This window comes from Streptomyces sp. Y2F8-2, assembly GCF_014905555.1.
Classification (GTDB): domain Bacteria; phylum Actinomycetota; class Actinomycetes; order Streptomycetales; family Streptomycetaceae; genus Streptomyces; species Streptomyces cynarae.
Window position 1 is genome coordinate 112,673 of sequence record NZ_BNGS01000005.1, and the last position, 111,942, is coordinate 224,614.

A 111,942-nucleotide genomic window follows, 5' to 3' on the forward strand; every position below is an offset into this window, starting at 1 on the left:
CGAGCCGCTTTCCCTCGTCCCGCCCGCGCACTCGCACTCTCCCGCTCCGCCGCCGGTGCAGCACTCCGTACGCGCTCGCCAGCGCGAGCACGGCCACGCACACCACAAGTCCCGTCATCCTCTGCTCCAGCGTTCACCAGACCGCAAAGATTCCCGGCTCCCCGATCCGATGCTCATGCGGAATGCTTGAATCATGGACATCGATGTGAGGGGGCCCCGCTTCGGGGCGGCCGTGACGACCGTTGTGCTGGCCGTGGTCCTGGTCACCGGCAGCGCCTGGCTGCTGGCCTGGCAGTTGCTGGCCTTCGCGCTGGGCGCGGCCGGGGGCGTGACGCGTTCACCGTACGGATGGCTGTTCCGGAGGGTCGTACGCCCGCGGCTCGGGCCGCCGACGCAGTTCGAGGCGCCGCAGCCGCCGCAGTTCGCCCAGGTGGTCGGGCTCGTCTTCGCCGTCGTCGGGTTGGTCGGCTACACCGCGGGGCCGCGGTGGCTGGGGCTGGCGGCCACCGGTGTGGCGCTCGCCGCCGCCTTCCTCAACGCCGCGTTCGGGTACTGCCTGGGGTGCGAGGCGTACCTGCTCATGCGGCGTGTGACGGTCCGCGCGGACTGACGTGGCATCAGGCGCGGGTGGTGCGAACGGCTGACGTGACGAGGATCTCGCCGCACACGGGCACCAGGACTGGCCCCGCGTCCGTTCTTCAGGCACGATCTGCGGCATGCCGTAAACCTACGGCTGCGTAACTTCCCGCTGGGAGTCCCTTCCCAGACAGAAAGAAGGGTCCGTTCCCATCCATGGCTGAGCTCGTCTATCGTCCCGTCATCGGTCTCGCCCGCACGATGTTCAAGGCGTGGGACCTGAAGATCGACTGCGAGGGCTCGGAGAACATCCCCCGCTCCGGCGGCGCGGTGCTGGTGAGCAACCACATCAGCTATCTGGACTTCATCTTCAACGGCCTGGCCGCGCTGCCGCAGAAGCGCCTGGTGCGCTTCATGGCCAAGGAGTCCGTCTTCCGGCACCGCATCTCCGGCCCGCTGATGCGCGCCATGAAGCACATCCCGGTGGACCGCAAGCAGGGCGAGGCGGCGTACGCACACGCACTGGACTCACTGAGGTCGGGCGAGGTGGTGGGAGTCTTTCCGGAGGCGACCATCTCCGAGTCGTTCACCCTGAAGAGCTTCAAGTCCGGTGCCGTGCGCCTGGCCCAGGAGGCGGGCGTCCCGCTGGTCCCGATGGCCGTGTGGGGCACCCAGCGGCTGTGGACCAAGGGCCACCCGCGCAACTTCAAGCGCAGCCACACCCCCATCACGATCCGGGTCGGTGAGGCGATCGAGGCCTCCCGTGAGACATACGCGGGCGTCCTGACCCGCCAGCTGCGCGAGCGGGTCCAGGAGTTGCTGGAGGCCGCGCAGCGCGCCTATCCGGGCCGGCCCAAGGGCCCGGAGGAGGCCTGGTGGATGCCGGCCCATCTCGGCGGCACCGCGCCGACCCCCGAGGCGCTGCGCGCCGCCGAGGCGCACTGAGGCCCGTCAGGCAGGGGCATGGACGGTGATCCTCGCCCCAGGGCTGAACTTCTCCAGCAGTTCCGCGAGTTCGGCACCGGCCTGCTCGACGTCGGCCACCGGCATCGGGGCCAGGCTCTCCAGCAGGAAGAGCGTCGAGGTGGACTCCTCGGTGAGCCGGGTGCGCGGACCCTGACGCCAGTTCCAGCGGCGGCAGGTCACGCCGGCCTCGTCGCGCCAGACGACCTCGCCGGTGTCCGGGTGTTCCACGGTCTCCTCACCCCCCGCGACGGTCACGAACTCCTCGTCCCCCACGGCCCGTACGAGGTGCATGGCGCCCTGGATACGGTCGAGGTCCTCGCCGCCGACCGGGATGAGATACGCGACGCTGATGGCGTTGTAGATGTCGACGAGCACGTTGATCCTGGGCAGACCGGTGTCCGACAGGGCCCGCTTGGCGAGCGCCTCCGCCGAGTTGCGGGTGCGGGACGGCTTGGCGCCGAAGGCCGTGTACACCGCGCGCCAGGCCGCCATGTGCGGATCCTCGTGCGGGGCGCGTCCCTCCAGACGGTCGGCGAGCCGGCGGGCGGCGTCGTCGAGCAGGGCGGACGTGGCCTCGGTGCTGGGGCCGCTCACGAGACCGTGGGCTTCGATCGCGACATGTGTGAAGCCGGGCGCGAGGGCACGCACCTCGTCGGACACGGTCAGGGTGGGAGTCATCGCCTGCCTCAAAGTGCGGTGGGGAGCGTCTTCCAGAGGGTCGGCCGGTCGGGTGCGGCCTTGAGCGCCCGCACCACGGCCGAGTGAGGTACAGCATACAGGACTGGATAGTCCACCTCGCTGGACTTTGCGTCGGGGGTCCAGGCGAGGCGCTCACCGTCGAGGGAGAACTGGGCGTCGACGCCCGGTTTGTTGCCGCGAGGGTCCTGACGATGCCAGGCGCCGTTGAACCGCACGGCGACCAGACCGTGCACGGCATGACCGCCGCCGTCGTCGTGCGCCAGCCGCTGGTAGCACAGGGCCGTCGGAATGTCCTCCGCCCGTAGGAGCGCCGCCAGGGCGTGGGCCTTGGCGTAGCAGATTCCGGTGCGCTGCTCCAGCACGTCGGAGGCCCGCCAGGTGACCCGCAGGTCACCGCTGTCGGCGGAGTGCGGAATGGCGTCGCGGACGTATTCGTAGGCCGCTCGCGCATAGGCATACGAGTCCTGGACATCCTCGGCAAGGCGCGCGGCGGTTTCCCGCACCAGGGGATGGTCATGGTCGATGACCTCGTCGGCGGCCAAGTACGCGGACAGGTCGGGCGTTTCCTGGATCAGCTCCATGCCCGCAGAGCATAGGAATGCGGCCACCCGAGAGTCAATGATTTTTCGGGTGACCGCATAGCTATGCAATCGACGCGCTGACGTGTCTCTGCGGCGGTCAGCGCGCCATCTCCTCCTTGAGGGCCGCCACGAACCGGTCCACGTCGTCCTCGGTCGTGTCGAACGAGCACATCCAGCGAACGTCGCCCGCGGCCTCGTTCCAGAAGTAGAAGCGGAAGCGCTTCTGCAGGCGCTCGCTCACGTCGTGCGGCAGCCGCGCGAAGACGGCGTTGGCCTGGACCGGGTGGAGGATCTCCACTCCATGGACCGCGCGCACACCCTCCGCGAGGCGCTGGGCCATCTCGTTGGCGTGGCGGGCGTTGCGCAGCCAGAGGTCCTTGGCGAGCAGGGCCTCCAACTGCACCGAGACGAAGCGCATCTTGGAGGCGAGCTGCATGGACAGCTTGCGCAGGTGCTTCATGCGGCGGACGGCGTCCTGGTTGATGACGACCACGGCCTCGCCGAACATCGCGCCGTTCTTCGTCCCGCCCAGGGACAGGATGTCCACTCCGGCCGCGTTGGTGAACGTGCGCATCGGCACGTCCAGGGAGGCGGCCGCGTTGGCTATGCGGGAGCCGTCCAGGTGCACCTTCATGCCGTGCGCGTGGGCGTGCTCGCAGATCGCGCGGATCTCGTCGGGCGTGTAGAGGGTGCCCAGTTCGGTGCTCTGGGTGATCGAGACGACCTGCGGCATCGCGCGGTGCTCGTCCTCCCAGCCGTACGCCTGCCGGTCGATCAGCTCGGGGGTGAGCTTGCCGTCCGGGGTCGGCACGGTGAGCAGCTTCAGGCCGCCCACGCGTTCCGGCGCCCCGCATTCGTCGACGTTGATGTGGGCGGACTCCGCGCAGATCACCGCACCCCAGCGGTCGGTGACCGCCTGGAGCGCGACGACGTTGGCGCCGGTGCCGTTGAAGACCGGGAAGGCCTCGGCCGTGGCACCGAAATGGCTGCGGATGATCCGCTGGAGGTTCTCGGTGTACGCGTCCTCGCCGTACGCGACCTGGTGCCCGCCGTTGGCCAGGGCCAGGGCGGCGAGCACCTCCGGGTGGGCCCCGGCGTAGTTGTCGCTGGCGAAACCGCGGACCTCCGGGTCGTGATGACGGCGCGCGTCGGTCTTGGGAGGGTTCACGGCTTCTCGGTCAGCCACAGACGGGTTCCGTTCACTTCGGGGGCGGGCTTCTCCCAGACTCCGGCGATGGCGTCGGCCAGGTCCTTGACGTCGGTGAAGCCCGCGAACTTCGCATTGGGGCGTTCGGCGCGCATCGCGTCGTGCACCAGTGCCTTGACCACCAGGATGGCAGCCGCCGACGTCAGCTCGCCCTCACCCTTCGCCTTGTTGAAGGCGTCGGCCATGGCGAGCGTCCAGGCCTCGGCGGCGGCCTTCGCGGCGGCGTAGGAGGCGTTGCCCGCGGTGGGCTTGCTCGCGCCCGCCGCGCTGATCAGGACGTACCGGCCACGGTCACTGCGCTGCAGGGCGTCGAAGAAGGCGAGCGAGGTGTGCTGCACCGTGCGGATGAGCAGCATCTCGAGCAGGTCCCAGTCGTCGAGCTTGGTCCTGGTGAAGGTCTCGCTGCCGCGCCAGCCGCCGACGAGGTGCACCACACCGTCGACCCGGCCGAAGTCCTTCTCGACGTGGGCGGCCCAGTCGCGCGTGGACTGCAGGTCGAGCAGGTCCACCGTGTCCCCGGTGACGGTGGCGCCGCCGTACGCGTAGCGGGCCGCGTCCACCGCTTCCGCGAGCCGCTCCGGGTCGTTGTCCGAGCCGACGACGGTGGCGCCCGCCTCGGCGAGCCGGAGCAGCGCCGCCCGGCCGGCCGGTCCGCCCGCGCCGGCCACCGCGATCACCGCACCGGCCAGTGGCCCGTTCCCGTTCCGCATCTTCGCCTCCTGCCGAGCGGCCTTACCGGTTCCAGGGGCGCTCACGCGGCGACCCGCTCGGCCGCCTGAGCCGTGATGCCCTTGGTCGAGGCGATCACGTTCTTGAGCTTCTTCTGCAACGCCTCATAGAACATGCTCAGCGGAAACTCGTCCGGAAGCACGTCGTCCACGAGCTTACGCGGCGGCTGCGTCAGATCGAGGGCATCGGGGCCCTTGGCCCACTTGGAGCCCGGGTGCGGGGCGAGGTAGGAGGAGACCAGCTCGTATCCGGCGAACCAGTGCACGAGCTTGGGGCGGTCGATGCCGTCCTTGTACAGCTTCTCGATCTCTGCGCACAGCTGGTTGGTGACCTGCGGGGCGCGCTCCCAGTCGATCGACAGCCTGTTGTCGGTCCAGCGGACGACGTCGTGCTTGTGCAGGTAGGCGAAGAGCAGCTGCCCGCCGAGGCCGTCGTAGTTGCGCACGCGCTCGCCGGTGACCGGGAAGCGGAACATACGGTCGAACAGCACCGCGTACTGCACGTCACGGGCCTGGGGCACACCGTCGGCCTGGAGCTTCACGGCCTCCTTGAAGGCGGTGAGGTCACAGCGCAGCTCCTCGAGGCCGTACATCCAGAACGGCTGGCGCTGCTTGATCATGAACGGGTCGAACGGCAGGTCGCCGTGGCTGTGAGTGCGGTCGTGGACCATGTCCCAGAGCACGAAGGCCTCTTCACAGCGCTTCTGGTCGTGGACCATCGCGGCGATGTCTTCGGGCAGCTCGAGGCCCAGGATGTCGACGGCGGCCGCGGTCACACGGCGGAAGCGGGCGGCCTCGCGGTCGCAGAAGATGCCGCCCCAGGAGAACCGTTCCGGCGCCTCGCGCACGGCGATGGTCTCCGGGAACAGCACGGCGGAGTTGGTGTCGTAGCCCGCCGTGAAGTCCTCGAACTTGATGCCGCAGAACAGCGGGTTGTCGTAGCGGGTGCGCTCCAGCTCGGCCAGCCAGTCGGGCCAGACCATGCGCAGCACGACCGCTTCGAGGTTGCGGTTCGGGTTGCCGTTCTGCGTGTACATCGGGAAGACGACCAGGTGCTGGAGGCCGTCCTCGCGCCTGGCGGCAGGCTGGAAGGCCAGTAGCGAGTCCAGGAAGTCGGGCACCTGGAAGCCCTCGTCGGCCCACCGGCGCAGGTCCTTCACGAGCGCCTCGTGGTAGGCGGCGTCGTGCGGCAGCAGCCGGGAGAGCTCCTCCACGGCCTGTACCGCACGGCGCACGGCGGCCTCCGCCTCCGCACGCTCCGGTGCACCCTCGGCGTCGAAGTCGATCGAACCGTCCTTGGCCTGCCATGGCCGGATCTGCTCCACGGCATCCTTGAGCACGGGCCAAGCCGGGTGGTCCACCACCCTGTCCTGCGGAGGAACCCGCTCCTCCGAACCCACCTGCACAAGAATTTCCGTCATGACCCATCCTTCACGGGAGAACCTCGCGTAAGCACACCGTATGCATACCGGGTTTCTCCCAGCAAGAGGGCAGTCGAAAAATTATCCTGTCAGACCATGCATCCACCGCTCATTTTCCTGTACGGGACGAGACAGGCGACGACTTCAGCTGAACGCTTGTTCGGCTCCCGCCCGCGGACCCGAGAGGCGACTTCCGGCCATCGGGCGTGGGGCACGGGACGGTCAACACAGGCGAGACGCGCCCACCCCGGGGTGACACCGGACCGGCCGCTCAGTCCGGTTTCGCGCCGCTCCACGCCCTCCGGGCCCCGGCACGGCCGGGTTCGGGGCGCGGCCGGGCCACTAGGCTGCGGCCGAGCCGCGCCGGTCCGGGAGCGCCGCGCGGCTGCCCGAGCCGCCGTCGACGGAAGCGAGCCGAACCTTGAACTTCCTCACCATCGGTCACCGCGGAGTGATGGGTGTCGAACCCGAGAACACCCTCCGGTCCTTCGTCGCCGCCGAACGCGCGGGCCTCGATCTGATCGAGCTCGATCTGCACCTGAGCAAGGACGGTGCTCTCGTGGTCATGCACGATGACCAGGTGGACCGTACGACCGACGGTACGGGGCCGATCGTGGAGAAGACCCTCGCCGAGCTGCGCGCGCTCGACGCGGGCCGTGGTGAGCGCGTCCCCGTCTTCGAGGAGGTCCTGGACGCGGTGAGCACACCGATCCAGGCGGAGATCAAGGACGTGGCGGCGGCACAGGCACTGGCCGAGGTGATGCACCGCCGGGACCTGGTCGGCCGGGTGGAGGTGTCCTCGTTCCACGACGAAGCGGTCAGGGAGGTCGCCCGGCTCGTGCCGGGCGTCCGCACCGCGCTGATCGCGGACCGTTACGGCACCGACGTCGTGGAGCGGGCCGTGCAGGTCGGCGCAGCGACCGTGTGCCTCGACATCCGCCGGCTGACCCTGGAGGTCGTCGAGCACGCGCGCGCGGCGGGCCTGCGGATCATCGGCTGGATCGTCAACACCCCGGAGCACCTGCGGCTCGTCCGCGCGCTCGAGCTGGACGGCGCGACCACCGACTACCCGGAGATCAGGCGCACCGGCCGCTTCACGGCGTGACCTTCACGCACACGGTCACACCAGCGGCTTGACCAGCAGCTCGAACTGAAGGTCGTCACGCTGGGGGATGCCGAAGCGCTCGTCGCCGTACGGGAAGGGGCTCATCTGTCCCGTACGGCGGTAGCCGCGCCGCTCGTACCAGGCGATGAGGTCGTCCCGGACGGAGATGACGGTCATCTGCATCTCCTTGGCGCCCCAGGTCTCGCGGGCCGCGCGCTCCGCCTCGGCGATGACCACCTTGCCGAGGCCGCCGCCCTGAAGCGTGGGGCTGACCGCGAACATGCCGAAGTAGGCGTGGTCACCACGGTGCTCGAGCTGGCAGCAGGCGATGATCGCCCCGTCGCGCTCCACGGTCAGCAGCCGGCTGTCGGGCGACTTGATCACCTCGAGCACGCCCTCCGGGTCGGTCCGCCGGCCCTCGAGGATGTCCGCCTCGGTGGTCCAGCCCACCCGGCTGGAGTCTCCGCGGTACGCCGACTCCACCAGCGCGACCAGCGCGTCGACGTCGGCCTCCGTGGCGTCGCGGAAGGTCAGACCGGTCGTGACGGTGTCAGCGGTGGCGGGGCTGTCCATTGGGATGCTTCTCCGTGTTCCGTGGCGCGGCGCGGGCATCGATGAGGGTAACCCGCCCGCTAGGCTCCCCATGCATGGTCCACGTACTGAGCAGCCGCACCCTTCTGCGCCCGGCCGATCCGGAGCGGTCCCGGGCCTTCTACGGCGGGAAACTCGGGCTCCCGGTCTACAGGGAGTTCGGTACGGGGCCCGATCGCGGGGTCGTGTACTTCCTCGGCGGCGGCTTCCTCGAGGTGGCGGGCCGCAGCGAGACCCCGCCCTCACCGGCCCTGAAGCTCTGGCTGCAGGTGCCGGACGTGGCCTTGGCGCACACGGAGCTGGCCGACGCCGGGGTCGCGATCGTGCGGCCGCCGGTGAAGGAGCCGTGGGGGCTGATCGAGATGTGGATCGAGGACCCGGACGGCACCGAGATCGTGCTCGTCGAGGTCCCGGCCGACCATCCCCTGCGGTGCCGATCCGGGACCTGATGCCGCCCGCCAGTGGTGGCCTTAGCGTGGTCAGGGGGACCGCCGTGACCGGAGGTGTCTCATGAAGCTCGATGCGCCGGTGACCGGCGGGCCCTGCTGGACGGAGCTGGGCACCAGCGATCTGGAGGCCGCCAAGCGGTTCTACACCGAGCTGTTCGGCTGGCGGCCGGAGACCGACCCGCGGCCGGAGGCGGGCGGCTACACGATCGCGCATCTGGGCGACGCGGCGGTCGCGGCCCTCGCCCCGCTCTTCCAGGAATCGCAGCCGGTCGCCTGGAACGTGACGTTCTCGGTGGCCGACGCGGACGCGGCGGCCGAAGCCGTGAGCGCGGCCGGCGGCACGGTGCTCCTCGGGCCGATGGACGTCTTCGACGCGGGCCGTTTCACGGTCGCCGGCGATCCGGGCGGCGCCGTCTTCCAGATGTGGCAGCCGCGGGCCTTCCCCGGGGCGGAGCTGCTCAACGCGCCGGGCTCGCTCGGCTGGGTGGAGCTGCTGACCCGTGTCCCCGAGCGGGTCACCGACTTCTACACGACCGTCTTCGGCTGGAGCGTGCACCCTTCCGAGCAGTACACGCAGTGGGGCCTCGACGGCGCGGACTTCGGCGGCATGGTGACGATGGGCGACCGGTTCCCGCCCGAGGTGCCGTCGCACTGGCTGCCGTACTTCGCCGTGGAGGACGTGGACGCCACGGTGCAGCTCGCGACACAGGCGGGCGCAGGCGTCCTCATGGAACCGACCTCGGTCCCGGACGGCCCGCGCATCGCCGTCCTGAAAGACCCGCAGGGCGCGGTCTTCGGCATCTACGTCGCAGGTCAGGAGGGTTAGTCCGAGTGCCTCTGGCGCTCCTCGCACACCCCCGGGCCAAGGGGCCGCGGTCGGCGGCGTGAGCGTCACCCGGTCGATGAGCGGGGCGTACTCCGAGCGCCGGCCGCGGGAGTTTCGGGTGTCGCCGTCGAGGGCCCCGTCAGCCGCGCGGTGCGCCGAGCCGGCCTTCCAGCTGGACCAGCAACTCGCCCAGCAGCTCCGCGAGTTGACGCCGGTCGTCGGTGCCGAGCCCGGACAGGACGGCGGTTTCGTACGACAGTTGCTCGGGCAGGACGGCGTCGACCAGGTCGCGGCCCGCCTCCGTCAGATGCACATGCGCCACGCGGCGGTCACGGGCGTCCCCGCGCCGCTCGACCAGGCCGCGCTCGGCGAGCTGCTTGATCCGTTTGGTGACCGCGGCACCAGAGGAGAAGGTCTCCCGGGCCAGCTCTCCGGGCGTCAGCTCGTGACCCGTGCGGCGCAGCGTGCCGAGGACGTCGAACTCCGGTCGGGTGAGCCCGGCGCGGCGCAGCGGGGCGTCCTCGGCCTGCTGGAGCAGGGCGGCGCAACGGTTGACCCGGCCGATGATCTCCATGGGTCCGGTGTCGACGTCGGGGCGGACGGCCTGCCACTGGAGCACCACGGCGGCGACGATGTCGCCCGCGACGGGCTCAGGTCCGGCCGCACCGCCCTGCGCCCGCGCCGTCCGTCCGTTCACAGCCGTCATGTCCGTGCGCCTTCCGAGGTGTGCCGTCCCTGCCGTCGTACCGTCGCGGCGAGCGCACGGTGTCCGGCCTGCTCGGCGCGCAGCACCCGCTCCTCGGGCAGAGCGCGCTGCCACCACTCGCCGGCCGCGGCGTCGGCGGTGGCGCGCAGCTCCACGAGGGTTGCGGCGAGAGCGCGGCGTGCGCTTTCCAGGGCTTCCGGCTCGGCGTGCTCCGCGGCCAGGAGCCGGGCCGCGCGCTCGCGGGCGCGGTCCACGGTGGCGAGGGCGTGGTCGAGGCGGTCGCCGGCGCGCCGGTTGGTGACGACGATCGCGGCGACGAGGCCGACCAGCGCTCCGATGAGGGTGTCCAGGACCCGATCGGCCATCAGCGCGGCGGGCTCCTGGCGGCGGGCGAATTCGGTGATGAGCAGGGCCATCGGGGTCACGCAGACGCTGCCGAGCCAGTAGTTGCGGCTGATGAGCGCCTCGGCGCCGAAGTTGAGGACGAGGCCGCACAGCACCAGGGCCAGCTGGTTGAGGTGCGCGAGCGGGGCGATGGCCGCGAAGAGCAGGACGCCGAGGAGGTTGCCGACGACGCGCTGGACGCCTCGGCGCCAGGTGAGGGTGACATTGGCCTGGTACAGCGAGGCGGCGGTGACCAGCGCCCAGTACGGGCGGCCGACGCCGAGCGCGAGGGAGACGTATCCGGCGAGGGCGCAGCCGAGGGCGGTGCGCAGGGCGATGGGGGCGAGCGGGCCGAGCCTGCGGTGCAGGGGGCGCCGCGGGCTCGCGAGTTCGGCCTCCGCGCCGAGGAGTTCGTCGGCGGTTCCGCCGAGGTCGTCCGGGAGCGGGACGCGCCTGCTGCCGCGCAGGTCCCGCGCCCAGGCGCGCAGCAGCTCGGGGTCGGTGTCGTCGGGCGCCGCGAGCGCGACCTCAGCCCGCACGACGAGCCGTGCCAGGGCGCGCCGAGATGCAGAGCCGGTGGACAGCAGCGACTGCCAGGCGGTGTGCACGGCGGCCGCGGCACCGGCCCGGGCGGCGGCCGCCCCGGTCTCGGCGAACTCGGCGGCGGCGCTCAGGGCGTGGGCGGTGGCGCGGCGCTCGGGGCCGTGCGGCCGCAGGAGGCCGGGGGCCAAGCCGACGATCCAGGACCAGGCGCCCGCCGCGGCGGCGAGAGTGAGGTGGGCGGGGAGCTGCCCCAGGGTCTGCGGAGCGAACAGGGACGCCGAGCTGACGAAGGTGAAGATCACGTTGCCGGGCGGCCCGATGCGGGTCGCGTCGCAGAGCGCCTTCTGCACCGCCGCCAGCAGAGCGCCCACGGTCACCAGGACCACGGCGTTCGTGGTGAGGGACGCGGCGACCAGGGCGACGGCGAGTCCGCCGAGCATGCCGAGGACGACCCGGACGAGAGTCAGGGCGCGGGCCGCGTACGGACGGTTGTGCGCGTAGAGGGCGCACAGCGAGCCCGCCATCGTGTAGACGGCCAGGTCGAGGCGGCCGAGGGCGAGCAGTGTCAGGTTCGGCGGTGCGACGGCGGCGACCACGCTCAGTGCGGGCTTGAACCAGATCTCCGAGGGCCTGCCGAGGCGCAGATGACCGGAGAGGGGCAAAGGGGGCACTCGGGAGGTTCGGGGGGTGACACTGCTCATGGACATAAGCTTAACAGGTGTTTTACTCGTAAACGATTGTAGGGGCGACCACCGCGACCGCCCCGGCCTGCCGGGCGATCCCCGCGCTCCCCTTGTACCCCTGTGCGCTTGGGTGCGCACCCTGCGTCACGGGCATGCCCCCGGTGACCGTCCGAGACCGTCCAGCGGGGAGGTGCGCGGTGCACGGACCGGCTTCGCCCGGGTGGCTGCTCGTGGCGCTGTGCGCGGCGACCGGGGCCTACTGTCTGCTGCGGATGCGCAGCACCGTCGAAGAACAGCGCCGGGCCGCGGGCGGCGAGGCGCTGATGGGGTTCGGCATGGCGGTGATGGCCGTGCCCGCTGCGGTCGCCGTGCCGCCGCGCACCGTGTGGATCACCTACGCCGTGGTCTTCGCCGGGGCGGCCGTGCGGGCCCTGTGGGAGGCCCGGCGCGGCGCCCACCATCTGCACCATCTGATAGGCGCGTGCGCCATGGTCTACATGGCGGCGGCGATGGCCGCCTCGCACGGACACCACACGCACGGCGGCGTATCGCTGCTGACCGGGACACTGCTGCTGTACTTCACGGTCTATGTGTTGTGGTCCGGAGTACGGCTGGTGCCCGCGGTGGCGGTGGCCGCGGCCGGGGGCGCGCCGGGCACGGGCTGGGGCGACCGGCCCGAACTCGCGCGTGCCTGCCGCCTGTCCATGGCGATCGCGATGCTGGCGATGCTCCTCACGCTGTGACCCGGGCTCCGGGCGGGGCCGGGCATCAGGTCGGCGGTGGGACAGGACGCCGCACAACCGTGGTGTGCGTCACTTTGCCGCGACAGTACGTAGGCCGTGCCCCCGACCGGCTCATAGGCTTCGGCCCATGATGGTCCCCGCGGCACTGCTGCTGCTCGGCGCGCTGACCGCCGTCCTCGCTCCACGGCTGCTCGCCCGGGCGGACTGGCCGGACCGCGAACCGGTGGTCGCCCTGTGGGTGTGGCAGTGCGTGGTGGCGGCGGTCCTGGTGTGCTGTGTGCTGTCGATGACGCTGAGCGCGGCCGCCGCGTGGGAGGCCGTCCGGGGCCATGTGTTCGCCCCCGCCCCGCACTCGGTCGTGGCCGCGTACGCGCTGAGCACGGGGAGCCCCTGGGCCGCGACGACCGCGGTGGCGCTGGCGTGCGGCGGCGTGTGGAGCGCGGCGATGCTGGTCCGGGAGGTCTCCCGGGCACGGGCGCGCCGTCGGCACAGCCGCACCGAACTGCTGGTGCGGGCCCCGCTGTTGCCCGGCGAGGAACCGCGCGGCGACCGACTGGTGGTGCTGGAGGGGGAGCGCCCGGACGCCTGGTGGCTACCCGGACCGGCACCCCGACTGGTCGTCACCACGGCCGCGTTGCGCCGGCTCAAGGGCAGGCAGCTGGATGCGGTGCTCGCCCATGAGCAGGGCCACGCGCGGGCCCGGCACCACTGGCTGCTGCACTCCTCGGCCGCGCTGGCCAACGGGTTCCCCCAGGTGCCCGTCTTCGCCGCGTTCCGCGACGAGATGCACCGGCTGGTCGAACTCGCCGCCGACGACATGGCCTCGCGCCGCCACGGCCGCCTCACCACCGCGCTCGCGCTGGTGGAACTCAATGAGGACCGTGGCGTGTTCGGGCCCTGCCCCACCCCGCAGGCCCACGTTCCGCAGCGTGTGCACCGCCTCCTCACTCCCCCGGACCGGCTTCCGGCGGCGCGGCGGCTGCGGCTGACGGCGACCGCGGCGCTGGTCCCGGTGATTCCGGTGCTGGTGGCGTTCGTGCCGGGGCTGCGCGCACTCGGGTAGTCACGGCAGGCTCCCGGCGGCCCGGACTTGACCCATGGCCGCACGTGTCGGCGAGGATCACGGTATGCACCCCGTGCCCGTCGACTCACCGCCCCGCCCTCCGGCCCCGCGGACCGCGGCGCTCGTCGCCGTCGCCCTCGTCGCCTCGTCAGTGCTGCTCCTGGTGCTGGTCGCCGTCTCCTGGCGGCCGCTCATGACACTCGACGGCGACATCGCGACCACGACGCACCGCTGGGCGGTCGAACACCGCGGAATCACGCACGCGTCCCGCATCCTCACGGACTGGGTGTGGGACCCCCAGACCATGCGCGCCCTGTGCGCGGCCGCCGTGGTCTGGCTACTGTGGCGGCGCAGAACATGGTGGCTCGCGCTGTGGGTGGCGGCCACGTGCGCGCTCGCGACGCTGGCGCAGAACGGCCTCAAGGCGGCTGTCGGCCGCCCCCGCCCGGTGTGGCCGAATCCCGTCGACTCCGCGCACTACGCGGCCTTCCCCTCCGGTCACGCCATGACGGCGACCGTGGTGTGCGGACTGCTGCTGTGGCTCCTGCACCGCCACGGCGCCGGGCGCCTGTTGTGGCGTACGGCGCTCACGGTGGCCGTGGTCTCGGTCGTGGGCGTCGGGCTGACGCGTGTCTGGCTGGGCGTGCACTGGCCGTCGGACGTGCTGGGCGGCTGGCTGCTGGGGGCCCTGCTGGTCGCGCTCGCGGTGGCGTCGTACGAACGGTGGTGCCAAGGGGAGGAAGCGCCGGTCCGGCGCGAACGGCGTCCTTGACCGTGAGCGGAGTGTCACGAAGGATCGGCCCCATGGCGATCAAAGGCGTGCTCTTCGACTTCTCCGGGACCCTCTTCCGCATCGAGTCGACCGAGTCGTGGCTGCGCGCGGTGCTCGCGGAGGCCGACGTGACGCTGCCCGAAAGGGAGTTGCTGCGGCTGGCGGGGCAACTGGAGGCCGCGGGCGCGCTGGCGGGCGGAGCCTCCCCCACGGGGCCGCTGCCGGACGACCTGGCCGCCCTGTGGGCGGTGCGGGACCGCAGCGCCGAGGCGCACCGGGCCGCGTACACCGGGCTCTCCCGCAGGGTGGGACTGCCGGACGCGCGGCTGCACGACGCGCTGTACGACCGTCATATGACGCCCGCCGCCTGGCGGCCCTACCCCGACACGGTCGAGGTGCTGGCCGCGCTGCGCGAGCGCGGGGTGGCCGTCGGCGTGGTCAGCAACATCGGCTGGGACCTGCGGCCGGTCTTCCGCGAGCACGGCGTCGACGGGTATGTGGACGCGTACGTGCTGTCGTACGAACACGGCATCCAGAAGCCGGACACCCGGCTGTTCGGGCTCGCCTGCGACGCGCTCGGCGTCGCCCCGCAGGACACGCTGATGGTCGGCGACGACCGCCGCGCCGACGGCGGCGCGGCGGACCTGGGCTGCGCGGTGTACTTCGTGGACCACCGCACCGTGGCCGAGCGCCCGGAGGGGCTCCGCCCGGTGCTGGGCCTGATCGACTGAGCGGGGCGCGCGCCTTCCGCCGTCAGCTCTCGTAGCCCTCGACCTGTGACGCCGGGCGGACCTGTGCCTCGTCCGGGTTCTCTCCGAACTCGGCCTTCGCGCGGCGCTGGCGCAGCAGGTCCCAGCACTGGTCCAGGGCGCGTTCCAGCTCGCCGAGGCGCTCCTGTTCCGTCGTACTGTCGATGCGGCCGGACGACACCGCCTCCCGCAGAGCGCGCTCCTCCTCCACCATGGCCGAAATCCTGCCCAGGATCTGGTCCTGATCCATGTCTGTACGCCTCCTCGGTGACTGCTGACCACTCTAGGGAGCGTTCACCGGCTGTGCGACACCGGTGGCGGGAGAGGAGAAGTGCGCGCCTGCCCTGGACCATCCCCCGTGTGGCCCGGGGCAGGCGCCGTCCGGGGCCGACCTGCGAGGCGCGGTCCCGGGACCCACTGAGTATAGTTGGCTGGCAGCCAGTCAACGCAGGAGTCCAGGATGTCGCCGCGCAGCGCCTCGGTCAATGAAGAATTGCGGCGGCGTTCCCGCGAGCGGCTTCTGCACGCAGCCGTCGAACTGGTCAGCGAGCGCGGCTACGACGCGACCACCCTCGGCGACATCGCGGACCGCGCCGGCTCCGCGCGGGGCCTGGTGTCGTACTACTTCCCCGGCAAGCGGCAGCTCCTCCAGTCGGCCGTGCACCGGCTGATGCACCGCACCCTGGAGGAGGCGCTGGAGCGCGAGCCGCGCACGGAGGACGGCCGGGAGCGGATGGCGCGGGCCATCGACGCGATCCTGGGCCTGACCGTGCACCACCCCGTGCTGATGCGGCAGCACATGGCGGGGATCCTCCAGGCCGAGGGGTTCGTGCAGTGTCCCGAGCAGCAGCGGCTGGCGGAGCTGCTGCGGGACACGGTCGCACGGCACGGCTCGGCGGCCCCCGAGACCGACTACCCGATGCTTCGGGCCCTGCTGATGGGCGCGGTCTACGCGGCGCTGGTGCCGGGCGTTCCCATGCCGCTTGCCGTCCTGCGGGCCGAGTTGTTCAAGCGGTACGGCCTCGCCTGGGAGATGGGTGCCCCGCCGACCCCCGAGGGGGCCGACGAGGCCTACGACGCAGATCTGTCGCGGTTCTTCGCGACGGAGGACCGCCCGCCTCAGAGCAGCCGTCAGCCGAAGTAGTCCGGCTGCGTCTGGACGTTCAGCTCACCGAGCCGGACCCGCTGCGCGGGGTCCGTGCGGCGGTCGGTCAGCTTCAGGACGTCGAACCCCTTGGCGATGTCGTTCGAGTAGATGTACCCGTTGTAGTAGTACGCCGACCAGGAGCCGCCGACGGTGAGGGTGTCCGTGGTGAGCGGTCCGCGCTCGAAGTAGGCGATCTCCTCGGGGTGCGCGGAGTCGGTGAAGTCCCAGACGGAGACACCGCCCTGGTACCAGGCCTGGACCATGAGGTCGCGGCCCTTGACCGGGATCAGCGACCCGTTGTGGGCGACGCAGTTCTCGGTGTCCGCCTGGTGGCGCGGGATCTTGTAGTAGCCGCGGAAGACGAGCTTGCGGCTCTCGCCCTTGCCGACGATGTCGTAGATGCCGTCGGCGCCGCGGTTCGGGCCGGTCTGCGCGTTGCAGGTGGCTCCGCCGCCTCCGCCCAGCTCGTCGGTGAAGACGACCTTGTCCGCCTTCTGGTTGAAGGTGGCCGAGTGCCAGAACGCGAAGTTCACGTTGTCCTGGACCCGGTCGATGACCTTCGGATGCTCCGGGTCCTTGACGGACATCAGGATGCCGTCGCCCATGCAGGCGCCCGCCGCGAGGTCCTTGGAGGGCAGCACGGTGATGTCGTGGCAGCCGGTGGTCTTGGAGACGCCCGGGTTGGTGGGTGCGCCGGGGTTGCCGCCGCCGTCCGGTCCTTCACCGGGGAAGAGCACCGGGAAGCTCACCACCGCGGCCTTCTCGGGCGCCTTGCGCGGCACCTTGATGACCGAGATGCCGTCGTGCGGCGGCTGGCAGTCGGGGAACGTGCTGCTGGGCGAGTACGAGGAGACGTAGATGTAGACGTTGTCGCGCTTCGGCACCAGCGAGTGCGTGTGCGAGCCGCAGGCGGTCTCGACGGCGGCGACATACCTGGGGTTCTTCTTGTCGGTGATGTCGAAGACCTTCATGCCCTCCCAGGACGACTTCTCGGTCGCGGGCTGCGTGGTGCTGTTGCAACTGCTGTCGCTGCGCGAGGAGTCGGTGGACAGGAAGAGCAGATTGCCGGAGACGGAGACGTCGTTCTGCGAGCCGGGGCACAGGACCTGGGCGACCGTCTTCGGGGCCTTGGGGTCGGCGATGTCGAAGATGCGGAAGCCGTCGTAGTTGCCGGCGAAGGCGTATCTGCCCTGGAACGCCAGGTCCGAGTTGAAGCCGGGGAGCGCGTCCTTGGGGATGTTGGCCAGATGCCGGACGTTGGCGGAGTGGACGATCTCGTCCCGGCCGGGTATCTCGCCGTCCGCGATCGCCTTCCTCGCCTGGGTCTCGGTGCTCTTGGACACCTCGCGGGAGGCGGGGACGTCTCCGGGGTCCGGGGTGGCGGCCGCGGGTTGGGCCGTGAGCAGTGCGGCCAGGAGTCCGGCCGCGACGGCGCCGACTCCCAGGCGTCTGCGCCGCGTTCGGTGGTCGTGGGACAGGGTCACTGTGTCCTCCCTGGTAGCCGTTCGGGCTTGAACGGTTCACGGACCTCCGAAGTATCGTCTTTCTCATGGGCAGATCAACAGATGGCAATGCACTCGTAACGAACGCCTTTGGCCACGCGCGTGCTCTCCGCCGCCGTGCGTCCGTCATGTCGCTGGTGGCGTTGCCGCTGGCGATCGTCCTGCTCACCGGGTGCGACTCCGGGTCGGGCGGCAACTCGGCCGCCGGGGGCGGCCCTTCGGTGATCGCCCCGGGAAAGCCCGGCGAGGTGGCGCAGACGCTTTCCGCGGAGGAGGCCGGCAAGCGGCGCGCGGAGGACGACACTCCGAACGCGGCGGACTTCTCCTACGCGTGGATGATGATCGAACATCACCGGCAGGCGCTGGAGATGGCACAACTGGCACCGCAGCGGGCGGGATCGGACCGGGTGAAACGACTCGCGGAACGGATCACGGCCGCACAGAAGCCTGAAATCGCCGCGATGGAAGCCTGGTTGACGGCGCACACGAAGGACGACCACGGCAGCGCCCACCAGCACGACGTGATGCCGGGGATGGCGACCGAGGCCCAGCTGAAGCAGTTGCGCGCGGCGGCGGGCAAGGCGTTCGACGAGCTGTTCCTCAAGCTGATGATCACTCATCACGGCGGGGCCATCACCATGGCGACGGACGCGAAGGCCGAGGGCAACAACATCCAGATCGAGGAGATGGCCGACGATGTGATCGCACAGCAGACGAGCGAGATCAGCCGGATGCGCGAGATGCTGTGAGGTGTTCGCTCGCGCGTGGTCCCCACCCGGTCAGCGCCGGGCATGACCCGGCGTCAGGAATCCGGCATCGCGCGCTCCGGCGATCAGTTTCAGCGAGCGGCGCCGGCTTCGCCCCGTCGCACACATGACCGCGTACACCGGGTCGACGCCCTCGGTCTGTGCCGCGCGGTACTCCTCGGCGACCAGACGCCACCCCTCGGCACCGCGCGGCCAGGCGGGACGGTGCCCGTCCGCCGGCACCCCAAGGGGCTCGTACGGCGAGCCGGAGTCCGCACCGCACGCCTCGAGCAACGGATCCTCGATCCAGTCCACGAGAGCCGCCAGATCGCCGAGTGAGAGGGGCGGCTGGGCCCGCACCTCCTCGATCGACACGCCGCCGCCCGCGACCACGGCGAGGACGTCGACCCGGCCCCCGTCGGGCAGATCGAGCCGGACCGCGTACCACGACGTGACACTCCCGCGCTCCCGCACTTCCCAGGCGGGCCACACGGCCACCGGCACATCCGACCGGGATCGATCGGAGAAATCCTGAAAGGACACTTCCAGCACACACGGAACGTAAGCGGACGATCACATACCATGCGGAGAGCCACGCACAGAAGGAGCGCGCACCGCACCCCGTCGGCCCAGCGGCACGCCCCCTCCCCTCCCGCCGTGCGCGGTGCAATGCTGGAGCCACCAGCGATCTCCTCCGCGAGGGAGTTCCGCCGTGCTGCATGTCGCCGTCGTCGGCTCGGGTCCGAGCGGGGTCTACACCGCCCAGGGCCTGGTCCAGCAGGATCCACGGGTGCGCGTCGACGTTCTCGACCGCCTGCCGTGCCCGTACGGACTGGTGCGGTACGGCGTGGCCCCCGACCACGAGAAGATCAAGTCCCTGCAGAACAATCTGCGCACGGTCCTGGAGCACGAGCGGATCCGCTTTCTCGGCGGCGTCCGGGTGGGCGGGGGCGGGGTGCCGCCCGCCCGGCTGCGCGAGCTGTACCACGCGGTGGTCTACTGCGTGGGTGCCGCGACCGACCGGCATCTCGGCATCCCGGGCGAGGACCTGCCCGGCAGCTGGTCGGCCACCGAGTTCGTGTCCTGGTACAGCGCACACCCGGACTCCGTCGAGCAGGGCTTCCTGCACGACGCGCGGGCGGCCGTGGTGATCGGCGTCGGCAACGTCGCGGTCGACGTGACCCGGATGCTGGCCCGCGAGGTGGCGGACCTGAGCCCCACCGACATGCCGCAGGCGGCGCTCACCGCGCTGGCCGCCAACAAGGTCACGGAGATCCACATGGTGGGGCGGCGCGGCCCCTCCCAGGCCCGCTTCACCACCAAGGAACTGCGCGAGCTGGGCACTCTGCCGGACACCGACGTGGTCGTGGACGAGGGGGAGCTGGCGCTCGACCCGGCGTACGTCGATCCGTCAGGGCTGCCGGCCACCCAGCGCCGCAACGTGGAGGTGCTGCGCGGCTGGGCCGCGACACCACCGAGCGGTGCGGCGCGGCGGATCCGGCTGCGGTTCTTCCTACGCCCGGTCGAAGTGCTGGCCGACGGGGGCCGGGTGGGCGCCGTGCGCTTCGAGCGGACGCTGCCCGACGGACAGGGCGGGGTCACCGGCAGCGGGCGGTTCGAGGACATCGAGGCGCAGATCGTGCTGCGTTCGGTGGGCTACCGCGGAGTGCCGCTGGAGGGCCTGCCGTTCGACGCGAAGACCGGCACCGTGCCGCACCGGGCGGGACGGGTGCTGCGCGAGGGGGAGGTCTCCCCCGGCGAGTACGTGGCGGGGTGGATCAAGAGGGGCCCGACGGGCGTCATCGGCTCGAACCGCCCCTGCGCGAAGGAGACGGTCACCTCCTTGCTCCAGGACGCGCCCGGCCTCGCCACCCGCGAGGTCCCGGACGACGCGCTCGCGGCCCTGCGGGCGGACGGGGTGCGGCCGGTCGAGTGGCCGGGATGGCTGGCGATCGAGCGGGCTGAGGCGGCGCTCGGTGCGTCGCTGGGCCGGGGGGTGGTGAAACTCCCGGACTGGCAGTCGCTGATGGCCGCCGCGCACGACACAGTCCCGCAACACCCCTGAAATCAACAAACTGTTCAAGGAGCTTACGTTCTCCCCCATGTCCACCGTGCACCCCGTTGACGAAGTCCCCCCGATACGCCAACTCGCCGCCTACGCCCTCCAACACGTCCTCGCCATGTACGCCGGCGCCGTGGCGGTGCCGCTGATCGTCGGCGGCGCCATGAAGCTGCCGGCCGCCGACCTGGCCTATCTCATCACCGCCGACCTGCTGGTGTGCGGCGTCGCGACCCTCATCCAGTGCGTCGGCTTCTGGCGCTTCGGCGTACGGCTGCCGATCATGCAGGGCTGCACCTTCGCCGCCGTGTCCCCCATGGTGCTCATCGGGACGACGGGCGGCGGACTCCCCGCCGTCTACGGTTCGGTGATCGTCGCGGGCCTCGCGATCGTGCTGCTGGCGCCCGTCTTCGGCAGACTCCTGCGCTTCTTCCCGCCCCTCGTCACCGGTACGGTCATCCTGATCATCGGCCTGTCGCTGCTGCCGGTGGCCGGCAACTGGGCCGCCGGCGGCCAGGGTTCGAAGGACTTCGGAGAGCCGAGGAACCTGGCCCTCGCGGGCTTCGTCCTGCTGGTGGTGCTCGCGGTGCAGCGCTTCGCGCCGGCGTTCCTGAGCCGGATCGCGGTGCTGATCGGCATCGTGGTGGGGCTGGCGGTCGCGGTGCCGTTCGGCTTCACGGACTTCGGCGGGGTGGGGCACGCCGACTGGGTCGGGATCAGCACGCCGTTCCACTTCGGTACGCCCGTCTTCAACGCCTCGGCGATCGCGTCCATGCTGGTGGTCGCGGTGGTGACGATGACCGAGACCACCGGCGACCTGATCGCGGTCGGCGAGATGACCGGCCGCAGGGCCGAGCCTCGCTCCCTCGCGGACGGCCTGAGGGCCGACGGGCTCTCGACCGTCCTCGGCGGTGTGTTCAACACCTTCCCGTACACGGCGTACGCCCAGAACGTCGGCCTGGTCGGCATGACCCGGGTGCGCAGCCGCTGGGTCGTGGCGGCCTCCGGCGGCATGCTCGTGCTGCTGGGTCTGCTGCCCAAGCTGGGCGCGGTGGTCGCGGCCGTCCCGGCGCCGGTGCTCGGCGGGGCGGGTCTGGTGATGTTCGGGACGGTCGCCGCGAGCGGACTGCGGACGTTGGCCGGCGTCGACTTCCGGGGCAACCACAACCTGACGGTGGTGGCGGTCTCGGTGGCGGTCGGCATGCTGCCGGTCGGGGTGCCGACGGTCTACGAGAAGTTCCCGGACTGGTTCCAGACGGTGATGAACAGCGGCATCAGCGCCGGTTGCCTGACCGCGATCGTATTGAATCTGCTCTTCAACCACCTGCCCTCGAAGGCCGGTTCAGCCGTCCTGGAGGCGGACGGCCTGCCGCGCGGCGGCGGCGAGGAGGGTGTCGAGGAGCCCAGGGAAGAGATCGTCTAGGTCGTCCCTGCGCAAGCCGTTCATCTTGGCCGTGCCCCGGTAGACCTGCCGGATCACCCCGCTCTCGCGAAGCACCCGGAAGTGGTGCGTGGTGGTGGACTTGGTGACGGGCAGGTCGAAGTGCGAACAGGAGAGCTCGTCGCCGACGGCGGCGAGCTCCCGCACGATCCGCAGCCGCATGGGGTCGGACAGCGCGTGCAGCACGGCCTCCAGACGGATGTCCTCACGCACGGGGTGCGGAAGGTCGCGGCTGCCGAGAGCGGGGGCGGCGGGGGTCACAACAGCTCCAGTTCGTCCGGGGGTCCGTCCGGCGGGGCGTCCGGGAGACTCCCCTTCACGCCTTCATCGTACGAGGACCACCGTAGTTTGACATCCGCCGTACTACGACGGATATCGTACGACGGTCGTTGTCGGCACCGCACCGAATGGAGTCCGCCGTGAGCGCGCTCTTCGAACCCCTCACCCTGCGCGATGTGACGGTCCCGAACCGCCTCTGGATGCCTCCGATGTGCCAGTACTCGGCGGCCCCCGAGGGGCCTGCCACGGGCGCACCGACCGACTGGCACTTCGCGCACTACGCGGCGCGCGCGACCGGCGGCACGGGACTGATCGTCGTCGAGGCGACGGCCGTCTCCCCCGAGGGCCGCATCTCCCCGTACGACCTCGGCCTGTGGAGCGACACGCAGGTCGAGGCGTTCCAGCGGATCACAGGCTTCCTCAAGGAGCAGGGCACGACTCCGGCGGTCCAGCTCGCGCACGCCGGCCGCAAGGCGTCGACGGACCGGCCCTGGAAGGGCGGCGCGCCGGTCGGCGCCGATGCGTACGGCTGGCAGCCGCTCGCGCCGAGCCCGATGCCGTTCGACGCACGCCACCCCGTGCCGACGGAGCTGACCGTGACCGGTATCCAGGAGATCGTGGGGCGGTTCGCGGACGCGGCCCGCCGCGCCCTGGCCGCCGGCTTCGAGGTCGTGGAGATCCACGGCGCGCACGGCTACCTCATCAACGAGTTCCTCTCCCCGCACTCCAACCACCGCACGGACGCCTACGGCGGCTCGTACGAGAACCGCACCCGCTTCGCGCTCGAGGTCGTCGACGCGGTGCGGCAGGTGTGGCCGCAGGACAAGCCGCTCTTCTTCCGCGTCTCGGCCACCGACTGGCTGGACGAGGGCGGCTGGACGGCCGACGACACGGTCCGCTTGGCGGCCGACCTCAAGACGCACGGCGTGGACCTCCTCGACGTCTCGACCGGCGGCAACGCAGCGGGCGTCCGCATCCCGACGGGCCCCGGCTACCAGGTGCCCTTCGCCGCCCGGGTGAAGGCGGAGACGTCCCTGCCGGTGGCCGCGGTCGGACTCATCACGGAACCCGAGCAGGCCGAGAAGATCCTGGTCAACGGGGAGGCGGACGCGGTGCTGCTGGGCCGCGAACTGCTGCGCAACCCCTCCTTCGCCCGCCTCGCGGCCCGCGAACTGGACGGCGAGGTGCGGATCCCGGACCAGTACCACCTTTCCGTCTGATCCTGTCCTCCCCACCCGCGCGGACGTCGAGCGCGCCGGGGACACGCCCGGCGGTGCGACCCCGGGCGTCGGCACATCGGCGACGGTCGGGCCGCGTGCGGCCGGTCGCGGGTCAGCCCGTCATCCGGCCCCACAGCGGCCCGAACCGCGCCCAGGCCTCGTCCCACTGCGCCATGCGCCGGCGTTCCAGGCGTTCACGCAGGATGCGTCCGCCCACGAACGGGACCGCCGCCGCGCCGGCCCCCGCCAGCAGCCCGACCATGGCCGCGCGGAGCTGCGCCTGGGACTCGGTGGCGGGCTGTGTCACCAGGGAGCCCTGGGGGTCCGTCCACACGGTGACGGCCGTGCCCGTGGGGCTGCCGGCGGCCACCCGGGCCTGCCCGGCGTGCGACGAGCCGTCTTCGCCCGTCCACCGCACCTTCGCCCACACCCGCTGAGCCCCGGCGGCGCCCCTCTGCGGGGCGTCCTGGGTGAGCAGGGCCACGACCGGGTGCCACTGCGCCCGCTCCTCGGCCAGCCCTCGCTCCACCGAGTGCGTCGCCGCCCACCCCGTCAGCACTCCCCCGACAACGGTCACGGCCCAGACCGCCGGCATCACCCAGGCCTCCAGCGCATCGCTGCGGCGCCGCAGCGGATTGCGCCGCCACCGCCACAGCCACACCCTGCGACCGCGGAACGTCATCGACGACAGCCACCTCATCGATGGCATCCTCCTCACGCATGCACGGACACCCCCCGACCGCCCTCCCATACGCGAGCGGGCCCGCCACTGCTCACCCGACGTCGGCCGGCCCTCGGGTTCACCGGCCCCCGCGCGAAGCCCTCAAGGCTCGCCCGTCGCCCGGCACGCTCCCTCCCCGCTGTCCGGAAACACGGCTCTGACCTGCAGTGACTCCGTCCACGGGGGTGACTGTCAGTGCCGGGGTGCAGACTGACCCATGTCTGGGACAACGGCGTTTCGGAGGTGGCCGGCATGGCCGACGTACTGCTCACCGTGGGCACACGCAAAGGACTGTTCATCGCGCGGCGACGAGGCGGCGCCTGGGAGTTCGACGAAAGCCCGTACTTCAACGCACAGGCCGTCTACTCGGTGGCGATCGACACCCGCGGCGCCGCCCCGCGCCTGCTGGTCGGAGGCGGCAGCGCGCACTGGGGGCCCTCGGTCTTCCACTCCGACGACCTGGGCCGCACCTGGACGGAACCCGCGCGGCCCGCCGTCAAGTTCCCCAAGGACACCGGCGCTTCGCTGGAGCGTGTCTGGCAGCTGCACCCGGCCGTGGCGGAGCCGGACGTGGTGTACGCGGGCACGGAACCGGCCGCGCTGTACCGCTCCGAGGATCGCGGCGAGAGCTTCGAGCTGGTGCGCCCCCTGTGGGAGCACCCGACGCGCGACAAGTGGGTGCCGGGCGGAGGCGGCGAGGGCCTGCACACCGTGGTCACCGACAGACGGGACCCCAAGGCCGTGACGGTCGCCGTGTCGACGGCCGGCGTCTTCCGCACCCGGGACGGCGGCGCGAGCTGGGAGCCGTCCAACTCCGGGGTCTCCGCGGTGTTCCTGCCCGATCCGAACCCCGAGTTCGGCCAGTGCGTGCACAAGATCGCCCAGGACGCGGCGGCTTTGGACCGGCTCTATCTGCAGAACCACTGGGGGGTGTACAGAAGCGACGACGCGGGCGCCCACTGGACGGACATCGGCGAGGGTCTGCCGTCGACGTTCGGGTTCGCCGTGGCCGCCCATCCGCACCGCGGGGACACGGCGTACGTCTTCCCGATCAACGCGGACGCGGACCGTGTCCCGGCCGACCACCGGTGCCGCGTGTTCCGGACGGCGGACGCGGGAAAGAGCTGGGAGCCGCTCACGGCGGGGCTGCCGACCGAGGACCACTACGGCACGGTCCTGCGGGACGCCCTGTGCACGGACGACGCGGACCCGGCGGGCGTCTACTTCGGCAACCGCAACGGCGAGGTCTACGCGTCGGCGGACGACGGTGACAGCTGGCAGCGGCTCGCCTCCCATCTGCCGGACGTGCTGTGCGTCCGGGCGGCGGTGATCGCCTGATCGGACATCAATGCGCCGGTTGAGGCCCCTGTTCGCCCGCCGCGCGATCATTCCCGGTCACCCATGGGTCACCGGTTGATCGCTGGTGCGCGCGCGGCAGTAGGGTGACGCCCGTGGCACCACGACCGTTGCATGAAATCGTCGAAGCAGGCTGGGCGAAGGCCCTGGAGCCGGTGGCCGAACGGATCGCCGCGATGGGAGACTTCCTGCGCGCGGAGATCGCCGCGGGGCGCACCTACCTCCCGGCGGGACCGAACGTCCTGCGGGCCTTCCAGCAGCCCTTCGACGAGGTCCGCGTCCTGATCGTCGGCCAGGACCCCTATCCCACACCGGGCCACGCTGTCGGGTTGTCGTTCTCCGTCGCTCCGGACGTACGGCCGCTGCCCGGCAGCCTGATCAACATCTTCCGGGAGCTGAACGCGGACCTGGGCCTGCCCCAGCCGTCCAACGGCGACCTCACCCCGTGGACCGGGCAGGGCGTGCTGTTGCTCAACAGGGCGCTCACCACGGCTCCGCGCCGTCCTGCGGCCCACCGCGGCAAGGGCTGGGAGGAGGTCACCGAGCAGGCGATCCGGGCGCTGGCCGGGCGCGGCAAGCCGCTGGTGTCCATCCTGTGGGGCCGCGACGCGCGCAATCTGCGCCCGCTGCTGGGCGATCTCCCGGCGATCGAGTCCGCGCACCCGTCCCCGATGTCGGCGGACCGGGGCTTCTTCGGCTCGCGGCCGTTCAGCCGGGCCAACGACCTGCTGATCCGGCAGGGTGGGCAGCCGGTGGACTGGCGTCTGCCGTGACACCCTCCGGGCAGGGGTCCGTTCTGTCGGCGGATGTACCCGGCGCGGTGCCGGAAGCCGTGCTCGCCGTGGACTCCGGGGGCTCCGGCCTGCGGATCGCCCTCGCCCCGCGAGGCGGCCCGGCCTCGGCTGCGACGGTCCCACGCACGTCTGGGGAGCCGGTGCGCACCGGTGCCCGGGGGATCGATGCCGGGCATCTGCTGGAACTACTCCTGCCGATCGCACGGCGGCTGCTGGCGGACTCCGGTGGTGCCGAAGTACGGGCGGTCGCGGTCGGGACGGCAGGCCTGGCCACGCTGGGTGACGACCTGCGCGCCCGGCTTCCTGGCGCGCTGGCCCGTGAGCTCGGTGCACGCCGGGTGGCGCTGGTCGCGGACGCCGTCACCGCCTACGCGGGCGCGCTCGGCGCACGCCCCGGCGCGGTGGTGGCGGCCGGCACCGGCCTGATCGCGCTCGGCACGGATCTGACGAGCTGGCACCGGGCGGACGGCTGGGGTCATCTGCTGGGCGACTGCGGCGGCGGCGCGTGGATCGGGCGGGCCGGGCTGGAGGCGGCGCTGCGCGCGCATGACGGGCGGCCCGGCGGTTCGGAGCGTCTGCTGGCGCGGGCCGAGGCGATGTTCGGCCCGGTCACCGGCCTGCCCGGCAAGGTGTACCCGCGCCCCGACCGGGCGGCGGTGCTGGCCTCGTTCGCTCCCGAAGTGGCCGCCTGTGCCGCGGACGACCCGGTCGCCGACGGCATCCTGGGGGCGGCCGCCCGGCACATGGCCGAGTCGGCGGCGGCCGTGTGCCCCGCCTCGGGCGAGCCCCGCGTCGCCCTCACCGGGGGCCTGTTCCGGGTGGGCGAGCCCCTTCTCGTACCGCTGCGGCGCGAGTTGGCGCGCCGGGTGCCGCAGGCTCGCCTGGTCCCCGCGGAGGGTGACCCCCTGTACGGCGCCGTACGCATCGCGCTCGCACTCGCGAACGATTCACTCACACTCCCCGACGACGAACACCTGTTGCATGTCGTGACCGAATAGAGCGAGTGATTCCCCTTGCCGGGAGAGGGAAGTTACGTCCTCGTACGCGGCGGATAAGTCACACCGTATCGATCACTTCTCATCCGCACGTAACTCATCAGACAAAACCGGACGGATACCGCTCACCTGCACCCTCCCCGAACAGGGGAGCCCACAAAGCCAGTAGCATGCGGCGCCATGAGCTCCCCCACTGGGCCCGCATCCGGCCTGCCTGTACGAATGCCGCGACCCCGCCAGCCCGGCCGGCACCGCCGCCCGGAACCCCTGGTGGCTCCCGAGGGCGCGCCCGCGCTCGTCCTCGCGGTGCCGGGCACGCCCAGCGCCGCCACGCGCAGCCTCGCCGAGGAGGTCGTGAGCATCGCGCGTTCCGAGCTGCCCGGCCTGGACGCGCGCATCGGCTACCTGGACGGGGACGACTCGGAGTTCCCCGCGCTGAGGTCCGTGCTCACGCACACCGCCGAGGAGCGCACCGCGCGCTACGAGCAGGCGGTCGCCGCGGGCCTGGACGTGAAGGAGCCCGACGGCCCCGTCGCCGTGGTGGTGCCGCTGCTGGCCGGGCCGGACAGCGCGCTGCTGCGCCGCGTCCGCAAGGCCGTCATGGACAGCCGGGTCGCGGCCGACCTGACCGATGCCCTCGGCCCGCACCCGCTGCTCGCCGAGGCGCTGCACGTGCGCCTGTCCGAGGCCGGTCTGGCCCGTGCCGACCGCGCCCGCCTGTTCACGGTCGCGACGGCCGCGGACGGCATCATCCTCGCCTCCGTCGGCGGCGACGAGGCCGTGCAGGCGGCCGGGATCACGGGCATGCTGCTGGCCGCGCGGCTCGCCGTCCCGGTAATGGCGGCGGCGCTGGACCAGGAGGGTTCGATCACCTCCGTGGCCGAGCAGCTGCGTTCCTCGGGCTCGCAGCAGCTGGCGCTCGCGCCGTACCTGATCGGCCCGGAACTCGAGCCGGGGCTGCTGGAGGCGGCCGCCGAGGAGGCGGGCTGCCCCGCCGCCGAGGCGCTCGGCCCGTACCCGGCGATCGGCAAGCTGGCGCTCGCCAAGTACACGACGGCGCTGGGCATCGCCCCGCAGCAGCCGCAGGGGACGCCGGTCCGCTGACCCCGCCCGACACACCCGTACGGCCAAGGGCCCGCTCCTGTCGGGAGCGGGCCCTTGGCCGTGTCACGGGCAGGCCTGCCGCCGAGGCCGCTGCGGGGTGACCGGCGTCAGACCCGGACCGGGGACGATCCGTGCAGAGGAACGGCCAGGGCGATCAGGGCCCGTTCCAGTCCGTGGAGGTGGCTGAGGGCCTGCTCGGCGCCGGGGTGGTGGCCCGGAACGCCCGCGGGAGACGTCAGGGCTCGTTCGGGGACCGCTCCGAGCAGCGCCTCCACCGCGGTCTCGACGCGCCGGCACGCGTCCGTGAGACGGGCGTCGTGCGAGGCGTCCGGGTCGGCGGCGACGGCGACGAGGCCGCGCGTTCGACGGGCGCACTCGTCGAGCAGCGCCAGCACCTGGCGGGCCCGCGCCTTGCGCGCACGCAGCGGGTTCAGCGGATGCACCAACGGCGCGAGCGCCTGCCGGACGCGCCCCAGCAGCGCCTCGAGCTCTGCCGCGCGCGACGCGGGGTCCGCCTCCGGGTCGCCCGCGAGCCGCCGTGCCGCCGCGGCGGTGCAGGCGTGCACCGCGTGCACGGCTCGGCGCACCCACTGGTCGGTGACCGTGTGCGTGGTGATCGGCAGGACGAGCGTGACGGCGAGGGCCGCCCCCAGGGCCCCGACGCCCGTCTCCGCGAGGCGCAGAGCGAGCAGCCCCGGGTGCAGCACGCCGAGGAGGCCGTAGAGCAGGCCCGCCATCACGGTGACGAAGAACATCATCCAGCTGTAGGACGGGGCCGCCGTGTAGAAGATGCCGAAGACGCAGACGGCGACGAGCGCGGCGGTGGGCGCCGGGGAGCCGTGCAGCGGCACCGCGACCAGCAGCCCGGCGACGATGCCGGTGACCGTGCCGACGACCCGCCTGAAGCCGCGCACCAGCGTCTCGCCGCGCGAGGCGGTGTTCACGAAGATCCACCAGGCGGTGCCGACGGCCCAGTACCAGCGCTCGTGGGAGAGCACCTGGCCCGCTGCGATGGCGAAGGCGCAAGCGGCGGTCGCCTGGAAGGCCTGGCGGGTGGCGGGCCGGGCGAGGCCGCGGCCGCCGAGCGGTGCGGGCGCGGCGGGCAGCGGCGTACGGCGTTCGACGCACCACACCCCGAAGCGCACCGCCGACGCGGTGGCGAGCGAGAGCGCCACGGCCGCGTACAGCTCCGGAAGCTGCCCCGGGACGGCGTGCAGGAACTGCGCGACGAAGAAGGTCATGAAGGCGAAGATGCCGAGCGCATGCCCGCGCGGCCCCCGGCGACGGGCGTACACACCGGCGAAGACGACCGTGAGCCAGACCGCGTCCCGCACCGCCGGCACATCGTGCAGGGCGGTGGCGGCCGTGAGGACCGGAAGGCCGACGGCGGGCAGCAGCGCGGTGGTGACCGCCTGGCCGCGCACCGTCGGGTCGGCGACCGTGAACAGCGCCAGCAGCGCGGCGAGCCCGCCGGTGACCGAGGCCGGCAGCGACAGCCCGGCCGCCTCGCACGCGGTCACGGCGAGGCCGATGCCGAGCACCGCGCGCAGCGACACGCGCAGCCGGAACAGCCCCGGATCCGGAGCCGTGAACATCTTCTTCAACTTCTTCAGCGCCGGGTGAGTCACCGTCGTCCGTCCGCCCCCACTTCTCATGTCATCGCGACGCCAGGACATGGGAATGGCGCCGCGGGCACGGATTCCGGCCTCGTCACCGGTCCTGCGCTGCGCGGCGCCATTGATACCCCTAAGGAAAACATCAGAGCCGCAATGGCTCAACTGGCGCGCTTTTCACTGGTCCATTGGTACAGTCGAAGAAGATCCATTGATACCACCGGGAGGCCAACGGACCATGGCCGTGGACGGACTCGACACCCGCATCCTGCGGCTGCTGCTCGAACAGCCGCGCACCAGCGTGCGCGAGTACGCGCGCATCCTGGGCATCGCCCGGGGCACTCTCCAGGCCCGCCTCGACCGTCTGGAACGCGACGGGGTGATCACCGGCACGGGGCCGTCCCTGTCCCCCGCCGCGCTCGGGCACCCCGTGCTGGCCTTCGTGCACATCGAGGTCACGCAGGGGCATCTGGACGAGGTGGGCGACGCGCTCGCGGCTGTGCCGGAGATCGTGGAGGCGTTCTCCATCACCGGTGGCGGCGACCTGCTGACCCGGGTGGTCGCACGCGACAACGCACATCTGGAGGACGTCATCCAGAAGCTGATCAGCCTGCCCGGGGTGGTCCGCACCCGCACGGAGGTGGCACTGCGCGAACGCGTACCGCACCGCCTGCTGCCGTTGGTGGAGTCGATCGGCCGCGCGGCGGCGAACTGACCCCCGGGCGGGGCACGGGCCCCCGGGCGGGGCACGGGCCGCCCCTTGGCATGCTGGAGCCCATGAGCACCCTCGGCGCCACCGCTGTCGTCTTCGATCTCGACGGGACCCTCGTGGACAGCGAGCCCAACTACTTCGAGGCGGGCCGGCAGCTCCTCGCCGGGCAGGGCGTCACCTACGCCTGGGCGGACCACGAGCGGTACGTCGGCGTCAGCACACGGGAGACGCTGGTCCACTGGCAGGAACGCTACGGCCTCACGTCCCCGCTCGACGAGTTGCTCGCGGAGAAGGACCGGCGCTATCTGGCGCTCGCCCGCGCCGCCACCCCGGTCCACCCGGAGATGCGGAAGTTCGTGGAGCTGCTGGCCGGCGCGGGCGTGCCGATGGCCGTCGCCTCGGGCTCCTCACGTGAGGCCATCGAGGCGGTCCTGGCGGGCACGGGCCTGGGCGCATGGCTCGGCACGGCCGTCTCGGCCGACGAGGTCGCGCACGGCAAGCCGGCCCCGGACGTCTTCCTCGAAGCCGCGCGCCGCCTCGGCACGTCCCCGGCCGACTGCGTGGTCGTGGAGGACGCGGCACCGGGAGTCGTCGCCGCTCACGCGGCCGGGATGCGGTGCATCGCGGTCCCGTACGTCGCCGCTCAGGCCGACGACCCGGCGTTCGCCACGGCGGGGCTGCTGTTGCGCGGCGGGCAGGCGGAGTTCACCGCCCGGACGGCCTACGACTGGCTGCTGGGGTCGGCGCCCTCGTAGCCTTCTTGCGACCGGGGAGGGGTTCATGGGTTCCGAGGCCGTACTCGTCGCCAACCGCGGGGAGATCGCCGTCCGGGTGCTGCGCGCCGCCGCCGAACTGGGCCTGCGGACGGTCGCGGTGTACGCGGACGGCGACGACGCGCACGTCCGGTACGCCGACGAGAGCGTACCGGTCCCGGACTACCGCGACGCGGAGGCGCTGCTGACCGCCGCACGTTCGACCGGCTGCGCGTTCCTGCACCCGGGATACGGATTCCTCAGCGAGGACGCGGAGTTCGCCCGGCGCTGCGCCGCCGGGCAGGTCACGTTCGTCGGCCCGTCCCCCGACACTCTGGCCCTCTTCGGCGACAAGGCACGCGCGCGTGCCTTCGCCTCGGAGCTCGGGGTGCCCGTCCTGCCCGGAGGGGGAACGACCGTGCAGGAGGCCCGGGAGTTCCTCCGCGACGGCCCGCTGATGATCAAGGCGGTCGGCGGGGGCGGCGGGCGCGGTATGCGGGTGGTGCGGACGGCCGATGAACTGGCCGGGGCGTGGGAGCGCTGCCGCTCCGAGGCCCGGCAGGGCTTCGGGCTCGACACGGTGTACGCCGAGCGGCTGCTGGAGGGCGCCCGGCACATCGAGGTGCAGATCCTCGGCGACGCGCAGGGCGCCCTCACGCATCTGTGGGAGCGGGACTGCAGCGCCCAGCGCCGGCACCAGAAACTCGTCGAGATCGCGCCCGCGCCCGAACTCCCGGACCACGTACGGACCGCACTCGTGTCGACCGCCCTGCGGCTGGCGCGCGCCGCGCTCTACACCGGGCTCGGCACGTTCGAATTCCTGGTGCGGGGCGAGGAGTTCCACTTCATCGAGGCCAATCCACGGCTCCAGGTGGAGCACACGGTCACCGAGGAGGTGACGGGCGTCGATCTGGTGGCCGTACAACTGCGCCTGGCGGCGGGCGAGTCGCTGGCGTCGCTGGGGCTGGCGGGACCGCCCGATCCGCCGCGCGGTTTCGCCGTGCAGGCGCGGGTCAACGCCGAGGTGGCGGAGGCGGACGGCACGGTGCGCCCGTCGTCCGGGCGGCTGACGCGCTTCGACGTGCCGACGGGCCCGGGGATCAGGGTCGACACGGCGGTCCGCGCGGGCGCCGAGGTCGGCGTGCGCTACGACGCACTGCTCGCCAAGGTGGTGGCACACGTTTCGCACGGCGGCTGGCAGGCCGCCTGCGCCCGGGCCCGCCGCGCGCTGGGTGAGTTCGCCATCGAGGGGGTTCGGACGTCTGTCCCCCTGCTGCGGGCGCTCCTCGCTCAACCCGGGTTCTGGGCGCACACGGGATTCGTCGAACAGCACCTGCCGGAACTGCTGCCCGAGGAATCGGGCGTGGCGGCCGGGTCGGCGGACGGCACCTTGGGGGCACCGCTGAGCGGCACGGTGCTCTCGGTCGAGGTCGCGCCGGGTGACGCCGTGCGCTCCGGGCAGCAGGTGCTGGTGCTGGAGGCGATGAAGATGGAGCACGTCGTCCGCGCACCGGGCTCCGGGGTCGTCCGCGCGGTGCACGCGCGCGTGGGGGACACGGTGGCCGAAGGACGGACCCTGGTGGAGCTCGACGTCACCGACGACGATCCGCACCAGGACGGCGGAGTCCCGGCGGTGGACCTGGACGCCGTGCGGCCCGATCTCGCGGAGGTGGTGCGGCGGCACGCCTTCGGCCTGGACGAGCACCGCCCGGACGCCGTCGCCAAGCGGCACGCCTCCGGCCGGCGTACGGCGCGCGAGAACATCGAGGATCTGTGCGACGAGGGGTCGTTCACCGAGTTCGGTGCGCTGACGGTGGCGGCGCAGCGGCGCCGGCGCTCGCTGGAGGACCTGATCCGGGCGACTCCGGCGGACGGCATGGTCACCGGCACCGGGCGCGTGAACGGCGAGCCGTGCGTCGTCATGTCGTACGACTACACGGTCCTCGCGGGCACGCAAGGGCTGCAGAACCATCGCAAGACCGACCGGATGCTGCAGATCGCCGAGGAGCGGCGGCTGCCGGTGGTGCTGTTCGCGGAAGGCGGCGGGGGCCGCCCCGGTGACACGGACGGAGTCTCCGTCTCGGGCCTGGAGCTGACCACGTTCCACCAGATGGGCCGTCTCAGCGGTCTCGTCCCCCTGGTCGGCATCGCCTCGGGGCGCTGTTTCGCCGGCAACGCGGCCCTCCTCGGCTGCTGCGACATGGTGATCGCCACGCCGGAGGCCACGATCGGCATGGGCGGCCCGGCGATGATCGAGGGCGGCGGGCTCGGCGTGTTCCGGCCCGAGGAGGTGGGGCCGCTGTCGGTCCAGGCACCGAACGGGGTGGTGGACGTGGCGGCCGCCGACGAGGTGGAGGCGGTGGAGGTGGCGCGCCGCTACCTGTCGTACTTCCAAGGAACGCGGACCGCCTGGGAGGCCCCGGACCAGCGGCTGCTGCGGCACGCCGTTCCGGAGAACCGCAGGCGGGTCTACGAGGTGCGCACGGTGATCGAGGCGCTGGCCGACACCGGGTCGGTGCTGGAGCTGCGGCGGGCCTTCGGCGCGGGTGTGGTGACGTCTCTGGTGCGGATCGAGGGCCGCCCGATGGGTCTGATCGCGAACAATCCGGGGCACCTGGGCGGAGCCCTCGACCGGGACGCCGCGGACAAGACGGCGCGCTTCCTCCAGCTGTGCGACGCCTTCGGGCTGCCGATCCTCTCGCTGTGCGACACGCCCGGTTTCATGGTGGGACCGGACGCAGAACGGACCGCGACGGTACGGCACTTCGCGCGCATGTTCGTGACGGGCGCGAACCTGCGGGTGCCGCTGGTGAGTTTGGTGCTCAGGAAGGCGTACGGGCTGGGCGCGATGGCGATGATGGGCGGCTCCACCCGCGCGCCGCTCGCCTGCGCCGCCTGGCCCACGGGCGAGTTCGGCGGCATGGGACTGGAGGGCGCGGTCCGCCTCGGCTACCGCAGGGAGCTGGCGGCGATCCAGGACCCCGAGGAGCGGGCCCGCGCGTTCGAGGAACGGGTCGCCGAGCTGTACGAGCAGGGCAAGGCGGTCAATGCTGCGGCGGCCCTGGACATCGACGCGGTGATCGACCCGGCCGACTCACGGCGCTGGGTGCTGGCGGCCCTGGACGGTTGGGAGGGGCCCCGCGACGCGCGCGGGCGGGGGTTCGTCGACACCTGGTGAGCGGATGTGGCCGCGGGTCCCCAGGGCTGCTGCGGCGAGGCTCCGAGCCGTCGGCCGGAGACGCCGGGCACGATCCTTCCGCGCCGGGTCCTGTCGTTTCTCGCCCCTTGTCCGGCCCCGTCACGACCGCCGACGGGGCTTGCCGCGCCGTGCGGCCTTGGGGCCGCCGGAACCGCTGCGGGGACTGCGGCCGGTCGACTTCCCGGGGGCGGGCTTGCGCCGGGTCCCTGCCGCGTCGGTGCGCTGACGCTTCGTTTCGGCAGGGGGCTGGGCGGGGGTGCGGCCCCGGGTGCTGTTGACCGTCCGTCCGCGCACGATCCCGATGAAGTCCTCCACCAGGTCGGTGGTCGCGTCCTCGGGCCAGGACAGGGCCACGCTCGACTGGGGCGCGTCCACCACCGGGCGGTAGGTGAGGTCGCGGCGGTGGTACAGCCGCGCCAGCGACTGGGGCACGACGAGCAGACCCACGCCCGCCGCCACGAGTTCGATGGCGTCCTCGGTGGTGGCAGGGCGCTCGAAGGCGGGCTCGCCCGGCGGTCGCTCCCAGCCCAGGACGTCGTCGAGGGGGTGGAGGACGACCTCGTCGGCGAGATCGTCGCAGGACACCTCGTCGACGGCTGCCACCACGTGGTCCTTGGGGACGACGACCACCGTGGTCTCGGTGTAAAGCGGGATCGCGCTGAACACCGTGCGATCCACCGGCAGCCGTACAAGCCCCGCGTCCGCCTCGCCGCCGCCCAGCACCTCGGGCGCTTCGGCCGCCGGCACCTGAAGCAGGGTGAGCGGTACATCGGGCAGGCGTTCGTTCCAGATCCGCGCCCATTTGGCGGGCGTCGCCCCGGGGACGTACACGAGCCGAAACGAGGGGGATGCATCCGTGCCTGTCACCCCGCCAGGTTACCGGGCGTGGTCAAAGGGCCCGAATCCGGCCGATAGTCTGGACAGCATGAAGTCGCAGCAGACCACCCAGACGATGAAGCCCGCCACCGCGGCCAAGAAGCTGGGTGTGTACCTCCCCGCCACCCCCGCCGAGTTCCAGGAGGGTGCCGTCTCCCGGGCCGAGCTGAACGAGCTCCAGGCCAACCCGCCCGAGTGGCTGCGGGAGCTGCGACGCAACGGCCCGCACCCGCGCCCGGTGGTCGCGGCGAAGCTGGGCGTCTCCATCGCCGGCCTCGCACGCGGCGGAGTCACCGAGGCCCTCACCACGGAGCAGATCGAGGCGCTGAAGAAGGACCGTCCCGAGTGGCTGGAGAAGGAGCGCGCCACCCAGGCCGAGGTCCGCAAGGAGGCCGCGCGCATCAAGAAGCGGGACGCCGAGCGCGCCGAACAGTCCGGTCGTCCGCGCCCCTGAAGCCGCCGAGCACAGGCGCCGGCCGTACGCGCGGCAGCGGGGCCGGGCTGATGCCCGGCCCCGGATCCTCCCGGACGTGGTGTCCTAGACGTTGGGCTCCGCCGCGCTGATGTCGCCGAGCGCCGACTCCGGCTGACGCTCCACGGCCAGGTCGCCGAGGGAGATGATCCCCACCGGCTCTCCGCCCTCGACGACGGGGACACGGCGGATGTGGTGCTCGCGCATCACCTGAATCGCGCGGTCCAGGTCCTCGTCGGGGGTCAGGGTGACCAGCTCTTCACTGCACGCGCGGGCCACCGTCGTCTCCTGCGGGTCGGCTCCCTCCGCGAGCGCGCGCACCACGAGGTCGCGGTCGGTGACCAGTCCACGCAGATGGTCCTTCTCGGTGACGAGGACGGCTCCGATGTCCCGATCGCGCATGATCTGTGCCACCGTCGCCAGCGAGGTCTGCGGTTCGACCTTGACGGGCTCGGCGGTCATGATGTCGCGTACGTGCTGGGCCATGACGTGTCCCTTCTCCACAGGTCTCCCAGGTCTCCCCAGGGCTTCCCCGGGGCGGCGGTTCCGGTCCCCGCCGCTCAGGCGCCGAGTACCCGGTGGGCGTGGTCCTGCACGGCTGCGGCGCGGTCTCCCGCGCCGCGGCGGTCCGCCGGGACGGGCCACCTCCGGTCAGGTGGCGCCGGAGCCCCCGCTGCCGAAGGAGCCACTGGAGCCGGAGTTCCAGCGTGGGCGCTTCTGCTGCTCGCTGCGCCGGGTGCCGGAGGCGTGGACCTCGTGCGGGGTGAGACGCTCGCTCTCGTCCTGCGCACGCGGAACCTCGTTCGGCTCCCTGGCCTCCCGGGACTCCATGACGGGTCCGGAGGTCGGCCGGGTCGGCTGGTCGGAGGGGCGCGGCGGCGACGGTTCCCGGCGTCGCACCTTGATGCCGAGCCGGACGGCCCACACCAGGGCTCCCGCGATGAGGAGACCGCCGACGAAGGCGCCGAGCACGCCCCAGGCGGCATCGGAAGCGGCTAGTTGAAGAGAGATCGTCAGCATTTTCTCCGGGTACCCCGCTGCGGGGAATGAACCCTTCGCCTGCGGGCGCCCGCGACGGCGGCGGAACCGGGTCGACGGACCGGCTTCAAGCGCGGGGCCGCGCGGCGGTGGTCTCTTCCTCCTCCCGACCGGTTTCTCCCGGCCGAGCCGGGGCACCCGCGACGCGCCCGCGTGCCGTCCGGCCCGTGCGCCGGGTGTGACACCGCGGGCGACGGCGCGTGGAGGAGGACGATGACAGAACTGTCGGAATACAGCGCGGACCTCCGGCGGAAGGCCACCGCCTCCTCCCCTCTCGGCCGCACGGTGCTGAACTGGATGACGACGACCGACCACAAGGTGATCGGTCGTCTGTACATGGTCACCGCGTTCTGCTTCTTCCTCTTCGCCGGTCTGCTGGCGATGGCGATGCGGGCGGAGCTGGCCCGTCCGGGCCTGCAGTTCATGTCCGAGGACTTCTACAACCAGCTCTTCACGGTGCACGGCACGGTGATGATGCTGCTCTTCGCGACGCCCATGTTCGCCGGATTCGCCAACGCGGTGATGCCGCTGCAGATCGGTGCCCCGGACGTGGCGTTCCCGCGCCTGAACGCCCTGTCGTACTGGATGTACCTGTTCGGCGGCCTGATGGTGGTGTCCGGGTTCCTGACGCCGTCCGGGGCCGCCTCGTTCGGCTGGTTCGCCTACGCCCCACTGAACAGCGCTTACCGCACGCCCGGCGCCGGCGGCGATCTGTGGACGATGGGCCTGGTGGTGACGGGTGTGTCGACGACACTGGGCGCGGTCAACTTCATCGCCACGATCATGTGTCTGCGGGCCCCTGGCATGACGATGTTCCGGATGCCGATCTTCACCTGGAACGTCCTGTTCACGTCGATCCTGGTGCTGCCCGCGTTCCCCGTGCTCACGGCCGCGCTGCTGGCGCTGGAGGCCGACCGTAAGTTCGGGGCACACGTCTTCGACGCGACGAACGGCGGCGCCATCCTGTGGCAGCACCTGTTCTGGTTCTTCGGACACCCGGAGGTGTACATCGTGGCGTTGCCGTTCTTCGGGGTGATCTCGGAGATCCTCCCGGTGTTCTCGCGCAAGCCGCTGTTCGGCTATCTGCCGATGATCGGCGCGACGACCGCGATCACCATGCTCTCCGCGGTCGTGTGGGCGCACCACATGTTCACGACGGGTGCCGTGCTGTTGCCGTTCTTCTCCCTGATGTCGTTCCTGATCGCGGTCCCGACGGGGATCAAGTTCTTCGCGTGGATCGGCACGATGCACCGCGGGTCGCTGTCGTTCGAGACACCGATGCTGTGGTCGCTCGGTTTCCTGGTGACGTTCCTGCTGGGCGGCCTGAGCGGTGTGCTCCTCGCGTCGCCGCCGATTGACTTCCATGTCACCGACTCGTACTTCGTCGTGGCGCACCTGCACTACGTCCTCTTCGGCACCGTGGTGTTCGCGATGTTCGCGGGCTTCTACTTCTGGTGGCCGAAGTTCACCGGGAAGATGCTGGACGAGCGGCTCGGCACACTGCACTTCTGGCTGCTGTTCCCCGCCTTCCAGCTCACCTTCCTGGTGCAGCACTGGCTCGGCACGGAGGGCATGCCCCGCCGCTACGCCGACTACCTGCCGGCCGACGGCTTCACCCTGCTGAACACGCTCTCGTCCGCGGGCGCGTTCCTGCTGGGCGTCTCCACGCTGCCGTTCCTGTACAACGTCTGGCGCACCGCGCGGTACGGCCAACGGGTCACCGAAGACGACCCCTGGGGTTACGGCCGCTCGCTGGAGTGGGCGACGTCCTGCCCGCCACCGCGCCACAACTTCGTGGCCCTGCCCCGGGTGCGGTCCGACTCGCCCGCCTTCGAGCTGCACCATCCCCAGGCCCTGCGGCAGTCCCTCGAGGAGGGAGCGCGATGAAGACCGAGGCCATGCTCTTCGGCGGCGTCGCCGTGTTCTTCGCGGGCTCCGCCGTTCTCTACGGTGCCTGGTCGAGGGATCCGGCGGGTACGGCGTGCCTGGTCATCGCCTTCGGGATGGCGGCCCTGGTCGCCTTCTTCTGCGCCGTGCAGTACCGGCGCAAGGGGCGTCGCCCGCAGGACCGCAAGGACGCCGAGGTGATGGACGCGGCCGGTCCGCTGGAGTTCTTCCCGGCCCACAGCCCGTGGCCCGTGGTCACGGCGCTCGGCTTCGCCCTCGCCGCGACCGGTGTGGTCTTCGGGCTGTGGCTGTTCCTCATCGGCCTCGGGGTGCTGGCTCGGGGTGTTCTCGGGATGGTGTTCCAGTACGCGGCTCGAGGGAGCTGAGCGGCTTCCTCGGCACTCCCGGCCGGAAGTCGGTCACCGGCTCGTGGCCGCTCTCGTAGCCGCCCTCCACGGTCTGCCGCACCTCCCCGGTCTCCTCGCCCTCGGCCAGGCGTTTCTGCTCCGCCTCCAGCAGGGCGTGGCACAGTCGGCGGGTGAACAGGAAGGCGGCCACGGGCGCCGCCACGAGGGCGATGCGCAGGGTCCAGGTCAGAGAGTTCAGCGAGATCTGGAAGGTGTCGGCCACGATGTCGTTGCCGCCGGCCAGCAGCAGGACGCCGTAGAAGGTGATCCCGGCGACGCCGAGCCCGGTGCGCACCGGGCGTTCCCGCGGCCGGTCGCAGAGGTGCTGTTCCCGGTGCCGCTCTCCCGTCAGCCGCTGTTCGACGAACGGGTAGGCGTACAGGACGGCGAACAGCAACAACGGTAGGACGACCCCCGGCAGCAGCACGTTCCACATGATCGTGTGGCCGGCGACGGTGGTCTCCCAGCGCGGCATCAGCCGCAGCGATCCCTCCAGGAAGCCGACGTACCAGTCGGGCTGCGAGCCGGTCGACGCCTGGTCCGGCCGGTAGGGGCCGTACGTCCACACCGGGTTGATCTGGGCGACTGAGCCGAGCATCGCGATGACGCCGAAGACCATGAGGGACAGGCCGAGGGAGGACGCGGCGAACTGCGGGAAGAGCGGCTTGCCGATGACGTTCCGGTTGGTCGCGCGCGGGCCGCGCCACTGGGTGTGCTTCAGGTGGAAGACCAGGATCAGGTGCACGGTGACCAGGGCGAGCAGTGCTCCGGGCAGCAGCAGGACGTGCACGGGGTACAGCCGCGACACGATGTCCTCGCCGGGGTACTGCGACCCGAACACGAACATGCTGACGTAGGTCCCCACGACCGGCAGGGACAGCATGATGCCCTGGGCGATGCGCAGTCCCGTGCCGGAGAGAAGGTCGTCGGGGAGCGAGTAGCCCGCGAAGCCCTCGGCCAGGGCGATCAGGAACAGCGTGACACCGATGATCCAGTTGATCTCCCGGGGCCTGCGGAAGGCACCGGTGAAGAAGATCCTCAGCAGATGCAGACCGATCGCGGAGACGAACACCAACGCGGCCCAGTGGTGCATCTGCCGCATGAGCAGGCCACCGCGCACCTCGAAGCTGATGTGCAGGGTCGCGTCGAACGCCTCCGACACCGGCGTCCCGCGCAGCGGCACGTAAGGCCCGTGGTAGACGACCTCGTGCATCGCCGGCTTGAAGAAGAGCGTCAGCCACACGCCGGTCACGATCAGCACGATCAGGCTGTAGAGCGCGATCTCGCCGAGGAGGAACGACCAGTGCTCGGGGAATGCCTTGCGCAGCAGTCGTCCGCCGCCGTCCAGCAGGGGCAGCCGCCCGTCCGCCGCGTCGGCGAACCGCTCCCCGGGACGGCGGACTTCGGATGCCGCGGACGGGGCCGGTGGCCGGTGCTCCGCCTTCACCGTGCCTCCCCCCGGGTGGTCGGCGGACCCCTCACACCGGTCACGGTCCACGGAACGCCTCCTTCTCCCGCCTCTCACCGACCGTCCCATGCCCTGTGCGGCCCTCGGGCCGCCGACGACCACCCCTGCCTTCACGCCGCCCGTCGTCAGGGGAAGAGCGCGATGCCGAGGACGATCAGCAGGACGATCACGACGATGATCGCCACCATGCTCCAGGACCCGCGGTTCTTCGCCGGCGCCTTGGCCTTCCCGCCGCGAGGCCGGTCCTCCTCCAGCGTCGGATGGGCCGGGCGGTCACGCTTGTAGAACTCTTCGTCATCTCGGTGTTCGGTCATGACGTCTCCTTCCCGATGTGCCCCTGTCCTTGTGTGCCCCTGTCGTTGTCGCCGAGCGGGTTCCCCGCCCGCGCCGCGGGATGCCGGACGCGTCAGGCGGCCAGTGCCCCCGTGCGCAGGGCGCTGTCCCCGCCGCGCCACGTCTTGAGGAGGAGGGCGCCGAGCCGGTCCTCGAGGAAGCCGGTGGCGCGGATCCCGAACACGACGTCCGCCTCGAGATGCGGTTCGCTCTCCAACAGCCCGCCGATCACGTCATGGCGTACGACCTGTTCGTGCACGGCGTCCGCCACCACGTGCTCGTCGTAGAAGCGGGCGGCCGCCTCCCCCGCACCCGTCCGGCGCATGGCCTCGGCCAGGCGGCGGGAGCCGGGGGAAGAGGTGACCTCGACCGCTGCGAAATGGCCGGTCAGCGCGCCGCGCAGGCTGCGGTGCAGGCCGAGGAGGGACATGAGGTTGACCGTGGCGAGCATCTCCGCGGGCGCGGCCTCCACGTAGTAGCCGTAGGCCGTGTTGAGCCCCAGGTCCTCCATCAGGTCGGCGAAGAGGCCCGCGTGGATCTCGTCGGCCCGTCCCGCCCCGAACTCGTCGAACTCGACGGCCACCATGGCCGCCTTGGCCCTGCCGTGCAGCCGGGGGATCACCCAGGCATGCGGGTCGGCCTCCTTGAGGTGGTACAGCGATCGCAGCGCCGCGTACTCCCTGAGGTGGCGCAGTTCGCCCTCGCTCCGCAGGAAGTGGGTGACGCTGCCGCCGCCGTCGCCGACGGGTTCGACCTGGAGTTCGTCCAGGGCCTCCTGCGCGCCGGCGTCGACCGGGACGTCTGCACGCAGAGCGTCCAGGAAACGGTCTTCGAGGGCGCGGCGGAAGGTGAGCAGGGCGGGGTCCCACTCGTGGTCGTCATCGACCCCGTCGAACCCCTGGTAGTGCAGTTCGTACAGGACGTACAACGCCAGCTGCAGGTCTTCGCCGTACGGGTCGCTGTCCGCGAGGGAGGCCAGCGACAGCGGGCTGCCCCGCTCACGCAGCGCGCTGACCGCACCGTGCGAGAGAGGGCCCCTGGGCAGGGGCAGCGGCGGGCTGAACTGGCGTGGTTCACGTCGGCCGGTCGTCACGCGCGTGTCTCCTTCCGTCCCCAGTCCTGATCGTCGCAAGTCCTTCCGCACCCCGCTTGCGGCTCCTCCGGCATCTCCCTCCGCCCGGTCTGCGGGTCGCCCGGCACGTCTGTCCGCCCGGCTTCCCGGTCGTCCCGCATCTCCTTCGGGCCGGTTTCCCGGTCGTCCGTCGGTTTCCCGCGGCGGCGATGGCTGGTGTCGCACCATGGGTAGGTGCGGCTGCGTCGGCAGGTGCAGATCGCCACCACGAACCGCCGGCTGACGACGGTGTCGCCGTCGGGGCCGGTGACCTCCACGGGACCTTCGACCAGCAGTGGGCCGTCGCGATCGGCCCGGATGCGGACCACACGTTCACTCTCGTACGGCACGGACGACCACCAGCTCTTCCACCATGTCGTCGGCGGGCAGACCGCGCTGCCGCAACCAGGCCAGCCGGGACCGCAGCACCCGGCCGAACGGAATGGGGACGCGATCCGTGACCCCGGCGCTGAGCCCCGCCGAGGTGAGTCGGTCCAGGGTCTCGTCCACCCCGGACAGCGCGGAGTGCACCAAGAGGAGCACTCCGTGGGCGCGCAGGTACCCGGGCGCGGCATCACAGATGCGGTCCAGAAGCAGCCGCCCGTCCCAGCCGGCGTCCCAGGCGCGGGCGGAGCCCCGGGGGCTTCCGGCAACGGGTGAGGGCACGTACGGCGGATTGCTGACCACCAGGTCGAAGCGGCGTCCGGGCACGGCCGCCGTGAGGTCGCCGCGGCGCACGCTGATGCGCTGCCCGCTGAGCAGCGCGTTCACCCGGGCCGCCAGCACCGCCCGCCAGGAGATGTCGACGGCGGTGACACGCGCGCCGAGCCGTGCTGCCTCCAGGGCCAGGGCGCCGCTGCCGGTGCCCAGGTCGAGGACGTCCGCCCCGGGGGTGATCTCTTCCCGGCGCAGCGCACGCGTCAGCAGCCAGGTGTCCTCCTGCGGCTCGTAGACGCCCGGCGGGGTCCACGCGGGGGCAGGAAGGGGCGGACAGGGGGTTTCGACGGTCATCGGCTCCTCCGGTCGACTACGCAGGCGCTATCGGCACCAGCCGCGGCGCACCACGGCTGGTGCGGATCTTTGCCTGCGCACCCCGAGTCCCCCACTGCACGTACTCGACACGTGCCCCTTCTCACTCCGGGCGCCCCGAAGCCCCCGCGAGGCTCACCCGAGGAAGCTCAACCGCACCTGGCGCTGGGCGTTGTCCCGGTTCGTGTCCACCAGACATACCGACTGCCAGGTCCCCAGTTCCAGCTCTCCGCCGACGACCGGCAGGGTCGCGTGGGGCGGGACGAGGGCCGGGAGGACGTGGTCGCGGCCGTGGCCGGGGCTGCCGTGGCGGTGCTGCCAACGATCGTCGGCCGGGAGGAGGGTGTGCAGGGCGGCCAGGAGGTCGTCGTCACTGCCGGCGCCCGTCTCGATGATCGCCACGCCGGCCGTGGCGTGTGGCACGAAAACGTTCAGGAGGCCGTCCCGGCCCCTGCTCACCTCACGGAGGAAGGTCACACATTCCTGGGTGAGGTCGAAGACCGTCTCCGAGGATCCGGTGGCGATATTCAGGACGCGGCTGCTGAAGGCATCGGACATGCCTCCATCGTCACCCACACGCCCGACCTCACACACAGCTGATGGCCCGTCCGGCGATACGAGCGGTCCACTTGCCGAGACGCCGTTGACCTCGAAGGCGCCATCTGGCTACTTTCAGCCGCATGTTGCGTTCAGCCCTGCTCACCACGCGCGGTCACATCGACCTGCTGCGGGTGGCCTCTGCCGCGTGTCGCCGCGGCCGCTGACGCCCTCTTTCCCTCTCTTTCACCCTCTTCTCCTCGCCTTGACACGGCCCTGCCCGCACGTCTGAGCCCCCTCTGACGCGGCGCCGCCAAGGTGCGTCCCCGTCCGGCCGCTCTCCTCCTCATGGAGCACTCATGAGCATCAGCCATGCCCCACCCGGCGCCTCCGAATCCGACATTTCCGCTATATCGAAAGATAGGCAGGCGCCGCCCGAGCTCGAACCCCTCGTCCCCTCCTCCGCCCGCCGCACCCGCGTCCCCCGCTGGCTGCGGCGCACCTCCGGCCCACTCCTGCTGCTGGCCCTCTGGCAACTTCTCAGCAGCACAGGCGTGTTGCCCTCCGACGTCCTCGCCTCTCCGGGCAGGATCGCTCAGGTCGCGGGCGATCTCGTCGCCGACGGATCCCTGCCCGCCGCGATGGGCACCTCGCTGCGCCGGGTCGCGGCCGGTCTGCTGCTCGGCACCGTCACCGGCACCGGACTGGCCCTCGTCTCCGGGCTGTTTGCATCGGCGAGGACCTCGTGGACGCACCCGTCCAAATGCTGAGAACGGTCCCGTTCGTCGGCCTGATCCCGCTGTTCATCATCTGGTTCGGCATCGGTGAGGCCCCGAAGGTCGCCATCATCACCCTCGGCGTGACCTTTCCGCTCTATCTCAACGTCTACGCCGGCATCCGCGGCGTGGACGCCCAGCTGATCGAGGCCGGAGAGTCCCTGGGGCTCTCCCGGTGGGGGCTCGTCCGGCATGTCGTCCTGCCGGGCGCGTTGCCCGGCGCGATGACGGGTCTGCGCTACTCCCTCGGCATCGCCTGGCTCGCCCTGGTGTTCGCCGAGCAGGTCAACGCGGATGCCGGGATCGGCTTCCTCATGGTGCAGGCGCGGGACTTCCTGCGGACCGACGTGATCATGGTCTGCCTGATCGTCTACGCCTTCTTCGGCCTGCTCGCCGACTTCATCGTCCGCTCCCTCGAAAGGCTGCTGCTGCAATGGCGACCGACGTTCACGGGCCGGTGACGACCGGCGCCGCAAAGGCCGCGGCGCCCGCCTCGGCCGTCCGCGTCGAGGGGCTCACCCGCTCCTTCGACGGGCGCGCCGTCATCGACCGCCTGCAACTCGACGTGCGACCCGGAGAGTTCGTGGCCCTGCTGGGCCGCAGCGGCTGCGGCAAGTCGACCCTGCTGCGCATCCTCGCCGGCCTCGACCGCGACATGGAGGGCACCGTCCTCGTCCCGCGCCGCAAGGCGGTCGCCTTCCAGGCGCCCCGGCTGATGCCATGGAAGAAGGTGTGGCGCAATGTGCTGCTCGGGCTGCCCGGCAAGCCCGAACGCACCGTCGCCGAGAAGGCGTTGGAGGAGGTCGGCCTGGCGCACCGCTCGGACGCCTGGCCGAAGACCCTCTCCGGCGGCGAGGCCCAGCGTGCATCCCTGGCGCGCGCCCTGGTGCGCGAACCGGATCTGCTGCTGCTCGACGAGCCGTTCGGCGCGCTCGACGCGCTCACCCGTATCAAGGCCCAGCGCCTGGTGGGCGAGCTGTGGCAGCGGCGTGGTTGCGCCGTTCTGCTGGTCACGCACGACGTCGAGGAGGCGGTGCTGCTCGCCGACCGCGTCCTGGTGATGGACGGCGGCGTCATCGCCCACGAGACGACAGTCGACCTGGACCGCCCTCGCGACATCACCGACCCCCGCTTCGCGGAGGTGCGCGCCGGGCTGCTGGAACGCCTCGGCGTCGCCACGGCCGCCGAAGCCGGCTGACTCCCCCGCTCATTCCTGTCACCCACTGCACACGAACGGATCCGTCATGCGACGACGCCTCCTGCCCGCCGCGCTGCTCCTGCCCTTCGCCCTGCTGCTCACCGCCTGCGGTGGGAACTCCGCTGCCGAGACCTCGGCCGGCGGCCGAACCGACGGCAAGGGCTCCCTCACCCTCAACGTCGGTGACCAGAAGGGAGGTTCGGAGGCGGTCCTGGAGGCCGCCGGTGAGCTCAAGAACCTCGACTACAAGATCAAGTGGTCCACCTTCACCTCCGGGCCGCCCCTGCTGGAGGCGGTCAACGCGGGCGCCGTCGACATCGGGGGCGTCGGCAACACCCCACCGGTCTTCGCCGCGGGCGCCGGCTCGAAGATCACGGTGGTGGCCGCCTGGCACGGCACGTCCAAGGGCGATGCCATCCTCGTATCGAAGAACTCCCGGCTGAGCGCGGTGCAGCAGCTCAGGGGCAAGTCGATTGCGGTGGCGCAGGGTTCGTCCGCGCACTACCAACTGGTGGCCTCCCTCAACAAGGCCGGGCTGAAGTTGAGCGACGTGAAGGTCAAGTACCTGCAGCCGGCCGACGCCCTGGCCGCGTTCACGAGCGGCAAGGTCGACGCCTGGGCGGTGTGGGACCCGTACACCTCGCAGGTGCTGCAAGGGGGTCAGGGACGCGTCCTCACCACCGGCGACGGCGTGACCAACGGCCTCACCTTCCAGGTGGCGGCTCCGAGCGCCCTTAAGGACAAGAAGAAGGCCGCGGCCATCAAGGACTACCTGGAGCGGCTGCGGCGCGCGCAGGGCTGGGTCTACGCGCACCCCGAGGCCTGGGCCAAGGTGTGGGCGAAGGACACCGGTCTGTCGTACGAGGTGGCGCTCGCCGCGGTGAAGCGCACCAACGCCTCCCGGGTCCCGGTCGCGGTGGACAAGTCACTGATCGCCTCCGAGCAGCAGATCGCGGACACCTTCACCAGCCTGAAGCTCATCCCCCGCAAGGTGAACTTCGGCGACTTCGTGGACACCGAGTTCAACGGCAACCTGCCCCCGTCCACCGCGACGCCCCGCGTCCTGAAGGAGTCGTGACATGACCGTCCGACTTCACTGGTTCCTGCCGACGGGTGGGGACGGCCGCACCCTCGTCGACCGGCACGCCTACGCGCCCAACGCGGCGGGTGCCACCCGGCAGGTGCGCGGGGTGCGCCCGCCGGACATCGAGTACCTGGCGCAGATCGCCAAGGCCGCCGAGCAGTTGGGCTTCGAGGCGGTCCTGACCCCGACCGGCACCTGGTGCGAGGACGCCTGGCTGACCACGGTCGCGCTCGCCCAGCACACCGAGCGGCTGAAGTTCCTGGTCGCCTTCCGTCCGGGGCTGATCTCGCCGACGCTCGCCGCGCAGATGGCGGCGACGTACCAACGTGTCACGCGTGGCCGGCTGCTGCTCAACGTCGTCACGGGTGGCGACTCGGCCGAACAGCGGCGCTTCGGCGACCGTCTCGACCACGACCGACGCTATGCCCGGACAGACGAGTTCCTGACGGTCGTCCGCGGGGTGTGGCGCGGGCAGCCGTACGACTTCGACGGCACCCACTACCAGGTCGAGGGCGGGCTCACCGCGGTTCCGCCGGACCCGCTGCCGCAGCTCTTCTTCGGCGGCTCGTCACCGGCGGCCGGACCGGTCGCGGCGCGGCATGCGGACGTGTATCTGACCTGGGGCGAGCCTCCAACCCAGGTCGAGGAGAAGATCGACTGGGTCCGCTCGCTCGCCGAGCGTGAGGGGCGCACGGTCCGCTTCGGGATCCGGTTGCACACCATCTCCCGAGACTCCGCCGCCGAGGCCTGGGCGACCGCGAACCGGCTGCTCGACGATCTCGACGCGGACACGGTCACGGCAGCGCAGGCGGCGCTCGGCCGCAGCGAGTCGGTGGGCCAGCAGCGGATGCTGGCCCTGCACAGCGGCTCCCGGGAGGCGCTGGAGATCCACCCCAACCTGTGGGCGGGCGTCGGTCTGGTCCGTGGCGGGGCGGGCACCGCGCTCGTCGGCAGCCACGCCGAGGTCGCCGACCGGATCGAGGAGTACCACGCGCTCGGCATCGAGCACTTCGTGCTGTCCGGCTACCCGCATCTGGAGGAGGCGTACTGGTTCGGGGAGGGCGTGATCCCGGAGCTTGCGGCCCGCGGGCTGGTGGACCGCGGGCCCACAGCGGCGGGCGCGCCGCTCCTCGTCGCGAGCGGACGCTGACCTGCCGGGAAGATCCACGCCTGCGACCGGGTTGGTGGAAGCGTGAACAACACACGCGAGGTCGAGGTGGTCGTCACAGGCGCTGGGCAGGCCGGGCTGTCCAGCGCCTATCACCTGCGGCGTACCGGGTTCGAGCCGGAGCGCGACTTCGTGGTCCTCGACCACTCCCCCTCTCCGGGCGGCGCCTGGCAGTTCCGCTGGCCCTCGCTGACCTACGGCAAGGTGCACGGGATGCACGCGCTGCCGGGCATGGAGCTGACGGACGCGGATCCGGCGCGGCCGTCGTCGGAGGTCATCGGCGCATACTTCGACACCTATGAACGCACCTTCGACCTGCGGGTACGGCGGCCGGTGCATGTACGGGCCGTGCGGGAGGGCGCACAGGGGCGACTGCTCGTCGAGACGTCGGCCGGGACCTGGTCGACGTCTGCTCTGATCAACGCCACGGGCACCTGGGACCGGCCCTTCTGGCCACGCTATCCCGGCCAGGAGACCTTCCGGGGGCGGCAGGTGCACACCGCCCAGTACCCCGGGCCCGAGGAGTTCGCCGGACAGCGGGTGGTCGTCGTCGGTGGCGGCGCGTCCGGTACCCAGCATCTGATGGAGATCGCCCCCTACGCTGCCGCGACCACATGGGTGACCCGGCGTCCGCCGGTGTTCCGCGAGGGCCCGTTCACCGAGGACGCGGGACGGGCTGCCGTGGCGCTCGTGGACGAGCGGGTGCGGCAGGGGCTGCCGCCGAGGAGCGTGGTGTCCGTGACCGGGCTGCCGCTCAATGACGCCGTCCGGCAGGCGATCGCCGACGGTGTGCTGGACCGGCAGCCGATGTTCGACCGGATCGTGCCGGACGGCGTCGAGTGGGACGACGGACGGCATGTGGAGGCCGACGTGATCCTGTGGGCGACCGGCTTCCGGGCCGCGATCGACCACCTGGCTCCGCTGCGGCTGCGCGAGCCCGGCGGCGGCATCCGGGTGGAGGGCACGCGGGTGGTCTCCGACCCGCGGATCCACCTGGTCGGCTACGGCCCGTCGGCGAGCACGATCGGCGCGAACCGGGCGGGACGCGCGGCTGTGCGGGAGATCAGGCGTCTGCTGGCGAGGGAACCGGTCGCCGCCGCGTGAGGCACGATGCGCCGGCCCTCAACTCGTGGTCTCCAGTTGCGCGTCCCGCCGGACCAGGGCCGCGTACCGGCCGTCCAACTCCAGCAACTCCTCGTGCGTGCCGCGTTCGACCGCGCGTCCGGAGTCGAGGACGACGATCTGGTCGGCGCTGCGGATGGTGGACAGCCGGTGCGCGATGGTGAGTGTCGTGCGGTTGGCCGACAGGGCGTCGATGGCCTCCTGGACGGCGTGCTCGGTCCGCGTGTCGAGCGCGCTGGTCGCCTCGTCGAGGATGAGGACCGGCGGATCGCGCAGGATGGTGCGGGCGATGGCGAGCCGCTGTTTCTCACCGCCCGAGAAGCGGTGGCCGCGCTCGCCGACGACCGTCTCGTACCCGTCGGGCAGGGACATGATGTGGTCGTGGATCTGGGCCGCCCTGGCCGCCGCGTACAACTCCTCCTCGGTGGCGTCCGGCTTGGCGAAGCGCAGGTTGTCGGCGACCGAGGCGTGGAAGAGGTAGGTCTCCTGGGAGACGACGCCGACCGCGCGGGCGAGCGTGTCGAAGTCCAGATCGCGCACGTCCACGCCGTCGAGCGTGACCCGCCCGCCCGTGACGTCGTACAGCCGGGGGACCAGATAGCCGAGCGTGGACTTCCCGGAGCCGGTGGGTCCCACCACGGCGAGGCTGCCGCCTGCCGGGACGGTGATGTCGATGTCCTTGAGGACCGGGCCGCCCTTGTCGTCGTAGTGGAACTCGACGTCCTCGAAACGGATTTCGCCCTTGACCTGGTCGAGGTGGACCGGCTCGTCACGTTCGGTGATGTCGATGGGCAGGTCGAGGTACTCGAAGATGCGCTGGAACAGCGCCAGGGAGGTCTGGATCTGGACGCCGGTGGAGAGCAGGCTGACCGTCGGCCGGAACAGGCCCTGCTGGAGCGAGACGAACGCGACCAGGGTGCCTATCGAGATGGACGGGCCGCCGAGTTGGAGCGCCAGCCCGGCAGTCCAGTAGATGACGGCGGGCATGGCGGCCATGACGATCGTGATGACGGCCATGCGCCAGCGGCCCGCCATGTTGGACTTCACCTCGAGGTCGACCAGGCTCTCGGACTCACGCCCGAAGGACTGGGTGAGGGAGTCGGCGCGGCCCATCGTGCGGCCGAGCAGGATGCCGCTGACGGAGAGCGACTCGGTGACGGTGGCGGCCATCGCGGCCATCTGCTTCTGGCGCTGGGTGGCTATCTTCTTGCGTTCGTTGCCGACGCGCCGGCTGATCCACACGAACAGCGGCAGCAGGAGCAGCGAGACGACGGTGAGGCGCCAGTCGAGGGCGACCATGGCGACGATGGTGGCGACCACGCTGGTGAGGTTGGACACCAGGGAGGTCGCGGTGGAGGTGACCGTCGCCTGCATGCCGCCGATGTCGTTGGCGATCCTGGACTGCACCTCGCCCGTGCGGGTGCGGGTGAAGAAGGCGAGGGACATGCGCTGCAGCCGGCCGTAGACCGCGGTGCGCAGATCGTGCATGACGCGCTGGCCGACGGTGGTGGAGATCAGGGTCTGCAGCACACCGAAGACGCTGGTGACGACGGCGCTGAGGATCATGCCGAGGGCGAGCAGGGTCAGCAGACCGGTGCGGCCCTGCGGGATCGCGACGTCCAGGGTCTCCTTCAGCAGGAAGGGCGTGGCCACCGAGACCAGCGACGAGGCGCCGACCAGCAGGCCGACGATCGCGAGCCGGCCCCTGTACGGCCTGAAGAGCTTCAGGATGCGGCGGACCTGCCGCGGCTGCTCCGGCGAGTCGCCGGGCGACGGAGTCCAGGTGGGTTGGTCGGGGTGCATGGGCTCCTACGGAGGTGAGGCGTCGGAACGCGTCGGGGACGCATCCAGACGGGTATCAGGACGGTTTCGGATCCTAGCTCATTGTTACCTATACTCACAATGCACTAGGTCCTGATATTGTTCCCGCATGACGACCCCCGATCCGGACAGCGTGCTCGCCGAGCAGCTGCTGCGGCTCACCCGTCGGGTCCACCGCATCCAGAAGCGCCATCTGGAGCGGTGCGACCTGGGCATCACCCCGGCCCAGTCCCGGCTGCTGCGCACACTCGCCCACTTCAGCTCACCGCCCCGCATGGCGGATCTCGCCGAGCGCCTCGAGGTGGTGCCGCGAGCGGTCACCACGCTGGTCGACGGGCTGGAGGCGAGCGGCAGGGTGCGCCGGGTACCGGATCCGACCAATCGGCGGGTGATCCGGATAGAGGTCACGGACGAGGGGCGCAGGGCGTTGCGCGCTTTGCGCGGTGCGCGTCGGTCCGCGGCCGAGGAGATTCTGGCCCCCCTGACGGACGAGCAGCGTGAGGTGCTGGGCGATCTGCTCACCACACTGATCGACGGCGGGGACGTCGCCCTGCCGGGCGAGCGCGACCTCGCAGCCGAGCGGGGACTCGCAGCCGGACGGGAGCACAGGTGCTGACATCACGCGCCTGAACGGCATGTGGCGGGGTGGGACTCCCGGCTCGAAGTCAGCCGCGCCCGCCGGTTGCGTCAGGCCTCTCGTGCGAGTTCCCTGACCGCGCCGGCGGCGGGGCCGACCTGCGCAGCGACACCCGCTTCCCCCGTCGCGGTTCCCACCGGGACTCCGCCCGTGCGCAACGGGCCTCACGGGGCGTCAGGGAGTACGTCCAGTCGCTCCCAGGCCTTCAGGTGCGCCCTGTCGCCCATCACCACCACGGGCTCCTGGTCTGGATCGAGCACGCGCAGCAAGCGCCTCATACCGGATTCGGGCAGCGTGACACAGGCCAGCGTGCCGTCTTCGTGATCCACGTGCAGCCAGATGCCGCCGCCCTTCTCCTCGCCCTCGGGGCGGGCCGGATCGTGGGGCGGAGTGCCCCTGAGCCGGTTGTAGTCGATGGCGATGACGTAGTCGAAGGCGTTCCGGCGCGACTCGCCCCAGTCCTCCGGCACCTTGTACGGCTCCCCCTGGCTGTACGGGAGCTTCGTCCCCGGATCGTCGAGGAGACCGCCGGCGTCGCTGAGCGTGAACACGCCGACCGGACTGCGCAGATCGCCCAGGTAGTGGTCCGTCGTCCAGCCCGCCTTCCCGTTGTGTCCCCGCCAGCGCCCCGCCTCCTTCCAGGCCGAGCCCTCCTTCAGGTAGAGCACGACCGTGGACTCCGGAGAGTCCTCGTCGTCGCCGTAGACCACCACGACCTGACGCGACCCGTCGGGGATCCGCCGGTGCAGCCCCTCACCCACGCCCGGAATACGGCTCGGCCCCGGCGCGGGTGCATGTGTTCTCCCGGCCCCGTTCCCCGGAGCACCGCGAAGGGTCCGGCCGTCCCGTGTCGGATCGGAGCCTTTCGCCCGGCGGCTGTCGCCCGCCGAACCGCCACACCCGGGCACGGACATCAGCAGCACACCGCAGACCGCCGCCACCATCCACCTGTCCACCGCCGCACCGCGCACACCATCTGTTCGCATATGTCGTATCGTCACATCGCTTTCCAGACAGTTCCGTCCGGATGTCTGCCATTCGGCCGCACGCAACGGCGGGGGCCGGTTCTCGTCTGCGGGGCCGGAAAACCGTTTGCTTCCGAGCGCGTTCCGACGCGACGCTGTCACGGCTTGTCACGGGCAGGCGTCGGACCCGCAGACGCTGCCCCGGCCTGCCCCGCCACCCGTTTCCGCTGACACGAGCCACTGGGACGTCATGCAGATTCACGACCTTCCGTATCCCGACCCGGGTGTGCCGGACGCACGCTCGGGTCCCCGATTCCTGTGGTGGCTCGGCCGGAACCAACTGGGCGGGCAACTGAAGTCCCTGGCCTGGGGGCTGCTGCACTTCCTTTCCGTCTGCGGGCTGCCGTTCTGCGTCGGTCTCGCCGTGCAGGCCGTCGTCGACCGGTCGGGTGCCCGGCTCACACTGACGGGCGGACTGCTCCTGCTGTGCGGGGCCGGCATCGCGCTCGGCGACACCATGCTGCACCGCACCGCGGTCACCAACTGGATCACCGCCGCGGCGCGGGTCCAGCAGCTCCTGGCGCGCAGGACGGCCCTGCTCGGCTCCGCCCTGACCCGGCGGGTGGCGGCCGGTGAGGTCGTCGCGGTCTCCACCGGAGACGTCGAGAAGATCGGCTGGTTCGTGGAGGCCGTCTCGCGGTTCAGCGCGGCCGCGCTCACCGTCGTGGCGGTGTGCGTCGCGCTCGTCGTCTACCAGCCCGCGCTCGGCGTCATCGTGGCGGTGGGCGTGCCGGCGCTGGCGCTCACCGTGCTGCCGCTGCTGCCCCGGGCGACCCGGCGCGCCGACGTCCAGCGCGAGAAGGCGGGCCGCGCCACAGAGCTGGCCTCGGACACCGTCGCGGGCCTGAGGGTGCTGCGCGGCATCGGCGGCGAGGAGTTGTTCCTGGAGCGCTACCGCCGGGCCTCCCAGGAGGTCCGCAACGCGGCCGTGGGCAGCGCCCGCATGTGGTCGCTGATCGCGGCGATCCAGGTGCTGATGCCGGGTCTGCTGATGATCGCGCTCGTCTGGCGCGGTGTACAGCTGGCCCATGATGGGCGTATCGCGGTCGGTGAGCTGGTGACCGTGTACAGCGCCGTCATGCTGCTCACCTATCCTCTGCAGCACTTCCAGGAGATCGCCATGGCGTACTCCTTCTCCCGGCCGTCCGCCCGGCGTGCGGCCCGGGTGCTGTCCCTGGACCGCGCCACGGACGCCGCGGGCTCCCGTGAGGCGAGCCTGCCGACCGGGGACCTCTACGACCCGCAGACCGGCCTGCTCGCGCCCGCGGGACAGTTCACCGCCGTCGTTTGCGGCGACCCGGACGCGGCGGGGGTGCTGGCCGAACGGCTGGGCGGACACCCCGCGGAGGAGGGCACCTCGGTGCTGCTGGGCGGTGTCCCGCTGGACGAGCTGCCGCTCCGGACGGCCCGCACCGCCGTCCTCGTCCAGGACAAGGATCCGGTGCTGCTGTCCGGCTCCCTGCGCGAACTGCTTGACGTACCCGCCTCCGGTGAGGTCGGCGCCGAGGAGGCGCTCGCCGCCGCGCAGTGCGGCGATGTCCTGGACGCCCTCGTGCAGGGGTCGACGGACATCGACGACCCGATGGACGCGCGGATCACCGAACGCGGCCGGTCCCTGTCCGGCGGCCAGCGCCAGCGGCTCGCCCTGGCCCGGTCGCTCATCACGGACCCGCAGGTGCTGGTCCTGGACGAGCCGACGTCCGCCGTCGACTCGCACACCGAGGCACGGATCGCCGACGGGATCCGCCGCCTGCGGGCGGCTCGCACGACGGTCGTGTTCACCTCCTCGCCCCTGCTCCTGGACCGAGCGGACCGGGTCGTGCTGGTGCACGAAGGGGAGGTCGCGGCGGTCGGCCTGCACCGCGACCTGGTGCATGCCGAACCCCGGTACCGCTCGGTCGTCACCCGTGAGACCGACGACGAGGCCGCCGCGCGCGCCGACGTCCTGGCCGAACTGCACGAGCTGGAAGACCTGGAAGAGATCGAGGAGACCGCATGATCGGCGTGGCGCCACCGGCGTACGACCCGGCGGCCCCGACGACGGCGACCACGCTGCCCGTCGGCGCCCCGGAGACCGTACGCGCCTACGTGGCCGAACTGTTCCGCCGGCACCGCCGCCCCTTCCTGCTGCTCATCGCCGTGAACACGGTCTCCGTGGTCGCCTCGATGGCCGGACCGTACCTGCTGGGCGGGCTCGTGGAACGCGTCTCGGACGGGGCCCGGGAACTCCGTCTTGAACGCACCGTCGCGCTGTTCGTCGTCGCGCTCGTCGTCCAGGCGGTTTTCGTACGCCTGGTGCGGCTGCACGGCGCGGTGCTCGGCGAGCGGATGCTGGCCGACCTGCGTGAGGACTTCCTCGTGCGGTCGGTGAGACTGCCACCGGGCGTCCTGGAGCGGGCCGGTACCGGCGACCTGCTGTCCAGGATCACCACCGACATCGACCGGCTGGCCAACGCCATGCGCGAGGCCGTACCGCAGCTCGCCATCGGCGTGGTGTGGGCCCTGCTGCTGCTCGGTGGCCTCACCGTCACGGCCCCGCCGCTGGCACCGGCCGTGCTTGTCGCGGTACCGCTGCTGGTGATCGGCTGCCGCTGGTACTTCAAGCGTGCCCCGTCCGCCTACCGCTCCGAAGCCGCCGGGTACGCCGCCGTGGCCGCGGTCCTCGCCGAGACCGTGGATGCGGGGCGCACCGTCGAGGCCCACCGCCTCGGCGACCGGCGCATCGAGCTGTCGGACCGGCGGGTCAAGGAGTGGACCGCCTGGGAGCGCTACACCCTCTGGCTGCGGTCGGTGCTCTTTCCGGTCATCAACGTCACACATGTCACCGTCCTGTCCTCGGTGCTGTTGATCGGCGGGGTGTTCGTCCTGCAGGGCTGGATCGGCATCGGGCAGCTGACGACCGGCGCGCTCGTCGCCCAGATGCTCGTCGACCCGGTGGGGCTGATCCTGCGGTGGTACGACGAGCTGCAGGTGGCCCAGGTGTCGCTGGCCCGACTCGTCGGGGTCCGCGAGATCGAGCCGGACGCGGGCGACACCGCACTGGCGCCCGACGGCCGTGACGTGGCCGCCGAGAAGGTGCGTTTCGGCTACCGCGCGGGCGTCGACGTGCTGCACAAGGTCTCCCTGCAGGTGGCGCCCGGCACCCGCCTCGCTCTGGTCGGCCCGTCCGGCGCGGGCAAGTCGACGCTGGGCCGGCTGCTCGCCGGCATCTACGCGCCCTGGGACGGCCGCGTCACCCTCGGCGGCGCGGAACTGTCGCGGATGTCGGCCGAGCGGGTGCGCTCGCACGTGGCCCTGGTCAACCAGGAGCACCACGTCTTCGTGGGCTCCCTGCGCGACAATCTGCTGCTGGCCAGGACGGACGCCGTCGACGCCGAGCTGTGGGCCGCCCTCGGGGCCGTGGACGCGGACGGCTGGGCGCGTGCCCTGGACGACGGCCTGGACACCGAGGTGGGCTCCGGCGGTCTGGCGCTCACCCCGGCGCAGGCGCAGCAGATCGCGCTGGCCCGGCTGGTGCTCGCCGACCCGCACACGCTGGTCCTGGACGAGGCGACATCCCTGCTCGATCCGCGCGCTGCCCGCCATCTGGAGCGCTCCCTGGCCCGTGTGCTGGACGGCCGCACGGTCGTCGCCATCGCGCATCGGCTGCACACCGCCCACGACGCCGACGTGATCGCCGTCGTCGAGAGCGGGCGGATCAGCGAGCTGGGCAGCCACGAGGAGCTGGTCGCCGCCGACGGGGCGTACGCGGCGCTGTGGCGCTCCTGGCACGGGTGACCTCGGGCACCCGCCCGGCGGCGGTCCGCGGCCGACGGCCGGGGATCGGCGGTCGGGGATCGGCGGCCGGGGATCGGCGGCCGGGGATCGGCGGCCGGGGATGGGCGGTCAGGGATCGGCGGTCCGGGCGGCCGTCGGTCGCCGGGACCGCTGCCGTCGCGGGTGCGCCGGTCCGCCCGCTCACAGACGCCTGCTCCGGCCTTTCCCGGCCGCTGTCCGGCTGCCGTTGCGCGGGGCCGACGGGGGGTGGAAGGCTGGAGGTGGCACCAGCCCGGGGGACCTGCCGGAACCGTCCGGCTCGGGAGGGCGCGACCCGTCCGAGTGGTTCCCGGCGTCCGCGACGCGTGCATGGCGGCAATCGGTTCCGTCCCACCACCTGGAGGTATCTGTGGACAGCACCGAGGGATGGGGCGACGACGTCTACCAGCCCGACGGATCCGAGGTGCAGGACGACGCGGGGCTGCTCGACGCCGAGGACACCCTGGAGAGCGACGGCGTCACCAACCCGCTCGACCGGGGCTGGTCGCCGCCCGAGCGGCCCTGGGCGGTGGAGCACGTGGGCGTGACCGCGGCCGAGGGGCATCGGGGCGAAACCCTGGACCAGCGACTCGCCGAGGAGATCCCGGACGTCTCCGTCCCGGACGACGACGGCATCGGGGACTGGTCCGACGGCGACGGGGAACCCCTGGACAACGAGGTCGGCGACGCCCGCTCCGGCCGTCTCGTCGCCCCGGACGAAGGGGCTCACGAGGACGAGGAGGGCGGCCTGGTCGCCACCGACGTCGGCATCGACGGCGCGGCGGCCTCCGCCGAGGAGGCGGCCGTGCACATCGTCGACGAGGACACGCTGCCCGGCTGAACGCCACCCGCCGCACGCGCCACGCAAGGAGGCCCCATGCAGCAGGACAAGCACCCCGACTACCACCCTGTCGTCTTCCGCGACCGCGCCGCCGGCTACGCCTTCCTCACCCGGTCCACCGCGACCAGTGACCAGACCATCGAGTGGGACGACGGGGCGACGTATCCGGTGGTGGACGTCGAAATCTCCTCCGAAAGCCACCCCTTCTACACGGGCAAGGCCCGCACGGTGGACACGGAGGGGCGCATCGCCCGCTTCGAGCGGCGCTACGCCAGGGGACAGGGAGCAGACGGGGACTCCGGGCAGTAGGTTGCCGCACTCGTCGAACGGCCGATGTCCCCCGGCCGCCCTCAGATGACGTTGAGCGCTGCCGCGCAGCCCACACCGCCCAGCAGCATGAACGCCGGCATCAGCACCTTCAGCTCGACCCAGCTGCCCGCCCGGAACCGCAGTGCCTTCGGCGGGCCCACCGGATACCAGCGCTTGCGGCCCAGAGGGATCGGCCACAGGATCGGGCAGCCGGAGACCGTCAGCGCGTCCCCGATGTCGTGCACCAGGGCGCCGAGGACGATCGGCAGGCCGAGCCACAGGTAGTGCTGGCCCGGCGCCGTGAAAAGCCAGTCGGCACCGTTGCCCGGTTTGTCGAGTATGCCGGCCAGAATCCACGCGCTGGTCGCGGCCAGCAGCCACACCAGCACATCGCTGCTCGAACCGCGCGCCGCCCGCCAGAGCAGTCCCTCGATGGCCAGCACCATGTGCGCGAAGAGGATGGCCAGCACCGTCCAGCGGCCGCCCGTGACGGCCGCCACGGCCGTTCCCGCCCCGATCAGCACCGCCCACAGCCAGGTGTGTGTGAGCGTGCGGTGACCTCCCGACCGGCGCGCATCGCCCGGCTTCCTGGTCGCCTTGTAGACGGCGTACGACAGCTTGTCGACGATCTCGCAGATCCAGCGGGAGAGGGGTCCGAAGGCCCGCGAGATGGTGGCCGCCTTGTGATCCAGATCCGGGGCAAGCGCGGCACCGGCGCAGATCAGCGCACCGACGAGAAGGACCGGCCAGGGCATCGGATGACCCGACGCTGCGGCCGCCGCTCCCACCCCGAGCCAGGCTGCGGCCCCCGACAGTGAGTGTGCTGGTCCCATCATGGCCGCGTCCCGCCCCATTCCTCTTGTAGCGCTGTCCAGTTGTCCGTGTGCGTCGACGTAGTGTCGGCGCCACAGCGTAGCGTTCATGATCTTCAGGTCGGCAGCCGATTCCCTCATCGGGTGCGAGGGCAGGCAAGATGGGGGCGTGACCCTCATCGATCAGCTCCCGCAGACCGCAGACCCCGACGCCCTCTACGAAGCCTTCGAGTCGTGGGCCGGGGAGCGTGGGCTCACCCTCTATCCGCACCAGGAGGAGGCGCTGATCGAGGTGGTCTCGGGAGCGAACGTGATCGTGTCGACTCCCACCGGATCCGGCAAGAGCATGATCGCCGCGGGCGCGCACTTCGCGGCGCTCGCCCGGGACGAGGTCACCTTCTACACCGCGCCGATCAAGGCACTCGTCTCGGAGAAGTTCTTCGAGCTGTGCAAGCTCTTCGGCACCGAGAACGTCGGCATGCTGACCGGTGACGCCTCCGTCAACGCCGACGCGCCTGTGATCTGCTGCACGGCCGAGGTCCTGGCGTCGATCGCGCTGCGCGACGGCAGGCAGGCCGACGTCGGCCAGGTCGTGATGGACGAGTTCCACTTCTACGCCGAGGGTGACCGCGGCTGGGCGTGGCAGATCCCGATCCTGGAGCTGCCGCAGGCACAGTTCATCCTGATGTCGGCGACGCTCGGCGACGTCTCGATGTTCGAGAAGGACCTCACCCGCCGCACCGGTCGCCCCACGGCGGTGGTGCGCTCGGCGACCCGTCCGGTGCCGCTCTCCTACGAGTACCGGCGCACCCCGCTCACCGAGACGCTCACCGAACTGCTGGAGACCCGGCAGGCCCCTGTCTACATCGTCCACTTCACCCAGGCGCAGGCCGTGGAACGGGCCCAGGCGCTGATGAGCATCAACATGTGCTCGCGGGAGGAAAAGGACCAGATCGCCGAACTGATCGGCAACTTCCGCTTCACCACCAAGTTCGGCCGCAACCTCTCCCGTTACGTGCGGCACGGCATCGGCGTCCACCACGCCGGCATGCTGCCGAAGTACCGCCGCCTGGTGGAGAAGCTGGCCCAAGCCGGCCTGCTGAAGGTGATCTGCGGCACCGACACCCTGGGCGTCGGAGTCAACGTCCCCATCCGTACCGTGCTCTTCACGGCCCTGACCAAGTACGACGGCAACCGGGTGCGCACCCTCCGCGCCCGGGAGTTCCACCAGATCGCGGGCCGTGCCGGGCGCGCCGGCTTCGACACGGCCGGCCTCGTCGTGGCGCAGGCGCCGGAGCACGTCATCGAGAACGAGAAGGCACTCGCCAAGGCCGGCGACGACCCGAAGAAGCGTCGCAAGGTGGTGCGCAAGAAGGCGCCGGAAGGCTTCGTCGGCTGGACGGACAACACCTTCGAGAAGCTGATCGCCTCCGAGCCGGAGCCGCTCACCTCCCGCTTCCGGGTCACCCACACGATGCTGCTGTCGGTGATCGCCCGCCCGGGCAACGCCTTCGAGGCGATGCGCCATCTGCTGGAGGACAACCACGAGCCGCGCAAGCAGCAGCTGCGGCACATCCGGCGGGCGATCGCGATCTACCGCTCGCTGCTGGACGGCGGCATCGTCGAGAAGCTCGACGAGCCGGACGCCACCGGCCGCATCGTGCGCCTCACGGTCGATCTGCAGCAGGACTTCGCGCTCAACCAGCCGCTGTCCACCTTCGCGCTGGCCGCGTTCGAACTCCTCGATCCCGAGTCCCCGTCCTACGCCCTCGACATGGTCTCCGTCGTCGAGTCCACGCTGGACGACCCGCGTCAGATCCTCATCGCGCAGCAGAACAAGGCGCGTGGCGAGGCCGTGGCCGCGATGAAGGCGGACGGTGTCGAGTACGAGGAGCGCATGGAGCGGCTCCAGGACGTCACCTATCCCAAGCCGCTGGAGGAGCTGCTCTTCCAGGCGTACAACACCTACCGCAAGAGCCATCCCTGGGTCGGCGACCATCCGCTCTCGCCGAAGTCGGTCATCCGCGACATGTACGAACGGGCGCTCTCCTTCACGGAGTTCGTCTCGTTCTACGAGCTGGCACGCACCGAGGGCATCGTGCTGCGCTACCTGGCCAGTGCTTACAAGGCCCTCGATCACACCGTGCCGGACGACCTGAAGTCGGACGATCTGGAGGACCTGATCGCCTGGCTGGGCGAGATGGTGCGCCAGGTCGACTCCAGCCTGCTGGACGAGTGGGAGCAGCTGGCCAACCCGGAGGAGATGACGGCCGAGGAGGCCCAGGAGAAGGCAGACGAGGTCAAGCCGGTCACCGCGAACGCGCGCGCCTTCCGGGTGCTGGTCCGCAACGCCATGTTCCGCCGCGTGGAGCTCGCCGCCCTCGACCAGATCGAGGAACTCGGCGAGATGGACGCCGAGTCCGGCTGGGACGCCGAGGCGTGGGGCGCGGCGATGGACAAGTACTGGGACGAGTACGACGAACTCGGCACCGGCCCCGACGCCCGCGGCCCCAAGCTGCTGATCATCGAGGAGGAGCCGGAGCACGGGCTGTGGCGGGTGCGTCAGATCTTCGCCGATCCGAACGGCGACCACGACTGGGGCATCAGCGCCGAGATCGACCTCGCGGCCTCCGACGCGGAGGGCCGCGCCGTCGTCCGGGTCACCGACGTCGGCCAGCTGTGAGCACAGGAGCACACCACCCATGACGAACCCAGCCGAGAGGCTCGTCGACCTGCTCGACCTGGAGCGGATCGAGGTCAACATCTTCCGTGGCCGCAGCCCCCAGGAATCCTTGCAGCGGGTCTTCGGCGGCCAGGTGGCCGGCCAGGCGCTGGTCGCCGCCGGCCGCACCACGGACGGCGAACGGCCGGTGCACTCGCTGCACGCGTACTTCCTGCGCCCGGGCATACCGGGCGTGCCCATCGTGTACCAGGTCGAACGGGTCCGTGACGGAAGGTCCTTCACGACCCGGCGGGTCACGGCCGTGCAGCAGGGCCGCACGATCTTCAATCTGACCGCCTCCTTTCACAAGCCTGAAGAGGGGAGCTTCGAGCACCAGTTGCCGCCGGCCCGCGAGGTACCGGACCCGGAGTCACTGCCGACGGTCACGCAGGAGGTCAAGGAGCATCTGGGCGCGCTGCCCGAGACGCTGGAGCGGATGGCCCGGCGTCAGCCGTTCGACATCCGCTATGTGGACCGGTTGCGCTGGAGCACCGACGAGATCAAGGACGCCGAGCCACGCAGCGCGGTGTGGATGCGTGCCGTGGGCCCGCTCGGGGACGATCCGCTCGTGCACACCTGCGCGCTGACGTACGCGAGCGACATGACGCTCCTGGACGCCGTCCGCATCCCCGTCGAACCGCTCTGGGGGCCGCGGGGTTTCGACATGGCGTCACTGGACCATGCCATGTGGTTCCACCGGCCGTTCCGCGCGGACGAGTGGTTCCTGTACGACCAGGAGTCCCCGATCGCGGTGGGTGGTCGGGGTCTTGCCCGGGGCCGCATCTACGACGTCGAGGGTCGCCTGCTCGTTTCGGTCGTCCAGGAGGGACTCTTCCGCCGGCTCGAGCGGTGACGGCACGCCTGTCCCACGCCCGCGTCGGCCGGTCCCGGGACGCCGGTCAGGGGTTTCTGCGGCGCAGCCACCCGAGCACGCCCCGCGACGGCGCCTGTTCATCGCGCCCCGCCATCGCCTGCCGGTCGGGCGCGGTCCCGTTGTGGGTCACAGGCTCACCCGGGACGACCGTTTCCGTGAGGCTCGCGGTCCGGCCCACGTCCGTGGCCCTGTGCACGGTCGTGTTCCCGCAGACCGTCGCGGCCCCGGCTCCATGGACCGGCGCAGGACGGTGGACGGTCACGGGCCGGCGTTCGTCGTCGGGGACTCCCGGTGACAGCCACGACGCGGGCCGCTCCCGCCGCGCCTCGATCAGCGCTCGGCCCAGATCGGCCCGGAGCCAGCCCACCTCGTCGGGGTCTTCCGCGATCATGATCCGCGCGGCGATCCGGGCCGCGGGTGAGTCGGGCGGCCACTGCACGGACTGGGCAGGTCGCAGGCGGTACAGCTCGGCCCGCTCGTTGGGATCGCGGACGACATCCGCCACGTGCGCCGGGTCCAGCAGGGACGCCACCACGGCGGCCTTCGCCCACGGGTCGTCCGTCAGCCGCAGCCGGAATCCCAGGTGCCGCCCACGCCAGTTGCGGGGCCGCAGGTCCAGCCCTGCGTCCAGCTGGTCACGCAGGCCCTCCGGCGTCCGGCCGGTGAGCAGGGGCGCGTTCGCCTCCCCGGAGGCGAACTGCTGGACCTCCTCGGCCAGATACAGCCACACCACGGCACGGTAGCGGTTCAGGTACCACTTCACCGGCACGATCAGACCCAGGCGTGCGAACCGTGTGAACCGGGCGGGCGTCACGTCCATCAGGGCCGCGCCGTCCCTGGTGCCCACCGTCGCGACCCGTTCCCGGAGCGTCTCGGGGAACCCCTCCTCACAGCGGACCCGGTCGATTTCGGCACGCGTGATGCGGCGGCCCCCTCCCCTGTCGTCGGGTACCGTCCGCAAACAGCCGAGCTGGACGGCGAGGTCCAGCTCGCCGCGCCTGAGGCCCAGTTCACGTGCGGCGCGGCTCAACGCCAGCGACGGCAGCCGCGACGTGATGTCCGCGGCTGCGGTGGTTTCCGCGATGACGGGCGTGATCGTGTGTCCGGGCATGGCCGTTCTCCCCCGTGGAGTCCGCTGCGGGCGCCGTGTGCGCCCGCGTCGGAAAAGACCGTATCCCCATCGCCGGATCCCGGAACGGGCCTGTGGAAAACTCCGCTCGCTCCACCGTCGACGCAGGTCAGAGGTCCACTGCGGGCTTGTGCTCCCGCTCTCGGTCGGCCACGGCGAGGTGCTCCCCGACCCGGTTCACCATCAGTGTCATCTCGTAGGCGATCTGGCCGATGTCGGACTCGGCGGCGCTGAGCACGCACAGGCAGCTTCCGGGCCCGGCCGCCGTGACGAACAGGATCGCGTCCTCGAATTCGATCATGGTCTGCCGTACCTGGCCGGCGCCGAAGTGGCGGCCCGAGCCCTTGGCCAGGCTGTGCAGACCGGACGAGACGGCGGCTAGGTGCTCGGCGTCCTCGCGCCGCAGCCCGGTGCTGGTGCCGGTCACCAGTCCGTCGTTGGACAGGACCAGCGCGTGCCGTATGGGCTCCACGCGCTCGGTCAGGTCGTCCAGGAGCCAGCCGAGCTCCGTGTTCTGCGCCATGGTCCGCTCTCCCCGTGTTGTAGCTCTCCCTGGCCGGAGGATCCGGTCAGCCAGCCTTCACCACAGCCGCCGTCCCGGCAAGCAGGATGGAGGTATGGCACAGAAGATGACCGACGAGGAATGGCGGGCCTTCGTCTCGCACGGGACCCGCACCGGGAAGCTCTCCACGGTCCGCGCCGACGGCAGCCCGCATGTGGCACCGATCTGGTTCCTGCTGGACGGCGACGACGTGGTCTTCAACACGGGCAAGGAGACCGTGAAGGGGCGGAATCTGGCCAGGGACGGCCGGGTCGCCCTGTGTGTGGACGACGACCACCCTCCGTACGACTTCGTCGTGCTGCACGGGCGGGCCGAGTTGTCGGAGGACCTGGAGGAGGTGCGGCACTGGGCGACCCGCCTCGGTGCCCGGTACATGGGTGAGGACCGGGCCGAGGAGTTCGGAGCCCGCAACGGCGTTCCGGGAGAACTCCTCGTCCGGGTACGGGTCGAGAAGGTCCTGGCCTATTCCTCCGTCGCCCAATAGAACCGGCCTGCCCCGGCAGGCTGACGCGTCAGCCCACGGAGTCGAGCAGCCGGGCGGTGTGCATCCGCCCGGCGTACTCGACGAGGCGGATCAGCACCTCCTTCCCCGAGTCGCGGTCCCGTGCGTCGCACAGCACCACCGGCGTGCCCTGGTCGAGGTCGAGGGCGCGCGACACGTCCTGGGCCGCGTGGGCGCGGGCTCCGGCGAAGCAGTTGACGGCGACCACGAACGGGATGCGCCGGTGCTCGAAGTAGTCCACCGCCGGGAAGCAGTCCTCGAGTCGTCGGGTGTCCGCGAGCACCACGGCACCGAGAGCGCCCTGGGAGAGCTCGTCCCACAGGAACCAGAACCTGTCCTGACCCGGTGTACCGAAGAGGTACAGCGAGAGCCCGGAGCGGATGGTGATGCGCCCGAAGTCCATGGCGACGGTCGTCGTGACCTTCTGGTCCACACCGTCGGTGTCGTCGACGGACTGGCCCGCCTCGCTCAGCAGTTCCTCGGTGCGCAGCGGCCTGATCTCGCTCACCGCGCCCACCAGGGTGGTCTTGCCGACGCCGAATCCGCCGGCGACCAGTATCTTCAACGCCAGGGCGGCCATCTCGTCCTCGGTGGCGTCGGAGTGCTCGGAGACCATCGATCACTTCTCTCGGGAGTGCCGACCGCGGTCGACGTCAGTACATCCGTGCGGAGTCAGCATCATGGCAACGGCGGTGCGTTCCCGGGGAGTTCGACCGCTTTTTGACCGATGCGACCACCTGTCGTCCATTCGGCGCCCGAATGGACGTACAACTCGGTTCGGATCGGGCCCGCTGTGCTCACGGCCCATCGCCTACAGCGCCCTCAGTCCCGCGATGACCTCGCGCAGAATCCGTTCGTCAGGAAGCTGGGCCGGCGGTACGGGGCGGCTGACCGTCACGCACCCCAACTCCAGGAGGTCCCCCAGGAGCACACGGACGACACCCACGGGCAGGTCTGCGCCGGCGGCGAGTTCGGCGACGGACTGCATCTCGATGCGGCAGAGGTCGATGAGGGCCCGGTGTTCCGGGCCCAGCGCGGCATCGTCGTCGAGGTTCGGTGCCCCAGGATCCAGCGAGACTAGGGCGATGAGGTCGAAGCGCACCCCGGTGGGGCCCGGTTTGGTACGGCCTCCCGTCATCGCGTAGGGCCGCACGAGGGGGCCCGCCTCATGGTCGTACCACTGGCTGCCCGGCTGGTACGGGACGCCTGTCCTGTCCTCGGTCATCTCCGACCGCCCTTGGTCCTCATCCGGCGGCGGGTGGTCGCGCGCCCACCCTGGGCGCGGTGTAGAGGTGTTCGCCGACGCGTTTGACCAGTCGTGCCATCTCGTACCCCACCAAGCCGATGTCGGCGGTGACGGCGGTGAGGACGGCGAGGCAGGAGCCGTCGCCCGCGGCCGCCACGAAGAGGAAGCCGTCGTCCATCTCCACCATGGTCTGCCGGACACCGCCCGCGCCGAAGTGGCGGCCCGCGCCCTTGGCGAGGCTATGGAAGCCGGAGGCGACGGCCGCCAGGTGTTCCGCGTCCTCCCGGCTGAGGCCGGTGGAGGCGCCGACCGCCAGGCCGTCGTTCGACAGCACCACGGCGTGCCGGACTTCGTTCACGCGTACCACCAGGTCGTCCAGCAGCCAGTCGAGTTCACCCGACCGCTGGGCGGCCCTCATGCTCGGGTCCTGGATCATGCGGGGTCTCCTTCGCTGCTGTCGCCGGCGGGTCGGGCGGCCTGTCCGGGTGCGCGGCCACCGCCGCGTGCCCAGCCGTCCCGGTAGGCCGCCATGCGGTCCCGTACCACTTCGGGGGTGCGCTCGTCGTCGCGCCGCGGGCCGGGAGCGCTTGTCGCGCCTTCCTCCGGGCGCCGGTCGCGCAACTGGGGGGCGAGGCTCGCCTGCCGTACGCGTCGCGGGAGGTCGTCGGAGTCCTCGGGGTCGTCCGCGGTGCGGTGCAGCCTCAGGGGCGCGACTCCTGGGGGATGGTTCTCGGGCGGCAGGTCGGCGGAGGGTGCCGCTCCGACGCGGGTGGGACGTGCCAGCGCGGGCCGTTCCGCGGCCTGCGCCACGGGCTCCCTGTGCGGCGGGACCGCGGCCACACGCGCGTACTCGCGGTCCTCGTCCCGCTCGGCGTCCGCCGTACGCGGAGGCGGTTCCGCTGCGCCGTTGTGCAGCAGGGCGGTCGGCAGGAGGACGACGGCGGTGGTGCCGCCGTAGGGCGAGGTGCGCAGGTGCACCTTGATGCCGTGCCGGGAGGAGAGCCTGCTGACCACGAAGAGGCCGAGCCGGTCGCTGTCGAACAGGTCGAGCGCCTCGGACTGCTCGATGCGCCGGTTGGCCTCGGTGAGGGTCTCCTTGCCCATGCCGAGTCCCCGATCCTCGATCTCGACGGCGTAGCCGTTGCCGACGGGCTCTCCGTTGACGCGCACGCGCGTGTGGGGCGGCGAGAACTGTGCGGCGTTCTCGATGAGTTCGGCGAGGAGATGCGTGAGGTCGGCGACCGCGGTGCCGATCACGAACGCCTCGGGGAGTGGCCGTACCTCCACGCGCGCGTAGTCCTCGATCTCGGAGACAGCGGCCCGTACCACGTTGGTCAGTGAGACGGGCATGCGCCAGGCGCGGCCGGGTGCCGCGCCGGAGAGGATGATGAGGCTCTCGGCGTGGCGGCGCATCCGCGTGGTCAGGTGGTCGAGCCGGAAGAGGTCGCTCAGTTCGTTCGGGTCCTCGGAGCGGCGCTCCATGCTGTCGAGCAGGTTGAGCTGGCGGTGCACCAGGACCTGGCTGCGCCGTGCGAGGTTGACGAACACCCCGGAGATTCCGCTGGCGAGTTCCGCGCGTTCGACGGCGGCGCGCAGGGCGGCGCGATGCACGATGCCCAGGGCCTCGGCGACCTGGCCGGTCTCGTCCTCGGCTGGTGGGCCGCCGGGCGCCTCGGCGTCGACGTCGATCTCCTCCCCTGCGCGCAGCTTGCGCATGGCCTGGGGGAGTTTGTGGCGTGCGATCTCCAGTGCGCTGTTGCGCAGGCTCACGAGTTCGACGACGAGTCCTCGTCCGATGCGTACGGAGATGACGAGCGACGCGGCGACGGCGACGAGGCCGAGCAGGACGGCTGCGCCGGCGGGTGTGAGCACACCGCGGGTGAACGGGTCGGCCTGGCGTGCGACGCTCCGGCCCGCCTCCGCCTCGATGGTCCGCATGCCGTCCTGCACGCGCGCGTGCGCCGGATTCCAGCCGGCTTCGGGGGCGGCCGCGACGGCCGAGGCGCCGGGCCGCCTGGAGAGCACCCTGTCCTCCATGGCACCGATGCCGGCGTACGCGCTGCTCTTCGCCAGCCGGTTCCAGGAGGTGCGCTCGGCGCCGCGGAGGTCGGCGACGGCGGACGCGGTCAGGGTGCGGCGCGTGTCGACGGCGCCGGTGAACAGCTTCAGCCGGTCGCCGTCAAGGCTCCGCGCCAGGCGGGCGCCGGCCAGAACGGCGTCCTCCTGAGCGAGCGACTCGCCCGCGCGGGAGAACTCGAGCAGCACGCGCGCGTCGGAGCCGAGGTCGGCGTCCTGCACACCGGTGAGCGCACCGCCCACCTGGAAGGCGGTGTCGATGGTCCTCGTGTACTGCTCGTACGCCCCCTTCCAGCCGACCCGACGGGCGAGTACGTCGCTGCGCAGGGACCGCAGGTGTTCGGCCCCGGTCACGAAGGATTGGAGACGGCCTGAGACGCCGGAGGGCAGGTCGGTGCCGTCGGCGACGGTGTGGTGGCCGCCGAGCCTCAGCGCGGCCACGGCCCGGTCGGTGCGTCCCGCCAGAGCTTGCAGATCGCTCTGCTGCTGGACGGCGGGATCGGTGGCATAGCGCACGGCGGCGACGCGCTCGTCCTGGAGCGCGGCCACGGCGTCGGCGACCGGCACGCGCACGGTGGAGTCCACTCGTTGCAGCTGGCGCAGGCGGGCGACGTCCTGGGCGGTGCTGACGGTGGCGTAGGCCCACAGGGCGATCAGGGAGATCACGGGCACCATGAGCAAGCAGACGATCTTCGCCCGGACGGTGCGCGGCCGTATGCGCCACCGTCCGGCCCGCGCGACGGTGCCGGGCGGCTCCGTGCCGCCCGCCTCGTCTGTCCCGGCACGCTCGTCGGCCGGCGGGCCGGCGTGTGCACGGCGGCCGCGCGCCGGTGGCCTGGGCGGCGGCTCGGCGCCGGCCGTGGGTGTCCTACGGGGTGTTCGCATGGCCTTCTCACTCGGAGTGTGTCGCGGCATGTGGTCCGTGGCCCGTGGTCAGCGGGCGGCGCTCTCGAGCGGCCGCTGGGCCGACGCGGAGGCCTCGCGCTCCCCGGCGGTCGGCGACAGTGCGACGAACGCCGAGGTCAGGAAGAGGTAGGACCCGAGGCCGACGGCGAGCGGGAAGATGAACTGCATCGCCGTGGCCCCGGGCAGGACCTCGCCGGACGGGGTCACATCGACGCTCACCGCGAACATCCCGGTGTAGTGCATGCTGCTGACCGCCGCGCCCATGACGAGCGAGGCGACGGTCACCGCGATGGGCGACTTGATGTTGAGGCCGGCCCACAGGGCCGCCGTCGCCGCGACCACGGCGATCAGCACGGAGAGCGCGACGAGCACCGGGTCGTAGTGCACCGCCCCGTGCAGCCGCAGCGCCGTCATACCGAGGTAGTGCATGCTCGCGACCCCGAGACCGGTGGTGAGCCCGCCGAGGAAGAGCGCCCGGGGGCGGCCACCGCCGTAGCCGACGGCGAACACGCCGACGCCCACGACGATCATGGCGACGAGCAGGCTGAGAATGGTCAGCGGCACGTCGTAGCGGATCTCGGTGCCGGTGACGCCGAAGCCGAGCATGGCCACGAAGTGCATGGTCCAGATGCCGGTGCCGATGGCCGAGGCCGCGGTGACGAGCCAGTTGCGACGCGACCTGCCGGTGGCGCCGAGCGCACGGACCGTGCAGCGCAGCCCGAGGGCGGCGCCTATGCACGCCATGACGTACGACAGCACGGGGGTCAGCCAGCCGAATGCGGCGTGGTCCAGGTGTCCCATGGCCACGGGACGCTAGCCCCGGCGGAGGGGCGCAAAGGGGGCGCATTTCGAAAGCTGTTGAAATCTGACGCAGACGAGACACGGAACGATCGCGTCATGCTCGAACGTGTGCACAAAGACATCCCTCGTGAAGGTGAGGGATCATGCGGAGCATGAGCGACGTCCATACACATGTCCAGGAGTTCTTCACCGCGCGAGCGGCCGACTGGGACGCGAAGTTCCCCGACGACGGCCCGGCGTTCGCCGCCGCTGTCGCCGCTCTCGGCCTTCGCAAGGGCGACCGGGTGCTCGACGCGGGCTGCGGTACCGGGCGGGCTCTGACACCGCTGCGTGCGGCCGTGGGACCGTCGGGCCTGGTCCTGGGGGCCGATCTCACCCCGGCGATGCTTCAGGCAGCGGCACGGGCCGGACGCGGCCGCGACGGCGTGTTGCTGCTTGCCGACGTGACCGCGCTTCCGCTGCGCACGGAGTCCCTGGACGCGGTCTTCGCGGCAGGGCTGATCGCGCACCTCCCCCACCCGGCCGAGAATTTGCGTGAGCTGGCGCGTGTGGTGCGGCCCGGCGGACTGCTCGCGCTCTTCCATCCGGTCGGACGGGCGGCCCTCGCGGCCCGCCAGGGGCGGCAGATCACACCCGGCGATCTCCGCGCCGAGCCCAACCTCCGGCCGCTGCTGGCCGGCTCCGGCTGGCGCATGACGTCGTACGTCGACGAGGACACCCGCTTCCTCGCCCTGGCCCTCCGCGAGGGCTGAGTCTCAGCCTCGCCGCGCAACGACGGTCCGTCGCGGAGGGCACGCTGTATGCGACGGTGCGCTCGACTCACTCCGTGGGGGAGATCGTCGACGAGGCCCCTGCCTGCCGGACCGGGCAGCCCTTGACCCCGGGGACCGGACGAGTGCCCAGGTCGGCGATGCGGTAGCCGTTCGGGTAGCCCTTGATCTCCCAGTTCTGCCGCGCGTAGTGGGGAGTCCGGCGCGGGGGCATGAGGCGGACGAGGCGGCCGCGGGCCCGGACCGCACGGCGTACCCACCCGCGCGTGGCGGCGCTCGGCGGCTCGTACCGGAAGGCCCGCAGGAGCGAGTCGTCGAGCAGGGAGAGAGTCACCCGGTGCAGGACCGGTGCGAGGGGGCGCGGATACCAGGAGGCCATCAGGTCCAAGGTCGCGTCGGACACGCGCCGGGCTTGCGGGTCCCAGGCGAAGTGGGCGGCCTCATAGCCGTCGAGGCAGGCCTCGAACTCCTCATACGTTCCGGGGATGTCCTTGATGCCCATGTGCCGCCCCAGAGTGCGGTAGTGCACGGCGGAGGCGACGGTCTCGTGCCGGGACAGCCGGCGCCATCCGTAGGCGTCGATCCACCGCTTGGGCATCACCACGAAGGTGCACAGCACGTACCTCATGTCGTCATTGCTGATGTCGTAGCTGCGGTGCATCTGGTTGATGCGGCGGATCGCGGTGCGCCCCTCGTCGCTGTCGAAGCCGTGCTCGACAACGGTGTCGAGGAGCAGCGAGGTGTCGTCGTACCGCTTCTGTGTGCGGTCGGTGAGCTCCCTGGTCTCGGCGAGCAGCCGGCCGATGCCGGGGACGGCGTACGTACGATAGAGCGCAAGTTCCAGGGCGCGGGTGTAGTCCCAGGGGAACTCGTACGCGGCACTGAGCCGGTAGATCTCCAGGGCGTCCTTCTCGGGGTGCAGACGACGGATCTGTTCGAGCCGATCGAACCGCTTCACGGTTCCGTCCCCCTTCTGCCACGGCGACTCCAACCCTACGTTGAAGAGCAGCACATGCACGTCGGCGAAGGCAACCACACAGGGGGAAGGTGGCGTGGCGTGTTCGACAGGATCCGCACATCGGTGGGCAGACTCGTCAACAAGTCTTCGCGCGCGCAGGCTGCCGCGGCCGGGGGTAAGCGCACACACAACCTGTTCGAGGCGGCAGCCGCTTATGTGTCGGCATGCGCCGAGGAAGACCAGGACCGGATGGACGAGGCCGCGTCGTGGGTCTCGCCAGAGGCCCTGTCGTTCGGTGTGACGGAGCTCGCCTGCCGCGCGCTGATCGCTCTCGCACGGGAGCGCGACGACTCTCCGCGGTCCGTCGCGCGGACGCTCCTCGGCCTGCCTGCCGCCTGACGCCGGAACTCGCCGGGTGCTTTCGCCCCGTCCGGCCGGAGACGTGCGGTTCCTTCTGCGATTCGCAGTCGTGACAACCGGCTCGCGGGCGCATTAAGGTGCGCCGACGAACCACTGATCGGGAGGACGGCATGACCGGGACGGACGAGGACTCCGTCGCCGCCACGGACGACGCGCTGTATGTACTGACGGCGATTCTGCTGACGCCCGCGCAGTTCCCGAGCGTGCTGGGCGACGACTATCCGGAGGCCTGCGCGGCGCTCGGTCTGCCGCCCGTGATGGACGGCTACGGCCTGGTGCTCGGCCAGGACGCCGACGGTGCGCGCTGGACGGTGGTCGTCGACGACGTGTCGCTGGTGGCCGTGGCGATCGCGTCCTGGGACTGCGGCATGGAGTACGACCTGTCACCCGACGAGCGCACGGTCGTCGCCGCGCTGCCGGGCTGGCCGCTGGCCGTGGCCGTCGCGGCGCCCGGTGTGCCCGCCCCGCACGACCCGGCACCGGAAGACACCGACCGTGAGCCGCTCTCCCCACCGGACACCGACACCTGGGGTCCGGCGCAACGGCGCCTGGGCGCCGACCAGATCGCGCTCCAGTGGGCCGTGTGGCGAGACCAGATCCACGCCGCCGACTTCGCACCCGTGGACGACGCGGAGCCGGCGGCGGAAGGTGGCGAGCCCGCAGACGGCAAGCCCGCAAGCGGGGCCCGCAGCGCGATACACCGCGCGCTTGACCAGGCGCACGGGTATGTGGACTCCCCTCCGCCGCCGGGCCGTGTGCGTTCCTCGTTCGCACCCGGTGACGCACGCCTGTTGCGTGCTGACGGGCCCGGCTGGTCCATGGTGGCCAGGACCGACGACATCGCGTTCTTCCTCCTCGACGAGAAGCCCGGAGAGGTGATCCCGGTGGGCCGGGGGTCGCAGTTGCCCGGACTGCTGGAGGGCCTCGACAAGGTGGCGGCACGTCCGGCCTGAATGGGGACAACTGGGTGCGGGGGCATGGGCAGCATTGTGAGACCCCATACGGTCATCTGCGCCCATGTGGCCCACACCTATGGTCGGCGAACTTCCGGGGTCGCAGCATGGGCAGCCGCTTACTCTCGTCCTGACCCGGAGGTCCCTCATGCGCCTGTCTCGTCACGTCGCGTTGTGCGCCGCCGCTCTGCTCGTCTCGGCCCTCCCCGGCCGCGCGGTGGCGGGCGACGGTGGCCGTTGCGAACCCCAGGAGCGGATACAGGTACCTGGTGCGGCGTTCCAACAGAGCGCCTGTCTGGGCGATATGACGACGGCGGGGCTCGCGGGAACGCCGTACACGGACATGACCGACCAGGCGGGTCTGACCGCTGCGGCCACCCGCAATCCGTCCGGTGTGCCGGGGCTGCAGATCGACGGCTACTTCCCGGACGACTCGCACTTCAACACCACGCACGGCTGGCGGCACGACGCCCAGTTCGTGATCCGGCTCCCGGACCGGTGGAACGGCGGCCTCGTCGTCACGGGCGCCCCCGGTACGCGTCGGCAGTACGCGACCGACACCGCGATCTCCGACCGGGTGCTGGCGCAGGGCTACGCGTACGCGGCCACCGACAAGGGCAACAGCGGGCCGGACTTCTACCGCGACGGAACCCGCCCCGGTGACGCCGTTGCCGAGTGGAACCGGCGCACGACGCAGCTCACGCTGGCCGCCAAGCGGGTGGTGGCGCAACGCTACGGGCGGGCCCCTCGGCGCACGTACATGACCGGCATCTCCAACGGCGGCTACCTGACGCGCTGGCAGTTGGAGCACCACCCCGAGCTGTACGACGGCGGGGTGGACTGGGAGGGCGCGCTGTGGACGGCCGACGGCCCGAACCTGTTGACGTCGCTGCCCGTGGCCGTGGCCCGCATGCTGGGTTCGGCCCGGGACGAGGATCTGTACGCGGCCGGGTTTGCCCGGGGATCCGAATTCCTGTGGCCGTACCACGAGAAGGCGTACTGGGGCATCACACAGAAGATCTACCGGGCGGAGTTCGACCCCTCGTACGACCCCACCTGCCCTGGTGCGTCCGCCGGGTCGACGGCGGAGCAGATCCTGGCACCCTGTCCTTCGGACGCGGCCTACGACTATGCGGCGCGACCCGCATCCGTGCACCGAGCGGTCGCCCGGGTCGCCCTCACGGGACGCATCGGCAAACCGCTGATCACGCTGCACGGCGACCTGGACGCCCTGCTGCCCAAGAGCACGGACTCCGACGTGTATGCGCGCATGGTGCGGGATGCCGGTCGCGGCGCGCTGCACCGCTTCTACACCGTCGCGGGCGGTACACACGTCGACGGCCTGTACGACTCCTATCCCGACCGGCTCAGGCCGATTCTGCCGTGCTACCGGGCGGCCTTCGACACGCTCACCGCATGGGTCGAGCGGGGCGAGCGGCCGCCCGCGGACCGTACCGTCGGCACGCCCGCGGGCGGTGACGTGGTCAACTCCTGCGCGCTGACGGAGCCCCGGTCCGGCCACTGACCTCTCAGCGGCCGAGCTCCTTCCGCGCCACGCGGCGCAGCCTGCGCCGCTGCGACGGGTCCAGGGTGAAGTACGCGGCCGCCGGGACTCCCAGCACGATCAGGAGGACGGCCCACCACGGCAGCCATATCCACAGGATGAGTCCGGCCAGCACTCCCCCGGTGGCGATCTTCGCGTTCCTCGACATGTGTCGCCTCCTTCGCGGCCACTGCCGCTCCTTGTTCTGAGAACGGGTGCCTGCTGCGTGCGGTTCCGGGCGCCGACCCTGAGACAACCCTGAGCCCCACCCCTCAGCCATCCCTGAGAGACCCCTCAGGGGACGGCCGCGACCTCAGTGTGCGTCGAGGGTGCGACGGCCGGGACCGCGAAGAGTGACTCCAGGTCGCTCGGAAAGCCGCTGGGAAGCACGCTGGGCCACCCCGACGGCAGCCTCGCCGGGAGGTCCGAGGGGAGCTTCGAGGGCAGTGCGGTGGGCAGTCCCGTCGGGATGCCCAGGGACGGCGCAGGTGCACGGCTTGTGCTCGCGCCGCTCTCGGTGGGCGATTTCCGCTGCGCCGCGCCTCCGCGGTCGACGACGAGGACCACCGCGACGATTCCGAGGGCCACGATCGCCGCGAGCGTCAGGAAGAGGCCGGCGCGGCGGCGGACGGGCGCGCCGGGTGGTCCGGGCGGCGGCTGGAACGGCGGGCCGAACCCGGTATGGTCCGAGGGCGGCGTGTTTCCCGGCGGCATGGCCATAGGGTCCACGGTCGCCCCGCACCGGTCATGACGGTACCCTCGCGCGGCTGTTGATACGGACTCATGCCATGGACGGCATGAGTCCGGGACATCCCGCGCGAGGGCGTCATTCCTCGAGTACCGGCAGCGCTCAGCCGCGCGCGCCCAGCAGGTGGTCCATGGCCAGCTGGTCCAGGCGCTCGAAGGCCATCCCGCGCGCGGCGGCCGCCTCCACGTCGAACTGCTCGAACGCACTGCGGTCGGCGAGCAGCGCCTGAAGTCCGTCCTCGGCGGTCGGCTGCGCCAGCTGGTCCAGTCGCGAGGCGCGCAGGGCCTCCTGGACCTCCGGATCGGCCCGGAAGGCGGCCGAACGCTCCTTCAGGATGAGGTAGTTGCGCATGCAGCCCGCCGCCGACGCCCACACGCCGTCGAGGTCCTCGGTCCGCGGCGGCTTGAAGTCGAAGTGGCGCGGTCCGCTGTAACCGGCGCTCTCCAGGAGGTCGACCAGCCAGAACGCGGCCCGCAGGTCGCCCGCGCCGAAGCGCAGGTCCTGGTCGTACTTGATGCCGGACTGGCCGTTGAGGTCGATGTGGAAGAGCTTGCCCGCCCACAGGGCCTGGGCGATGCCGTGCGGGAAGTTGAGGCCGGCCATCTGCTCGTGGCCCACCTCGGGGTTGACGCCGTACAGCTCCGGACGCTCCAGGCGCTCGATGAACGCCAGGGCGTGGCCGACGGTGGGCAGCAGGATGTCGCCGCGGGGCTCGTTCGGCTTGGGCTCGATGGCGAAGCGCAGGTCGTAGCCCTGTGAGGTGACGTACTCGCCCAGGAGGTCGAAGGCCTCCTTCATGCGGTCGAGTGCGACCCGCACGTCCTTGGCCGCGCCGGACTCGGCACCCTCCCGGCCGCCCCAGGCGACGTACGTCTTGGCGCCCAGCTCCACCGCCAGGTCGATGTTGCGGATGGTCTTGCGCAGCGCGTAGCGGCGGACGTCCCGGTCGTTCGCCGTGAAGGCGCCGTCCTTGAAGACGGGGTGCGTGAACAGGTTGGTGGTGGCCATCGGCACGGTCATCCCGGTCGTGTCGAGTGCCTGACGGAAGCGCTTGATGTGCGCCTCGCGCTCGCTGTCCGAGGACCCGAAGGGGATCAGGTCGTCGTCGTGGAAGGTCACACCGTAGGCCCCGAGCTCGGCGAGGCGCTGCACCGTCTCCACCGGGTCCAGGGCGCGCCGGGTGGCGTCGCCGAACGGGTCCCGTCCCTGCCAGCCGACGGTCCACAGGCCGAAGGTGAACCTGTCCTCGGGGGTGGGCTGGTAGCTCATGCCGCGGCTCCTTGCTCGCTGAGACTATTTCGTCATGGCGCTTAACAAATTAGTATGCGAAGGCATCTCTGGGAAGAGACGATGTGTCCTCCGTACGGTGACTCCGTACGGTGACGACGGGCGCACGTCCGGCCACTGTGGCCGGGCACGCCCGCCCACAGGCCAGAACCCGCGAGCCGCGGAAGAGGGAGAGCCCGATGTCAGCAGCCGAGGGTCCGCTCGTCGTCGGAGTGGACTCGTCCACCCAGTCCACCAAGGCCCTGGTGGTCGACGCGTCGACCGGACGGGTGGTGGCGAGCGGTCAGGCACCGCACACCGTCACGTCGGGCGCCGGCCGCGAGAGCGACCCGCGCCAGTGGTGGGAGGCACTGTGCGAGGCCCTGCACCAGTGCGGCGAGGCGGCCCACGAAGCCGCCGCCGTGTCGATCGGCGGTCAGCAGCACGGCCTGGTCACCCTGGACGGCCGGGGTGAGCCGGTCCGCCCGGCCCTGCTGTGGAACGACGTACGGTCGGCGCCGCAGGCCCGCCGCCTGGTGGAGGAGCTGGGCGGTCCCAAGATCTGGGCAGAGCGCACCGGAAGCCTGCCCGGGCCGTCCTTCACGGTCACGAAGTGGGCCTGGCTGGCCGAGAACGAGCCGGAGGCCGTCCGCGCGACCAAGGCCGTACGGCTGCCCCACGACTACCTGACCGAGCGGCTCACCGGGCAGGGAACGACCGACCGCGGCGATGCCTCGGGCACCGGCTGGTGGGCGTCGGCGACGGAGTCGTACGACGAGGAGATCCTCGCGCACGTGGGCCTCGACCCCGCCCTGCTGCCGCGCGTGGTCCGGCCCGGGGAGGTGGCCGGCACCGTGCGCGACGCCCACGACCTGCCGTTCTCCAAGGGCACCCTGGTCGCGCCGGGCACGGGCGACAACGCAGCCGCCGCGCTGGGTCTGGGGCTGCGTCCCGGGACCCCGGTGCTGAGCCTCGGGACCTCCGGAACGGTGTACGCGGTCTCGAGACGGCGGCCCGCCGACCCGACCGGGACCGTGGCGGGCTTCGCGGACGCGCACGGCGACTGGCTGCCGCTGGCGTGCACGCTGAACTGCACGCTCGCTGTCGACCGGATCGCCGCGCTGCTCGGCCTGGACCGGGAGGCCGTCGAGCCCGGTACCGGTGTGACGCTGCTCCCCTACCTGGACGGCGAGCGCACCCCGGCCCTCCCGCACGCCTCGGGGCTGCTGCACGGCCTGCGGCACGACACGACGGCCGGACAGCTGCTGCAGGCGGCCTACGACGGCGCGGTGCACTCACTGCTCGGCGCCCTCGACCTGGTGCTCGACGCGGACGCGGACCGCGCCGCTCCACTGCTGCTCATCGGGGGCGGCGCACGGGGCCGGGCGTGGCAGGAGACCGTACGGCGGCTCTCGGGACGTCCGGTCCAGGTTCCGGAGGCCAGGGAGCTGGTCGCGCTGGGCGCCGCCGCGCAGGCCGCCGGGTTGCTGACCGGTGAGGACCCGGCAGCCGTCGCCCGGCGCTGGGACACCGCGCGCGGGCCGGTCCTCGAGGCCGTGGAGCGGGACGAGGCGACGCTGGCCAGGATCACCGGGGTACTCTCCGACGCGGCGCCGCTGCTGGAGCGGGAGCCGGACCGGCGCTGACGAGATCCGAGGGAGGCATGGCCGCACCGCTGCACGAAGCCCATCCGTCCAGCCCCGGCCGACGGCTGCCGGACACCCAGCAGGGCATGCGCCGCCGGAACCTGGCGCGGGTCATGCACACCGTGAGCGCCGAGGGGCCGCTGTCGCGTGCCGCGGTCGCCTCACGGATCGGGCTGACCCGCGCGGCGGTCTCGACGCTGGTCGACGAGCTGATCCGGTCGGGGCTGCTGGAGGAGCTGGGGCCCGAGCGGCCCGGCCGGGTCGGGCGCCCGGGTTCCGCTCTGGCCGTCAGCGGGCGCGGTCCCGCCGGGATCGGCGCCGAGATCGGTGTCGATCATCTGGCGGTGTGCGCGGTCGATCTGCGCGGCGACGTGCGGGCTCGGGCGGTGCGGCACGGCACGAACCGCGACCGCCCGCCGCAGCCGGTGCTCGGCGAACTGACCGCACTGGTACGGCAGGTGGTGGCGGAGGCGCAGCGGGAAGGACTGTGGCCCGCGGGTCTCGCCGTCGCCGTGCCCGGCCTCGTCGCACGCGATGCCCGGACCGTGGTGCGCGCCCCCAACCTCGACTGGCACGACGTCGATCTGGGTCCCCTGCTGCCGGACGAGCTGCCGCTGACGGTGGACAACGAGGCCAACTTCGGCTCACTCGCGGAGCTGTGGCTCGGTGACGACACGCCCCGCGACTTCCTGCACGTCTCGGCGGAGATCGGCATCGGCGGCGCCGTGGTCGTGGACGGGCGGCTGCTGCGCGGGACGCGTGGATTCGCGGGCGAGCTGGGTCATGTGCCCGTGCGCCCGGAGGGTCCCGCGTGCGCCTGCGGCGGGCGTGGCTGCCTGGAGCAGTACGCCGGTGAGGAGGCCGTGCTGCGCGCGGCCGGGCTGACACCGGGCGAGGACCGCGTCGAACTCCTGGCGGAGCGTGCGGCACGGGGCGACCGGGAGGTACTCCGAGCCCTGCGCGGCGCCGGAACCGCGCTCGGCATCGCGCTCACCGGAGCGGTCAACCTGCTCGACCCGGAGACGGTCGTGCTGGGCGGAGCCCTGGCCGCTCTGGCACCCTGGCTCCTGCCGTCCCTGGAGCGGGAACTTGCCCGGCGAACGGCCGGCCCGGCCTGCGCCGTGAGCGTCTCACGGCTGGGGTCCGAGGGTCCGCTGCTTGGGGCCGCGCACTCGGTGGTGCGGGCCGTGCTGGACGATCCCGCGGCGGTGGCGGCGCGGATGTGACCGCCTGGCCCGGGGCTTCCGGGAGCCCGGTCACGTAGGGCAACGTCCCTCGAACGGGTGACGGAGATATCCACAGTCTCCTGGTTGTCCACCGGGGACACCGCCCCCTTCCTGCCCAACCGCCCAACGCCGTACCGTGATTCACGCGAGGCGCAGCCGCCGGGCAGTGGCTGCGCGGGGGCAGAATCGGGGGGCTCACATGTCGGGGGACACGGCTTTCGGCCTGAGGCGTGAGGCGATCGGCCTGCGCGAGGTCCTGTTCCAGAGCATCACGGCGATGGCGCCGGCGGCAGCGGTCGCGGCGTCCATTCCCTCCGGCGCGGCCTTCGCGGGCGGCAGCCTGCCTTTGTCGGTGCTCGTCGCCTTGGTGGCCTGCCTGTTCACCGCGTCGTGCGTGGCCGAGCTGGCGCGGCGGCTGCCTGCCGCCGGCTCAGTGGCGACCTATGCGGCGCAGGGACTGCATCCGGCCGTCGGCTTCCTCGTCGGCTGGGGCTATGTGTTCGTGGAGGCGCTGGTGCCGCCGCTCCTGCTCCTGCAGCTCGGCTTCACAACGGCGGGCACGCTCCACCAGGAGTGGTCCGCGTACCCGGACGATCTGTGGTGGCCGTGGGCGCTCGCCGGAGCGGTGATCATCGGGGTGACGGGTTACTTCGGCGTGCGCGCCTCGGCCCGGTTCGGCACCGTCCTCGGCGTCTTCGAAGTGCTGGCGTTCCTGGTCTTCGCCGTCTGGCTGATCGTCAGAGCGGGTGGGCACAACACGCTGTCGGTGTTCGGGACCTCCCACACGGCGAAGGGGTACGAGGGGGTGAGCGGCGTGTTCGCCGGATCGGTGTACACGGTGCTCGCCTTCGCCGGATTCGAGGCGGCTGCACCGCTGGCGGAGGAGACGAAGGATCCGCGACGGACGATGCACCGCGCCGTCCTCGGAGCGGCGCTCGCGATCGGACTCTTCTACGTGGTCACGACCTACGCGATGGCCGTGTTCGTCGGCCCCGACCGCTTCGCCGGCTTCGGCGCGTCGGGAGCGGCGTCCTGGGAAGGGGTGGCCCGGGCCTCCTTCGGGCTCTTCTGGGTGCTGGTGTTCCTGGCAGTCGTCAACTCGACGGTCGCCAACGCCAACGCGTGCGCCAACGTCTCGACGCGTACGGCTTACGCACTGGCGCGGATCCGGGTGTTCCCGCCACTCTTCGCGCGCCTGCACCCCCGGTACCGCTCCCCCGCCGCCGGTGTCGCCGTGCAGAGCGCGGTGGCCGTGGCGGTGATGCTGGGGCTCGGCCTCGCCTACGACCCGGTCACGGCGTTCCTTCTGCTGGCCACCGTCATCGTGACGGTCGTCATCGGTGTGTACATCGTGGTCAACCTGGCGTGCGCGGGCTACTTCCTGCGCCGCGGGCGGGAGTCGTTCAGCCCGGTGCGGCACCTGCTGTTCCCGCTGCTGGGCGTCGCCGCCTTCGTGCCCGCCCTGCTGACCGCGGCGGGCCTGCCGGTGTTCCACTTCGTGTCCACGCTGACCGCACCGGTGTCGTACGCCGGTCCCGTCGTCGGGGTCTGGATGGCCGCCGGGGTCGTGGTGCTGCTGGTCCTGCTGCGGCGCCACCCCGGACGGATAGCCGAGACCGCCCGCGTCCATCTGGACGACTCCCCCACACCCGACCCTCTGCCGAACGGAGCCGTGCAGCCATGAGCGATCCCCGGATCCTGACCGTGCGGCCCACACGGGACGAATACGCCTGGACCTTCGGCGGCGCACCGCCCGTCGCGCGGATCGCGCCGGGCACGGTCCTCGACCTGTACACGGAGGACTGTTTCGCCGGACGGGTCCGGTCCGAGAAGGACCTGGTGTCGGAGGTGTGCGAGTTCCCGTATCTGAATCCGCAGACCGGTCCGTTCCACGTGGAGGGCGCCGAACCGGGCGACACCCTTGCGGTCCACTTCGTGTCCATCGAACCGGCCCGGGACTGGGCGGCCTCGACGACGGTGCCCCTGTTCGGCGCGCTGACCTCGACGCACACCACCGCGACACTGCAGCCGCCGCTGCCGGAGGCCGTGTGGATCTGGCAACTGGACCGGGAGCGCCGCACCGCTCTGTTCACCGCGCGGGACAGCGACATCCGCGTCGAGCTGCCGATGGACCCCATGCACGGCACGGTGGGCGTGGCACCGGCCAACCTGGAGGTGCGCTCCGCGCTGGTGCCGGACGCGCACGGTGGGAACATGGACACGCCTGAGATGCGGGCGGGCGCCACCTGTTATCTGGGGGTGAACGTCGAGGGCGGGTTGCTCAGCCTGGGCGACGGGCATGCCCGGCAGGGAGAGGGTGAGACCTGCGGAGTGGCCGTCGAGTGCGCGATGAACACCGTGGTGATCGTCGAGCTGCTCAAGGGCGTCGCCACACCCTGGCCGCGCCTCGAGACCGACACGCACATCATCTCGACGGGCTCGGCACGCCCGTTGGAGGACGCGTTCCGGATATCCCAGCTCGACCTGGTGCAATGGCTGGTGCGCGACTACGGGTTCAGCGAGCTGGACGCCTACCAGTTCGCCACCCAGACGGTCGAGTCTCCGCTGGCGAACGTCTGCGACACCAACTACACGTGCGTGGCCAAGCTCCGCAAGCAATGGCTGCCGGCACGTGAGACGCACCGAGGAATTCATGCCCGCATGCGCGAAACGGCGGCCGCGCTGGGACGTTGAGCAGAGCAGGACAAATCGGAACTTCTTCGAAAGTCAGGCGTGGAAGGCACCCCGTCCAATGAAACGAACCGAGCAGGAGCGGGCAAGACCCCTCACCAGCAGGCGCCGGTTACTGCAGGGTGCGGTCCTCGCAGCGGTTCCCTACACGCTGCTTCCCTCCGCACCGGCCCAGGCCCGGCCCCGGGCCGTCGACCATCCCTTCGCGGACTGGATGTCGGCGGACCCCCGTAACTACACGCCGTCCGACCGGCCCTTCAGTCATCCGCTCGACCTCGTCGTCATCCACGTGACGCAGGCGACGTACACGAGCACCCTGGGCATCTTCCAGAACCCGCGGAAGAACGTGTCCGCGCACTATGTCGTCCGGTCGGCGGACGGGCACATCGCGCAGTGCGTCCGCGAGCACGACATCGCGTGGCACGCGGGCAACTGGGACTACAACACACGGAGCATCGGCATCGAGCACGAAGGGTGGGTGGACCGTCCCGGATATTTCACGGACGCCCTGTACGAGGAGTCGGCCCGACTCACGGCGGCGATCTGTGCCCGACACGGCATCCCGAAGGACCGGGCGCACATCGTCGGCCACTACGAGGTCCCGGGCACCGACCACACCGACCCCGGACCGGACTGGGACTGGACGCGCTACATGAGGCTGGTCAACGTCTCTTGACGCCCGCACGCCAACCACCGGTCACGTTCGGGTCGATGGCGGTCGAAACGGTTGTCGGCGGCCGACCCCGGAGTGACGATGTCACCCATCGCACCGCCGTTCAACGGGAGGCCGAGTTGACCGAGCCGTGGGTGGCCCTGGAGCCAGGGGCCGATCCCGTCGAACGGGTACGGGAACTGCGTCGCGCGCACGAGACGTTCACGGCGGTGGGGACGGTGGCGCGGCGGGTCCGGCCCGTGGTGGCCGACTCGTGGCGGCGTTCGGCGCTGGCGGGCGTCGGACCGGACGGTACGGCGCCGGTGGAGCTGACGGACGGCGACCTCGGCTCGTACCGGGCCGAGCATCCGCTCGCTCGGGTGATGCCGCTGGTGCGTGAACTGATGGGCCCGTTCGCGGCGGACGGCGAGCATCTGCTGGCGGTCTGCGACGCGCAGGGCAGGCTGCTGTGGGTCGAGGGACATCCGGCGACACGACGGCGGGCGGACAGCATGAACTTCGTGCCGGGGGCCCGCTGGGCGGAGTCCGCGGTCGGGACGAACGCGCCGGGGACGGCCGTCGCGGTCGACCGGCCGGTGCAGGTGTTCGCCGCCGAGCACTTCGTCCGGCGGGTCCAGCCGTGGACGTGCGCGGCGGCGCCGGTGCACGATCCGCGCACCGGGCGGGTGCTCGGCGCGCTGGACATCACCGGCGGGAACCGGCTCGCGCATCCGCACAGCCTGGGGTTCGTGCAGGCGGTGGCCCGGGCCGCCGAGTCCCAGCTGGCGCTCCTGGCGCCGGTCGAGGACGCGGCGGACACACTGCGGCTGACGGCACTCGGCCGTGACGAGGCGCGGCTAGTCGTCGGCGGCCGAAGGGTCCGGCTCAGCCGCCGGCACAGCGAGATCCTGGTGCTGCTGGCCCGGCACCCGGAGGGACTGACCGGGGACGAACTGCTGTGCGCGCTGTACGAGGACGAGTCGGTGACGCCGGTGACGCTGCGCGCCGAGCTGGCCCGGCTGCGCAGGATCCTCGGCCCCGCTCTGCTGGCGTCGCGCCCGTACCGGCTCACGGCCGCGGTGGAGTCGGATGTCAGCGTCGTGGAGCGCCGGCTGGACTCGGGGGCGGTGGCGGAGGCGGCGGCCGCGTACCGGGGCCCGTTGCTGCCCGGTTCGCAGGCGCCCGCCGTGGCCCGGTTGCGGCGCAGGCTCGCCGACGGACTGCGGACGGCGCTGATCGCCCGCCGCGATCCAGACCTGCTGGCCGACTGGGTGCACGCGCCGTGGGGCGAGGACGACCTCGACGTCTGGCGGGCACTGGCGGCGGTAAGGCCGACTGCGGCGGTAAGGGCACGCCTCGAGGACCTGGAGGCGGAGCTGGCGGCCCCGGCGGGGTGGGAGCGTTCCGGACCTCATTGACGCCGGGAGGCGAAGACCGGCATCCGTCCGTGAACCCCAGGACGCAACGTCCTCGCAACGTCCCGGTTCCTAGCCTCGCGGTCGAGAGCTGCCCAACGGCGGGCAGCGCCTTCCCAGGAGGCAGAGCCGCAATGACCCGTTACGCAGCGCCCGGCACCGAGGGCGCGATCGTCTCCTACCAGGCGCGTTACGACCACTTCATCGGCGGAGAGTACGTGCCGCCGGCGCGTGGCCAGTACTTCGAGAATCCGACTCCGGTCAACGGGCAGCCGTTCACGGAGATCGCCCGGGGCACCGCCGAGGACGTGGAGCGCGCGCTGGACGCGGCGCACGCCGCCGCGCCCGCCTGGGGCCGTACGTCGGTGACCGAGCGCTCCGACATCCTCCGGAAGATCGCCGACCGGATGGAGGCCAACCTGGAGCAGTTGGCGGTGGCCGAAAGCTGGGAGAACGGCAAGCCCGTCCGGGAGACCCTGGCGGCGGACATTCCGCTCGCCATCGACCACTTCCGCTACTTCGCGGGCGCGCTGCGCGCGCAGGAGGGTTCGCTCGGCGAGCTCGACGACGACACGGTGGCATACCACTTCCACGAGCCGCTCGGCGTGGTGGCGCAGATCATCCCGTGGAACTTCCCCATTCTGATGGCCACTTGGAAGCTCGCACCGGCGCTCGCCGCAGGCAACGCGGTCGTGCTGAAGCCGGCCGAGCAGACCCCGGCGTCCATCCACTACTGGCTGAGCCTGGTCGCCGATCTGCTGCCGCCGGGCGTGGTGAACATCGTCAACGGCTTCGGTGTCGAGGCGGGCAAACCCCTGGCGTCGAGCTCGCGCGTGGCGAAGGTCGCGTTCACCGGTGAGACCACGACGGGGCGGCTGATCATGCAGTACGCCTCCGAGAACATCACCCCGGTGACACTGGAACTCGGCGGGAAGTCCCCGAACATCTTCTTCGACGACGTGTGGTCGGCGAACGACGACTTCCGCGACAAGGCGCTGGAAGGCTTCACGATGTTCGCGCTCAACCAGGGCGAGGTGTGCACCTGCCCCTCGCGGGCGCTGGTGCAGCGGGGCCACTACGCCGAGTTCATGGAGGCGGCGGTCGCCCGCACGGAGAAGATCAAGTCCGGGCATCCGCTGGACACCGACACGATGATCGGGGCCCAGGCGTCGAACGATCAGCTGGAGAAGATCCTCTCCTACCTGGACATCGGCCGGCAGGAGGGCGCGAAGGTCCTCACGGGCGGAGAACGCGTCGAGTACGACGGTGAGTTGAAGGGCGGGTACTACGTCCAGCCGACGATCTTCGAGGGCGACAACCGGATGCGGATCTTCCAGGAGGAGATCTTCGGGCCGGTGGTGTCGGTGACGTCGTTCCACGACTTCGACGACGCCATCAAGATCGCCAATGACACGCTGTACGGGCTCGGGGCGGGCGTGTGGACGCGGGACATCAACACCGCGTACCGCGCGGGCCGCGCCATCCAGGCGGGCCGTGTCTGGACGAACTGCTACCACGCGTACCCGGCGCACGCGGCGTTCGGCGGCTACAAGGGCTCGGGCATCGGCCGTGAGACCCACAAGATGATGCTGGAGCACTACCAGCAGACGAAGAACCTGCTGGTGTCGTACTCGCCGCGCAAACTGGGCTTCTTCTAGGCTCACGCGCAAGGGTGCCTGACCTGGCGAGACTCCCCGTCAGGCACCCTCCTCGGTCACGGTTCAAGCGGCCACACTTCCCTCGCCCCCGTCCGCCGGCGCGAGGCGGCTGACCCGGGCGTGCGGCGCGGCCTCCAGCAGTCCGTGCTCCAGCGCACGGGCCACCTCGTCGGCGCTGAGCGAGCCCTTGAACTTGTCCGGGGCGATCAGGACGGACACCATCAGGGCGCCACCTCGACGGTCCGGACGGCAGGCGACACCACGGCCGGCCGGACGTCCTCGGACTCGTCTTCGGTCCTGACCTCGGCCTCGGCCTCGTCCTTGGCCGTCAGCGGCGGCTCGCCCGCCTTGCCGGCCAGCACCGCGCGGGCCCGCTCCAGGTCCAGGCCGTTCTCCCACTTGGCGACGGTGAGAGTGGCCACGGCATTACCGAAGAAGTCGACCAGCGCCCGGCACTCCGACATGAACTTGTCGATGCCGAAGATGAGCATGATGCCCGCGGCCGGGACCGAGCCGACCGTCGACAGCGTCGCCGTGAGCGCGATGAAGCCGCCGCCGGCGACGCCCGCCGCGCCCTTGGACGTCAGCAACATGACGGCAAGCAGGCCGAGTTGCTGCCCGATGGAGAGGGAGGTGTCGGTGGGCGATGTAGAGGGTGGCCAGGGAGAGGTAGATCGCCGCGCCGTCGAGGTTGAAGCTGTAGCCGGTCGGCACGACCAGCCCGACCGTGGAACGTTCCGCGCCCATGAACTGCAGCTTGCGCATCAGTCCGGGCAGCGCGGGCTCGGCCGTGGACGTGCCGAGGATCAGCCAGAACTCCTCCTTTGCTGGTGCTCTCCCTGGGATATGTACTGGCTCGCCTCGCCCGACGTCTTGAGCGTCGCCGGGTCGGCGTGCACGCCGTCGCCGAGGCGGAAGAGGTTGACGGCCACCAATCCGGTCAGCAGGGCGACGAGCGTGCCGACCTGGAAGTAGGCGAGCGCCTTGACGCCGGTGCGGCCGACCTTCTTCAGGTCCGCGACACCGGCGATACCGCCGATGATCGTCAGGAAGACGATCGGACCGATCAGCATCTTCATCGCGGTGATGAACGTGGTGCCGATCGGCTCCATGTCGGTGGCGAGATCCGGCCATCGCCAGCCCAGCACGAGGCCGATCACGATCGCCACCAGCACCTGGACGTACAACTGCCGGTACCACGGCGTCGCCGCGATACGCGCAGCTTGCTCGACTCGTCCGCCGCCTGGGGTATGCGTCATTGCAGCCTCCCTGATCGCGCGCCAACGAGCCCGATCGGTACGCGCCAGCTTTCGCCACAGTGAACCGGGCCACAGCTCAGGGGGTCCACGACCAAAAATCGATGCCCCGTATAGGCGCTGCCTATCTTTCCTGGCGCAGCTGCACCGGTGAGTCCCTCCGGAGCGAGGGCCGGCGGGTGGCGTGAATGCCGTCGTCCTCGGTTTCGGTAGCGGCGCGATCGGGATGCGTGAAAGAGAAGACTTTCAGACCTGTTTTCGAGCCTTCCATCCCCGGCCAGGCGCGCCGTAGTGCACGAACAGCGGCAGTCGTTGCCGAACTGGCCACCATGGACGGCGCGTTGCAGCTCGTCGATCGTCACTGCGCAGAAGCCGTGCCCCAGGGCCGGGCGAGCGGCTGGAGCGCGCAGTGGCGTGAAGGCGCCCCTGGGCGGTGACCGATCCGTGGATCAAGCGTCAAAGCCTGAACACAAATTACACACATCCTCTCTTCATACCGGTCGCCATGGTCTAGATTGACCGTGCTTCAGCTGTTCGAACATGAGGCGAACCATTGATGATCTATGGGTCCGGCGCTGCGGAAAGCCAGCAGTCGCGTCCCCGGCGCCGGACGTGGGGTGATCAATATCTGGAGCCCGAAAGGGGGCCTTGGGCGCGGGGAGCGCCCGAGGTTTCGGCGGGTTCCCGCGCGCCTCGAGAGTCTGGCGGAACATGCAAGTCCCTGCCGCCAGGGGGGTTGTTCAAGTAGCGCTGACATAGCCGGGATGTGGGCGGGAGGCGGGGACCTCCCGAGGGAGGAACAGCACGGCGCGGGAGGCGGGGGCCTCCCGAGGGGAGGAACAGCGCGGCGCGGGAGGGGGGGCCTCCCGTGGGGGAGCAACAGTGTTGGGCGAACACGTCGAACCACTGGGGACCTGGGGGGTTCTGTGCGGCAAGGGGGACTTGTCAGCCCGTTTCCGTCGGCGCGCGGGCATCTGGCGAACGGGGCAATCAGCCAGCCCGCGATTGCCTGGGAGCAGCGGTACAGACGTGCCGTGATCACCAGCGATACCGTGGCCACCGCCTTCGTGGTGGCGGCGATCGGCAACTTTTTCGGGGCCCGGGACGCGGCCAACTGGCACGAGAAGTGGGGAATTCTCGCATTCGGCACCGAGCTGCTGGTGCTGGGAGCGCTGGCGGTGGGCCGGGCCTGGGCTCCGGCCGTACTCGGCCAGGGCGCCGAGGAATTCCGAAGACTCGGACGCTCACTGTTCGCGGCGACCGTCGTACTGGCGCTCGGCGGGATAGCCCTGACCTCGCGCAACATCAAACTCTGGATCTTCGTCGCGATACCCGCGATCGCGCTCGTCACCATGACCGCGCGGTATCTGCTGCGCCTCTGGCTGCACAAACAGCGCAAGGAAGGCCGGTGCCTGAGACCGGTGCTCGCTGCCGGGAGCCCGGCCACCGTGCGCGACCTGATCACCCGAACCCGCAAGTTCCCGCACATCGGCTGGCGGGTGGAGGCGGTGTGCACGACGGACGGTCGCGGGCTCGACGGTGACGAACTGGACGGAGTGCCGGTCGTCGGTCAACTGGCGGACGTCGCCAAGCACGTCCGCCACGACGGCTACCGCGTCGTCGCCGTCACACCGGACCCGCACTGGACACCGGACCGGCTGCAGCGGCTCGCCTGGAACCTCGAAGGCAGCGACGCCGAAATGGTCGTCGCCCCCGTGCTGATGGAGGTGGCCGGCCCGCGGCTGCACGTCGACGCGGTGCTCGGGATCCCGCTGCTGCGGGTCAGCATGCCGACCTTCACCGGGGGCCGCCGGGCGATCAAAGCGGTCGTCGACCGGGTCGGCGCGGCGGTCCTGCTGGTGCTGTTCACGCCGCTGATGGTGCTCGTCGGGCTGCTCGTGGCGGTGGACAGCCGGGGTGGGGTGTTCTACCGCCAGCGCCGGGTCGGCAAGGACGGCCGCGAGTTCACCATTCTCAAGTTCCGCACCATGGTCGCCGGGGCTCACGGGGCACGTGCGGAGCTGGCCGACCGCAACGAGGGCGCGGGCCTGCTGTTCAAGGTCCGCCGGGATCCGCGGGTGACGCGGGTGGGAGCAGTGCTGCGCCGGTACTCGCTCGACGAGCTTCCGCAGCTCTTCAACGTGCTCACGGGATCGATGTCGCTCGTCGGACCGCGGCCTCCGCTACCGGAGGAGTGCGCCGCGTACGACCCGGACATCCGGCGGCGGCTGCTGGTCAAGCCCGGGCTCACCGGCCTGTGGCAGATCAGCGGACGCAGCGATCTGCCGTGGGAGGAGGCGGTCCGCCTCGACCTGCGGTACGTGGAGGACTGGTCGCTCGCCCTGGACACAGTGATCTTGTGGAAGACGCTGCGTGCGGTGCTTCACGGGCAGGGGGCCTACTGATGCGCGGGGGTCGTCCGACCGGCGCGCGGACCGCAGGCCGAGGGGGCCTGCCTGGGGGGAGTGACGGGTCATGAGAGTCAGCGTTTTCGGGCTCGGCTACGTGGGCTGCGTGTCGGCCGCGTGCCTGGCCGGCATGGGCCACGAAGTCATCGGGGTGGATGTGAACCAGGTGAAGGTCGACCTGGTCAACGACGGCAAGGCCCCGGTGGTCGAGGAGCGGATCGGCGAGCTCATCGCCGAGGTCGTGCGGACCGGGGCGCTGCGCGCCACCGGTGACGTCCGCGAGGCGATCATGGACAGCGAGATTTCGCTGGTCTGCGTGGGCACGCCGTCGGAGCCCAACGGCAGCCTGTGCACGACGTACTTGGAGCGGGTGACCGAGCAGATCGGCGCCGCGCTGGCCGAGCGGGGCGGGCGGCAGACCGTCGTGTTCCGCAGCACCATGCTCCCGGGCACCTGCCTGAACCTGCTGGTACCGATCCTGGAGAAGACCGTCGGCGGCACGGCCGGGGTGGACTTCGGGGTCGCGGTCAACCCGGAGTTCCTGCGCGAGGGCACGAGCGTGCGGGACTTCTTCGACCCGCCCAAGACGGTCATCGGCGAGCTCGACCCGGCAAGCGGTGACGCGGTGATGGCGCTGTACGACGGCTTGCCCGGTGAGGTGTTCCGGGTGCCGGTCCCGACGGCCGAGGCGATCAAGTACGCGGACAACGCGTTCCACGGCCTCAAGATCGGCTTCGCGAACGAGCTGGGCGCGGTGTGCCAGGCGCTCGGGGTGGACTCGCACCAGGTGATGGACGTGTTCCTGGCCGACCGCAAACTGAACATCAGCCCCGCCTATCTGCGGCCCGGCTTCGCCTTCGGCGGCTCCTGCCTGCCCAAGGACCTGCGCAGCCTGGTCCACGCGGCGCAGCGGGCCGACGTCTCGGTGCCCATCCTCTCCCACGTGCTGCCCTCCAACTCCGACCATCTGCAACGCGCTGTGGAGCTGGTCGAGCGGACCGGCAAGCGCCGGGTGGGAATGTTCGGGCTGTCCTTCAAACCCGGCACCGACGACCTCCGCGAGAGCCCGCTCGTGGAGCTGGCGGAGAGGCTTCACGGCAAGGGGTACGACCTGCGGATCCACGACGCCAACGTGAGCCTCTCCCGGCTGCTCGGCGCGAACCGCGAGTACATCGAGATGCGGCTGCCGCACCTCGCGCAGCTGCTCGCGGACTCCGTCGACGAGGTGCTCGAACATGCCGAGGTGTGCCTGGTCGGGACCAGAGATCCGGCCGTCCTTGCGGCTCTGCCCCATGGCGGCGGCCCGTTGATCGTCGACCTCATCCGCCTTCCCGACGCCGAGTCGCGCCGGACCGAACCGGGGTACATGGGCCTTGCTTGGTAACTCAATCAGCCGTGACGGGGCGAACCGGCGCGCGCTGATCCTGGTGGAGAACCTGTCGGTGCCGTTCGACCGGCGGGTGTGGCAGGAGTGCACGACGCTGCGCGACGCGGGCTGGACGGTGCACGTCATCTGTCCCCGGGGGAGCAAGCGGGACACGGAGCCGGAGGCGGAGATCGACGGGGTGCGGATCCACCGCTACCCGTTGCGCGCGGCCACGGGAGGGCCGGCCGGCTACCTGAGGGAGTACGGGGCGGCGCTGTGGCACACGGCCCGGCTGGCCCGCAAGGTCGGCCCGGTCGACGTGGTCCACGCCTGCAACCCGCCCGACCTGCTGTTCCTGCCGGCACTGTGGCTGAAGCGGCGCGGCGCGCGGTTCGTCTTCGACCAGCACGACCTGGTGCCCGAGCTGTACCTCTCCCGGTTCGACCGCGGCAAGGATCTGCTCTACCGCGCCGTGTGCGCGCTGGAACGGCGGACCTACCGGGCCGCGGACATCGTGCTCGCCACGAACGAGAGCTACCGGGACGTCGCGGTGCGCCGTGGCGGAAGGCGGCCGGAGGACGTCTTCGTGGTGCGCAGCGCACCCGCGATCGACCGGTTCCAACCGGTGCCGCCGGAGCCGGAGTTGAAGCGCGGCAAGCCTCATCTGCTGTGCTACCTCGGCGTCATGGGCCCGCAGGACGGTGTCGACTACGCCTTGCGCGCTCTCGCGAAGCTGCGCGACGAGTTCGGGCGGACCGACTGGCACGCGGTGTTCGTCGGAGCCGGCGACGCGTTCGACGCGATGGTGGAGCTGTCCCGGCGGCTCGGGCTCACGGAGCAGGTGCAGTTCACCGGGCGCATTCCGGACGCCGACCTGGTGCGCTACCTGTCCACCGCGGACGTGTGTCTCTCCCCCGACCCGCGCAATCCGCTCAACGACGTGTCGACCATGAACAAGGTCCTGGAGTACATGGCGATGGGCCGGCCGATCGTCTCCTTCGACTTGAAGGAGGCGCGCGTCTCCGCCGGTGACGCCGCCGTCTACGCGCCCGCCAACGACGAGACCGAATTCGCCAAGCTCATCACGGTGCTGCTGGACGATCCGGAGAAACGGGCGCGGATGGGTGAGATCGGTCAGGAGCGGATCAGCGGGCAGCTCTCCTGGCGCAACTCGCAGGCGTCGTTGCTCGCCGCGTACGCCGCCGCGTGCCGTGACCGCACTCCGGTGTCGGCGGGCGAACCGGTCCGCACAGGGAAGAGGCAGCGCAGTTGAGCGATGACACGATCCGCCTCGTCACGATCGGGCGGATACTCCGTCGGCGGTGGCGACTTCTCGCCCTCCTCACCGTGGTGGGCGCACTCCTCGGCTACGGCACCTCGGTGCTGGTGTTCCCGCCGCGGTACACCGCGTCGGCACCGGTACTGCTGCCGGGGCAGTGGGAGGACCGCGAGCTGCTGACCCAGGTGGACATCGCCACCAGTTCGGCGGTGCTCGACCGCACGGCCGCCGCTCTGCACTGGTCCGGCGTCAGCGGCACCACGCTGCAGGACCGAGTGACCGCCAAAGCCTCCGACGGGAACATCATCAAGATCTCGGGTACGGCCGACACCCCGGCGCGCGCGCAGCGTCTCTCCGACCAGGTGGCCCGGCAGTTCGTCGCCTTCGCCGCAGGGGTCGCGGGTGGCAGCACCGACCCCGAGGCGGCCTCGGGGACCGAGGCGCTGCGGAAGAAGGTGGCGGAGACCAACCGCCGCATCACCGACTTGTCCAAGGCGGCCGATCCGGGACAGACCGTGGAGAGCGTGCAGGCCCGCACCGAACTCGAGCAGCTGCGCACCTCGCTGGAGGAGGCCATGCAGAAGCTGGACGAGGCCGACCCGGCGAACAACAAGGCAGGCATGGTCGTCATGGGTCCAGCCCCCAGGCCGACCGGCGAGGCGCCGCCCACGAGGCTGCAGCTCATCGTCGGCGGGGCGCTGCTGTTCTTCCTGCTCGCGCTCATCGGCCATCTCGTCGCGGTACGGGTGAACCGCCGGCTGCGCACCGAACCGGAGATCGCCGCGGCGCTGGGCTCGACGCTCCTCGGCACCGTCGACGTGCCCACCGAACAGCCGCTGCGCCGGCCGGAGGGCGGGGGCCCACGGGCCCGGTTCCGCCGACTCCTCGGCCTCGACACACGGTGGGACATGCCCGCCCCGCAGAAGTCCGGTGACCAGGCCGGCAGTCGGATCCGCTACCGGCGGGTGTGCGCTCGTCTGAAGGAGCGACTGCCGGGAGCCCAGCGCCTGCTGGTCGTCGTACCGGACGGCGACGAGATCGCCCGCCGGGCCGCGGGGCAGCTCGTCGCCGAGGCCAAGAACGGTCTGCAGCTGCGCGTGGTGGAGGTTTCGGTGGACCGGCCGACAGTGCCGGACCGCGACACCGAGTCCGGCGCCCTCGTCGTCCTCAGCGCGGGCAGCTGGACCGCGGAGGAGCTCGCCGGGATCGCCGAGGCGTGTGCGGACGGCAGGCACGAGGTCGTCGGCATCGTCGTCGCCGGGATGGTCCTGGCCCGCCCCACGCAGTCCGCCGGCCGGCTTCCCGACGACGCCACCCTGACGCTCGCGGTGCCCGGCCACGGAACGGGAGGTTCAGCGTGACGACGAGCACGACGTCGGAGTCGACGGCCGCCGCCCCGCTCCTTGACCTGCAGGCACTGGTGGTGGCGGTGCGCAGGCGCCGGCGCCTGTGGTGCGCCATGGCGCTGGTGGGCCTGCTGATCGGCTCGGCGGTGGCGATCCTGATGCCGCCGCCCCCGAGCGCGGTGACCAAGGTGCTGGTCGCGCACGAGGAGGACCAGCCGAACGACCCCGGAACGCTGATCCGCACCGACGTCGCGCTGCTGCAGACCACACGGATCGCCGACGCCGCCCTCAAAGCCCTCAAGTCCCCGGAGACACCGGAGACCTTCATGCGGGACTACAGCGGTGTCGGTCTGACCAACAACGTCCTGCAGATCACGGTGACGGGTTCCAGCAACGCGGAGGCGGAGGCCCGCGCCAAGGCGCTGGCCGACGCGTTCGTCGCGGACCATGTGCGGCGGATTCGGGAAACCTCGAACGCCGAGGCCAAGGCCCTGCTCAACCAGCGCGACCGACTGCGGGACGAACTTGCCCAGGTCAACAAGGCGATCGGAGAAGGATCGACGGCGAGCGGAGCCAAGACGTCGGCGAATCTCGAGTCGCTCTTCGCCCGCCGGGCCGACCTCACCTCGAAGATCACCGATTTCGGCGAGCGCGCCGCGGAGGCGAGCGTCGGCACGCCCCAGCTCATCGCCGGCACACAGATCGTGGACGCCCCGCACGCGGTGCGGCACTCCCTGCCCAAGGCGGCCGCCACCGACGCCGCGATCGGGCTCGTACTCGGACTCGTCCTCGGGCTCGCGGTGGCCGCCGTCGGCGCGGTGGTGGCGGACCGCCCCGTGCTGCGCCGGGAGATAGCGGTGAACCTCGGCGCCTCGGTCATCGCGGAGCTCCCCGCCCGGTCGCCCCGACTGTGGCACCGCCGACGCAGCCGGGCAGCACGCGAACGCCTCACCGGGTCCCTGGCGCGCACCGTGCGCGGCTCCGAGGAACCGCTGTCGCTGCTGGAACTGGGCTGTGCGCGCAGCACGAGCGTGATCGCACTGGATCTCGCCCGGGCGCTGGCGACGGAGGGGCCGGTGGTCGTCATCGACGGTCTGCCCGGCTCGCAGCTCTCCGGCCGCCGGCAGAAGCCGGGAGACCCGACCGTGGTCACCGGCGAGCGTGCCGGGGCCCGACCGCCTCAGGAGCGCGCCCTCGGCGTCGGCTCCGTGTCGCCCGGCACGGCCTGGACCGACCTGCAGTACCTCGGCACTCAGACCGTGCTCGTCGTGCAGGCCGGGCACGGCAGCGCCGCATGGCTGCACACCGTGGCGCGGCAGCTCGCCGACGAGCGCGTCGCGGTGATCGGTGTGGTGCTGATCGACCCCGATCCGCGCGACCGGACCGACGGCACGCTGTGGGACGGGCTGCACACCGCTCTGCGCGGTCAGAACGACGGGTCCGCCCGGCAGAACGGTGGGGGTACCTCCCACGCCGTTCAGGCAGTGGGGGAGGGCCGGCACCGGACGGATCGCCAGCCGATGTGGGCGGCACGGGTCCCGGACAGCGAGCAGGAGGCGCGGTAGGACATGTGTGGCATCGCAGGCACTTACCGATGGCCGGACGGGAAGGCCGTCACCGACCGGCTCACCGAGACACTCGCCCACCGCGGCCCGGACGGGGCGGGCCGGTACGGCCATCCCGCCGGTGACGGCGAAGTGCAGCTCGGGCACCGCCGGCTGGCCATCATCGACCTGTCCGAGACCGGCGCCCAGCCGATGGTCTCGGGCGGTCTCGCCCTGACGTACAACGGCGAGCTGTACAACGCCCCCGAGCTGCGTGCCGAACTCGAAGCCGCCGGTGTGCGCTTCCGCGGCACCTCCGACACCGAGGTGCTCCTGGAGGCGTGGCGGCGCTGGGACACGGACTGTCTCCCCCGGCTGCGCGGCATGTTCGCGTTCGGCATCTTCGACGAGCGGACCGGCGAGCTGGTGCTCGCCCGCGACCAGCTCGGCATCAAGCCGCTGTTCCTGCTCCGCCGCGGTGAGGGCCTGGCGTTCGCCTCCGAGCTCAAGGCGCTCGCCGGCGCGACCGGCGGACCGCTGGAGGTGGACCACGCGGCGCTGGTGGCCTCGCTGCTGTACTACTGGGTGCCGGACTCCCGGTGCGCGTTCCGCGAGGCGGAGAAGCTGCCGCCCGGAAGCTGGCTGAGGTGCCGGCCCGACGGCAGCATCGAGCGAGGCCGGTTCTGGAACCTGAAGGACGTCGCCGCCGAGGGCCGGGAGCGGGCCCTGGCCGGTGAGCAGCCGGACCTGGCCGCCGTCGTCGAGGAGTCGACCCGGCGCCACCTGCTCTCCGACGTGCCCGTGGCGACCTTCCTCTCCGGCGGCCTCGACTCCAGCTACCTGACCGCTCTGGCGGCCCGCCACCAGCCCGGGATCTCCGCCTACACGATCGGGTTCCGCGCCGAGGACGCCCGGTTCGAGGCGATGCCGGACGACCTGCGCTACGCCCGGCAGGTGGCCGAGCGGTTCGGCGTCGACCTGCACGAGATCGAGATCGCTCCGAACGTGCTCGACCTGCTGCCACAGATGACGTACCACCTGGACGAGCCGATCGGCGATCCCGCCGCGATCAACACGTTCCTGATCTGCACGGCCGCCCGGGAGGCCGGGGTCAAGGTGATGCTCTCGGGCATGGGCGCCGACGAGCTGTTCGCCGGATACCGCAAGCACCTGGCCAACCTGCTCGCGCTGCGCTACCAGCGCGTCCCGCGACCCCTGCGGCGCGGGGTGTCCGCGGCCGTGGACCGGCTGCCTGTCGCCACGTCCCGCCGGGGACTGCGGTCGGTGCGCTTCGCCAAGCGGTTCCTCTCCTTCGCCGATCTGCCGGAGGAGACCGCGTTCCGGCGCAGCTACACCATGTACGACCAGGACGAACTGCTCGCCCTGATCGACCCGGACCTGGCGGGGACGGTCGACGACGTCCTGACCGAACACGCGGACGTCTATGCGGACAACGACCTCGACGACTTCGTCAACCGCATGTGCCTGGCCGACGCCCGGATGTTCCTGCCGGGCCTGAACCTCACGTACACGGACCGCTCCAGCATGGCCGCGTCGACCGAGGTGCGGGTTCCGTACGTGGATGTCGAGGTGGTCAGGGCGGCGTTCGCCGTGCCCGGCGATCGCAAGATCGTCGGACGGCAGGGCAAGGCGGTCCTGAAGGAGGCGGCCACCTCGATCCTGCCCCGGGAGATCGTGTACCGGCCCAAGGGCCTGTTCAGCGCCCCGCTGCGCGCCTGGATGAGCCGCGATCTGGCGCCGCTGGTGCGCGAGGTGGTCAACGACGGCGAGCTCGTCCGCTCCGGGTTCCTGCGCCGCGACGCGCTGGCGCGGATGGTCGCCGAGGACGCCGCCGGGCAGCAGGACTTCTCCAAGCATCTGTGGCATGTGCTGACCCTCGAGTACTGGTATCGCGACGCGACCTCTGGGTCCGGCCAGAGCACTCGGCAAACGGCTTAGGAATCAGGGGAGTTCCGTTGAAACAGGTTGTACAGAACTACAAGAGCGGCGAGCTGGCGGTGCTCGACGTGCCGGTGCCGGGGTGCAAGCCGGGCGGTGTGCTGGTGCGCAGCGCCTTCTCGCTGATCTCCACCGGCACCGAGATGATGAAGGTGTCCGAGGCCGGCATGTCGATGCTGGGCAAGGCCCGCTCCCGGCCCGACCAGGTGGCCAAGGTCATGCAGAGCGTGGCCACCAACGGCGTGCCCGCCACGTACCGCAAGGTGATGGGCAAGCTGGACTCCTACACGCCGCTGGGCTACTCGCTGTGCGGGGTGGTCGAGCAGGTCGGCGCCGGCATCGACGACGTGAAGGTCGGCGACCTCGTGGCCTGCGCGGGCAACGAGCACGCGCTGCACGCCGAGCTGAACTGGGTCCCCAAGAACCTCTACTCCCCCGTCCCCGACGGCCTCGCGCCGCGGCACGCGGCCTTCGGCACCGTGGGGTCGATCGCGCTGCAGGGCGTCCGCCAGGGAGAGTCGCAGCTCGGCGAGGTGGCGCTGGTCATCGGTCTCGGGCTGATCGGGCAGCTGGTGGTGCAGCTCCTCGCCGCCTCGGGGGTCCGCGTCGTCGGCGCCGACCCCGACCCGGCGCGCTGCGAACTCGCCGAGCGCCTGGGCGCCGCGGCCTGCGGCGATCCGGCGTCCGCGGCCGTGGAGACCGCCGTCGCCGAACTCACCGGGGGCCACGGCGTGGACCAGGTGTACCTGGCCGCCGGCGGCGGCAGCAACCAGCCCGTCGAGCTGGCCGCCAAGCTCTGCCGGGACCGCGGCCGGGTCGTCGACATCGGCAAGTGCCGCCTGGACCTGCCGTGGAACGCGTACTACGAGAAGGAACTCGACGTCCGGTTCTCGCGGTCGTACGGACCCGGGCGCTACGACCCGTCGTACGAGCTGGAGGGGCGCGACTACCCGATCGGCTACGTGCGCTGGACCGAGCGCCGCAACCTGGCGTGCTTCCTCGACCTCCTCGCCCGCGGCAGCGTCGACGTGGAACCCCTGGTCTCCCACATCGCCGACTTCGACGACGCCGTCGAGACGTACCGACGCCTGAAGGACGGTGACCTGAAGGCCGTGGCCGTGCTGTTCCGGTACCCCGAACACACGGCGGAAGCGGTGGAACCGGCGGCTCCGGCGGTGGCCGTGCCCGCCGTGACCGTGCAGCACAGTCCGGCGCGGCTCGCCAAGTCGCCGGTGCGGCTCGCGTTCGTCGGCGCGGGCAACTACGCGACGTCGATGCTGCTGCCGCACCTGGCGCAGCGCGAGGGCGTGGAGCTGTCGACGGTCGTCACGACGACGGCGCTGTCCGCGGCCAACGCGCAGCGGAAGTTCGGTTTCGCGGAGGCGACCACCGACCTCGACGCCGTGCTCGGCGACAAGTCCGTCGACGCGGTGTTCGTGGTCACCCGGCACAGCTCGCACGCCGAACTGACCCGGAAGGCACTCCTCGCCGGCAAGACCGTGTTCGTGGAGAAGCCCCTCGCCCTCACCGAGGACGAGCTGGCCGGCGTGCTCGCGGCGGTGGAGGAGTCCGGCAACGACCGGCTCCAGGTGGGCTTCAACCGCCGGTTCGCGCCGCTGCTGCAGGAGGCCAGGCAGCGGTTCGGCGCCCGGAGCGGTCCGGCGAACCTGCGCTACCTGGTCAACGCGGGACGCCTCGACCACGGCAGCTGGTATCTCCAACAGGGCTCCGAGGGCTCGCGTTTCGTGGGCGAGGGCGGGCACTTCATCGACACGGCGAGCTGGCTGCTCGACGCCGACCCGGTGTCCGTGTACGCGACCGCTCCGTCGGGCAACGAGGACCTGCAGATCGTGCTGCGCTACCCGGACGGGTCCACCGCCACCATCAGCTACGTCACCTCCGGCCCGTCGGCGTTCCCGAAGGAGACGCTGGACCTGATCGCGGACGGCCGCGCGCTGCGGCTCGACGACTTCGTGCGTGCCTCGGTGTACGGCCAGAAGCGGTGGGTCAGTTCGCGGCTGCCCAAGGCCCGGGACAAGGGTCAGAACGCCGAGTTGGCCGCGTTCGTCAAGGCTGTGCGGACCGGCGGGCCGATGCCGGTGCCGCTGGAGTCGCTGGTCGCCACCACGGCGGCCACCCTCGCGGTGCAGACCGGTCTGGCGAGCGGTGCCCCGGTGACGCTGGCGAGGGCGCGATGACCATGAGCGCGGGCTGGTACCTGCGGCGGCTGTCCCGGATGGGACCGCAGGAGGTCGCGGGCCGGGTGGGCGACGCGGTGCGCCGGCGTCGGTGGCAGTCGGCGCCGCCCGAGTGCCCGAGCGTGACGGGCGCCCGGTTCACCGCGGTCCTGCCGGCCGGGACGATCGCCGCCCTGCCTCCCGACGCCGCGAAACGCCTCGTCGCCGAGGCGGACCGGCTCATGGACGGGCACGCCGAGTACTTCGGCGTGGTCCGCGACGACCTGACCGACCCGGACTGGTGGTACGACCCGAAGACCGGGCGCCGGGCTCCCTCGGGCTACGCCTTCGACGTGCCGTACCGGAGCGAGGACGCGGTCGGGGACATCAAGCAGATCTGGGAGCCGTCCCGGCACCAGTACCTGACCCAGCTCGCCGCCGCCTACGCGGTCACCGGGGACGAGCGGTACGCGGAGCGTGTGGCCGCGCACCTGCGGTCGTGGTGGGCGGCCAACCCGCCGCTGCGCGGCGTCCACTGGATCAGCGGCATCGAGCTGGGCATCCGGCTGCTGTCCTGGGTGTGGATCCGCCGGCTGCTGGACGGCTGGTCAGGCGCGGCCGGGCTGTTCGAGGACAACCCGGTGGCGGTGAAGCAGATCTGGCACCACCAGCGCTGGCTGGCCGCCTTCCCCAGCCGGGGATCGTCGGCGAACAACCACGTCATCGCCGAAGCCGCCGGTCAGTTCGCCGCGGCCTGCGCGTTCGACTGGTTCCCCTCGTCGGAACGCTGGCGGGCCGACGCGCTGCGGTCGCTGGATCGCCACCTGCGCGGCAACACCTACCTTTCCGGCCTCAACCGTGAGCTGGCCACCGAGTACCACGGGCTCGTCCTCGAACTCGGCCTGGCCGCCGTGGCCGAGGCCGATGCCGCCGGCGTACCGGTGCCCGCGTCGGTCCGCCTGGTGCTGCTGCGGATGACGGACGCGCTCGCGGCCATCGTGGACAACCGGCTCCGGCCGCCGCGTCAGGGGGACGCGGACGACGGGTACGGCCTGGTCGTCGACGGCGCGGGCACCGACCGCTGGGGCTCGCTGCTGGCCACCGGGGACGCCGTGTTCGGCCGACTCGACTGGTGGCCGGCGGTCACCGGCACCGACGTGCGCACCCCGCTGCTGGCCGCGCTCATCGAACGCACCGAACCGTCCGTGCGCCGCCCGGCGGACCGGCCTGCGCACTTCGCCGACGCGGGCATGACCATCCTGCGCGGGCCGGAGGAGATCTGGTGCCGCTGCGACGGTGGTCCGCACGGCTTCCTGTCCATCGCCGCGCACGCCCACGCGGACGCGCTGTCCGTGGAGGTCCGGCACGACGGGGTCGACGTGCTCGCCGACCCGGGGACGTACTGCTACCACGGGCAGCCCGAGTGGCGGCAGTACTTCCGGTCCACCCTCGGCCACAACACCCTGGAGCTGGACGGCGGTGACCAGTCCGTCTCCGGCGGCCCGTTCCTGTGGACCCGGCATGCCGACAGTCGTGTCCTGACCGTGGACACCTCCGGCGAGGACATGACCCGCTGGTGTGCCGAGCACGACGGCTACGAGGGTTCCGTGCACCGCCGCCGGGTGGAGCTGACGGCCGCGCGCCGGGAGCTACGGGTGATCGACGAGGTGCGCGGCCCGCGCCGGGCCGTACGCCTGGCCTTCCACCTCGGCCCGGCGATCACCGCGGACCTGGTGGGGAAACGTGCACAGCTCACCTGGACCAGGGACGGCGAAGACCGTGCCGCGGTGCTCGACCTGCCCGGGCAGCTGTCCTGGCAGGCGCATCGCGGCGAGACGGATCCTGTGCTGGGCTGGTACTCCGCCGGATTCGGGCGCAGGGAACCCGCCACCACACTGGTCGGTTCCGGCTTCACCGACGGCGCGGAGGGCTTCACCACCGTGCTCGGGTTCCGCGGCTAGGGGGGCGCGTGGGGATCAAGACGCGGCCCTGGGCGCCGGCGGTGGCACCGCTGGTGCTGGTCCTGCTGGTGGCGACGGGCTGTGACAGTACTCCGCACGCCGCGCGTGCCAAGCCGACCGCCGTGCCCACCACGTCCGGGGCGCGGTCCACCTCCCTGGCCCGGGTGTGTGCCAGTCCCGCGGCCGGGCCGGCCAAGGCGCCTGCGGGCGCGGTGACGGTCGACCCCGGGGTGGTCGGCGACCTGGCGGCGAAGACCAAGAGCAGTCCCCCGCACACCACGTTCTGGCTCCGACCGGGCAAGCACAGGCTCGACCCGGACCGCTACGCCCAGGTCATCCCCAAGGAGGGCGACAGCTACCTCGGCGCCCCGGGTGCGGTGCTCGACGGCCGGAAGAAGAACCAGTACGCGTTCGCCGGTACCGCCCGCGACGTGACCATCCGCTACCTGACCGTGCAGGGATTCGACGCCCCGCAGAACGAGGGCGTGGTCAACCACGACTCGGCCGACGGCTGGGTGATCGAGCACACGACGATCCAGAACAACTCCGGGGCCGGGCTGATGGCCGGTGCCCGCCAGCAGGTTCGCGCCAACTGCCTGCGCGACAACGGCCAGTACGGCATGAACGCGTACAAGGCCGGCGGCCGTATCACGGACCTGGTGGTCGAGGGCAACGAGATCGTGGGTAACAACACCGGCGACTGGGAACGGCGGCAGCCGGGCTGCGGCTGCACCGGCGGCATGAAGTTCTGGGCCGTCAACGGCGCCGACGTACGCGGCAACTGGGTGCACGGCAACCGCGGAACGGGATTGTGGGCGGACACCGACAACAACGACTTCCTCATCGAGAACAACGTGATCGAGGCCAACGACGGTGCCGCGCTGATCTACGAAATCAGCTACAACGCGGTCATCCGGAACAACACGATCCGGCGGAACAACTGGATCGAGGGCCGTGAGGCGGCCGACCGCGGCGACAACTTCCCGTTCGCCACCATCTACCTGTCGGAGTCCGGCGGCGAACCACGGATCAAGGCCCGCACCAGCGAGATCGAGATCTACCGGAACGTGCTGGAGAACAACTGGTCCGGGATCACCCTGTGGGAGAACGCCGACCGGTTCTGCAACAGCCCCGCCAACACCTCGTCCGGCGACTGCACGTTGCTGGTGAAGGACACCAAGCGCTGCGTGCAGCCGGCGATCGCCAAGGCCCCGCTCTACTCGGACTGCCGGTGGAAGACCCAGCGGGTGGACATCCACGACAACCGCTTCGTGCTGGACAAGTCCGTCATCAAGTGCACGGAGAGGTGCGACCGCATGGCGGTGCTGTCCAACTACGGCACCTATCCCGACTGGTCGCCGTACAAGGGCGAGCGGGTGGCCGAGGCGATCACCACCAAGCAGCACAACCGCTGGCACGCCAACGTCTACGTCGGCCCGTGGAAGTTCGTCGCCTACGACCCGAGCCGAGTGCTCGACCTCGGGCAGTGGCAGGGCACGCCCTACCGGCAGGACGCGGGCAGCACCTTCAGCGGGGGGAACGGTGGCTGAGATGGGCGCGGACCGCACACCGAAGATCGTCGGGACCGTCTGGGGGCTGCTGGTCCTCAACACGCTCGGCTCCGCCGGCGCGAAGACCATCGTCCCGCTGCCCCGCTCCCTCATCCAGATGGTCACCATGGGCGCGCTGGTCGCCGCGTTCACGCTGGCGCTCATCGTCAATCTCCGGCTGCGCATCCGGCCCAGTGCGTACGTGTTCCTGCTCACCCTCCTCCTGGCGACGAGCGTGATCTCCAGCGCGCACCTGGAGTCCGGGTTCGGCGCGCTGTTCCGGTGCTTCCGGCTGGCTCTCTTCGTCGGCACGCTGTGGCTGCTCACCCGCTGGTGGGACGGCGGCATGACGTTCGTCCGGCACCACATCCGGATGTACTTCGCGGTGCTCGGGTCGGTGGCCGCCGGCCTGGTCGTCTCGCCCGGAGCGGCCCTGCCCGACCTCTACGGCGGGCGGCTGGTCGGCGCGCTGTGGCCGCTCACCCCGCCGCAGATCGGCCAGTACGCCGCGGTGATCAGCGGGCTCACCGTGCTGCTCCTCATGGCCGGCAGGACCGACAGGACCAGCGCGGCGGTGGTCATCGTGCCGTCACTCGTCCTGCTCGGGCTGACCCACACCCGGACGGCCACGCTCGGTCTGCTGGTCGGGCTGGCGTTGGCGATCGGCTCGCTCCTGCTCACCAGCAGCGCGGCCCGCCGCTTCTTCACCTGGGCGGTGCTGTCCGCCACGGTGGCCGCGGTGGGGTTCGCCTCCGTGCTCCAGGCGTGGTTCCTGCGCGGACAGAGCAAGGAGAACTTCTCCAGCCTCACCGGTCGGGCCAAGGTCTGGGACGCCCTGCTGGCGGCGCCCCGGACGACCGGCGAGCAGTTGTTCGGCGTGGGCCTGGGAGACAAGTCGTTCGGCGGACTGCCGATCGACGACAGCTGGCTGGCCGTCTACAACGAGCAGGGCCTGATCGGCGTGTCCCTCGTCGCGGCGTTCCTCATCGTGCTGGGCGGCGTCGCGTTGCTGCGGCCCCCGTCGCTGCAGAGGGCCTGCGCGATCTTTCTGATCAGCTACTGCGCGCTCGCGTCGTACACCGAGGCCGGTCTGGGCGACGCCTCGCCCTATCTGCTGCATCTGGCCGTGGCCGCCTCACTGCTCGCGGAACCTGCCGCGGCCACCGACCTCTCGACGCCCGAAGTCCCTCGCCGACGCATCCCGCTACGGACCCGCAGATCGGAGGTGACCTGAGCATGCACATCCTCGTGGTGCACAACCGCTACGCCTCGGCACAGCCGAGCGGGGAGAACAAGGTCGTCGACCAGGAGGTGGCGCTGCTGCGCGAAGCCGGCCACCGGGTCGAGGTGTTCGAGCGGCGCAGCGACGACATCGCCGCCCGGTCCCTCCTCGGCAAGGTCGCAGTGCCGCTCCTTGTGCCGTGGAACCCGGCGGTCCGCACGGAGCTCGCCGCCCGGCTGCGCAGCGAGCGGCCGGACGTGGTGCACGTCCACAACGTCTTCCCGCTCCTGTCGCCGGCGGTCCTCGCCGCCTGTGCCGACGCCGGCGTGCCCGCCGTCGCCACCCTGCACAACTACACCCAGGTCTGCCCGCCCGGCACGCTGCAGCGGGACGGCCGGCCGTGCACCGAGTGCGTCGGGTCGGCGGTGCCGCTGCCCGCCGTCCGGCACGGCTGCTACCGGAACTCCCGCCTTGCGACGGTGCCGCTCGCGGTCAGCCTGTCGGTCAACCGGCGGCGGTGGTGGTCCGGCGTGGAGCGGTTCTTCTGCATCTCCGCGGCGCAGCGCGATGTCCTGGTGCGGGCCGGAATGCCGGCCGAGCGGCTGGCGGTGAAGCACAACTTCGTGCCCGACCCGGAAGCCCGCCGAGTGGACGCCGGCGAGCATCTGCTCTATCTCGGCCGACTCGCGGAGGCCAAGGGCGTGCGGCTGCTCATGGCCGCGTGGGACGAGATCGCGGCGAGCGGCGGGGTGGGCGTGCCGCTCGTGATCGCCGGCACGGGCCCGCTGGAGCCGGATGTGACCGCCTGGGCGGCGGGCCGCGACGACGTGCGCTACGTCGGCCTGTTGGACCCGGCGGAGTGCCAGAAGGCCATCGCGCGATCGGTCGCCGTGGTGGCTCCCTCGACGTGGCTGGAGGCGTTCGGCCTGGTGGTCGTGGAGGCGATGGCGGCGGGGGTCCCGGTCATCGCCGCCGGTCACGGCGCCTTCGTCGAACTCGTCGAGGACGGGGTCACCGGACTGCTGCACCGGCCGGGCGAGTCCGTCTCGCTCGCGTCCTGCATACGCCGGATCGCGGCCGAACCGGACCGTAACCGGGAGATGGGCCAGGCGGCCCGTATCCGTTACGAACAGGGTTTCAGCCCGGCGGTGGGGCTCGACCGCCTGGTTGACGAGTACCGCACCGCGATCGCGGGTCGGTCAGCACTGGCTCGCGGAGGGGACACCCGCGCGAGCAGGGGGGATGGGGACAGCAGATGACACGATGCCGACTCTGCGGCTCGGAAGCGATGGCGAGCGTCGTCGATCTCGGGGCGACGCCACCATGTGAGAGCTTTCTCGCCGCGGACCGACTGGACCAGCCGGAGCCCGCGTACCCGCTGCACCTGCGGGTCTGCACCAACTGCTGGCTGGCGCAGATCCCGCCACTGATCACGCCGGAGGAGACGTTCAGCGAGTACGCGTACTTCTCCTCCTACTCGACCTCCTGGGTGGAACACGCGCGCACGTTCGTCGCCGACGCCGTACAGCGGGTGGGTCTCGGCCCCGACGCCTTCGTGGTGGAGGTCGCGAGCAACGACGGGTACCTGCTGAGGCACGTGGTGGACCGGGGGATCCGCTGCCTCGGCATCGAGCCGTCGGTCAACGTCGGTGCCACGGCGCGGGAGGCGGGTGTGCCCACGCTCACGGAGTTCCTGAGCCCGGAGACCGGCTCGGCCGTCCGTGCAGAGCACGGCCCTGCGGACCTGGTCGTGGCCAACAACGTGTACGCGCACATCCCCGACGTGGTCGGGTTCACGCAGGGGCTGCGCGCCCTGGTCGCCGACGACGGCTGGGTCTCCATCGAGGTGCAGCACCTGCTGACCCTGATCGAGGAGAACCAGTACGACACGATCTACCACGAGCACTTCCAGTACTACACGGTCGCGTCCGCGATCCGGGCGCTGGCGAGCGGCGGACTCACGCTCGTGGACGTCGAGTTGCTGCCCACACACGGCGGCTCCATCCGGCTGTGGTCCCGGCCGGCCGAGGTGGCCGGCCAGCCGAGCGGGAGGGTGGCCGACGTGCTGGCCCGGGAGAAGGCCGCCGGGCTGCAGGAGCTGTCCGGGTACACCGAGTTCTCCGCCCGGGTGGCCAAGGTGCGCCGGGACCTCCTCAAGTTCCTCATCGAGGCGGCCGAGCGCGGCGAGACGGTCGTCGGCTACGGCGCCCCGGGCAAGGGCAACACCTTGCTCAACCACTGCGGCATCCGGCCCGACCTGCTCCCGTACACGGTCGATCGCAACCCCTACAAGCACGGCAGGTTCACCCCGGGCACCCGCATCCCGATCCTGCCGCCCGAGCAGATAGCCACCGACAGACCGCACTACGTCCTCGTCCTCCCGTGGAACCTGCGGGCCGAGCTGGTCGAGCAGCTGTCCTTCGTGCACGACTGGGGCGGCCGGCTGGTCTTTCCCATCCCGGAACTGAGCATCGTCGAGGTCGCGTCTCGAGAGGTCACAGCATGAAGGTCGTTCTGTTCTGCGGCGGTTACGGGATGCGGATGCGCAACGGCGCCGCCGACGACGTGCCCAAGCCGATGGCGATGGTCGGCCCGAGGCCGCTGATCTGGCACGTCATGCGCTACTACGCGCACTTCGGGCACACCGAGTTCATCCTGTGCCTTGGATACGGCGCCCACCACATCAAGGACTTCTTCCTCAACTACGAGGAGACGACGTCCAACGACTTCGTGCTGCGAGGCGGGCGGACCGAGCTGCTGTCCACCGACATCTCGGACTGGACGATCACGTTCGCGCAGACCGGCATCGAGTCACCGATCGGGGAGCGGCTGCGCCGGGTCCGGCACCACCTGGACGGCGACGAGATGTTCCTCGCCAACTACGCCGACGTGCTCACCGACGCCCCGCTGCCGGAGATGATCGAGAAGTTCGCGCAGCGCGACGCCGGTGCGTCGATGATGGTGGTGCCCCCGCAGTCGTCGTTCCACTGCGTGGAGTTGGGCGAGGACGGCCTGGTGGGCGGCATCACCGCGGTGAGCGAACTGCCGCTGTGGGAGAACGGCGGCTACTTCGTGCTCCGCCAGGAGGTCTTCGACCACATCCCGGAGAACGGGGACCTGGTCGCCGACGGATGCGCCCAACTGGCCAAGCGCGGCCGGCTGGTGGCGCACCAGCACCGCGGCTTCTGGAAGCCGACCGACACCGTCAAGGAGCGGGCCGCGCTCGACGCCGCCTACGCCCGGGGCGACCGCCCGTGGGCCGTGTGGGAACGCGACGGCGCGGGAGCGGGCGCCGGGGTGACCGCGTGATCCGGCTCGGCGCCGGGCGCCTGGAGCGGATCGTCGCGGTGGGCGCGCACTGCGACGACATCGCCATCGGCGCCGGCGGCACGCTGCTGACGCTGTGCCTCGCGCGGCCGGGCATCCGTGTCGACGCGCTCGTGCTCTCCGGCGGCGGCAGCGAGCGGGAGCAGGAGGAGCAGGCCGCGCTCGCCGCGTTCTGCCCGGGCGCCGACCTGCGGCTGACCGTGCACAAGCTGCCGGACGGCCGGCTGCCCGCGCACTGGGAGGAGGCCAAGGCCGCGGTCGAGGAACTGCGCGAACAGACGGAGCCGGATCTCGTGCTGGCCCCGCGCACCGATGACGCGCACCAGGACCACCGCGGCCTGGCCAAGCTGATACCCACCGCCTTCCGCGACCACCTCGTGCTCGGCTACGAGATCGTCAAGTGGGACGGCGATCTCGGCCGCCCGGCGGCGTACCAGCCACTCTCCCCGGAGATCACCGAACAGAAGGTGCGGCTGCTGCAGGAGCACTACCCCTCGCAGCGGCACCGGCCCTGGTACGACCGGGAGGCCTTCCTCGGCCTTGCGCGGATCCGCGGCATCGAATGCCACGAGCGCTACGCCGAGGCGTTCGCCGCCACCAAACTCACGCTCAACCTGGGGGGTTGAACCATGCGCGTACTACTGACCGGACACCAGGGCTACCTGGGCACCGTGATGGCACCGGTCCTTGCGGCCGCCGGGCACGAGGTCGTCGGCCTCGACTCCGGCCTGTTCGCCGACTGCGTCCTTGGCCCGACACCTGCGGACCCGCCGGGGCATCGGGTGGACCTGCGCGATGTCACGGCCGAACACGTGGCCGGGGTGGACGCCGTGATCCACCTGGCCGCCCTGTCCAACGACCCGCTGGGATCGCTGGCGCCGGAGCTCACCTACGACATCAACCACCACGCGTCCGTACGGCTGGCCCGGCTGGCCCGCGACGCCGGAGTGCGGCGCTTCCTGTACGCGTCGACCTGCTCGGTCTACGGCGCCGCCGGCGGCGACGACCTGGTGGGCGAGGACGCCCCGCTGCGCCCGGTGACGCCGTACGCGGAGTCCAAGGTGCGGGTGGAGGACGACCTGCACGCGCTGGCCGACGGCGACTTCACCCCGGTGTTCATGCGCAACGCCACCGCCTTCGGCTACTCGCCCCGGCTGCGCGCCGACATCGTGCTGAACAACCTGGTGGGCCACGCGCTCCTGTCCGGCGAGGTCCTTGTTCTCTCCGACGGCACCCCCTGGCGCCCGCTGGTGCACGCCGCCGACATCGCGCGAGCCTTCACGGCCGCGCTGACAGCGCCGCGCGAAGCGGTGCACGACCGGGCGTTCAACATCGGCAGCGAGACCAACAACGTCACGGTCGCCGAGATCGCCGGGCAGGTCGCCGAGGCGGTGTCCGGCGCGAAGGTGGTGATCACCGGGGAGACCGGTGCCGATCCGCGGTCGTACCGGGTGGACTTCTCCCGGTTCCGCGCGGCGATCCCCGGCTTCGACTGCGAGTGGTCCGTGAAGCGGGGCGCGCTCGAACTCGCCGACGCCTACCGCGAACACGGACTGACCCGGGAGGACTTCGAGCGACGCTTCACCCGCCTCGCCGTGCTGCGCGCGGCGTCCGACGCCGGCACCGTCGACGACACCCTGCGGTGGCGCCGATGACCACGGCCGGCGAACAGCCGGTGGCGGCTGCCGGCGACCAGATGTACGCACTGGTGGAGCGGCTGTACCCGCTGTGCCGGAGCATCACCGGCGACGGTGTGCGCGCCACCCTCGACATCGTCGGCGAGTACATCCCGCTCCAGGTGCACGAGGTGCCGACCGGGACCCAGGTACTCGACTGGACGGTGCCGCAGGAGTGGAACATCCGGGACGCGTACATCGCCGACCCCGCCGGCAACCGGGTCGTCGACTTCGCCGCGTCCAGCCTGCACGTGCTCGGCTACAGCGTGCCGGTGTCGCGGACCATGCCGCTGTCCGAGCTGCGCCCGCACCTGCACACCCTGCCGGACCACCCGTCCTGGGTGCCGTACCGCACCAGCTACTACAAGCCGGAATGGGGGTTCTGCCTGGCCCAGGAGACCCTGGACGCGATGCCGGACGGCGAGTACGAGGTGCGCATCGACTCCACGCTCGCCGACGGCCACCTCACCTACGCCGAGCACGTGGTCCCCGGGCAGGTCGCCGACGAGGTGATCGTCTCCTGCCACGTCTGCCACCCGTCGCTGGCCAACGACAACATGGCCGGCGTCGCGGTGGCGACGTTCCTGGCCCGGGAGCTGGCGGCGGAAAGGCCGTACTACACGTACCGGTTCATCTTCGCCCCCGGCACCATCGGGGCGATCACCTGGCTGGCCCGCAACGCGGAACGGGTGAATGGCGTATCCCCTGCTCTGGGGGCCCCTCCCGGCCGAAGGCTGGGGGAGGAGCCGAGAGCTGGGGGAAGGGTCAAGCACGGCGTCGTGCTGGCCTGCGCCGGGGACCCGGGCCAGTTGACGTACAAGCAGAGCAGGCGCGGCGACGCGGAGATCGACCGGGTGATGCGGCACGTGCTGACCGCCTCCGAACGGCCGCACCGCGTCACCGAGTTCACCCCGTACGGCTACGACGAGCGGCAGTTCTGCTCGCCCGGGTTCGATCTCGGGGTGGGCTCGCTCACCCGGACCCCGTACGCGGGCTATCCCGAGTACCACACCTCGGCGGACAACCTGGACTTCGTCTCGCCTGAGGCCATGGCGGACACCCTGGCCGTCTGCCGCGAGGCGTTCGCCGTCCTCGACCGCAACCGGCGGTACCTCAACCTCAGCCCCTACGGCGAACCGCAGCTGGGCCGGCGCGGGTTGTACGACGCGCTCGGCGGCCGCAGCGACACCAAGCAGGCCCAGATGGCCATGCTCTGGGTGCTCAACCTGTCCGACGGCGAGCACAGTCTGCTGGACGTCGCCGAGCGGTCCGGGCTGCCGTTCGACACCGTCGCCGGCGCGGCCGACGCCCTGCACGGCGCCGGGCTGATCAAGGCGTGACGCCGATGACCGTCGAGGGGGAGAAGACGACCAGACCGGCCGGGTCCGCCAAGCGGGCCCTGGTCGGCCGACTGTCGTGGGGGCTGGCCGACCAGGCGGCCTCCAGCATGTCCAACTTCGCGGTGGGCATCTACGTGGCCCGCTCGCTGGGGGTGACCGCCTTCGGCGTGTTCAGCCTGGCCTGGGTGACCTACGGCGTGGTGCTCAACGTCTCCCGCGGTCTGTCCACCGACCCGCTCGTGGTCCGCTTCAGCGGTGTGCCGGACGCGTCCTGGCGCGGGGCGGTGGCCCGGTCGACGGGTACCGCACTCGGCGTCGGCAGCGCCATAGGTGCGGTGTGTCTGGTGGTCGGGCTCGGTCTCGGCGGCCGGTTGGGGCCCGCGTTCGCCTGCCTCGGCGTCATGATGCCGGGCCTGCTGCTGCAGGACGCCTGGCGGTTCGGGTTCTTCGCCGCCGGCAACGGGCGCAAGGCGTTCGTCAACGACGTCGTGTGGGGCATCGCGCTCGTCCCTGCCATGGTCGTCGCGGCCCATGTGGGCAGCGTGGCCGCTTTCGTGCTCGCCTGGGGCGCGTCCGCCGCCGTGGCCGCCGCGTACGGCTGCCTCCAGTCCGGCATCCGGCCCCGGATGGCCGAGGCACGTGGGTGGCTTCGCGAACAGCGCGATCTCGGCTACCGGTACCTGGTCGAGAACGTCAGCCTCAGCGGTGCGAGCCAGCTGCGGGCGTACGGGCTGGGCGCGATCGTCGGGGTCGGCGCGGTGGGTGCGGTGCGGGGCGCCGAACTCCTGATGGGCCCCTTCCTCGCCGTACTGATGGGCCTGTCGCTGGTCACCGTCCCGGAGGCGGCACGCGTGCTGCGGCAGGCCCCGCACCGCCTCGGCCCGTTCTGCCTCCGGCTGGGCGGCGGGCAGGCTGTCGCCGCGCTCCTGTGGGGCGGGGCCCTGCTGCTGGTGCCGGACCGGCTCGGCGAGCTCGTGCTCGGCGACGTCTGGCACTCCGCCTCGCAGCTCATCGTGGCGATCACCTTCAGTGTCGCGGGCGCGGGCCTCGGCACCGGCGCGGCGGCCGGGCTGCGCGCGCTCGGCGCGGCCCGGCGCAGCCTGCGCTGCCAGCTGTTCGCCTCCGCCTGTTACGTCGGCGGCGGGCTCGGCGGAGCGGCGCTCGCCGGCACGGTCGGCTCGGCCTGGGGCGTCGCCGCCGCGACCGTCAGCGGCTCGGCCGTGTGGTGGCTGCAGCTGCGGTCCGCCCTGCGCGAACGCCACCACGACTCCGTTCCCGAAGTGAGGACCTCATGACCGACCGACCCAGGCTGAGCATCGGCCTGCCCGTCTACAACGGCGAGGAGTACCTGGCCGAGTCGCTCGACGCCCTGCTCGGCCAGACCTACGAGGACTTCGAGCTGGTCGTCTCCGACAACGCCTCGACCGACGGGACCGAGGACATCTGCCGCAAGTACGCCGCGCAGGACTCCCGCATCCGGTACCTCCGGCTGCCCCGGAACGTCGGCGCCACACCGAACCACAACTACGTGTTCACCCAGTGCCGCGGCGAACTGTTCAAGTGGGCCTCGCACGACGACCTGTACGCTCGGGACCTGCTGCGGCGCTGCGTCGAGGCGCTGGACGAGCGGCCGGACGTGATCCTCGCTCACGCCGACCAGGCGGTCATCGACGGCGACGGCCAGGTGAAGGTCCCGTACGAGTACACGCTCGCCACCGACTCACCGCACGCCCCGGAGCGCTTCCGCAGCATGCTGTTCGAGCCCGGCGGTGACGACTTCTACGGGGTGATCCGGGCCGACGCACTGCGCCGGGTGAAGCCGATGGACAGCTACCACCACGCGGACCGCACGTTCGTCGCCGAGATCGCCCTGCAGGGGCGCTTCCACCAGGTGCCGGAACTGCTGTACTTCCGCCGCGACCACCCCACTCGCGCGGAGCGGGCGAACCCGAGCAAGCGCGCCCGGTGCGTCAACCTGGACCCGCGCCGGGCGGGCCTGCTGCACCCGACGCCCCGGCTGCTCGCCGAGTACGTCTGGGGATTCGCCTCGGCGATCCGGCGTGCCCCGTTGTCCGCGGCCGACCGGCGCGCGTGCTACCGCCACCTGGCCGCGTGGATGACCAGCCGGGTCCGGCCGGGCGCCGGTGAGCGGGTCGAGGACCGCGCCCCGGTCGACCCGGCCAAGCTCACCGTCTCCGTCGACGCCCTCGTCGCCGGCCGTGAAGGGCGGCGGGCATGAAGACCGCGACACGTGTGGGGGTGTTCGGCCTGCTCGGATCCGGCAACCTCGGCAACGACGGGTCGCTGGAGGCCGTGCTCGGGTACCTGCGCGCCGAGCACCCGGAGGCGGTCGTGGACGCGCTGTGCGGCGGACCCGAGGCCGTGACGACCCGGTTCGGGATCCCCGCCACGCGCCTGCACTGGAACCGCGCGGAGTACCGGACCGCGTCACGTGCGGGCGCGATCGCGGCGAAGGGTCTGGGCAAACTCGTCGACGTCTTCCGCACCGCCGCCTGGGTGCGCCGGCACGACGTGGTGATCGTGCCGGGCATGGGCGTCCTGGAGGCCACGCTGCCGCTGCGGCCGTGG

The 111,942-nt window shown here is 71.5% G+C and carries 108 protein-coding genes and 2 pseudogenes (2 of these 110 only partly in view); 68 read left to right on the forward strand and 42 right to left on the reverse strand.

The features are described from left to right. Positions 1-118, reverse strand: the beginning of a protein-coding gene (locus SY2F82_RS18165) for a thioredoxin family protein (protein ID WP_200420147.1). It extends 296 nt beyond the left edge of the window; only the first 118 of its 414 coding nucleotides appear in the window; the start codon lies at positions 116-118; the stop codon falls past the left edge of the window. Positions 119-193: 75 nt separating this feature from the next. Between SY2F82_RS18165 and SY2F82_RS18170 the strand changes: the two genes are divergently transcribed. Next, positions 194-610 carry a DUF4395 domain-containing protein gene (locus SY2F82_RS18170; protein WP_200420148.1) on the forward strand — a complete coding sequence of 139 codons (417 nt, stop codon included), beginning with the start codon at positions 194-196 and terminating at the stop codon, positions 608-610. Positions 611-792: 182 nt separating this feature from the next. Beyond that, positions 793-1,521: a 1-acyl-sn-glycerol-3-phosphate acyltransferase gene (locus tag SY2F82_RS18175; RefSeq protein ID WP_200420149.1), complete on the forward strand. Its 729-nt coding sequence runs from the start codon at positions 793-795 to the stop codon at positions 1,519-1,521. Positions 1,522-1,527: 6 nt separating this feature from the next. Here SY2F82_RS18175 and SY2F82_RS18180 read toward each other — a convergent pair whose 3' ends face one another. The 5 genes from SY2F82_RS18180 to SY2F82_RS18200 form a co-directional block, all read right to left on the reverse strand. Then, positions 1,528-2,220, reverse strand: a complete 693-nt coding sequence (locus SY2F82_RS18180; protein ID WP_200420150.1) for a B3/4 domain-containing protein — start codon at positions 2,218-2,220, stop codon at positions 1,528-1,530. A gap of 8 nt (positions 2,221-2,228) precedes the next feature. Then, entirely contained in the window at positions 2,229-2,822 is a 594-nt protein-coding gene (locus SY2F82_RS18185) for a transglutaminase domain-containing protein (protein WP_200420151.1), read from the reverse strand. A gap of 97 nt (positions 2,823-2,919) precedes the next feature. After that, positions 2,920-3,990, reverse strand: a complete 1,071-nt coding sequence (locus tag SY2F82_RS18190) for a low specificity L-threonine aldolase (protein ID WP_200420152.1) — start codon at positions 3,988-3,990, stop codon at positions 2,920-2,922. Next, positions 3,987-4,739: an SDR family NAD(P)-dependent oxidoreductase gene (locus SY2F82_RS18195; RefSeq protein ID WP_200420153.1), complete on the reverse strand. Its 753-nt coding sequence runs from the start codon at positions 4,737-4,739 to the stop codon at positions 3,987-3,989. Before SY2F82_RS18195 ends, SY2F82_RS18190 begins: the two co-directional genes overlap by 4 nt. A 41-nt stretch (positions 4,740-4,780) precedes the next feature. Further along, on the reverse strand, positions 4,781-6,178 hold the full coding sequence (locus SY2F82_RS18200) for a DUF6421 family protein (protein WP_200420154.1): 1,398 nt from the start codon (positions 6,176-6,178) through the stop codon (positions 4,781-4,783). A gap of 421 nt (positions 6,179-6,599) precedes the next feature. Here SY2F82_RS18200 and SY2F82_RS18205 point away from each other — a divergent pair, with 421 nt between their 5' ends. Next, the gene (locus tag SY2F82_RS18205) at positions 6,600-7,283 is read left to right on the forward strand and encodes a glycerophosphodiester phosphodiesterase family protein (protein WP_200420155.1); all 684 of its coding nucleotides are present in this window, start codon (positions 6,600-6,602) and stop codon (positions 7,281-7,283) included. A gap of 15 nt (positions 7,284-7,298) precedes the next feature. Here SY2F82_RS18205 and SY2F82_RS18210 read toward each other — a convergent pair whose 3' ends face one another. Beyond that, complete coding sequence (locus SY2F82_RS18210) at positions 7,299-7,856, reverse strand: GNAT family N-acetyltransferase (RefSeq protein WP_200420156.1); 558 nt, start codon at positions 7,854-7,856, stop codon at positions 7,299-7,301. Positions 7,857-7,930: 74 nt separating this feature from the next. Here SY2F82_RS18210 and SY2F82_RS18215 point away from each other — a divergent pair, with 74 nt between their 5' ends. Both SY2F82_RS18215 and SY2F82_RS18220 read left to right on the forward strand, forming a co-directional pair. Beyond that, positions 7,931-8,323: a VOC family protein gene (locus tag SY2F82_RS18215; protein ID WP_200420157.1), complete on the forward strand. Its 393-nt coding sequence runs from the start codon at positions 7,931-7,933 to the stop codon at positions 8,321-8,323. A gap of 61 nt (positions 8,324-8,384) precedes the next feature. After that, on the forward strand, positions 8,385-9,149 hold the full coding sequence (locus tag SY2F82_RS18220) for a VOC family protein (protein WP_200420158.1): 765 nt from the start codon (positions 8,385-8,387) through the stop codon (positions 9,147-9,149). A 139-nt stretch (positions 9,150-9,288) separates the two neighbouring features. Here SY2F82_RS18220 and SY2F82_RS18225 read toward each other — a convergent pair whose 3' ends face one another. Both SY2F82_RS18225 and SY2F82_RS18230 read right to left on the reverse strand, forming a co-directional pair. Then, positions 9,289-9,855: a MarR family winged helix-turn-helix transcriptional regulator gene (locus SY2F82_RS18225; protein WP_200420159.1), complete on the reverse strand. Its 567-nt coding sequence runs from the start codon at positions 9,853-9,855 to the stop codon at positions 9,289-9,291. Beyond that, positions 9,852-11,483, reverse strand: a complete 1,632-nt coding sequence (locus SY2F82_RS18230; protein ID WP_236041601.1) for an FUSC family protein — start codon at positions 11,481-11,483, stop codon at positions 9,852-9,854. The genes SY2F82_RS18225 and SY2F82_RS18230 overlap by 4 nt, the downstream gene beginning before the upstream one ends. Positions 11,484-11,662: 179 nt before the next feature. On the opposite strand from SY2F82_RS18230, the gene SY2F82_RS18235 reads away from it, so the two are divergent. From SY2F82_RS18235 to SY2F82_RS18250, 4 genes are all read left to right on the forward strand, one after another. Beyond that, a complete protein-coding gene (locus SY2F82_RS18235; RefSeq protein WP_200420161.1) occupies positions 11,663-12,208 on the forward strand; it encodes a DUF5134 domain-containing protein in 546 nt (181 codons plus the stop codon). A 127-nt stretch (positions 12,209-12,335) separates the two neighbouring features. After that, a complete protein-coding gene (locus SY2F82_RS18240) occupies positions 12,336-13,271 on the forward strand; it encodes a M56 family metallopeptidase (protein ID WP_200420162.1) in 936 nt (311 codons plus the stop codon). Between the two features lie 64 nt (positions 13,272-13,335). Beyond that, entirely contained in the window at positions 13,336-14,043 is a 708-nt protein-coding gene (locus SY2F82_RS18245) for a phosphatase PAP2 family protein (RefSeq protein WP_200420569.1), read from the forward strand. 32 nt (positions 14,044-14,075) lie between these two features. Beyond that, positions 14,076-14,774, forward strand: a complete 699-nt coding sequence (locus SY2F82_RS18250; protein ID WP_200420163.1) for an HAD family hydrolase — start codon at positions 14,076-14,078, stop codon at positions 14,772-14,774. Positions 14,775-14,796: 22 nt separating this feature from the next. Here the strand turns inward: SY2F82_RS18250 and SY2F82_RS18255 are convergent, their stop codons facing one another. After that, on the reverse strand, positions 14,797-15,042 hold the full coding sequence (locus SY2F82_RS18255; RefSeq protein WP_200420164.1) for a DUF2630 family protein: 246 nt from the start codon (positions 15,040-15,042) through the stop codon (positions 14,797-14,799). 210 nt (positions 15,043-15,252) lie between these two features. On the opposite strand from SY2F82_RS18255, the gene SY2F82_RS18260 reads away from it, so the two are divergent. Continuing rightward, the gene (locus SY2F82_RS18260; RefSeq protein ID WP_200420165.1) at positions 15,253-15,936 is read left to right on the forward strand and encodes a TetR/AcrR family transcriptional regulator; all 684 of its coding nucleotides are present in this window, start codon (positions 15,253-15,255) and stop codon (positions 15,934-15,936) included. Here the strand turns inward: SY2F82_RS18260 and SY2F82_RS18265 are convergent. Then, the gene (locus SY2F82_RS18265) at positions 15,924-17,423 is read right to left on the reverse strand and encodes an LVIVD repeat-containing protein (protein ID WP_200420166.1); all 1,500 of its coding nucleotides are present in this window, start codon (positions 17,421-17,423) and stop codon (positions 15,924-15,926) included. The genes SY2F82_RS18260 and SY2F82_RS18265 overlap by 13 nt on opposite strands. A 146-nt stretch (positions 17,424-17,569) precedes the next feature. Here SY2F82_RS18265 and SY2F82_RS18270 point away from each other — a divergent pair, with 146 nt between their 5' ends. Continuing rightward, positions 17,570-18,190 (forward strand): DUF305 domain-containing protein, encoded by a 621-nt coding sequence (locus tag SY2F82_RS18270; RefSeq protein ID WP_236041602.1) that lies wholly within the window; start codon positions 17,570-17,572, stop codon positions 18,188-18,190. 30 nt (positions 18,191-18,220) lie between these two features. Here SY2F82_RS18270 and SY2F82_RS18275 read toward each other — a convergent pair whose 3' ends face one another. Beyond that, positions 18,221-18,685: a DUF6214 family protein gene (locus SY2F82_RS18275; protein ID WP_200420168.1), complete on the reverse strand. Its 465-nt coding sequence runs from the start codon at positions 18,683-18,685 to the stop codon at positions 18,221-18,223. Positions 18,686-18,899: 214 nt separating this feature from the next. Here SY2F82_RS18275 and SY2F82_RS18280 point away from each other — a divergent pair, with 214 nt between their 5' ends. Both SY2F82_RS18280 and SY2F82_RS18285 read left to right on the forward strand, forming a co-directional pair. Then, on the forward strand, positions 18,900-20,252 hold the full coding sequence (locus tag SY2F82_RS18280) for an FAD-dependent oxidoreductase (protein WP_200420169.1): 1,353 nt from the start codon (positions 18,900-18,902) through the stop codon (positions 20,250-20,252). Positions 20,253-20,289: 37 nt separating this feature from the next. After that, positions 20,290-21,669, forward strand: coding sequence for a nucleobase:cation symporter-2 family protein (locus tag SY2F82_RS18285; RefSeq protein WP_200420170.1), 1,380 nt, complete (start codon positions 20,290-20,292; stop codon positions 21,667-21,669). On the opposite strand, the gene SY2F82_RS18290 is transcribed toward SY2F82_RS18285, so the two are convergent. Next, complete coding sequence (locus tag SY2F82_RS18290; RefSeq protein ID WP_200420171.1) at positions 21,589-21,948, reverse strand: helix-turn-helix transcriptional regulator; 360 nt, start codon at positions 21,946-21,948, stop codon at positions 21,589-21,591. The genes SY2F82_RS18285 and SY2F82_RS18290 overlap by 81 nt on opposite strands. Before the next feature lie 158 nt (positions 21,949-22,106). Here SY2F82_RS18290 and SY2F82_RS18295 point away from each other — a divergent pair, with 158 nt between their 5' ends. Further along, entirely contained in the window at positions 22,107-23,186 is a 1,080-nt protein-coding gene (locus SY2F82_RS18295; protein WP_200420172.1) for an NADH:flavin oxidoreductase/NADH oxidase, read from the forward strand. 112 nt (positions 23,187-23,298) lie between these two features. On the opposite strand, the gene SY2F82_RS18300 is transcribed toward SY2F82_RS18295, so the two are convergent. After that, positions 23,299-23,868: a DUF1513 domain-containing protein gene (locus SY2F82_RS18300; protein WP_200420570.1), complete on the reverse strand. Its 570-nt coding sequence runs from the start codon at positions 23,866-23,868 to the stop codon at positions 23,299-23,301. A gap of 291 nt (positions 23,869-24,159) precedes the next feature. Between SY2F82_RS18300 and SY2F82_RS18305 the strand changes: the two genes are divergently transcribed. The 4 genes from SY2F82_RS18305 (at position 24,160) to SY2F82_RS18320 (ending at position 28,156) form a co-directional block, all read left to right on the forward strand. Beyond that, entirely contained in the window at positions 24,160-25,245 is a 1,086-nt protein-coding gene (locus tag SY2F82_RS18305; RefSeq protein ID WP_200420173.1) for a sialidase family protein, read from the forward strand. A 113-nt stretch (positions 25,246-25,358) separates the two neighbouring features. Beyond that, a complete protein-coding gene (locus SY2F82_RS18310) occupies positions 25,359-26,036 on the forward strand; it encodes a uracil-DNA glycosylase (protein ID WP_200420174.1) in 678 nt (225 codons plus the stop codon). 59 nt (positions 26,037-26,095) lie between these two features. Next, positions 26,096-27,055, forward strand: coding sequence for a BadF/BadG/BcrA/BcrD ATPase family protein (locus SY2F82_RS18315; RefSeq protein ID WP_236041659.1), 960 nt, complete (start codon positions 26,096-26,098; stop codon positions 27,053-27,055). 177 nt (positions 27,056-27,232) lie between these two features. Then, on the forward strand, positions 27,233-28,156 hold the full coding sequence (locus SY2F82_RS18320; protein ID WP_200420175.1) for a sirohydrochlorin chelatase: 924 nt from the start codon (positions 27,233-27,235) through the stop codon (positions 28,154-28,156). 107 nt (positions 28,157-28,263) lie between these two features. Here the strand turns inward: SY2F82_RS18320 and SY2F82_RS18325 are convergent, their stop codons facing one another. Continuing rightward, positions 28,264-29,751: an FUSC family protein gene (locus SY2F82_RS18325; protein ID WP_200420572.1), complete on the reverse strand. Its 1,488-nt coding sequence runs from the start codon at positions 29,749-29,751 to the stop codon at positions 28,264-28,266. 256 nt (positions 29,752-30,007) lie between these two features. Between SY2F82_RS18325 and SY2F82_RS18330 the strand changes: the two genes are divergently transcribed. The 3 genes from SY2F82_RS18330 to SY2F82_RS18340 all read left to right on the forward strand — a co-directional run bounded on the left by SY2F82_RS18330 (position 30,008) and on the right by SY2F82_RS18340 (position 34,411). Continuing rightward, positions 30,008-30,484 carry an Lrp/AsnC family transcriptional regulator gene (locus SY2F82_RS18330; protein WP_200420176.1) on the forward strand — a complete coding sequence of 159 codons (477 nt, stop codon included), beginning with the start codon at positions 30,008-30,010 and terminating at the stop codon, positions 30,482-30,484. A 62-nt stretch (positions 30,485-30,546) separates the two neighbouring features. Further along, entirely contained in the window at positions 30,547-31,236 is a 690-nt protein-coding gene (locus tag SY2F82_RS18335) for an HAD family phosphatase (protein ID WP_200420177.1), read from the forward strand. A gap of 25 nt (positions 31,237-31,261) precedes the next feature. Beyond that, positions 31,262-34,411, forward strand: a complete 3,150-nt coding sequence (locus SY2F82_RS18340; protein WP_200420178.1) for a carboxyl transferase domain-containing protein — start codon at positions 31,262-31,264, stop codon at positions 34,409-34,411. Between the two features lie 120 nt (positions 34,412-34,531). Here SY2F82_RS18340 and SY2F82_RS18345 read toward each other — a convergent pair whose 3' ends face one another. Then, positions 34,532-35,299 carry a LysR substrate-binding domain-containing protein gene (locus SY2F82_RS18345; protein ID WP_200420179.1) on the reverse strand — a complete coding sequence of 256 codons (768 nt, stop codon included), beginning with the start codon at positions 35,297-35,299 and terminating at the stop codon, positions 34,532-34,534. A 58-nt stretch (positions 35,300-35,357) separates the two neighbouring features. Between SY2F82_RS18345 and SY2F82_RS18350 the strand changes: the two genes are divergently transcribed. Continuing rightward, positions 35,358-35,762, forward strand: coding sequence for a DUF5997 family protein (locus SY2F82_RS18350; protein ID WP_200420180.1), 405 nt, complete (start codon positions 35,358-35,360; stop codon positions 35,760-35,762). A gap of 84 nt (positions 35,763-35,846) precedes the next feature. Here SY2F82_RS18350 and SY2F82_RS18355 read toward each other — a convergent pair whose 3' ends face one another. Both SY2F82_RS18355 and SY2F82_RS18360 read right to left on the reverse strand, forming a co-directional pair. Further along, entirely contained in the window at positions 35,847-36,266 is a 420-nt protein-coding gene (locus tag SY2F82_RS18355) for a CBS domain-containing protein (RefSeq protein ID WP_200420181.1), read from the reverse strand. A gap of 165 nt (positions 36,267-36,431) precedes the next feature. After that, a complete protein-coding gene (locus SY2F82_RS18360; RefSeq protein WP_200420182.1) occupies positions 36,432-36,800 on the reverse strand; it encodes a DUF6479 family protein in 369 nt (122 codons plus the stop codon). Between the two features lie 231 nt (positions 36,801-37,031). Between SY2F82_RS18360 and ctaD the strand changes: the two genes are divergently transcribed. Both ctaD and SY2F82_RS18370 read left to right on the forward strand, forming a co-directional pair. Continuing rightward, positions 37,032-38,705 (forward strand): cytochrome c oxidase subunit I, encoded by a 1,674-nt coding sequence (gene ctaD, locus SY2F82_RS18365; protein WP_200420183.1) that lies wholly within the window; start codon positions 37,032-37,034, stop codon positions 38,703-38,705. Next, entirely contained in the window at positions 38,702-39,091 is a 390-nt protein-coding gene (locus SY2F82_RS18370; RefSeq protein WP_200420184.1) for a cytochrome c oxidase subunit 4, read from the forward strand. The genes ctaD and SY2F82_RS18370 overlap by 4 nt, the downstream gene beginning before the upstream one ends. On the opposite strand, the gene SY2F82_RS18375 is transcribed toward SY2F82_RS18370, so the two are convergent. The 6 genes from SY2F82_RS18375 to SY2F82_RS18400 form a co-directional block, all read right to left on the reverse strand. Further along, positions 39,021-40,469 (reverse strand): ubiquinol-cytochrome c reductase cytochrome b subunit, encoded by a 1,449-nt coding sequence (locus SY2F82_RS18375; protein ID WP_236041660.1) that lies wholly within the window; start codon positions 40,467-40,469, stop codon positions 39,021-39,023. The genes SY2F82_RS18370 and SY2F82_RS18375 overlap by 71 nt on opposite strands. 236 nt (positions 40,470-40,705) lie before the next feature. Then, positions 40,706-40,894: a hypothetical protein gene (locus SY2F82_RS18380; protein WP_200420185.1), complete on the reverse strand. Its 189-nt coding sequence runs from the start codon at positions 40,892-40,894 to the stop codon at positions 40,706-40,708. Positions 40,895-40,986: 92 nt separating this feature from the next. Then, positions 40,987-42,006, reverse strand: a complete 1,020-nt coding sequence (locus SY2F82_RS18385) for an iron-containing redox enzyme family protein (protein WP_200420186.1) — start codon at positions 42,004-42,006, stop codon at positions 40,987-40,989. Then, positions 42,003-42,374 (reverse strand): CDGSH iron-sulfur domain-containing protein, encoded by a 372-nt coding sequence (locus SY2F82_RS39915; protein ID WP_374707176.1) that lies wholly within the window; start codon positions 42,372-42,374, stop codon positions 42,003-42,005. Before SY2F82_RS39915 ends, SY2F82_RS18385 begins: the two co-directional genes overlap by 4 nt. Then, positions 42,358-43,035, reverse strand: a complete 678-nt coding sequence (locus tag SY2F82_RS18395) for a HemK2/MTQ2 family protein methyltransferase (RefSeq protein ID WP_200420187.1) — start codon at positions 43,033-43,035, stop codon at positions 42,358-42,360. The genes SY2F82_RS39915 and SY2F82_RS18395 overlap by 17 nt, the downstream gene beginning before the upstream one ends. Positions 43,036-43,188: 153 nt before the next feature. After that, on the reverse strand, positions 43,189-43,611 hold the full coding sequence (locus SY2F82_RS18400; protein WP_200420188.1) for a secondary thiamine-phosphate synthase enzyme YjbQ: 423 nt from the start codon (positions 43,609-43,611) through the stop codon (positions 43,189-43,191). 122 nt (positions 43,612-43,733) lie between these two features. Here SY2F82_RS18400 and SY2F82_RS39920 point away from each other — a divergent pair, with 122 nt between their 5' ends. The 6 genes and pseudogenes from SY2F82_RS39920 (at position 43,734) to SY2F82_RS18425 (ending at position 48,920) form a co-directional block, all read left to right on the forward strand. Then, positions 43,734-43,817 (forward strand): putative leader peptide, encoded by an 84-nt coding sequence (locus SY2F82_RS39920; protein WP_313884353.1) that lies wholly within the window; start codon positions 43,734-43,736, stop codon positions 43,815-43,817. Positions 43,818-43,949: 132 nt separating this feature from the next. Continuing rightward, a pseudogene (locus tag SY2F82_RS18405) lies at positions 43,950-44,827 on the forward strand (ABC transporter permease). Continuing rightward, positions 44,800-45,564 carry an ABC transporter ATP-binding protein gene (locus SY2F82_RS18410; protein ID WP_200420189.1) on the forward strand — a complete coding sequence of 255 codons (765 nt, stop codon included), beginning with the start codon at positions 44,800-44,802 and terminating at the stop codon, positions 45,562-45,564. The pseudogene SY2F82_RS18405 and the gene SY2F82_RS18410 overlap by 28 nt, the downstream one beginning before the upstream one ends. 46 nt (positions 45,565-45,610) lie before the next feature. Continuing rightward, positions 45,611-46,642: an ABC transporter substrate-binding protein gene (locus SY2F82_RS18415; RefSeq protein WP_200420190.1), complete on the forward strand. Its 1,032-nt coding sequence runs from the start codon at positions 45,611-45,613 to the stop codon at positions 46,640-46,642. Between the two features lies 1 nt (position 46,643). Next, the gene (locus tag SY2F82_RS18420; protein ID WP_200420191.1) at positions 46,644-47,798 is read left to right on the forward strand and encodes an LLM class flavin-dependent oxidoreductase; all 1,155 of its coding nucleotides are present in this window, start codon (positions 46,644-46,646) and stop codon (positions 47,796-47,798) included. A gap of 42 nt (positions 47,799-47,840) precedes the next feature. Next, a complete protein-coding gene (locus SY2F82_RS18425) occupies positions 47,841-48,920 on the forward strand; it encodes an NAD(P)-binding domain-containing protein (protein ID WP_200420192.1) in 1,080 nt (359 codons plus the stop codon). Positions 48,921-48,938: 18 nt separating this feature from the next. Here SY2F82_RS18425 and SY2F82_RS18430 read toward each other — a convergent pair whose 3' ends face one another. Next, the gene (locus tag SY2F82_RS18430) at positions 48,939-50,741 is read right to left on the reverse strand and encodes an ABC transporter ATP-binding protein (protein WP_200420193.1); all 1,803 of its coding nucleotides are present in this window, start codon (positions 50,739-50,741) and stop codon (positions 48,939-48,941) included. Between the two features lie 127 nt (positions 50,742-50,868). Here SY2F82_RS18430 and SY2F82_RS18435 point away from each other — a divergent pair, with 127 nt between their 5' ends. Beyond that, entirely contained in the window at positions 50,869-51,375 is a 507-nt protein-coding gene (locus tag SY2F82_RS18435; RefSeq protein WP_200420194.1) for a MarR family winged helix-turn-helix transcriptional regulator, read from the forward strand. 185 nt (positions 51,376-51,560) lie between these two features. Here SY2F82_RS18435 and SY2F82_RS18440 read toward each other — a convergent pair whose 3' ends face one another. Then, the gene (locus tag SY2F82_RS18440; protein ID WP_374707177.1) at positions 51,561-52,157 is read right to left on the reverse strand and encodes a hypothetical protein; all 597 of its coding nucleotides are present in this window, start codon (positions 52,155-52,157) and stop codon (positions 51,561-51,563) included. A gap of 454 nt (positions 52,158-52,611) precedes the next feature. Here SY2F82_RS18440 and SY2F82_RS18445 point away from each other — a divergent pair, with 454 nt between their 5' ends. The 4 genes from SY2F82_RS18445 to SY2F82_RS18460 all read left to right on the forward strand — a co-directional run bounded on the left by SY2F82_RS18445 (position 52,612) and on the right by SY2F82_RS18460 (position 57,366). Next, complete coding sequence (locus SY2F82_RS18445) at positions 52,612-54,420, forward strand: ABC transporter ATP-binding protein (protein ID WP_200420196.1); 1,809 nt, start codon at positions 52,612-52,614, stop codon at positions 54,418-54,420. Next, on the forward strand, positions 54,417-56,198 hold the full coding sequence (locus SY2F82_RS18450) for an ABC transporter ATP-binding protein (protein WP_200420197.1): 1,782 nt from the start codon (positions 54,417-54,419) through the stop codon (positions 56,196-56,198). Before SY2F82_RS18445 ends, SY2F82_RS18450 begins: the two co-directional genes overlap by 4 nt. A gap of 388 nt (positions 56,199-56,586) precedes the next feature. After that, the gene (locus SY2F82_RS18455) at positions 56,587-57,057 is read left to right on the forward strand and encodes a DUF5709 domain-containing protein (protein WP_200420198.1); all 471 of its coding nucleotides are present in this window, start codon (positions 56,587-56,589) and stop codon (positions 57,055-57,057) included. Between the two features lie 36 nt (positions 57,058-57,093). Further along, on the forward strand, positions 57,094-57,366 hold the full coding sequence (locus SY2F82_RS18460) for a type B 50S ribosomal protein L31 (protein ID WP_200420199.1): 273 nt from the start codon (positions 57,094-57,096) through the stop codon (positions 57,364-57,366). A gap of 41 nt (positions 57,367-57,407) precedes the next feature. Here SY2F82_RS18460 and SY2F82_RS18465 read toward each other — a convergent pair whose 3' ends face one another. Then, entirely contained in the window at positions 57,408-58,202 is a 795-nt protein-coding gene (locus SY2F82_RS18465; protein WP_200420200.1) for a metal-dependent hydrolase, read from the reverse strand. Between the two features lie 145 nt (positions 58,203-58,347). Here SY2F82_RS18465 and SY2F82_RS18470 point away from each other — a divergent pair, with 145 nt between their 5' ends. After that, positions 58,348-60,861: a DEAD/DEAH box helicase gene (locus SY2F82_RS18470; RefSeq protein ID WP_200420201.1), complete on the forward strand. Its 2,514-nt coding sequence runs from the start codon at positions 58,348-58,350 to the stop codon at positions 60,859-60,861. 19 nt (positions 60,862-60,880) lie between these two features. Beyond that, positions 60,881-61,753, forward strand: coding sequence for an acyl-CoA thioesterase II (locus tag SY2F82_RS18475; protein ID WP_200420202.1), 873 nt, complete (start codon positions 60,881-60,883; stop codon positions 61,751-61,753). A 46-nt stretch (positions 61,754-61,799) separates the two neighbouring features. Here SY2F82_RS18475 and SY2F82_RS18480 read toward each other — a convergent pair whose 3' ends face one another. Continuing rightward, entirely contained in the window at positions 61,800-62,885 is a 1,086-nt protein-coding gene (locus SY2F82_RS18480; protein WP_236041604.1) for a DUF6397 family protein, read from the reverse strand. 127 nt (positions 62,886-63,012) lie between these two features. Next, a complete protein-coding gene (locus SY2F82_RS18485; RefSeq protein WP_200420203.1) occupies positions 63,013-63,426 on the reverse strand; it encodes a roadblock/LC7 domain-containing protein in 414 nt (137 codons plus the stop codon). A 94-nt stretch (positions 63,427-63,520) separates the two neighbouring features. On the opposite strand from SY2F82_RS18485, the gene SY2F82_RS18490 reads away from it, so the two are divergent. Continuing rightward, the gene (locus SY2F82_RS18490) at positions 63,521-63,949 is read left to right on the forward strand and encodes a PPOX class F420-dependent oxidoreductase (RefSeq protein ID WP_200420204.1); all 429 of its coding nucleotides are present in this window, start codon (positions 63,521-63,523) and stop codon (positions 63,947-63,949) included. 28 nt (positions 63,950-63,977) lie between these two features. Here SY2F82_RS18490 and SY2F82_RS18495 read toward each other — a convergent pair whose 3' ends face one another. The 5 genes from SY2F82_RS18495 to SY2F82_RS18515 form a co-directional block, all read right to left on the reverse strand. Next, positions 63,978-64,583, reverse strand: a complete 606-nt coding sequence (locus SY2F82_RS18495; RefSeq protein WP_200420205.1) for an ATP/GTP-binding protein — start codon at positions 64,581-64,583, stop codon at positions 63,978-63,980. A 195-nt stretch (positions 64,584-64,778) separates the two neighbouring features. Continuing rightward, entirely contained in the window at positions 64,779-65,192 is a 414-nt protein-coding gene (locus tag SY2F82_RS18500; RefSeq protein WP_200420206.1) for a DUF742 domain-containing protein, read from the reverse strand. Between the two features lie 19 nt (positions 65,193-65,211). Next, on the reverse strand, positions 65,212-65,649 hold the full coding sequence (locus SY2F82_RS18505; RefSeq protein WP_200420207.1) for a roadblock/LC7 domain-containing protein: 438 nt from the start codon (positions 65,647-65,649) through the stop codon (positions 65,212-65,214). Beyond that, a complete protein-coding gene (locus SY2F82_RS18510; protein WP_200420208.1) occupies positions 65,646-68,174 on the reverse strand; it encodes a nitrate- and nitrite sensing domain-containing protein in 2,529 nt (842 codons plus the stop codon). Before SY2F82_RS18510 ends, SY2F82_RS18505 begins: the two co-directional genes overlap by 4 nt. A 48-nt stretch (positions 68,175-68,222) precedes the next feature. Beyond that, the gene (locus SY2F82_RS18515) at positions 68,223-68,996 is read right to left on the reverse strand and encodes an MHYT domain-containing protein (protein WP_200420209.1); all 774 of its coding nucleotides are present in this window, start codon (positions 68,994-68,996) and stop codon (positions 68,223-68,225) included. A gap of 152 nt (positions 68,997-69,148) precedes the next feature. On the opposite strand from SY2F82_RS18515, the gene SY2F82_RS18520 reads away from it, so the two are divergent. Continuing rightward, the gene (locus SY2F82_RS18520; RefSeq protein WP_200420210.1) at positions 69,149-69,748 is read left to right on the forward strand and encodes a class I SAM-dependent methyltransferase; all 600 of its coding nucleotides are present in this window, start codon (positions 69,149-69,151) and stop codon (positions 69,746-69,748) included. Between the two features lie 67 nt (positions 69,749-69,815). Here the strand turns inward: SY2F82_RS18520 and SY2F82_RS18525 are convergent, their stop codons facing one another. Continuing rightward, on the reverse strand, positions 69,816-70,724 hold the full coding sequence (locus tag SY2F82_RS18525) for an oxygenase MpaB family protein (RefSeq protein ID WP_200420211.1): 909 nt from the start codon (positions 70,722-70,724) through the stop codon (positions 69,816-69,818). A gap of 99 nt (positions 70,725-70,823) precedes the next feature. Here SY2F82_RS18525 and SY2F82_RS18530 point away from each other — a divergent pair, with 99 nt between their 5' ends. The 3 genes from SY2F82_RS18530 to SY2F82_RS18540 all read left to right on the forward strand — a co-directional run bounded on the left by SY2F82_RS18530 (position 70,824) and on the right by SY2F82_RS18540 (position 73,622). After that, positions 70,824-71,123: a hypothetical protein gene (locus tag SY2F82_RS18530; RefSeq protein ID WP_200420575.1), complete on the forward strand. Its 300-nt coding sequence runs from the start codon at positions 70,824-70,826 to the stop codon at positions 71,121-71,123. Positions 71,124-71,254: 131 nt separating this feature from the next. Then, positions 71,255-72,097: a hypothetical protein gene (locus SY2F82_RS18535; protein ID WP_200420212.1), complete on the forward strand. Its 843-nt coding sequence runs from the start codon at positions 71,255-71,257 to the stop codon at positions 72,095-72,097. Positions 72,098-72,245: 148 nt separating this feature from the next. Further along, entirely contained in the window at positions 72,246-73,622 is a 1,377-nt protein-coding gene (locus tag SY2F82_RS18540) for a tannase/feruloyl esterase family alpha/beta hydrolase (RefSeq protein ID WP_200420213.1), read from the forward strand. Positions 73,623-73,626: 4 nt separating this feature from the next. Here SY2F82_RS18540 and SY2F82_RS18545 read toward each other — a convergent pair whose 3' ends face one another. The 3 genes from SY2F82_RS18545 to xylA all read right to left on the reverse strand — a co-directional run bounded on the left by SY2F82_RS18545 (position 73,627) and on the right by xylA (position 75,657). After that, entirely contained in the window at positions 73,627-73,809 is a 183-nt protein-coding gene (locus tag SY2F82_RS18545) for a hypothetical protein (RefSeq protein WP_200420214.1), read from the reverse strand. Between the two features lie 125 nt (positions 73,810-73,934). Beyond that, positions 73,935-74,354, reverse strand: coding sequence for a hypothetical protein (locus SY2F82_RS18550; RefSeq protein ID WP_200420215.1), 420 nt, complete (start codon positions 74,352-74,354; stop codon positions 73,935-73,937). Positions 74,355-74,490: 136 nt separating this feature from the next. Then, positions 74,491-75,657 carry a xylose isomerase gene (gene xylA / locus SY2F82_RS18555; protein WP_200420216.1) on the reverse strand — a complete coding sequence of 389 codons (1,167 nt, stop codon included), beginning with the start codon at positions 75,655-75,657 and terminating at the stop codon, positions 74,491-74,493. 197 nt (positions 75,658-75,854) lie between these two features. On the opposite strand from xylA, the gene xylB reads away from it, so the two are divergent. From xylB to adh, 7 genes are all read left to right on the forward strand, one after another. Continuing rightward, entirely contained in the window at positions 75,855-77,300 is a 1,446-nt protein-coding gene (gene xylB / locus SY2F82_RS18560; RefSeq protein WP_200420217.1) for a xylulokinase, read from the forward strand. 17 nt (positions 77,301-77,317) lie between these two features. Continuing rightward, the gene (locus SY2F82_RS18565) at positions 77,318-78,526 is read left to right on the forward strand and encodes an ROK family transcriptional regulator (RefSeq protein ID WP_200420218.1); all 1,209 of its coding nucleotides are present in this window, start codon (positions 77,318-77,320) and stop codon (positions 78,524-78,526) included. 199 nt (positions 78,527-78,725) lie between these two features. Beyond that, complete coding sequence (locus tag SY2F82_RS18570; RefSeq protein ID WP_200420219.1) at positions 78,726-80,210, forward strand: APC family permease; 1,485 nt, start codon at positions 78,726-78,728, stop codon at positions 80,208-80,210. Next, positions 80,207-81,220: an acetamidase/formamidase family protein gene (locus tag SY2F82_RS18575; RefSeq protein WP_200420220.1), complete on the forward strand. Its 1,014-nt coding sequence runs from the start codon at positions 80,207-80,209 to the stop codon at positions 81,218-81,220. The genes SY2F82_RS18570 and SY2F82_RS18575 overlap by 4 nt, the downstream gene beginning before the upstream one ends. Positions 81,221-81,278: 58 nt before the next feature. Further along, positions 81,279-81,893, forward strand: a complete 615-nt coding sequence (locus tag SY2F82_RS18580) for an N-acetylmuramoyl-L-alanine amidase (protein ID WP_200420221.1) — start codon at positions 81,279-81,281, stop codon at positions 81,891-81,893. 116 nt (positions 81,894-82,009) lie between these two features. Continuing rightward, complete coding sequence (locus SY2F82_RS18585; RefSeq protein ID WP_236041608.1) at positions 82,010-83,287, forward strand: GAF domain-containing protein; 1,278 nt, start codon at positions 82,010-82,012, stop codon at positions 83,285-83,287. Between the two features lie 131 nt (positions 83,288-83,418). Further along, positions 83,419-84,942, forward strand: coding sequence for an aldehyde dehydrogenase (gene adh / locus SY2F82_RS18590; protein WP_200420223.1), 1,524 nt, complete (start codon positions 83,419-83,421; stop codon positions 84,940-84,942). A 63-nt stretch (positions 84,943-85,005) separates the two neighbouring features. Here adh and SY2F82_RS18595 read toward each other — a convergent pair whose 3' ends face one another. From SY2F82_RS18595 to SY2F82_RS39710, 4 genes and pseudogenes are all read right to left on the reverse strand, one after another. Beyond that, a complete protein-coding gene (locus SY2F82_RS18595; RefSeq protein WP_236041609.1) occupies positions 85,006-85,164 on the reverse strand; it encodes a glycerate kinase in 159 nt (52 codons plus the stop codon). Beyond that, complete coding sequence (locus SY2F82_RS39700) at positions 85,164-85,535, reverse strand: cation:dicarboxylate symporter family transporter (protein WP_374707178.1); 372 nt, start codon at positions 85,533-85,535, stop codon at positions 85,164-85,166. Before SY2F82_RS39700 ends, SY2F82_RS18595 begins: the two co-directional genes overlap by 1 nt. A gap of 106 nt (positions 85,536-85,641) precedes the next feature. Next, a pseudogene (locus SY2F82_RS39705) lies at positions 85,642-85,707 on the reverse strand (hypothetical protein); the annotation flags it as partial. A 41-nt stretch (positions 85,708-85,748) separates the two neighbouring features. Next, a complete protein-coding gene (locus SY2F82_RS39710; protein ID WP_308437773.1) occupies positions 85,749-86,201 on the reverse strand; it encodes a cation:dicarboxylate symporter family transporter in 453 nt (150 codons plus the stop codon). Between the two features lie 923 nt (positions 86,202-87,124). Between SY2F82_RS39710 and SY2F82_RS18605 the strand changes: the two genes are divergently transcribed. The 19 genes from SY2F82_RS18605 to SY2F82_RS18695 all read left to right on the forward strand — a co-directional run. Continuing rightward, positions 87,125-88,603, forward strand: coding sequence for a sugar transferase (locus tag SY2F82_RS18605; protein ID WP_200420224.1), 1,479 nt, complete (start codon positions 87,125-87,127; stop codon positions 88,601-88,603). A 70-nt stretch (positions 88,604-88,673) separates the two neighbouring features. Further along, complete coding sequence (locus SY2F82_RS18610) at positions 88,674-89,990, forward strand: nucleotide sugar dehydrogenase (protein WP_200420225.1); 1,317 nt, start codon at positions 88,674-88,676, stop codon at positions 89,988-89,990. Beyond that, positions 89,980-91,245, forward strand: a complete 1,266-nt coding sequence (locus SY2F82_RS18615; RefSeq protein WP_200420226.1) for a glycosyltransferase family 4 protein — start codon at positions 89,980-89,982, stop codon at positions 91,243-91,245. The genes SY2F82_RS18610 and SY2F82_RS18615 overlap by 11 nt, the downstream gene beginning before the upstream one ends. Beyond that, positions 91,242-92,612 carry a Wzz/FepE/Etk N-terminal domain-containing protein gene (locus tag SY2F82_RS18620; RefSeq protein ID WP_200420227.1) on the forward strand — a complete coding sequence of 457 codons (1,371 nt, stop codon included), beginning with the start codon at positions 91,242-91,244 and terminating at the stop codon, positions 92,610-92,612. The genes SY2F82_RS18615 and SY2F82_RS18620 overlap by 4 nt, the downstream gene beginning before the upstream one ends. Then, positions 92,609-94,162 carry a Wzz/FepE/Etk N-terminal domain-containing protein gene (locus SY2F82_RS18625; protein WP_200420228.1) on the forward strand — a complete coding sequence of 518 codons (1,554 nt, stop codon included), beginning with the start codon at positions 92,609-92,611 and terminating at the stop codon, positions 94,160-94,162. The genes SY2F82_RS18620 and SY2F82_RS18625 overlap by 4 nt, the downstream gene beginning before the upstream one ends. Positions 94,163-94,165: 3 nt before the next feature. Then, the gene (gene asnB / locus SY2F82_RS18630; RefSeq protein WP_200420229.1) at positions 94,166-96,100 is read left to right on the forward strand and encodes an asparagine synthase (glutamine-hydrolyzing); all 1,935 of its coding nucleotides are present in this window, start codon (positions 94,166-94,168) and stop codon (positions 96,098-96,100) included. A gap of 17 nt (positions 96,101-96,117) precedes the next feature. Then, positions 96,118-98,298, forward strand: coding sequence for a bi-domain-containing oxidoreductase (locus tag SY2F82_RS18635; protein WP_200420230.1), 2,181 nt, complete (start codon positions 96,118-96,120; stop codon positions 98,296-98,298). After that, positions 98,295-100,238, forward strand: coding sequence for an alginate lyase family protein (locus SY2F82_RS18640; RefSeq protein ID WP_200420231.1), 1,944 nt, complete (start codon positions 98,295-98,297; stop codon positions 100,236-100,238). The genes SY2F82_RS18635 and SY2F82_RS18640 overlap by 4 nt, the downstream gene beginning before the upstream one ends. A gap of 8 nt (positions 100,239-100,246) precedes the next feature. Beyond that, on the forward strand, positions 100,247-101,788 hold the full coding sequence (locus SY2F82_RS18645; protein ID WP_200420232.1) for a right-handed parallel beta-helix repeat-containing protein: 1,542 nt from the start codon (positions 100,247-100,249) through the stop codon (positions 101,786-101,788). A gap of 1 nt (position 101,789) precedes the next feature. Then, a complete protein-coding gene (locus SY2F82_RS18650) occupies positions 101,790-103,022 on the forward strand; it encodes an O-antigen ligase domain-containing protein (protein WP_200420233.1) in 1,233 nt (410 codons plus the stop codon). A gap of 2 nt (positions 103,023-103,024) precedes the next feature. Next, positions 103,025-104,269 (forward strand): glycosyltransferase, encoded by a 1,245-nt coding sequence (locus SY2F82_RS18655; protein WP_200420234.1) that lies wholly within the window; start codon positions 103,025-103,027, stop codon positions 104,267-104,269. Next, positions 104,266-105,516 carry a class I SAM-dependent methyltransferase gene (locus SY2F82_RS18660; RefSeq protein ID WP_200420235.1) on the forward strand — a complete coding sequence of 417 codons (1,251 nt, stop codon included), beginning with the start codon at positions 104,266-104,268 and terminating at the stop codon, positions 105,514-105,516. The genes SY2F82_RS18655 and SY2F82_RS18660 overlap by 4 nt, the downstream gene beginning before the upstream one ends. Continuing rightward, positions 105,513-106,319 carry a glucose-1-phosphate cytidylyltransferase gene (locus tag SY2F82_RS18665; protein ID WP_200420236.1) on the forward strand — a complete coding sequence of 269 codons (807 nt, stop codon included), beginning with the start codon at positions 105,513-105,515 and terminating at the stop codon, positions 106,317-106,319. The genes SY2F82_RS18660 and SY2F82_RS18665 overlap by 4 nt, the downstream gene beginning before the upstream one ends. Continuing rightward, positions 106,316-106,963 (forward strand): PIG-L deacetylase family protein, encoded by a 648-nt coding sequence (locus tag SY2F82_RS18670; RefSeq protein ID WP_200420237.1) that lies wholly within the window; start codon positions 106,316-106,318, stop codon positions 106,961-106,963. Before SY2F82_RS18665 ends, SY2F82_RS18670 begins: the two co-directional genes overlap by 4 nt. Positions 106,964-106,966: 3 nt before the next feature. Continuing rightward, complete coding sequence (locus tag SY2F82_RS18675; protein ID WP_200420238.1) at positions 106,967-107,992, forward strand: NAD(P)-dependent oxidoreductase; 1,026 nt, start codon at positions 106,967-106,969, stop codon at positions 107,990-107,992. After that, positions 107,989-109,353 carry a DUF4910 domain-containing protein gene (locus SY2F82_RS18680; RefSeq protein ID WP_200420239.1) on the forward strand — a complete coding sequence of 455 codons (1,365 nt, stop codon included), beginning with the start codon at positions 107,989-107,991 and terminating at the stop codon, positions 109,351-109,353. The genes SY2F82_RS18675 and SY2F82_RS18680 overlap by 4 nt, the downstream gene beginning before the upstream one ends. A 5-nt stretch (positions 109,354-109,358) precedes the next feature. Further along, positions 109,359-110,648: a hypothetical protein gene (locus SY2F82_RS18685; protein ID WP_200420240.1), complete on the forward strand. Its 1,290-nt coding sequence runs from the start codon at positions 109,359-109,361 to the stop codon at positions 110,646-110,648. After that, positions 110,645-111,592, forward strand: coding sequence for a glycosyltransferase family 2 protein (locus SY2F82_RS18690; RefSeq protein WP_200420241.1), 948 nt, complete (start codon positions 110,645-110,647; stop codon positions 111,590-111,592). The genes SY2F82_RS18685 and SY2F82_RS18690 overlap by 4 nt, the downstream gene beginning before the upstream one ends. After that, a protein-coding gene (locus SY2F82_RS18695) for a polysaccharide pyruvyl transferase family protein (protein WP_200420242.1) crosses the window boundary here: on the forward strand, positions 111,589-111,942 show its 5' end (the start). Its footprint extends 873 nt past the window's final position; the window shows 354 of its 1,227 coding nt (coding positions 1-354); its start codon is at positions 111,589-111,591; the stop codon falls past the right edge of the window. Before SY2F82_RS18690 ends, SY2F82_RS18695 begins: the two co-directional genes overlap by 4 nt.

Coding starts and splice junctions, on each gene's coding strand:
- SY2F82_RS18395 (WP_200420187.1), bottom strand. CDS start 43,035: ATGACCGTCGAAACCCCCTGTCCGCCCCTTCCTGCCCCCGCGTGGACC.
- SY2F82_RS18400 (WP_200420188.1), bottom strand. CDS start 43,611: ATGTCCGATGCCTTCAGCAGCCGCGTCCTGAATATCGCCACCGGATCC.
- xylA (WP_200420216.1), bottom strand. CDS start 75,657: ATGAGCTACCAGCCCACCCCCGAGGACAGGTTCACCTTCGGCCTGTGG.
- SY2F82_RS18300 (WP_200420570.1), bottom strand. CDS start 23,868: ATGACGTTCCGCGGTCGCAGGGTGTGGCTGTGGCGGTGGCGGCGCAAT.
- SY2F82_RS18450 (WP_200420197.1), top strand. CDS start 54,417: ATGATCGGCGTGGCGCCACCGGCGTACGACCCGGCGGCCCCGACGACG.
- SY2F82_RS18490 (WP_200420204.1), top strand. CDS start 63,521: ATGGCACAGAAGATGACCGACGAGGAATGGCGGGCCTTCGTCTCGCAC.
- SY2F82_RS18350 (WP_200420180.1), top strand. CDS start 35,358: ATGAAGTCGCAGCAGACCACCCAGACGATGAAGCCCGCCACCGCGGCC.
- SY2F82_RS18195 (WP_200420153.1), bottom strand. CDS start 4,739: ATGCGGAACGGGAACGGGCCACTGGCCGGTGCGGTGATCGCGGTGGCC.
- SY2F82_RS18185 (WP_200420151.1), bottom strand. CDS start 2,822: ATGGAGCTGATCCAGGAAACGCCCGACCTGTCCGCGTACTTGGCCGCC.
- SY2F82_RS18690 (WP_200420241.1), top strand. CDS start 110,645: ATGACCGACCGACCCAGGCTGAGCATCGGCCTGCCCGTCTACAACGGC.
- SY2F82_RS18220 (WP_200420158.1), top strand. CDS start 8,385: ATGAAGCTCGATGCGCCGGTGACCGGCGGGCCCTGCTGGACGGAGCTG.
- SY2F82_RS18215 (WP_200420157.1), top strand. CDS start 7,931: ATGGTCCACGTACTGAGCAGCCGCACCCTTCTGCGCCCGGCCGATCCG.
- SY2F82_RS18355 (WP_200420181.1), bottom strand. CDS start 36,266: ATGGCCCAGCACGTACGCGACATCATGACCGCCGAGCCCGTCAAGGTC.
- SY2F82_RS18595 (WP_236041609.1), bottom strand. CDS start 85,164: ATGGTGTCCGTCCTGATCGCCCCGGACAAGTTCAAGGGCTCGCTCAGC.
- SY2F82_RS18330 (WP_200420176.1), top strand. CDS start 30,008: ATGGCCGTGGACGGACTCGACACCCGCATCCTGCGGCTGCTGCTCGAA.
- SY2F82_RS18335 (WP_200420177.1), top strand. CDS start 30,547: ATGAGCACCCTCGGCGCCACCGCTGTCGTCTTCGATCTCGACGGGACC.
- SY2F82_RS18255 (WP_200420164.1), bottom strand. CDS start 15,042: ATGGATCAGGACCAGATCCTGGGCAGGATTTCGGCCATGGTGGAGGAG.
- SY2F82_RS18380 (WP_200420185.1), bottom strand. CDS start 40,894: ATGACCGAACACCGAGATGACGAAGAGTTCTACAAGCGTGACCGCCCG.
- SY2F82_RS18545 (WP_200420214.1), bottom strand. CDS start 73,809: ATGTCGAGGAACGCGAAGATCGCCACCGGGGGAGTGCTGGCCGGACTC.
- SY2F82_RS18180 (WP_200420150.1), bottom strand. CDS start 2,220: ATGACTCCCACCCTGACCGTGTCCGACGAGGTGCGTGCCCTCGCGCCC.
- SY2F82_RS39700 (WP_374707178.1), bottom strand. CDS start 85,535: ATGTTGCTGACGTCCAAGGGCGCGGCGGGCGTCGCCGGCGGCGGCTTC.
- SY2F82_RS18435 (WP_200420194.1), top strand. CDS start 50,869: ATGACGACCCCCGATCCGGACAGCGTGCTCGCCGAGCAGCTGCTGCGG.
- SY2F82_RS18230 (WP_236041601.1), bottom strand. CDS start 11,483: ATGAGCAGTGTCACCCCCCGAACCTCCCGAGTGCCCCCTTTGCCCCTC.
- SY2F82_RS18640 (WP_200420231.1), top strand. CDS start 98,295: ATGACCATGAGCGCGGGCTGGTACCTGCGGCGGCTGTCCCGGATGGGA.
- SY2F82_RS18210 (WP_200420156.1), bottom strand. CDS start 7,856: ATGGACAGCCCCGCCACCGCTGACACCGTCACGACCGGTCTGACCTTC.
- SY2F82_RS18245 (WP_200420569.1), top strand. CDS start 13,336: ATGCACCCCGTGCCCGTCGACTCACCGCCCCGCCCTCCGGCCCCGCGG.
- SY2F82_RS18550 (WP_200420215.1), bottom strand. CDS start 74,354: ATGCCGCCGGGAAACACGCCGCCCTCGGACCATACCGGGTTCGGCCCG.
- SY2F82_RS18535 (WP_200420212.1), top strand. CDS start 71,255: ATGACCGGGACGGACGAGGACTCCGTCGCCGCCACGGACGACGCGCTG.
- SY2F82_RS18580 (WP_200420221.1), top strand. CDS start 81,279: ATGAAACGAACCGAGCAGGAGCGGGCAAGACCCCTCACCAGCAGGCGC.
- SY2F82_RS18655 (WP_200420234.1), top strand. CDS start 103,025: ATGCACATCCTCGTGGTGCACAACCGCTACGCCTCGGCACAGCCGAGC.
- SY2F82_RS39920 (WP_313884353.1), top strand. CDS start 43,734: ATGTTGCGTTCAGCCCTGCTCACCACGCGCGGTCACATCGACCTGCTG.
- xylB (WP_200420217.1), top strand. CDS start 75,855: ATGTCAGCAGCCGAGGGTCCGCTCGTCGTCGGAGTGGACTCGTCCACC.
- SY2F82_RS18675 (WP_200420238.1), top strand. CDS start 106,967: ATGCGCGTACTACTGACCGGACACCAGGGCTACCTGGGCACCGTGATG.
- ctaD (WP_200420183.1), top strand. CDS start 37,032: ATGACAGAACTGTCGGAATACAGCGCGGACCTCCGGCGGAAGGCCACC.
- SY2F82_RS18565 (WP_200420218.1), top strand. CDS start 77,318: ATGGCCGCACCGCTGCACGAAGCCCATCCGTCCAGCCCCGGCCGACGG.
- SY2F82_RS18480 (WP_236041604.1), bottom strand. CDS start 62,885: ATGCCCGGACACACGATCACGCCCGTCATCGCGGAAACCACCGCAGCC.
- SY2F82_RS18420 (WP_200420191.1), top strand. CDS start 46,644: ATGACCGTCCGACTTCACTGGTTCCTGCCGACGGGTGGGGACGGCCGC.
- SY2F82_RS18260 (WP_200420165.1), top strand. CDS start 15,253: ATGTCGCCGCGCAGCGCCTCGGTCAATGAAGAATTGCGGCGGCGTTCC.
- SY2F82_RS18465 (WP_200420200.1), bottom strand. CDS start 58,202: ATGATGGGACCAGCACACTCACTGTCGGGGGCCGCAGCCTGGCTCGGG.
- SY2F82_RS18250 (WP_200420163.1), top strand. CDS start 14,076: ATGGCGATCAAAGGCGTGCTCTTCGACTTCTCCGGGACCCTCTTCCGC.
- SY2F82_RS18665 (WP_200420236.1), top strand. CDS start 105,513: ATGAAGGTCGTTCTGTTCTGCGGCGGTTACGGGATGCGGATGCGCAAC.
- SY2F82_RS18515 (WP_200420209.1), bottom strand. CDS start 68,996: ATGGGACACCTGGACCACGCCGCATTCGGCTGGCTGACCCCCGTGCTG.
- SY2F82_RS18495 (WP_200420205.1), bottom strand. CDS start 64,583: ATGGTCTCCGAGCACTCCGACGCCACCGAGGACGAGATGGCCGCCCTG.
- SY2F82_RS18460 (WP_200420199.1), top strand. CDS start 57,094: ATGCAGCAGGACAAGCACCCCGACTACCACCCTGTCGTCTTCCGCGAC.
- SY2F82_RS18540 (WP_200420213.1), top strand. CDS start 72,246: ATGCGCCTGTCTCGTCACGTCGCGTTGTGCGCCGCCGCTCTGCTCGTC.
- SY2F82_RS18170 (WP_200420148.1), top strand. CDS start 194: ATGGACATCGATGTGAGGGGGCCCCGCTTCGGGGCGGCCGTGACGACC.
- SY2F82_RS18360 (WP_200420182.1), bottom strand. CDS start 36,800: ATGCTGACGATCTCTCTTCAACTAGCCGCTTCCGATGCCGCCTGGGGC.
- SY2F82_RS18325 (WP_200420572.1), bottom strand. CDS start 29,751: ATGTTCACGGCTCCGGATCCGGGGCTGTTCCGGCTGCGCGTGTCGCTG.
- SY2F82_RS18225 (WP_200420159.1), bottom strand. CDS start 9,855: ATGACGGCTGTGAACGGACGGACGGCGCGGGCGCAGGGCGGTGCGGCC.
- SY2F82_RS18680 (WP_200420239.1), top strand. CDS start 107,989: ATGACCACGGCCGGCGAACAGCCGGTGGCGGCTGCCGGCGACCAGATG.
- adh (WP_200420223.1), top strand. CDS start 83,419: ATGACCCGTTACGCAGCGCCCGGCACCGAGGGCGCGATCGTCTCCTAC.
- SY2F82_RS18240 (WP_200420162.1), top strand. CDS start 12,336: ATGATGGTCCCCGCGGCACTGCTGCTGCTCGGCGCGCTGACCGCCGTC.
- SY2F82_RS18285 (WP_200420170.1), top strand. CDS start 20,290: ATGTCCACCGTGCACCCCGTTGACGAAGTCCCCCCGATACGCCAACTC.
- SY2F82_RS39710 (WP_308437773.1), bottom strand. CDS start 86,201: ATGACGCATACCCCAGGCGGCGGACGAGTCGAGCAAGCTGCGCGTATC.
- SY2F82_RS18570 (WP_200420219.1), top strand. CDS start 78,726: ATGTCGGGGGACACGGCTTTCGGCCTGAGGCGTGAGGCGATCGGCCTG.
- asnB (WP_200420229.1), top strand. CDS start 94,166: ATGTGTGGCATCGCAGGCACTTACCGATGGCCGGACGGGAAGGCCGTC.
- SY2F82_RS18575 (WP_200420220.1), top strand. CDS start 80,207: ATGAGCGATCCCCGGATCCTGACCGTGCGGCCCACACGGGACGAATAC.
- SY2F82_RS18500 (WP_200420206.1), bottom strand. CDS start 65,192: ATGACCGAGGACAGGACAGGCGTCCCGTACCAGCCGGGCAGCCAGTGG.
- SY2F82_RS18685 (WP_200420240.1), top strand. CDS start 109,359: ATGACCGTCGAGGGGGAGAAGACGACCAGACCGGCCGGGTCCGCCAAG.
- SY2F82_RS18320 (WP_200420175.1), top strand. CDS start 27,233: ATGAGCTCCCCCACTGGGCCCGCATCCGGCCTGCCTGTACGAATGCCG.
- SY2F82_RS18505 (WP_200420207.1), bottom strand. CDS start 65,649: ATGATCCAGGACCCGAGCATGAGGGCCGCCCAGCGGTCGGGTGAACTC.
- SY2F82_RS18200 (WP_200420154.1), bottom strand. CDS start 6,178: ATGACGGAAATTCTTGTGCAGGTGGGTTCGGAGGAGCGGGTTCCTCCG.
- SY2F82_RS18430 (WP_200420193.1), bottom strand. CDS start 50,741: ATGCACCCCGACCAACCCACCTGGACTCCGTCGCCCGGCGACTCGCCG.
- SY2F82_RS18510 (WP_200420208.1), bottom strand. CDS start 68,174: ATGCGAACACCCCGTAGGACACCCACGGCCGGCGCCGAGCCGCCGCCC.
- SY2F82_RS18410 (WP_200420189.1), top strand. CDS start 44,800: ATGGCGACCGACGTTCACGGGCCGGTGACGACCGGCGCCGCAAAGGCC.
- SY2F82_RS18610 (WP_200420225.1), top strand. CDS start 88,674: ATGAGAGTCAGCGTTTTCGGGCTCGGCTACGTGGGCTGCGTGTCGGCC.
- SY2F82_RS18340 (WP_200420178.1), top strand. CDS start 31,262: ATGGGTTCCGAGGCCGTACTCGTCGCCAACCGCGGGGAGATCGCCGTC.
- SY2F82_RS18270 (WP_236041602.1), top strand. CDS start 17,570: ATGTCGCTGGTGGCGTTGCCGCTGGCGATCGTCCTGCTCACCGGGTGC.
- SY2F82_RS18305 (WP_200420173.1), top strand. CDS start 24,160: ATGGCCGACGTACTGCTCACCGTGGGCACACGCAAAGGACTGTTCATC.
- SY2F82_RS18660 (WP_200420235.1), top strand. CDS start 104,266: ATGACACGATGCCGACTCTGCGGCTCGGAAGCGATGGCGAGCGTCGTC.
- SY2F82_RS18370 (WP_200420184.1), top strand. CDS start 38,702: ATGAAGACCGAGGCCATGCTCTTCGGCGGCGTCGCCGTGTTCTTCGCG.
- SY2F82_RS18485 (WP_200420203.1), bottom strand. CDS start 63,426: ATGGCGCAGAACACGGAGCTCGGCTGGCTCCTGGACGACCTGACCGAG.
- SY2F82_RS18650 (WP_200420233.1), top strand. CDS start 101,790: ATGGGCGCGGACCGCACACCGAAGATCGTCGGGACCGTCTGGGGGCTG.
- SY2F82_RS18415 (WP_200420190.1), top strand. CDS start 45,611: ATGCGACGACGCCTCCTGCCCGCCGCGCTGCTCCTGCCCTTCGCCCTG.
- SY2F82_RS18175 (WP_200420149.1), top strand. CDS start 793: ATGGCTGAGCTCGTCTATCGTCCCGTCATCGGTCTCGCCCGCACGATG.
- SY2F82_RS18520 (WP_200420210.1), top strand. CDS start 69,149: ATGAGCGACGTCCATACACATGTCCAGGAGTTCTTCACCGCGCGAGCG.
- SY2F82_RS18445 (WP_200420196.1), top strand. CDS start 52,612: ATGCAGATTCACGACCTTCCGTATCCCGACCCGGGTGTGCCGGACGCA.
- SY2F82_RS18475 (WP_200420202.1), top strand. CDS start 60,881: ATGACGAACCCAGCCGAGAGGCTCGTCGACCTGCTCGACCTGGAGCGG.